General features: G+C 59.9%; 104 protein-coding genes and 1 tRNA gene (2 of these 105 only partly in view). 48 read left to right on the forward strand and 57 right to left on the reverse strand.

Going from position 1 to position 114299, the window contains the following annotated elements:
• Window positions 1-116, forward strand: the final stretch of a protein-coding gene (locus AC07TV_RS08705) for an NUDIX hydrolase (RefSeq protein ID WP_494647998.1). The gene continues 316 nt to the left of window position 1, outside the view; 116 of the gene's 432 nt are visible here — the last part of the coding sequence; its start codon lies beyond the left edge, outside the window; it ends in the stop codon at window positions 114-116.
• A 40-nt stretch (window positions 117-156) separates the two neighbouring features.
• Here the strand turns inward: AC07TV_RS08705 and AC07TV_RS08710 are convergent, their stop codons facing one another.
• Complete coding sequence (locus tag AC07TV_RS08710) at window positions 157-528, reverse strand: Crp/Fnr family transcriptional regulator (protein ID WP_494647999.1); 372 nt, start codon at window positions 526-528, stop codon at window positions 157-159.
• 47 nt (window positions 529-575) lie between these two features.
• Window positions 576-1202 (reverse strand): ParA family protein, encoded by a 627-nt coding sequence (locus AC07TV_RS08715; protein WP_494648000.1) that lies wholly within the window; start codon window positions 1200-1202, stop codon window positions 576-578.
• A gap of 77 nt (window positions 1203-1279) precedes the next feature.
• Between AC07TV_RS08715 and AC07TV_RS08720 the strand changes: the two genes are divergently transcribed.
• On the forward strand, window positions 1280-1825 hold the full coding sequence (locus AC07TV_RS08720; RefSeq protein WP_494648001.1) for a hypothetical protein: 546 nt from the start codon (window positions 1280-1282) through the stop codon (window positions 1823-1825).
• A gap of 76 nt (window positions 1826-1901) precedes the next feature.
• Here the strand turns inward: AC07TV_RS08720 and AC07TV_RS08725 are convergent, their stop codons facing one another.
• Both AC07TV_RS08725 and AC07TV_RS08730 read right to left on the reverse strand, forming a co-directional pair.
• Complete coding sequence (locus AC07TV_RS08725; protein ID WP_494648002.1) at window positions 1902-2399, reverse strand: hypothetical protein; 498 nt, start codon at window positions 2397-2399, stop codon at window positions 1902-1904.
• Between the two features lie 56 nt (window positions 2400-2455).
• Window positions 2456-4018 (reverse strand): CYTH and CHAD domain-containing protein, encoded by a 1563-nt coding sequence (locus AC07TV_RS08730; protein WP_494648003.1) that lies wholly within the window; start codon window positions 4016-4018, stop codon window positions 2456-2458.
• 224 nt (window positions 4019-4242) lie between these two features.
• Between AC07TV_RS08730 and AC07TV_RS08735 the strand changes: the two genes are divergently transcribed.
• Window positions 4243-4431: a hypothetical protein gene (locus tag AC07TV_RS08735; RefSeq protein ID WP_494648004.1), complete on the forward strand. Its 189-nt coding sequence runs from the start codon at window positions 4243-4245 to the stop codon at window positions 4429-4431.
• Between the two features lie 231 nt (window positions 4432-4662).
• On the opposite strand, the gene AC07TV_RS08740 is transcribed toward AC07TV_RS08735, so the two are convergent.
• The 3 genes from AC07TV_RS08740 to AC07TV_RS08750 form a co-directional block, all read right to left on the reverse strand.
• Complete coding sequence (locus AC07TV_RS08740; protein ID WP_494648005.1) at window positions 4663-7563, reverse strand: HD domain-containing phosphohydrolase; 2901 nt, start codon at window positions 7561-7563, stop codon at window positions 4663-4665.
• Between the two features lie 129 nt (window positions 7564-7692).
• Entirely contained in the window at window positions 7693-9447 is a 1755-nt protein-coding gene (locus tag AC07TV_RS08745; protein WP_494648006.1) for a PHA/PHB synthase family protein, read from the reverse strand.
• Between the two features lie 513 nt (window positions 9448-9960).
• On the reverse strand, window positions 9961-10344 hold the full coding sequence (locus AC07TV_RS08750) for a hypothetical protein (protein WP_494648007.1): 384 nt from the start codon (window positions 10342-10344) through the stop codon (window positions 9961-9963).
• A 68-nt stretch (window positions 10345-10412) separates the two neighbouring features.
• Between AC07TV_RS08750 and AC07TV_RS08755 the strand changes: the two genes are divergently transcribed.
• Window positions 10413-11255: a hypothetical protein gene (locus AC07TV_RS08755; RefSeq protein ID WP_494648008.1), complete on the forward strand. Its 843-nt coding sequence runs from the start codon at window positions 10413-10415 to the stop codon at window positions 11253-11255.
• A gap of 63 nt (window positions 11256-11318) precedes the next feature.
• Here AC07TV_RS08755 and ppk1 read toward each other — a convergent pair whose 3' ends face one another.
• The 9 genes from ppk1 to AC07TV_RS08800 all read right to left on the reverse strand — a co-directional run bounded on the left by ppk1 (window position 11319) and on the right by AC07TV_RS08800 (window position 21027).
• Complete coding sequence (gene ppk1 / locus AC07TV_RS08760) at window positions 11319-13400, reverse strand: polyphosphate kinase 1 (protein ID WP_494648009.1); 2082 nt, start codon at window positions 13398-13400, stop codon at window positions 11319-11321.
• A gap of 125 nt (window positions 13401-13525) precedes the next feature.
• On the reverse strand, window positions 13526-14866 hold the full coding sequence (locus AC07TV_RS08765) for an isochorismate synthase (RefSeq protein ID WP_494648010.1): 1341 nt from the start codon (window positions 14864-14866) through the stop codon (window positions 13526-13528).
• Window positions 14863-16128 (reverse strand): class I adenylate-forming enzyme family protein, encoded by a 1266-nt coding sequence (locus tag AC07TV_RS08770; RefSeq protein ID WP_494648011.1) that lies wholly within the window; start codon window positions 16126-16128, stop codon window positions 14863-14865. Before AC07TV_RS08770 ends, AC07TV_RS08765 begins: the two co-directional genes overlap by 4 nt.
• Window positions 16129-16304: 176 nt before the next feature.
• Window positions 16305-17273: a hypothetical protein gene (locus AC07TV_RS08775; protein ID WP_494648012.1), complete on the reverse strand. Its 969-nt coding sequence runs from the start codon at window positions 17271-17273 to the stop codon at window positions 16305-16307.
• 82 nt (window positions 17274-17355) lie between these two features.
• Window positions 17356-18723, reverse strand: a complete 1368-nt coding sequence (locus AC07TV_RS08780) for an ATP-binding protein (RefSeq protein WP_494648013.1) — start codon at window positions 18721-18723, stop codon at window positions 17356-17358.
• Entirely contained in the window at window positions 18720-19376 is a 657-nt protein-coding gene (locus AC07TV_RS08785; protein ID WP_494648014.1) for a response regulator, read from the reverse strand. The genes AC07TV_RS08780 and AC07TV_RS08785 overlap by 4 nt, the downstream gene beginning before the upstream one ends.
• Before the next feature lie 174 nt (window positions 19377-19550).
• Entirely contained in the window at window positions 19551-20156 is a 606-nt protein-coding gene (locus AC07TV_RS08790; protein WP_494648015.1) for a cytochrome b/b6 domain-containing protein, read from the reverse strand.
• Window positions 20157-20159: 3 nt separating this feature from the next.
• Window positions 20160-20621 (reverse strand): diheme cytochrome c, encoded by a 462-nt coding sequence (locus AC07TV_RS08795; protein WP_494648016.1) that lies wholly within the window; start codon window positions 20619-20621, stop codon window positions 20160-20162.
• Between the two features lies 1 nt (window position 20622).
• Window positions 20623-21027 (reverse strand): DUF1924 domain-containing protein, encoded by a 405-nt coding sequence (locus AC07TV_RS08800; protein WP_494648017.1) that lies wholly within the window; start codon window positions 21025-21027, stop codon window positions 20623-20625.
• A gap of 160 nt (window positions 21028-21187) precedes the next feature.
• Between AC07TV_RS08800 and AC07TV_RS08805 the strand changes: the two genes are divergently transcribed.
• Complete coding sequence (locus AC07TV_RS08805) at window positions 21188-21481, forward strand: hypothetical protein (RefSeq protein ID WP_494648018.1); 294 nt, start codon at window positions 21188-21190, stop codon at window positions 21479-21481.
• 82 nt (window positions 21482-21563) lie between these two features.
• Here AC07TV_RS08805 and AC07TV_RS08810 read toward each other — a convergent pair whose 3' ends face one another.
• A complete protein-coding gene (locus AC07TV_RS08810) occupies window positions 21564-22118 on the reverse strand; it encodes a hypothetical protein (RefSeq protein ID WP_494648019.1) in 555 nt (184 codons plus the stop codon).
• A gap of 368 nt (window positions 22119-22486) precedes the next feature.
• On the opposite strand from AC07TV_RS08810, the gene AC07TV_RS08815 reads away from it, so the two are divergent.
• The 3 genes from AC07TV_RS08815 (at window position 22487) to AC07TV_RS08825 (ending at window position 29749) form a co-directional block, all read left to right on the forward strand.
• Complete coding sequence (locus AC07TV_RS08815) at window positions 22487-24775, forward strand: sensor histidine kinase (protein ID WP_494648020.1); 2289 nt, start codon at window positions 22487-22489, stop codon at window positions 24773-24775.
• Window positions 24772-25407, forward strand: a complete 636-nt coding sequence (locus AC07TV_RS08820; RefSeq protein ID WP_494648021.1) for a response regulator — start codon at window positions 24772-24774, stop codon at window positions 25405-25407. The genes AC07TV_RS08815 and AC07TV_RS08820 overlap by 4 nt, the downstream gene beginning before the upstream one ends.
• Before the next feature lie 112 nt (window positions 25408-25519).
• Window positions 25520-29749 carry a PAS domain S-box protein gene (locus AC07TV_RS08825; RefSeq protein WP_494648022.1) on the forward strand — a complete coding sequence of 1410 codons (4230 nt, stop codon included), beginning with the start codon at window positions 25520-25522 and terminating at the stop codon, window positions 29747-29749.
• Between the two features lie 36 nt (window positions 29750-29785).
• Here AC07TV_RS08825 and AC07TV_RS08830 read toward each other — a convergent pair whose 3' ends face one another.
• The 4 genes from AC07TV_RS08830 to AC07TV_RS08845 are packed head-to-tail and all read right to left on the reverse strand — an operon-like array spanning window position 29786 to window position 32451.
• On the reverse strand, window positions 29786-30277 hold the full coding sequence (locus AC07TV_RS08830; RefSeq protein ID WP_494648023.1) for a TlpA family protein disulfide reductase: 492 nt from the start codon (window positions 30275-30277) through the stop codon (window positions 29786-29788).
• The gene (locus AC07TV_RS08835) at window positions 30274-31101 is read right to left on the reverse strand and encodes an ABC transporter permease (RefSeq protein ID WP_494648024.1); all 828 of its coding nucleotides are present in this window, start codon (window positions 31099-31101) and stop codon (window positions 30274-30276) included. The genes AC07TV_RS08830 and AC07TV_RS08835 overlap by 4 nt, the downstream gene beginning before the upstream one ends.
• 4 nt (window positions 31102-31105) lie before the next feature.
• Entirely contained in the window at window positions 31106-31597 is a 492-nt protein-coding gene (locus AC07TV_RS08840; protein ID WP_494648025.1) for a hypothetical protein, read from the reverse strand.
• 2 nt (window positions 31598-31599) lie between these two features.
• Entirely contained in the window at window positions 31600-32451 is an 852-nt protein-coding gene (locus AC07TV_RS08845) for an ABC transporter ATP-binding protein (RefSeq protein ID WP_494648026.1), read from the reverse strand.
• Between the two features lie 201 nt (window positions 32452-32652).
• Here AC07TV_RS08845 and AC07TV_RS08850 point away from each other — a divergent pair, with 201 nt between their 5' ends.
• A complete protein-coding gene (locus tag AC07TV_RS08850; RefSeq protein WP_494648027.1) occupies window positions 32653-34326 on the forward strand; it encodes a methyl-accepting chemotaxis protein in 1674 nt (557 codons plus the stop codon).
• 42 nt (window positions 34327-34368) lie between these two features.
• Here AC07TV_RS08850 and AC07TV_RS08855 read toward each other — a convergent pair whose 3' ends face one another.
• From AC07TV_RS08855 to nosZ, 8 genes are all read right to left on the reverse strand, one after another.
• Complete coding sequence (locus AC07TV_RS08855; RefSeq protein WP_494648028.1) at window positions 34369-38007, reverse strand: PAS domain S-box protein; 3639 nt, start codon at window positions 38005-38007, stop codon at window positions 34369-34371.
• A gap of 159 nt (window positions 38008-38166) precedes the next feature.
• A complete protein-coding gene (locus AC07TV_RS08860; protein WP_494648029.1) occupies window positions 38167-39144 on the reverse strand; it encodes a NapH/MauN family ferredoxin-type protein in 978 nt (325 codons plus the stop codon).
• Complete coding sequence (locus tag AC07TV_RS08865) at window positions 39141-40046, reverse strand: 4Fe-4S dicluster domain-containing protein (protein WP_494648030.1); 906 nt, start codon at window positions 40044-40046, stop codon at window positions 39141-39143. Before AC07TV_RS08865 ends, AC07TV_RS08860 begins: the two co-directional genes overlap by 4 nt.
• Window positions 40043-41401: a nitrous oxide reductase family maturation protein NosD gene (gene nosD, locus AC07TV_RS08870; RefSeq protein WP_494648031.1), complete on the reverse strand. Its 1359-nt coding sequence runs from the start codon at window positions 41399-41401 to the stop codon at window positions 40043-40045. The genes AC07TV_RS08865 and nosD overlap by 4 nt, the downstream gene beginning before the upstream one ends.
• Before the next feature lie 5 nt (window positions 41402-41406).
• Entirely contained in the window at window positions 41407-42381 is a 975-nt protein-coding gene (locus tag AC07TV_RS08875; RefSeq protein ID WP_494648032.1) for a hypothetical protein, read from the reverse strand.
• A gap of 90 nt (window positions 42382-42471) precedes the next feature.
• The gene (locus AC07TV_RS08880; protein WP_494648033.1) at window positions 42472-43200 is read right to left on the reverse strand and encodes a c-type cytochrome; all 729 of its coding nucleotides are present in this window, start codon (window positions 43198-43200) and stop codon (window positions 42472-42474) included.
• Between the two features lie 113 nt (window positions 43201-43313).
• A complete protein-coding gene (locus AC07TV_RS08885; RefSeq protein ID WP_494648034.1) occupies window positions 43314-43622 on the reverse strand; it encodes a c-type cytochrome in 309 nt (102 codons plus the stop codon).
• A gap of 83 nt (window positions 43623-43705) precedes the next feature.
• Window positions 43706-45988 carry a Sec-dependent nitrous-oxide reductase gene (nosZ, locus tag AC07TV_RS08890; RefSeq protein ID WP_494648035.1) on the reverse strand — a complete coding sequence of 761 codons (2283 nt, stop codon included), beginning with the start codon at window positions 45986-45988 and terminating at the stop codon, window positions 43706-43708.
• A 196-nt stretch (window positions 45989-46184) separates the two neighbouring features.
• Between nosZ and AC07TV_RS08895 the strand changes: the two genes are divergently transcribed.
• Genes AC07TV_RS08895 through AC07TV_RS08905 form a run of 3 tightly spaced genes read left to right on the forward strand, consistent with a single transcriptional unit; the run spans window position 46185 to window position 47740 of the window.
• Window positions 46185-46655 (forward strand): hypothetical protein, encoded by a 471-nt coding sequence (locus AC07TV_RS08895; protein ID WP_494648036.1) that lies wholly within the window; start codon window positions 46185-46187, stop codon window positions 46653-46655.
• Entirely contained in the window at window positions 46656-47258 is a 603-nt protein-coding gene (locus AC07TV_RS08900) for an SCO family protein (protein WP_494648037.1), read from the forward strand.
• Window positions 47259-47272: 14 nt separating this feature from the next.
• A complete protein-coding gene (locus tag AC07TV_RS08905) occupies window positions 47273-47740 on the forward strand; it encodes a copper chaperone PCu(A)C (RefSeq protein ID WP_494648038.1) in 468 nt (155 codons plus the stop codon).
• Between the two features lie 155 nt (window positions 47741-47895).
• Here the strand turns inward: AC07TV_RS08905 and AC07TV_RS08910 are convergent, their stop codons facing one another.
• Together AC07TV_RS08910 and AC07TV_RS08915 are read right to left on the reverse strand one after the other, a co-directional pair.
• Window positions 47896-48429 (reverse strand): response regulator transcription factor, encoded by a 534-nt coding sequence (locus tag AC07TV_RS08910; protein WP_494648039.1) that lies wholly within the window; start codon window positions 48427-48429, stop codon window positions 47896-47898.
• Entirely contained in the window at window positions 48426-49685 is a 1260-nt protein-coding gene (locus tag AC07TV_RS08915) for an ATP-binding protein (protein WP_494648040.1), read from the reverse strand. The genes AC07TV_RS08910 and AC07TV_RS08915 overlap by 4 nt, the downstream gene beginning before the upstream one ends.
• Before the next feature lie 86 nt (window positions 49686-49771).
• On the opposite strand from AC07TV_RS08915, the gene AC07TV_RS08920 reads away from it, so the two are divergent.
• A complete protein-coding gene (locus AC07TV_RS08920) occupies window positions 49772-50434 on the forward strand; it encodes a c-type cytochrome (RefSeq protein WP_494648041.1) in 663 nt (220 codons plus the stop codon).
• A complete protein-coding gene (locus AC07TV_RS08925) occupies window positions 50431-50766 on the forward strand; it encodes a hypothetical protein (protein WP_494648042.1) in 336 nt (111 codons plus the stop codon). The genes AC07TV_RS08920 and AC07TV_RS08925 overlap by 4 nt, the downstream gene beginning before the upstream one ends.
• Here the strand turns inward: AC07TV_RS08925 and AC07TV_RS08930 are convergent.
• Genes AC07TV_RS08930 through AC07TV_RS08955 form a run of 6 tightly spaced genes read right to left on the reverse strand, consistent with a single transcriptional unit; the run spans window position 50758 to window position 55378 of the window.
• A complete protein-coding gene (locus AC07TV_RS08930; RefSeq protein WP_494648043.1) occupies window positions 50758-51306 on the reverse strand; it encodes a methyltransferase family protein in 549 nt (182 codons plus the stop codon). The two genes, AC07TV_RS08925 and AC07TV_RS08930, sit on opposite strands and share 9 nt — an antisense overlap.
• 1 nt (window position 51307) lies before the next feature.
• On the reverse strand, window positions 51308-52612 hold the full coding sequence (locus tag AC07TV_RS08935; protein WP_494648044.1) for a M18 family aminopeptidase: 1305 nt from the start codon (window positions 52610-52612) through the stop codon (window positions 51308-51310).
• Entirely contained in the window at window positions 52609-53493 is an 885-nt protein-coding gene (locus tag AC07TV_RS08940) for an esterase/lipase family protein (protein WP_494648045.1), read from the reverse strand. The genes AC07TV_RS08935 and AC07TV_RS08940 overlap by 4 nt, the downstream gene beginning before the upstream one ends.
• A gap of 7 nt (window positions 53494-53500) precedes the next feature.
• Window positions 53501-54217: a DNA polymerase III subunit epsilon gene (gene dnaQ, locus AC07TV_RS08945; protein WP_494648046.1), complete on the reverse strand. Its 717-nt coding sequence runs from the start codon at window positions 54215-54217 to the stop codon at window positions 53501-53503.
• Entirely contained in the window at window positions 54214-54672 is a 459-nt protein-coding gene (gene rnhA / locus AC07TV_RS08950) for a ribonuclease HI (protein WP_494648047.1), read from the reverse strand. The genes dnaQ and rnhA overlap by 4 nt, the downstream gene beginning before the upstream one ends.
• The gene (locus AC07TV_RS08955; RefSeq protein WP_494648048.1) at window positions 54662-55378 is read right to left on the reverse strand and encodes a class I SAM-dependent methyltransferase; all 717 of its coding nucleotides are present in this window, start codon (window positions 55376-55378) and stop codon (window positions 54662-54664) included. Before AC07TV_RS08955 ends, rnhA begins: the two co-directional genes overlap by 11 nt.
• Before the next feature lie 28 nt (window positions 55379-55406).
• Between AC07TV_RS08955 and gloB the strand changes: the two genes are divergently transcribed.
• Window positions 55407-56165, forward strand: coding sequence for a hydroxyacylglutathione hydrolase (gloB, locus tag AC07TV_RS08960; protein ID WP_494648049.1), 759 nt, complete (start codon window positions 55407-55409; stop codon window positions 56163-56165).
• A gap of 9 nt (window positions 56166-56174) precedes the next feature.
• On the opposite strand, the gene AC07TV_RS08965 is transcribed toward gloB, so the two are convergent.
• Genes AC07TV_RS08965 through AC07TV_RS08975 form a run of 3 tightly spaced genes read right to left on the reverse strand, consistent with a single transcriptional unit; the run spans window position 56175 to window position 58167 of the window.
• Window positions 56175-56567, reverse strand: a complete 393-nt coding sequence (locus AC07TV_RS08965; protein ID WP_494648050.1) for a response regulator — start codon at window positions 56565-56567, stop codon at window positions 56175-56177.
• Window positions 56567-57508 carry a GGDEF domain-containing response regulator gene (locus tag AC07TV_RS08970; RefSeq protein ID WP_494648051.1) on the reverse strand — a complete coding sequence of 314 codons (942 nt, stop codon included), beginning with the start codon at window positions 57506-57508 and terminating at the stop codon, window positions 56567-56569. Before AC07TV_RS08970 ends, AC07TV_RS08965 begins: the two co-directional genes overlap by 1 nt.
• 29 nt (window positions 57509-57537) lie before the next feature.
• Window positions 57538-58167, reverse strand: a complete 630-nt coding sequence (locus tag AC07TV_RS08975; RefSeq protein ID WP_494648128.1) for a hypothetical protein — start codon at window positions 58165-58167, stop codon at window positions 57538-57540.
• Between AC07TV_RS08975 and AC07TV_RS08980 the strand changes: the two genes are divergently transcribed.
• From AC07TV_RS08980 to AC07TV_RS08995, 4 genes are read left to right on the forward strand one after another with little or no spacing between them, the layout of a single operon-like run.
• Entirely contained in the window at window positions 58127-61357 is a 3231-nt protein-coding gene (locus AC07TV_RS08980) for a DUF748 domain-containing protein (RefSeq protein ID WP_494648052.1), read from the forward strand. The genes AC07TV_RS08975 and AC07TV_RS08980 overlap by 41 nt on opposite strands.
• Window positions 61358-61364: 7 nt before the next feature.
• Complete coding sequence (locus AC07TV_RS08985; RefSeq protein WP_494648053.1) at window positions 61365-62696, forward strand: DNA recombination protein RmuC; 1332 nt, start codon at window positions 61365-61367, stop codon at window positions 62694-62696.
• Entirely contained in the window at window positions 62680-63111 is a 432-nt protein-coding gene (locus AC07TV_RS08990) for a DUF3293 domain-containing protein (RefSeq protein ID WP_494648054.1), read from the forward strand. The genes AC07TV_RS08985 and AC07TV_RS08990 overlap by 17 nt, the downstream gene beginning before the upstream one ends.
• Window positions 63108-65489, forward strand: coding sequence for a protein kinase domain-containing protein (locus AC07TV_RS08995; RefSeq protein ID WP_494648055.1), 2382 nt, complete (start codon window positions 63108-63110; stop codon window positions 65487-65489). Before AC07TV_RS08990 ends, AC07TV_RS08995 begins: the two co-directional genes overlap by 4 nt.
• Before the next feature lie 107 nt (window positions 65490-65596).
• Here the strand turns inward: AC07TV_RS08995 and AC07TV_RS09000 are convergent, their stop codons facing one another.
• The gene (locus tag AC07TV_RS09000; protein ID WP_494648056.1) at window positions 65597-66370 is read right to left on the reverse strand and encodes an outer membrane protein assembly factor BamD; all 774 of its coding nucleotides are present in this window, start codon (window positions 66368-66370) and stop codon (window positions 65597-65599) included.
• 52 nt (window positions 66371-66422) lie between these two features.
• On the opposite strand from AC07TV_RS09000, the gene rluD reads away from it, so the two are divergent.
• On the forward strand, window positions 66423-67382 hold the full coding sequence (gene rluD, locus AC07TV_RS09005; RefSeq protein WP_494648057.1) for a 23S rRNA pseudouridine(1911/1915/1917) synthase RluD: 960 nt from the start codon (window positions 66423-66425) through the stop codon (window positions 67380-67382).
• Entirely contained in the window at window positions 67351-68103 is a 753-nt protein-coding gene (gene pgeF / locus AC07TV_RS09010; RefSeq protein ID WP_494648058.1) for a peptidoglycan editing factor PgeF, read from the forward strand. Before rluD ends, pgeF begins: the two co-directional genes overlap by 32 nt.
• Before the next feature lie 89 nt (window positions 68104-68192).
• Here pgeF and scpC read toward each other — a convergent pair whose 3' ends face one another.
• The gene (gene scpC, locus AC07TV_RS09015; RefSeq protein WP_494648059.1) at window positions 68193-69755 is read right to left on the reverse strand and encodes a succinyl-CoA:acetate CoA-transferase ScpC; all 1563 of its coding nucleotides are present in this window, start codon (window positions 69753-69755) and stop codon (window positions 68193-68195) included.
• 208 nt (window positions 69756-69963) lie between these two features.
• Window positions 69964-70188: a hypothetical protein gene (locus AC07TV_RS09020; RefSeq protein ID WP_494648060.1), complete on the reverse strand. Its 225-nt coding sequence runs from the start codon at window positions 70186-70188 to the stop codon at window positions 69964-69966.
• 133 nt (window positions 70189-70321) lie between these two features.
• Here AC07TV_RS09020 and gcvA point away from each other — a divergent pair, with 133 nt between their 5' ends.
• Window positions 70322-71290 carry a transcriptional regulator GcvA gene (gene gcvA, locus AC07TV_RS09025; RefSeq protein WP_494648061.1) on the forward strand — a complete coding sequence of 323 codons (969 nt, stop codon included), beginning with the start codon at window positions 70322-70324 and terminating at the stop codon, window positions 71288-71290.
• 29 nt (window positions 71291-71319) lie between these two features.
• Window positions 71320-72087, forward strand: coding sequence for a ZIP family metal transporter (locus AC07TV_RS09030; RefSeq protein ID WP_494648062.1), 768 nt, complete (start codon window positions 71320-71322; stop codon window positions 72085-72087).
• Here the strand turns inward: AC07TV_RS09030 and AC07TV_RS09035 are convergent.
• Entirely contained in the window at window positions 72028-72258 is a 231-nt protein-coding gene (locus AC07TV_RS09035) for a hypothetical protein (RefSeq protein WP_494648063.1), read from the reverse strand. The two genes, AC07TV_RS09030 and AC07TV_RS09035, sit on opposite strands and share 60 nt — an antisense overlap.
• Before the next feature lie 113 nt (window positions 72259-72371).
• Here AC07TV_RS09035 and phaC point away from each other — a divergent pair, with 113 nt between their 5' ends.
• From phaC to phaR, 4 genes are all read left to right on the forward strand, one after another.
• Window positions 72372-74102 (forward strand): class I poly(R)-hydroxyalkanoic acid synthase, encoded by a 1731-nt coding sequence (gene phaC / locus AC07TV_RS09040; RefSeq protein WP_494648064.1) that lies wholly within the window; start codon window positions 72372-72374, stop codon window positions 74100-74102.
• A gap of 23 nt (window positions 74103-74125) precedes the next feature.
• On the forward strand, window positions 74126-74866 hold the full coding sequence (phbB, locus tag AC07TV_RS09045; protein ID WP_494648065.1) for an acetoacetyl-CoA reductase: 741 nt from the start codon (window positions 74126-74128) through the stop codon (window positions 74864-74866).
• A 48-nt stretch (window positions 74867-74914) separates the two neighbouring features.
• The gene (gene phbB / locus AC07TV_RS09050; protein WP_494648066.1) at window positions 74915-75658 is read left to right on the forward strand and encodes an acetoacetyl-CoA reductase; all 744 of its coding nucleotides are present in this window, start codon (window positions 74915-74917) and stop codon (window positions 75656-75658) included.
• Window positions 75659-75796: 138 nt separating this feature from the next.
• The gene (gene phaR / locus AC07TV_RS09055) at window positions 75797-76354 is read left to right on the forward strand and encodes a polyhydroxyalkanoate synthesis repressor PhaR (RefSeq protein ID WP_494648067.1); all 558 of its coding nucleotides are present in this window, start codon (window positions 75797-75799) and stop codon (window positions 76352-76354) included.
• A gap of 101 nt (window positions 76355-76455) precedes the next feature.
• Here phaR and AC07TV_RS09060 read toward each other — a convergent pair whose 3' ends face one another.
• The 5 genes from AC07TV_RS09060 to menB all read right to left on the reverse strand — a co-directional run bounded on the left by AC07TV_RS09060 (window position 76456) and on the right by menB (window position 82472).
• Complete coding sequence (locus AC07TV_RS09060) at window positions 76456-78333, reverse strand: potassium transporter Kup (protein WP_494648068.1); 1878 nt, start codon at window positions 78331-78333, stop codon at window positions 76456-76458.
• 9 nt (window positions 78334-78342) lie between these two features.
• A complete protein-coding gene (gene kdpE / locus AC07TV_RS09065; RefSeq protein WP_494648069.1) occupies window positions 78343-79035 on the reverse strand; it encodes a two-component system response regulator KdpE in 693 nt (230 codons plus the stop codon).
• Window positions 79032-80570, reverse strand: a complete 1539-nt coding sequence (locus tag AC07TV_RS09070; protein ID WP_494648070.1) for a DUF4118 domain-containing protein — start codon at window positions 80568-80570, stop codon at window positions 79032-79034. The genes kdpE and AC07TV_RS09070 overlap by 4 nt, the downstream gene beginning before the upstream one ends.
• A gap of 124 nt (window positions 80571-80694) precedes the next feature.
• Window positions 80695-81651, reverse strand: a complete 957-nt coding sequence (gene menC / locus AC07TV_RS09075) for an o-succinylbenzoate synthase (RefSeq protein ID WP_494648071.1) — start codon at window positions 81649-81651, stop codon at window positions 80695-80697.
• The gene (menB, locus tag AC07TV_RS09080) at window positions 81648-82472 is read right to left on the reverse strand and encodes a 1,4-dihydroxy-2-naphthoyl-CoA synthase (RefSeq protein WP_494648072.1); all 825 of its coding nucleotides are present in this window, start codon (window positions 82470-82472) and stop codon (window positions 81648-81650) included. Before menB ends, menC begins: the two co-directional genes overlap by 4 nt.
• A gap of 176 nt (window positions 82473-82648) precedes the next feature.
• Here menB and AC07TV_RS09085 point away from each other — a divergent pair, with 176 nt between their 5' ends.
• Entirely contained in the window at window positions 82649-82996 is a 348-nt protein-coding gene (locus AC07TV_RS09085) for a PilZ domain-containing protein (RefSeq protein ID WP_494648073.1), read from the forward strand.
• Between the two features lie 10 nt (window positions 82997-83006).
• Here the strand turns inward: AC07TV_RS09085 and ilvN are convergent, their stop codons facing one another.
• Both ilvN and ilvB read right to left on the reverse strand, forming a co-directional pair.
• On the reverse strand, window positions 83007-83318 hold the full coding sequence (ilvN, locus tag AC07TV_RS09090) for an acetolactate synthase small subunit (RefSeq protein ID WP_494648074.1): 312 nt from the start codon (window positions 83316-83318) through the stop codon (window positions 83007-83009).
• 1 nt (window position 83319) lies between these two features.
• Window positions 83320-84990, reverse strand: coding sequence for an acetolactate synthase large subunit (gene ilvB / locus AC07TV_RS09095; RefSeq protein ID WP_494648075.1), 1671 nt, complete (start codon window positions 84988-84990; stop codon window positions 83320-83322).
• A 547-nt stretch (window positions 84991-85537) separates the two neighbouring features.
• Here ilvB and AC07TV_RS09100 point away from each other — a divergent pair.
• Window positions 85538-86665: a GGDEF domain-containing protein gene (locus AC07TV_RS09100; protein ID WP_494648076.1), complete on the forward strand. Its 1128-nt coding sequence runs from the start codon at window positions 85538-85540 to the stop codon at window positions 86663-86665.
• Between the two features lie 133 nt (window positions 86666-86798).
• Window positions 86799-88457 carry a hypothetical protein gene (locus AC07TV_RS09105; RefSeq protein WP_494648077.1) on the forward strand — a complete coding sequence of 553 codons (1659 nt, stop codon included), beginning with the start codon at window positions 86799-86801 and terminating at the stop codon, window positions 88455-88457.
• A 19-nt stretch (window positions 88458-88476) separates the two neighbouring features.
• Here the strand turns inward: AC07TV_RS09105 and AC07TV_RS09110 are convergent, their stop codons facing one another.
• Window positions 88477-89268 carry a hypothetical protein gene (locus tag AC07TV_RS09110; protein WP_494648078.1) on the reverse strand — a complete coding sequence of 264 codons (792 nt, stop codon included), beginning with the start codon at window positions 89266-89268 and terminating at the stop codon, window positions 88477-88479.
• 202 nt (window positions 89269-89470) lie between these two features.
• Here AC07TV_RS09110 and AC07TV_RS09115 point away from each other — a divergent pair, with 202 nt between their 5' ends.
• On the forward strand, window positions 89471-90658 hold the full coding sequence (locus AC07TV_RS09115) for a diguanylate cyclase domain-containing protein (RefSeq protein ID WP_494648079.1): 1188 nt from the start codon (window positions 89471-89473) through the stop codon (window positions 90656-90658).
• Window positions 90659-90727: 69 nt separating this feature from the next.
• On the opposite strand, the gene AC07TV_RS09120 is transcribed toward AC07TV_RS09115, so the two are convergent.
• Together AC07TV_RS09120 and AC07TV_RS09125 are read right to left on the reverse strand one after the other, a co-directional pair.
• A complete protein-coding gene (locus AC07TV_RS09120; protein ID WP_494648080.1) occupies window positions 90728-92260 on the reverse strand; it encodes a fumarate hydratase in 1533 nt (510 codons plus the stop codon).
• 14 nt (window positions 92261-92274) lie between these two features.
• On the reverse strand, window positions 92275-92814 hold the full coding sequence (locus AC07TV_RS09125) for a TIGR00645 family protein (protein ID WP_494648081.1): 540 nt from the start codon (window positions 92812-92814) through the stop codon (window positions 92275-92277).
• 248 nt (window positions 92815-93062) lie between these two features.
• Here AC07TV_RS09125 and acs point away from each other — a divergent pair, with 248 nt between their 5' ends.
• The 12 genes from acs (at window position 93063) to AC07TV_RS09185 (ending at window position 107169) form a co-directional block, all read left to right on the forward strand.
• Window positions 93063-95024, forward strand: coding sequence for an acetate--CoA ligase (acs, locus tag AC07TV_RS09130; RefSeq protein WP_494648082.1), 1962 nt, complete (start codon window positions 93063-93065; stop codon window positions 95022-95024).
• 183 nt (window positions 95025-95207) lie between these two features.
• Complete coding sequence (locus AC07TV_RS09135; protein ID WP_494648083.1) at window positions 95208-95402, forward strand: hypothetical protein; 195 nt, start codon at window positions 95208-95210, stop codon at window positions 95400-95402.
• Window positions 95403-98135, forward strand: coding sequence for an ATP-binding protein (locus tag AC07TV_RS09140; RefSeq protein WP_494648084.1), 2733 nt, complete (start codon window positions 95403-95405; stop codon window positions 98133-98135). It abuts the gene before it with no gap.
• Complete coding sequence (locus tag AC07TV_RS09145) at window positions 98132-98503, forward strand: response regulator transcription factor (RefSeq protein ID WP_494648085.1); 372 nt, start codon at window positions 98132-98134, stop codon at window positions 98501-98503. The genes AC07TV_RS09140 and AC07TV_RS09145 overlap by 4 nt, the downstream gene beginning before the upstream one ends.
• A gap of 70 nt (window positions 98504-98573) precedes the next feature.
• Window positions 98574-100736, forward strand: a complete 2163-nt coding sequence (locus AC07TV_RS09150; RefSeq protein WP_494648086.1) for a 3'-5' exonuclease — start codon at window positions 98574-98576, stop codon at window positions 100734-100736.
• Between the two features lie 7 nt (window positions 100737-100743).
• Window positions 100744-101799, forward strand: a complete 1056-nt coding sequence (locus AC07TV_RS09155) for a DUF294 nucleotidyltransferase-like domain-containing protein (RefSeq protein WP_494648087.1) — start codon at window positions 100744-100746, stop codon at window positions 101797-101799.
• A gap of 83 nt (window positions 101800-101882) precedes the next feature.
• Window positions 101883-103802 (forward strand): DUF294 nucleotidyltransferase-like domain-containing protein, encoded by a 1920-nt coding sequence (locus AC07TV_RS09160; protein WP_494648126.1) that lies wholly within the window; start codon window positions 101883-101885, stop codon window positions 103800-103802.
• On the forward strand, window positions 103799-104470 hold the full coding sequence (locus AC07TV_RS09165; protein ID WP_494648088.1) for a hypothetical protein: 672 nt from the start codon (window positions 103799-103801) through the stop codon (window positions 104468-104470). Before AC07TV_RS09160 ends, AC07TV_RS09165 begins: the two co-directional genes overlap by 4 nt.
• Before the next feature lie 9 nt (window positions 104471-104479).
• Window positions 104480-106516 (forward strand): sodium:solute symporter family protein, encoded by a 2037-nt coding sequence (locus AC07TV_RS09170; RefSeq protein WP_494648089.1) that lies wholly within the window; start codon window positions 104480-104482, stop codon window positions 106514-106516.
• Window positions 106513-106764: a DUF4212 domain-containing protein gene (locus tag AC07TV_RS09175; RefSeq protein ID WP_494648090.1), complete on the forward strand. Its 252-nt coding sequence runs from the start codon at window positions 106513-106515 to the stop codon at window positions 106762-106764. Before AC07TV_RS09170 ends, AC07TV_RS09175 begins: the two co-directional genes overlap by 4 nt.
• 9 nt (window positions 106765-106773) lie before the next feature.
• Complete coding sequence (locus AC07TV_RS09180) at window positions 106774-107043, forward strand: hypothetical protein (RefSeq protein WP_494648091.1); 270 nt, start codon at window positions 106774-106776, stop codon at window positions 107041-107043.
• A gap of 35 nt (window positions 107044-107078) precedes the next feature.
• Window positions 107079-107169, forward strand: a tRNA-Ser gene (locus AC07TV_RS09185).
• Window positions 107170-107305: 136 nt separating this feature from the next.
• Here the strand turns inward: AC07TV_RS09185 and AC07TV_RS09190 are convergent.
• From AC07TV_RS09190 to AC07TV_RS09200, 3 genes are all read right to left on the reverse strand, one after another.
• Entirely contained in the window at window positions 107306-108037 is a 732-nt protein-coding gene (locus AC07TV_RS09190; RefSeq protein ID WP_494648092.1) for a S1 family peptidase, read from the reverse strand.
• Window positions 108038-108273: 236 nt separating this feature from the next.
• Complete coding sequence (locus AC07TV_RS09195) at window positions 108274-108813, reverse strand: antibiotic biosynthesis monooxygenase (RefSeq protein ID WP_494648093.1); 540 nt, start codon at window positions 108811-108813, stop codon at window positions 108274-108276.
• Window positions 108810-110483 carry a sigma 54-interacting transcriptional regulator gene (locus AC07TV_RS09200; RefSeq protein ID WP_494648094.1) on the reverse strand — a complete coding sequence of 558 codons (1674 nt, stop codon included), beginning with the start codon at window positions 110481-110483 and terminating at the stop codon, window positions 108810-108812. Before AC07TV_RS09200 ends, AC07TV_RS09195 begins: the two co-directional genes overlap by 4 nt.
• 445 nt (window positions 110484-110928) lie before the next feature.
• Here AC07TV_RS09200 and AC07TV_RS09205 point away from each other — a divergent pair, with 445 nt between their 5' ends.
• The 5 genes from AC07TV_RS09205 to AC07TV_RS09225 all read left to right on the forward strand — a co-directional run.
• Window positions 110929-111204 (forward strand): phenol hydroxylase subunit, encoded by a 276-nt coding sequence (locus AC07TV_RS09205; RefSeq protein WP_310494516.1) that lies wholly within the window; start codon window positions 110929-110931, stop codon window positions 111202-111204.
• A 35-nt stretch (window positions 111205-111239) separates the two neighbouring features.
• Entirely contained in the window at window positions 111240-112229 is a 990-nt protein-coding gene (locus AC07TV_RS09210) for an aromatic/alkene monooxygenase hydroxylase subunit beta (RefSeq protein WP_494648095.1), read from the forward strand.
• 8 nt (window positions 112230-112237) lie between these two features.
• Window positions 112238-112507, forward strand: coding sequence for an MmoB/DmpM family protein (locus AC07TV_RS09215; RefSeq protein WP_494648096.1), 270 nt, complete (start codon window positions 112238-112240; stop codon window positions 112505-112507).
• Between the two features lie 14 nt (window positions 112508-112521).
• Window positions 112522-114075: an aromatic/alkene/methane monooxygenase hydroxylase/oxygenase subunit alpha gene (locus tag AC07TV_RS09220; RefSeq protein WP_494648097.1), complete on the forward strand. Its 1554-nt coding sequence runs from the start codon at window positions 112522-112524 to the stop codon at window positions 114073-114075.
• Between the two features lie 62 nt (window positions 114076-114137).
• On the forward strand, window positions 114138-114299 hold the start of the coding sequence (locus AC07TV_RS09225; protein WP_226404582.1) for a phenol hydroxylase subunit P4. It continues 198 nt past the right edge of the window; 162 of the gene's 360 nt are visible here — the first part of the coding sequence; the start codon lies at window positions 114138-114140; its stop codon lies off the right edge, out of view.

The following is a 114299-nucleotide window of genomic DNA, read 5'->3' on the forward strand; positions in this document are numbered from 1 at the left end:
ATCGTGAGCACAGCGACTTCCGCTGGTTCACGGCCAAGCAACTACCATCCAGGTTTAACGGGCCAACCTCGATTGCCATCAAGAAGGGCTTGCTCGAGAAAGCCGCCAGCCACTAGCTGGCGGTGTAATCCTCTCGCCCCAGCACCCGAACGGAGCCTACGCTACATTGGCCGCCAGCAACTTGTTGGTGGCCCGAAGTCGTTCCGCCATCAAGCGCATGACCTGAATGGCGAAATACGGCGTTTGTTGCACCAGAAACAGGAAACGCTTTTCGTCGACAGCGACAAACTCACAATCGGTTTTGGCAATCACGCTGGCCGAGTGCGGTCCTGGCGAAACCAAGCCCATTTCGCCGACGACGCTGCCATGCTCAAGCGTTTCGACGACTCGATTCTGAACAAACACTTCAGCGGTGCCGGTTTCCAGGACGTACATCTGATTGCCCTCATCGCCTTCCCGGAAGAGTGCCTGGCCTGCCTGAATCGTTATTTTTGCCGTGTTGTGAGAGAAGATTTCAATGGGAATCATGATGCTTTGTCTCCTTGTTATTTCGTGAGGTAATCCGAACCTGACGGTCAGTGGCGGCTAACCAGCCAATTCAACAGCGGACGCCACTGGATGTCCACGGCCACCGAATTAGCATCATTGTCGAAAAGCGTGACCCCGGTGTCGACTGCCTGCAAGTAGCGTTGCGACTGCGCAATGCACGTGACGACAGGGAGGTCGAACTCTTGAAGGAATTCCAGCAACTGGGCGTAGGCATGGGTACGGATATCGACGCGCATACCGACAATGCCAATATCCACCCGTTCCTTGCGTACAGCTTTGGTTGCGGCAAGCTCCTCAAAGAACTCGCGAGTGGCCAGCATATCGAAACGCGACGAGGAGACCGGCACGACCACCTTGTCCGCTGCGTTCAACGCCTCTTTCAGGCGTTTTCCATGCAAGCCGGCAGGTGTGTCGAGAATGGCGAAGTTGCAGTTTTTGGGTGGCATCTGGAAATCATCGTCCGAAATTTCCCAGTGCCGAATGGGAGCAAGCTTGCCGGGCCGGGCCTCCAGCCAATGCCGGCTTGATTGCTGCCGGTCGAGATCTCCCAAATAGACGATTTCATCGTGCTGGGCAAACCAGCTTGCTATATGAATCGACAGGGTTGATTTGCCGCACCCACCTTTGGGGTTGGCCACCATGATTTTGCGCATCTGAATTGCTTAACTTCCAGTTAGTGTATAAAGTGTTTATATAGTTTATACCTTTCATACCCATTCAGGAGAGCAAAATGAGCAAGGAAACCGCAGTCCAGCCTGTGAAAGATGAAGTCAAAGCGTCCGCAGTCGCAACGCCAGTCGTTGAAATGACAGCACCTGTGACTGTCGAAACCGTGACTACCGAAACCAAGAAGCAAGTTGCCACTGCCGCTGCAGTAGCAAAAGCAGCAGCCAAACCCAAGCTGGCAACAAAGGCTATTGCTGCAAAGCCGGCTCCGACACCGAAGACGTCAGCCAAAGCGGTAAAGAAGGCTCCCGCCACCGCCAAGGAAAAAGTTGCCGAAGCACCGAAGGCAGAGAAAGCAGGAAAGCTGGCCAAGGTGAAGAAGCAAGCGCCGAAGCCGCCGAAGCTGGTCCGTGACAGCTTCACCATTCCGGAAACCGACTACGCGCTGTTTGCAACCCTCAAGCAACGGGCACTGACCGCCGGCGTTGAAGTGAAGAAGAGCGAGATATTGCGCGCCGCCGTGGCAGTGCTGGCTGAGCTTGATGATGCCGAACTCGTCAAGGCGATTGGCCTAGTTGAACGCATCAAGACGGGCCGCCCGAAAAAATAAGGATATCCGCAATACCGGGAGGCTGATTCGCCTCCCGGTATATCGATGTTGCCGAGACGCCAACTTCATTTTCCCGCTAGGGGGTGTCGTTCGCAGATACCAGCTTTGCTGGGTAACGCGGAATCATGACGCCATCCTCGATTATGACCGACACGGGAGCGCTGCCATTTTTCGCTCGCCATATCTTTGCCGGTGAGTCGAAGCAGACCTTCGGCTTCCATCCTTGCGGAATGAACTCATAAACCCAATCCGGATGCTCTGATTCTCGAACGGTGACATGGAAAGTATCGCTTGAATCCCATGCGCTGATCGAAATGGCGATGCTTCCTTGGCTAGGCGTATCGGAATCGTAAGCCATGATGGCGGCAACGATGTTTGCTCCGCAGTGGCGCTCGCTCAATCCGACCAAGCCTAAAAATACGGCAATCATCAGGGGGACCGGGTGCCACAGGACGAGCGCTGCAATCAGTCCCAGCACGGCGCCGCCGATAAACCAGAGGTGCATGCGGGCTGCAAAGCCTGAAATGACGCCAGGTCTCAGCAAATTTATTTGTTCGTCAATCGAACCTGTCATCGCTCGAGAAAACGGAAGTTACAGTGCATGGCACGGCGCACGATGAAACAGTCCGGCTACTCGACACTCAAACAGATGTCTTGCCGCAACCGACGGCGAATCACCATCAGCCCCCGCCGTTCACATTCGGTACACCAGGGCTGACAGCGGCTCATCACCGACTCGGCAAGATGCAGGGCATCGGCCAACACCGCTTGCGCCTGCGGGGTATGCCATGCGGCAACGGCTACGCGGGTTTCCTTGGGGATTGCCTCCTGCGTTACCCAGCCTTGCATTCTGGAAAGCGCCACGTGGAAGTCGTTGATGAACCCGAATGCATCCTGCAAGCCTGCAACCGCCTTGGCGTACTCGACCATCTCGTCGTTATCGAACAGGGGCGCAAAAAACTCGCACGAGTAGCGCAGATGCTTCAAGGCGATGCGGAATCGATGGGCCCGTTCCGGCGTTGGCGACTTTAGCGTCTTGGTTAAGCGTTTTACTGCATTGCGGTGCAAGCCTGCGAGTTGCTTTTCAGCGAAACGGGGCAGGTTTTTCGGGAAATCATCGGTGTCCAGCTCCTGCAAATCGCGGGCAAACAAGAGGACGGGGCCGCCAAAATGCAGTTGTTGCACCTGCACCAACGCTTCCTGCTTGGCACTTTCCAATGCGGCAAGTGCTGCCTTGGCATGCGCGAGGATTTGCTGGTCATCGCTCCTCAACATCGGTTCCACGATGCCGGAGCGCATGACGTCCAGATCGCGGACATCCCCGGTAATCTGCGACAGTTCTTTGACGCGTTTCGCCCACTGCACCTGATAGTGGTGTGGCAAGGCTGGTTTGAATACCTTGATGAGACTATTGAGACGACGAAGGGAAACCCGAAATTGATGCACAAACTCCTGGTCTTGCGACGTCAGGGTGCCCAGGAGATTGGCTTGCCACATCTGCATGCCTTGGCTGGCCAGAAGATGGAAGGCTTCAGCCGAGTTTTGTCTGGCATCAAGAGGGCTGGGAGATGCTTTCTGCGGACCATTCGCTTGCTTCAAGAACAACTGATAGCCACGTTCAGCCTTGCTGACATCATGCGGAACCAATGGCAAGTGGGTCGCCAAAGCCGTGGCAAAATCGAGCAGGTCTTCCGGATTACCCTGCGCCAATTCGAGTTCAACCTCTGAAATGGGCAATATGCTGTCACCTGAGGATACGTAGCCAGTATCCACCATGACCAGGATGACAATTTTCCTGGAAATATCGATACGCCAGGTTCGCCGCTCGAACGACGTGGTGAAGACCGGAACCAGGCTCGACTGCCGCTCCTCCAGAAAAGCCCGAACTTTACTGGCATCGACGGCGCTGAAATCGAACATCCCGACATAGGGCATTTCCCACTCGGGACGGGCTGATAGACCAGCCACGGACTTGGCGGCACATTTGACCGTTTGCAGTTTTTCCGTGGGGGTTGTACGAAGCCGCAGCGCAATTCGCTCTTGATACAGCGCCAGGTCAGGAGTGTCGTAGTAGGTGTTTTCCAGTCGTTTTGTAGGGCCGGTTTCGAAGCCTGCGGTGATTAGGGGATGCGTCCCAACGCTAGCAATATCGTCGGGAGAGCAGTAGAGCTTCAATTCAACTTCGGTGGCCATGATGCAGCGAGTGGAGTGAGGATGCTGCGGAGTCTATCGAAAGCCATACTTCGGCTCTACCTTGCGCATCAGATTTGTGAATGGCCTGGGTTCTGTGGAAACCCCCAATGAGTTCTACCGCCCGGAGAGGGTAAAATCTTTGAAACTAAAAAAGCTAAAGCAAGTCAAAAAGGGCCTTTTTTGGCGGTTAGTAGTTGGCAAGTATTATTTGGAGAGAACAGCAAATGGACAATCAACAGCCTTCAAGCATCGCATTCCCTGTCGCCAGTTTTTCAGCACTATCACAGCAGCAAGCCGCCCAGAAAACGGTTGCTCAATTGCTGGACGATAAGAACGCGCTGGATGATTGGACGAACAATATCGAAAGAATCCGTCAGAGGGAATCTGACGGCGCGGTCAAGCGCACTTCGTAGGGGTTCCGCTGGTTGGTAGTGCTCAGGCAGTTTGTGGCAATTCCTAAATCTGTGATTTCATGCCAAATTGAGCAGGCACAGAAGTGAAAGGTCTAGGTAAGAAGTCCCAATGATTAGGGCGTTTGAAGGCAATGTCCGAGATCGTTAACGTATGTCCTGATAATATCAGTCGCGAACCTGCGCAAACGCTTGGAACGTCGTGTCGGAGTTCCCCGCAGAATTGACAACTGATCAAGCTTGCTTCAGTACTGCTTCGATATTGACTTCGTCAATCTGGCGTGCATCCAGAAAGCGTTGGGCAAAGCGCAAGTGAACGCCTTCGCGCAAGAACAATTCGAACAGGTCTCGATCAAGATGGCCCATGCGCACGTATCCGGCCAGCAGGGTAACGGCTTCCGAAAGCGGTTTGCCGAGCTTGTAGGGGCGGTCCGAGGCGGTTAGCGCTTCGAAGATGTCGGCGATGGCCATCATGCGGGCCTGCGGGATCATCGCGGCCGCCTCCAGCCCGCGCGGATAGCCAGTGCCGTCAAGATGCTCGTGGTGATTCCCGGCAATGTCGGGCACGTCCTTGAGGTAATCCGGGAAGGGCAGGCCACGCAGCATGATGATGGTCTGGACAATGTGATTGTTGATCAGAAAGCGTTCCTCGGCGGTCAGCGTGCCGCGAGTGACGGAGAGGCAATGCAGTTCGCCGAGGTCGAGACGATAAGTTGGCGCCGTGACCTTGATATCGGCCGGCAAGGGGCCTGCCGCCTGATGATCGATGCGGTGATCGTCGCGGTCGGCGATGAGAAACTCGACAGCCGGCAAGGCTGACGCCGGCAGGCGCTCCTTGCGTCGTTTCTCTATCTGGGAAATGCCGAGTCGGTCATCAAGCGTACGTTGCCAGGTGCGGGTGGCGATCTGCCGCAGTCGTTCTTCGGCCCCATCAGCCAAGGCTTCGCCGCCAATATTGCAGGTCGCGACAAAGGCAAAGTCATCGTCGAGAGCGGCCAGTTCGGCTCGCCTGACCGCACCCAGCGCTGCCTCATCGCCCCCCCGGGCAACGCCTCGCCAATAGGCAATTTCGGCATCGCGCTTGAGCACTTCAAAGCGTGTGCGAATCTCGTGAATGCGATCGGACAGGGTTTCCAGTTTGGTCGCCTTGTCGACCACATATTCCGGGGTCGTGAGCTTTCCACAGTCATGCAGCCAAGCCGCGATAGTCAGCGTTTCCCACTCATCCTCGTCCAGCTTGAAGTCACGGAAAGGCCCGTTATTACTCTGGCAGGCCGCCTCGGCCAGCATCAGCGTCAATTCCGGCACGCGCTGACAATGGCCGCCGGTATAGGGTGATTTTGCGTCGATGGCGCCGGCGACGACACGAATTACGGCATCGAGCAATGCTTTCTGAGCTCGCATCAGGCGTTGATTGTCGATGGCAACGGCCAGCGTGCCGGACAGGGCGTTTACAAAAGCGGCCTGCTCGGAACTGAAACCCACCTCGACAGCTGACTTGGCCAGGAAGAGCACCCCGATTGTCTTGTTTTCCCGATTGCTTAGAGGGACTGCCAGAAAGGACACCGTCTGCCCCGGGAAACGTGCCGCCAGCCAGCCGAGTCCGGCCGGCATCCCGACGGCGGCAAGCTGGCCGATGACCATGTTTTTTTCGCGGCAGGCATCACGTAAGGGATGGTCGGATTCCCCGTCGTCGATCGCGACTGCCGGTGGCTCGGTAAGCAGGCGATCCAGATTGACGTTTTGCCAGGCTGCCGGAAGCAGTTCCTTGCCTTGGTCATCCATCAGGTAGACGGCGCCCGCATCGGCGTGAGCGGCGGCGACAGTCTGGACGATCAGGCCGTCGAGCAGGCTCTTGAAATGGCGCTCGGCAGACAGTTGCGAAGCGATGTCGAGGAACTGTCTGACCGTCGAGCGCATGCCTGCCATGGCCTCCGCCAGGTCGTCCACTTCCAGCACAAAAGAGTGCACATCCTCGCCATCGAAGCGGAAATGGCGAATGGCAAGCGCATCGGAGGCCAGATTGCGCAGGTCATGCGAAATCCGGTGGGCGATCCACCAGGTTATCGGTATGGCGATCAGGAGTACGGCAAGAATCGAGGCAATGGCATAGAGGCGCAGGGTGCCGACTCCGGCCAGTAATTCGTCATGGGGTGCCGCCATGACCAGATACAACGGCTCGCCATCGGCCAGTTGGGCGGTAACGGCCAGGGTCTCCCAGTCACGCCCATCGCTGCTCAGGGTGCGGGCGCCTTTGGCTGATGCGGCGCCGGAAAACGCCTTGACCAGAATAGGCATTTCCAGGGTGTGCAACGTTGGAAGTTGAACCTGCTCGCCTTCTGCTATTCCCCATGCACCGTGTGACGCCGCCAATACCTGACCGGAGAGGTCAGTCAGGGCCAGTTGTGCCGATGGCGAGGCGCGCTGGCGAGACAGCGATGCCGAAAGATCCTTGAGGGCGAGATCGGCGCCAATAACGGCCTTGCCGTCCGGGGTTGCCTGGGCGATGGCAAAGCCGATATCGCGCGAAGGTAGCATGAATGCCGGCGTTCGAATCAGTCCGGAGCGCTCCCGAGCGGCATGAAACCAGGTCATGTCGTGTGGGCGGTGGAGTTCTTCCGAGCGCGTCGACAGCAACACCATCTCTTCATCGTAAAAGCTGACCGTGTTTCCGTGCGGGCCCGGCTCCGAAAGTTGCACCATGTAGGCCGCCTGAGCCGGTGCATCTTCATTGCGCAGGGCCGCCTTGAAGTCAAGTCGCCGAATATAGAACATCCCGCCATCGGCGAAACCGACGTAGATGGCCGAGAGCATCGGGGTCAGATCCAACGCCCGGCGGATCACGGGTAGACTGCTCAATTGTCCGTGTGGACCACCGCTGGAAGCATTGGGACGCTGGGCAAGCTGGACGACCAGGGTGCGGATTGGCTCATGGCTGGCGCGCAGTTCGGCCAAGGCTTCGCGGGCTGAGCTTTCGAATAGTGTACTGATGACATCGAGCACCATTCGGCGCGCATTGACATAGTCGACCGCAGCGATCAGTGCGCCAGTGGACAACACCAATGCCGTAAACAGCACGCCAATGTACACGTGCAGTGGATAGCGGTGGCGAGAGGCAGAAGAAGCTTCAGTCAAGGGGTTTCTTCGCGTCGACAGGTTAGCGGGCCACCTTGCGACGATGACGTTGCATATGCATGACTCCGCGGAAATCCATTTTTCGATGAGCGAAGGGCTGCTTGGAAGCCGGCACTCCGAAAAATCTGCCTATTTTTCAAAAACGTAGGTCCCGGGGGCCGCGCCGAGTTCCGGATCTACCTCGGCCTCAATGTCGGGCGGCGCCACCAGTGGCCCGCACTGTGGCGACAGCCAGGTCAGCCAGTCTTCCCACCAGCTGCCGGATTTCTTGTCGGCATGGGCCAGCCAATGTTCATGGCTTTCATTACGCTCGGGAGCAGCGACCCAGAAGCTGCGCCGGGGCGGCGTCACCACCGCGTTGACGATGCCGAAGATGTGGCCCGAGGTGGTCAGGACATAGCGCACTGGCGCCTTGACATTGACGTAGCGGCGGATCTTGTAGGACTGCCGCCAGGGAACGATGTGATCGTCTTCGGCACCTACGGCGTAGAGTGGCTGGGTGATACGGTCCAGATCGATCGGCTCGCCGGCAATCGTCAAGGCATCGCGTTTGATCAGATTGTTGTTCAGATACATCTCGCGCAGGTAGAACGAGTGCATTGCAGCCGGCATGCGCGTCGTGTCGGTATTCCAGAACAGCACGTCGATCGGCGGCAGCGGCTCGCCAAACAGATAGCTCCGCTCAAAGTAGTGCCAGATCAGGCTGTTCGAACGCAACATGCGGAAGCTCGAGGCCATGTCGTCGCCATCGAGAAATCCGGTCTTGGCCATTTTTTCCTCGAGGGCGGCAATCGAACCTTCGTCGATGTAGACATCGATATCGCCGGGTTTGGAGAAATCGGTCAGCGTCGTCAGCAGGGTCCAGTGCGCCACCGGCATGTTTTTCTCGCCGTAGTGACGGCTGGCCCAGGCCATATAGGTCGCGACCAGGGTGCCGCCGATGCAGTAGCCGGCCAGATGCACCTGCGCCGACTTGCTCAGTTTGCGTGCCACGTCGACCACTTGATCGACACCCTCAAGCAGATAATTGTCAAAATTGACCTGCGCCATGTCGGCCGTCGGATTTTTCCAGCTGGTGATGAAAACGCTGTAGCCCTGGTCGGTAAGGTATTTGACCATGCTGCGCCGTGGCGTCAGGTCGAGGACGTAGAACTTGTTGATCCATGGCGTGATGATGACGATGGGCGTCCGGTGTACTTTGGCGGTAGTCGGTGTGTAATGCAGCAATTCGACCAGCCGGTTGCGAAAGACCACGCGGCCGGGGGTGATCGCCAGATCGATACCGACCTGGAAGGCATCTTCATCGACGATGCGAATGTTTTTTGCCTGTGCATCGCGCATGAAGTTCTCGAGACCGCGAACCAGGCTTTCGCCATGGGTCTCGACGTACTTGCCCAGGGCAACCGGATTGGTCAGGAAGAAATTGGTCGGGGCCATGGCATTGAGCCACTTGCGCACCCAGAACGCTGCCCGCCGGCGCTCCTTGTCCGAGAGTCCCGGGGTTTCGAAGAGCATGTCCTCGACGCGGTGCGTAATCGCCAGATAGGTTTCCTTGACAATATCCCAGGTCGCCGACTCGCTCCATGCCGGCCCGGCGAAACGCGCGTCATCAGCATGGGGCGTCACCACATCCTCGCTCGGCAAGCCGAAGGCACGGTGCATGAGGTGGGTCTGCAGCGCGATGACATCGCCCGACATGGCGCCAATGGCCCGCGACAACTCCTGTGGATGCATCAGCCACGCCGCCTGAGCATTAAGCAGTGAGGTCGTTACGCCGAAGGGGTCAACGCGCTGCTGCAACGATGTCATCACCTCTTCGATCACCGTGGCTTCACGTTGCCCGAGACCGTGCGTCTGTTTTTTCGAAAGAACATTGGTGTCCATGATTCCCTCTGTGAAACCGGATTTTTTGTATGGGCGCTCTGAAACGCGTATCGCAGAATTGTCTTGGGCGTTTTGTCAGGGTTAGGCCTGCATTGCCGCGGAGTGCTGACTGTGTAGCCGGACTTGGCGAGGTCGTCGCCTGGCACATGGGGAACGACTCGCCTGCACCGGAACCACATTGCCGGTGGAAGCAAAACCAGAACATCACGTGCCGGGTTCCGGGCCTCACAAATTCACCACTCATCAGTGCGCTGTTACCCTCCCCGAATGCTTCGAGAGGAGAGCCATTGATAACATACTCAGGTTACAGCCTTGTGACCGAGCGCTTGTTGAGGCTGTCGGTGCACCCGACCGGTGTCCGGATGCCGCGAAGTCCTGCTTGGCGCGTGAGTGTGGCGGCAGTTGAATGCGTAGCTGGCTTGCCGCGATGAGGGCGCCAGGCCAATAAAAATGCGGCTCGCAAGCCGCATTTCGATTTTCGCTGTTTTTCCCGGTTGACCGTGGAAGTCGGGATCAGCTGGTGCCCAGCGTCACCATCAGTTCGCCCTGGGCGTTGTGTGGTTTGCTGCGCGAGGAGCGGCGACGCTGGTAATTGCCTTGACCGTTCATGTCCCAGCCTTGCTGGTTGTCAGCGAGGTAGAACTTGAGGTCTTCGGTGATGACGCGCTTTTTGAGTTTGGGGTCGAGGATGGGGAAGGCGAGTTCGATGCGCTTGAAGAAATTGCGATCCATCCAGTTGAGCTTGATCTGGTTGGGCTGATCAAGAAATGGTGGCCGCTCGTGCTGGGGGTTGGCTTGTTCTTTACGCCGGATGACGGCGGGAAGCGCAGCTGATTCAGCCGCCTGGTGGTGCTGCAGGACTGGCCGATACGATAGTTCGCATGGACGCTTTGGCATTCCGCTAGCTGTTTTGCATCAGCTCGGCAGTAAAATCCGGTTCACTATCCCTTGTCGTCTGCGTGCGTATGCCTTTGCCTGAAACGCATTTCCTGTTCTGCCGACCGCTTGCGCTGGCGCTGACTGCGCTTTGTTTGCTAGCCGTCGCCCAGCCGGTGTTTGCCGGAGAACTATCGACGGCGGCCCGGTCGCGGCTGTTTCTGGACAAGAAGGATCCCCCGCCGAAAGTCACGCCCATGAAATGGGATCAGCCGGAGGATTACGACAGTCCGGCAAGCCTGATCGAGGAGCTGCCCCCGGCTGTCCTTGAGTTGTTGGGCTTCACGCCGTTGCGCATCGAGCCGGCACCGCCTACGACGCCGCGCATCCAGGTCATCGCCACCGGTTTGGTATCTGTGGAAAATGGCGTCAAGGCCGGCTTGTCATTTGCTCGCCGCGCCACGCCTGACGGCGTGTGCCGGGTGTTCGTGTCGAAGGAGACGGCTGTCGCCCTGGACGACACAACCTTCGTGCAATGGCATGAGCGAGCCCATTGCGACCGCGGCTACAAGGACCGGGAACTGGAGGAGAGCAAGGCCAATGTTCAGGGTTACCTGATGATGGCCAAGACGGGGGACCTTTGGTACGCGTGGCAGTCCATCGATAATCGGGCGCGTCTCGTTGGTAACAACAAACCGTTTTTTGCGCCCTACCTGTTGGGCTACCGGGTGGCCAGTTCAACCATCCTGCCATTATTGAAGCGGCGCGGAGGGCCGAAGCAGGAATTGGGGTACGAGCTGGTCGCGCTTCTCACGGGCATGAGTGAGCGACAGGTCAATGCACTCTCCATGCTGTTGGTGGAAGACGCCAAGCGCAAACAGCTCAATGGCAAGCCCTGGCAGCCTTTTCTGAACGGGGCCGCGCCGGATTGAATGCGGCTCGCAAGCCGCATTTCGATTTTCGCTGTTTTTCCCGGTTGACCGTGGAAGTCGGGATCAGCTTGTGCCCAGCGTCACCATCAGTTCGCCCTGGGCGTTGTGTGGTTTGCTGCGCGAGGAGCGGCGACGCTGGTAATTGCCTTGGCCGTTCATGTCCCAGCCTTGCTGGTTGTCAGCGAGGTAGAACTTGAGGCCTTCGGTGATGACGCGCTTTTTGAGCTTTGGGTCGAGGATGGGGAAGGCGAGTTCGATGCGCTTGAAGAAATTGCGGTCCATCCAGTCGGCGCTGGAGAGATAAACGGTTTCCTTGCCGCCAGCCAGGAAGTAGAAAATCCGGTGGTGTTCGAGGAAGCGGCCGATGATCGAACGCACGCGAATCTTGTCGGAAAGTCCGGGAACGCTCGGGCGCAGGGCGCAGACGCCGCGGATGATGAGGTCGATCTCGACGCCGGCCTGTGACGCCTGGTACAGCGCGTCGATGACTTCCGGTTCGAGCAGCGAATTCATCTTGGCGACGATGCGGGCCTTGCCGCCGGCCTTGGCGGTTTCGGTCTCGGCACGGATGCCGGCAACGACATTTTGCTGCAGCGTAAACGGTGCCTGCCACAGGTGCTTGAGCGTGCGCGCCTTGCCCAGCCCGGTCAGTTGCTTGAACACTTCGCTGACGTCGTTGGTGATTTCCTCATTGGCCGTCATCAGGCCAAAGTCCGAGTAGAGGCGGGCGGTGCGCGGGTGGTAGTTGCCGGTGCCTAGGTGGGCGTAGCGCTTGAGGCCCCCGTCCTCGCGGCGGACGATGAGCAGCGCCTTGGCGTGCGTCTTGTAGCCGACGACGCCATAAACGACGTGGGCGCCGACATCCTCGAGCTTGGTCGCCCAGCTGATATTGGCTTCCTCGTCAAAACGCGCCATCAGTTCGACGACGACGGTGACTTCCTTGCCGTTCTGGGCGGCGCGGATCAGCGATTCCATGAGCACCGAGTCGGTGCCGGTGCGATAGACCGTCATCTTGATGGCGACGACTTGCGGGTCGGTCGCCGCCTGGTTGAGAAACTCGATGACCGGGGCGAACGACTGGTAGGGGTGGTGGAGCAGCACATCGCTCTTGCGGATGCTGTCGAAAATATTGACGCCCTTGCCGACGGCCTTGGGCAGGCCGGGCACGAAGGGGCGGAATTTCATGTCCGGGCGGTCGACCCAGTCCGGCACCTGCATCAGGCGAACGAGATTGACCGGGCCATTGACGCGGTAAAGGTCGGCCGGCTTGAGGCCAAACTGGGCGAGCAGGAATTCGGTCATCGCCTCCGAGCAGTTGTTGGCGACTTCGAGACGCACGGCGTTGCCGAAATGGCGTTGTGGCAATTCGCCCTGCAACTTGGTGCGCAGGTTGGTGACTTCTTCTTCGTCGACGAAAAGGTCGGAATTGCGCGTGGCGCGGAACTGGTAGCAGCCGAGCACGGTCATGCCGGTGAACAGTTCGCCGACAAATTCGTGCAGGATCGATGACAGGAAAACGAAGCCGTAGGCGCAGCCGGCCAGCTCCTCCGGGAGCTGGATGACGCGGGGCAGGACGCGCGGCGCCTGGACAATGGCGGCGTTGGAACTGCGTCCGAAGGCATCCTTGCCTTCAAGTTCGATGGCAAAGTTCAAACTCTTGTTCAGCACTTTCGGGAAGGGGTGCGACGGGTCGAGTCCGATCGGCGTCAGCACCGGCACCATTTCGCGGATGAAATAATTGCGGATCCACTCGCGCTGCGCCTCGTTCCATGTCGACCGGCGCAGGAAGCGGATGCCCTCGTTGGCCAGTGCCGGCAGGATGATGTCGTTGAGGTGCTGGTACTGCTCGGTAACGATGGCGTGCGCCTCGGCCGAGACCAGCCGGTAGGCCTCCTGGGCCGTCTTGCCGTCGGTGGTGGTGACGGTGGCGTGCGCTTTGACCTGCTCCTTTAGCCCGGCCATGCGGATTTCGAAGAATTCGTCGAGGTTGCTGGAGACGATGCACAGGAAGCGCAGGCGTTCGAGCAGCGGCATGCGCTCGTCCTCGGCCTGGGCCAGAACGCGCCGGTTGAAGGCGAGCAAACCGAGTTCGCGGTTGAGGTAATTTTCGGTCGGGAAGCGGGGTTGGGGCAGTGGATGGGTCATCGCGTCATCTCCATGTTTTTTCTGAAGTATAGGCTTTAAGTCCATCATTTTGTTGCACTAAGATTACGGTGCGATGACACTCGACGGCTGCTTGCCACGGTCAACCGGAAATTTTGGCCAAATTCTCAGGCGCGGCGACTGTCGCCCGATTCCGGCCGGACCGGCGGATCCAGTGCGGCGAGCAGGGTGCCCAGCTTGGCGGTGGTCTCTGCCAGTTCGTGCGAGGCGTCCGAACCGGCGACGATGCCGGCACCGGCCTGCAGTTCGGCTGTATTTCCGGCGAGCAGGGCCGAACGCAGGGCGACCGAAAATTCGCCATCGCCCTCCGCTGTCAGCAGGCCGATGGCGCCGCTGTACCAGCCGCTGCGTTGCTCGTGGTGGGCGGCCAGCCAAGCCTGCGCGGCAGCGACCGGAAAGCCGCCGATGGCCGGCGTTGGGTGCAAGGCGCGGACTAGTTCGAATAGCGTCGTGCCCGGACGGACGGTGCCGGCGACCCGGCTGCGCAGATGCAGGAGTTGGCCGGCCGCATGTTCCTCAGCTGGCTCGGCGACCGGCGGTATTTCGCAAAATGGCGCCAGCGCCGTGCAGACGGCCTGGACGACCAGCGCCTGCTCGTGCCGGTTCTTGGCTTCGGAGAGGGCCAGCGAACCGGGCCACGCGGTGCCGGCCAGCGCATCGGCGTCGACGCGGTCTCCGGCCAGGCGGACCAGCCGTTCCGGCGTCGCGCCGACGAAGCTGTGCTGGTCGTTGCCGTAGGCGTAGATAAGGCTGGCCGGCTGTTGAATGACGAGTTGGCCGAGTACGGCGGCTGCCGAAAACGGCCCATCGGCCTCGATTTTCCGGCTGCGGGCGAGGACGATCTTGTCTACGCGGCCGGCTTCGATGTCGCGCAGGGCAGCATTGACGCGGCCGATCCAGGCCCGCTCGGCCAGCGTTTCGGGACGGCTCGGGCGTTGGCGCGGGGCGCTGGCGAGGGCCGGGGTGGCCAGCCATTGCGGCCATTCGGCCGCGGCCTGAGCCAAGCGGCCGGCCGGTGCGCTGAGCGTGACCGAGCATTCGCCGGCAACCGATTCGAGCAGGATGGCCGGGATGGCGAGCAGGGCGTTGGGCAGCGGCGCGTTGTTGCCGGCGTCGAAGGCGAAACCGGCGAAAGCGAAGGCCGGTCCGTTGCGTCGCCAGTCGCGGCAAAAGCCGGCGAAGGCGTTGTCGAGGGCAGCCAGCCGGTTGGGGCCGGCGCTCGTGACGTGCAGGGCGTGGCCGATGGCCAGGCGATATTCGCGATGATCGGGGCGGGCGCGATACCAGTAGGGGGCGTTGGCTGGCAGCAGGTGCAACCAGTCGTTCTCCCCTCGGCCAAGCGAGAGACGCAGGCTGACCGGGGCCGAGGCCGGGGCGCCGGCGGCCAGCGCTTCAAGTCGGGCGAGCGTTTGTGGGGCGCTCAGGCAGCGACGCAGGGCGTGGATCATTGAGCGGCCTCGGCGGCAAGACGGCGCAGCGCGGCACGTTCCAGCTTGCCGGTTGCGTTGCGCGGCAGGCGCTCGACGGTGTGGATTTTTCGCGGCAGGGCGGCCGATGGCAGATGGCGGCGGGCGTGGGCGAGCAGGTCTTTCGGCGCGACGGGGCCGACGACGAGGGCAACGATGAGGTCGCCCCAGATCGGGTCGGGCCGGCCGGTGACGGCGACATCGAGGACGCCGGGGCAGGCGGCGAGGCAGGATTCGATCTCCTGCGGATGCACGTTGCGGCCGCCGCTGATCAGCATGTCGTCGGCCCGGCCGAGGATGGTCAGGCGGCCGGCGGCGTCGATGCGGCCGAGGTCGCCGGTGGTCAGCCAACCGTCGGCGTCGATGCCGCTACCGTCGAGATAGCTGCGCATGATCTGTGGTCCGCGCACCTGGAGGCGGCCGTTGGCGCCGATATGGATGTCGTGACCGGGCATCGGTCGGCCGACCTGGCCTTCGTGCCAGGCGCCGTCGGCCGGGGCGAAAGTGGCAAACTGGGCAGCAGTTTCACTCATGCCGTAGCTAGGATAGAGCGGCCAGCCGGCGGCGACGGCCCGGTCGTAAAGCGATTGCACCAGCGCGGCGCCGCCGATCAGCGCAACGCGCAGGCTGGCCGGTGGGGTGGTGCCGAGGTCGAGTAGGCGGGCGAGCATGGCCGGGACCAGCGAAATGTGCGTGACCGGAAGGGTGGCGAGGTCGGCGGCCACCTGCTTGGCATCGAATCCATCGTGGAGCAGCATGCTGGCGCCGGCCCGGGCACAGCGCCACAAAATGGACTGACCGCCGATGTGATAAAGCGGCAGGCAGTTCAGCCACAGATCGCCGGGGTGCAGTGGCAGGCGTTCATTCGAGGCGGCGGCAGCGGCGTCGAGCTGGGCGTTGCCGAGCAGCACAGCGCGCGGGTTTCCCTCGCTGCCGCTGGTCGCGATGATCAGCGCAACGTCGTCCAGCGGCCGGTTGATGGCCGGGAGCGGATTTCCACGGTCAACCGGAAAAAACGGCCGATTTTGAAAACTGCAGGCATAGGCATGGCGCGCCAGATGCAGGCTGTCGCCGGCTTCGATGACCGGCCCCTGGCGGCCGGCCAGCCGGTCGGCCAGAGCACGGCTGGCGTCAGTGAGTTCGGCAAAGCTGTAGCGCTGCCCGGCGTGCAACAAGGCGCTGGCCTGCGGACTCTTGGTCGCGGCCAGTTGCAGATGCTGAGCCAGAGAAGTGGGGGCTGCCATAAGCGTTCGATTATAAATAGACGCAGCCGGTGGCAGGGCGAGGCAGATCAAGAAAATGCCTTACGATAGCAGCCTTCGGCGGGGCGGCGCGCCGCTATCACGAGGCAATCTCATGGCCTCGGTTTGCTTGGGAATGGCTGCTCGGTACCGTCGAGTACGACAGACTGGCTTTTGCGTCAGGCCGGAAAGTGCGCCGGGAACAGCGGCGCACGGCCGGTGGCCAGGTAATTCTTGCAGCGCTCTATGTATTCCCGCGTGCTTTTCGGCATGGCTGTTCTTGCCCGGGAAACGTAGAAAATCAGGTCGCGGCCCTGGCGAATCAGCTGCAGGCCGTCCGACAGGTTGTAGGTGAACGGTGCGCTGTAGATGGCAGGCCCGGTCAGTACGGTGAGGTCGGCTAGGCGTTCGCCAGCGGTGACCATACGCGCCCAGACGTCGAAGATGTCGCTATCGGTGCGCAGGGTTTCGGTCTTGATCTTGGCGGCAACGGCGAGGTCGCGGATGGGGCCCTCGATGTCGGAGAAGGCCGGAATGCCGCTGAAGTTATCGATCATTGCATTGGAAATCAGGTCGATGTCGCGCAGGACCTGACCGATCTTGATGTAGCGGCTCTCGTAGAAGTCTTCGAGGGGAATCGAGAAGGCGCGGAAAGGTTCGCCCCACAGTTCGTCGATGCCTTCTTCGCCACTCCGGTGCATGACGCAACGACCCAGTTCCATGGCGTCGAGCAGGCATTTGCCGCATTCGCGCATGAGCGGATTGTCGCTGAGGATTTCAATGCCGCAGGCCTGCAACTCGACCAGTTTGCGGAAAATATCGGCTGCCCGGTTGAACAACGCGCCGGCCAGCATGGCGCCCTTGACGCGCTTGCGCGCCGGGTCGGCTTCCTCCACGTAGTTGGTACGCGCCTCGTGGAGACGGGTGCCGGGAATGTTGAGGCCATGCTCGGTGTGGTTGAACAGGCGCCGGGTCAGGGCATCGATCAGCTTCTTCTTGGCTTCCAGCGTGTCGGCGGGGACCGGGTAGGTCTTGATCCAGTAGCCGTCGTAGAACACGCGCTCCAGCCCGTCGATAATGCGGCGGGTGCCTTCGGGCGGGGTGTCGGTGGTGCTTGGTACTTGGGCCAGTTGGTGCGCAGTGGTCATGATCTTCTACAGAAAAGCATTGCTACGGCTCGGTCAAGTATCGCTGAATCTTGGCCGATCTGTCGTTCACAGCATACCGAGTTCAGGGTATTGCTTGGCGAACAGGGAATTGTACCGTGACCAATAGGCCTTTTGGCGTATTCGACGTATCGAGTTGCAGGAGCGCACCATGCAACTCGGCAATGCGGGCGACGATGGCCAGCCCGAGGCCGCTGCCAGGCTGGTTTCCCTGATTCAGACGATGGAAGCGACGGAGGACGGATTCGCGTTCTTCGACGGGAATACCTGGGCCGCTGTCGGCGATCGACAAGCGGACAAAGGTTTTTCCCCGAACAATCCCGACGCGGACCTGACCGCCTTCCGGCGTGTAGCGAACAGCATTGTCCACCAGGTTGCGGATCAGCACGCCCAGCCACTCGGCTTGCCCGGTAACCTGACTGTCAGGTGTTGCGGTGAGGTCGAAATCGATATTTTTGGCCAGAATCTGCGGTCCAAGGGCGGCGCAGACATCTTCGGCCAGCCGGGCCAGATCGACGATCTGCGGGTCGGGCAGGCCGGATTCCGGATCAAGGCGGGCCAGATGCAGCATCTGGTCGACCAGGTGGGCAGCACGGGTCAGGCCACTTTGCAACTGGCTCAGCGAGCGGTCGCGTTCGTCGTTGTCGCGGGCCCGTTGAGCGACCTGCAACTGGGCCTGCAGTGCGGCGAGCGGGGTGCGCAGCTCGTGCGCGGCGTCGGCCGTGAAGCGGCGTTCGGACTCCAACGTGTGTTCGACGCGCTGGAACAAGCCGTTGAGTGATTCAAGCAGGGTGCGGATTTCTTCCGGTGCGGCGGCTGGGTGCAGGGGGTGTAACTGTTGCGGGTCGCGGCTGGCGATCTGGCTGGCGATGCCATTGAGCGAGGCGAAGCCTTTGCGGGTGGCAAGCCAGACCCAGAGGCCGATCAATGGCAGGCCGAAGAGCGCGGGGAGGAGCAGGCGCCAGGCAATCTGGCCGATCAGTTCGTCGCGGATGTGGTGGTTTTCGCTGACCTGGACCTGCAGACTATGATCTTCGTTCCACTGGCTGAAATGTCGCCAATGGCCATCCGGGGCGTTTTGGGTCTCGGAAAAGCCGATTTCCGCGGTCAACGGGAATTTTGGGGCATTTTTGGAACGCATGAGCAGCGTTCCATCGGCGCGCCAGATCTGGAAACGCAGGCGGCGCTGGTATTTGTGCGTGGCTTCGCCAAGGTCCTCGATATCGTCGCCCTCGTCGTGGCTGGCCAGGGCGAGCAGGGTTTGGGCGGCCTGACTGAGCTGGGCGTCGAACAACTCGTCGACTTCATGATGGGCGTCGATGTAGCTGAAAGCCACGGTCACCAGCCAGGCAGCGGAGACGCCACCGAGCAGCAGGCCGAGCAGGCGGCGGCGCAGCGAGAACCAGACCGTTTTCACTACCGGGTCGCTCATTTCGGGATGGTGTAGCCAACGCCGCGCAGGGTACGGATCAGGTCACCGCCGAGTTTCTTGCGCAGGTGGTGGATGTGCACTTCGAGGGCGTTGCTGTCGGGTTCGTCACGCCAGCCATAGACCGATTGTTCGAGCTGGGTACGGGTCAGGACGCGGCCGGCGTTTTCAAGCAGCATCTGGAGCAGCGAGTACTCGCGGCTGGACAGTTCGATTTCATCGCCGGCCAGCGTGACGCGGTGGGCCGCCAGGTCGACGGCCAGTTCGCCATGGGTCAGCAGCGGCGCGGCGCGGCCGGCGCTGCGCCGGGTCAGGGCGCGGATGCGGGCGCTCAGTTCGTCGAGGTCGATGGGTTTGACGAGGTAGTCGTCAGCCCCGGCATCGAGGCCGGATACCTTGTCGCCGGTAGCATCGCGGGCGGTCAGGATGAGGATGGGCACGGTCAGCCCCCGGCCACGGGCGCGACTGAGGACGTCCATGCCGGACAGGCGGGGCAGACCGAGGTCGAGGACGACCAGATCGAAACTTTCGCTTTGCAAGGCCTGATCAGCCGAATTGCCATCGCGCAGCCAGTCGACCGCAAAGCCGGCCTGGCGCAGGCCGACGGTCAGGCCGTCGCCGAGTTCGGGGTCGTCTTCGACAAGCAAAATTCGCATGGGCGGATTCTAGTGGTCTGCTTCGTAATTGGCGAGCCAAGATGAAAGCGCCGGATTTGTGTTCATGGCTAGGCGCGAACCACAGCAATAGCAGACGCTATTGCGAGGATGAGCAACAACGCCAGGGGCACAAAGACAAGCTTTCATGGATCGATCAATTGCGAAGCAGATCACTTAGCTAGCCAGCCACCAGCTGGCAGCGGCAACCCAGACCAGCAGGAAGATCGCAGCCAGTGGCCGGGCCGACGGGATGGCTTCATCCGGAGAACCCTGTTTGTGGCCGGTAATCATGGCGCGGACGAGATTTTCGCCGTGCAGCAGGCTGCCCGATATGATGCCGGCAACGTGGATGAAGACGACAGTGAGCATCGTCGCGGCCAGACCTTCGTGCAGGTCTTCCAGCCATTCGCCGCCAAGCTCGTTGTACATCGCCCAGCCGACGACGCCGGTGGCGATGCCGAGGCCGAGCAGCAGCATGATGGCCCAGCCGCCGGCCGGGTTGTGGCCGGTGTGGTGGTCCGGTTCCAGCCTGATCAGGCTGCGCAGGTAATCGATGACGGAGGCCGGGCCGCGGACGAATTCAACGAAGCGGGCGTAGCGCGAGCCGATGAAACCCCAGGGCAGGCGAAACAGCGCGACGGCGATGACGACCGAGCCGGAAAAGGCATGCACGAGCCGCCAGGTTTCGCTTTCCGAGGTCAGCCAGGCGAGGATGAAGCCGCCGACCATGAGCCAGTGGCCGAGGCGAACCGGCCAGTCCCAGACAAGAATTTTTTTCATGATTTACTCGCGCAGTTCTCGAATGCTGATGTCGTGCTCGTTGTAGTTGCCCTTGGCGGCACCGGGGTGACAGGCTTCGCAGTTGGCCGCCGACTTGACGCGCGGATCGCGCCAGTACTTGGCCGGGATTTCGTCATGTTTGCCGATGAAGCGGGCGGTCTGGGTGATGCGCGGCGGATTGCCGGCGTTGCCCAGGCGGCTGGCGCTGCCGGCATTGCGCTCGAGAAAGGCGGTGATTTCTTGCTCGGTTTTCCGGTCGACCGTGGCATCACTGCCGAAATGGTCTCTCAGGCCGGCCATCAGCTTGCGCCAGTCGTTGGCCTGCAAGAGGGCTGGTTGGTAGGCGATGTGGCAACTGCTGCATTCGGACGTGAAGCTGGCCGGTGCGTTGGCCGGCATCGGCAGACGATCAGCCAGAGCCGGGAAGGCGCTGCCGAGCAGGGCTATCAGGAATAGGCGTTTCATTTCAGCGTACCTCGCTCAGGAAAGTGACGAAATCGGCCTTCTCGGCCGGCGTGCAGGCGCGGCCGACGACTTCCTTGCAGTTGCGGCCGAACCATTTTTCGACCTTGGCCGGGTCGCTCAGGCGGTCCGGGTTGGCGGCGACGGCCAGCGGCTTGATGGCTTTGCCGGTGACGGCATGCTGACCGGGGTTCAACGGGCTCTCGGTGTGGCAACTGGTGCACGCCGGCATCTTGTCGTTGATGGCAAAACGCTGGCGGAAGAAGGCGTCGCCGCGTTTGGCCGATGGCGTGAAGCCGTTCTGTTGGGCGCTGGCTTCGGCGACATAAATCTGACGAATCTGCGGCGGCGTCTCGGCGTGGCAGGCCAGGCTGGCGAGCAGCAGCGCTACGGCGGGAATGGCTCTCATCATCGTTCTCCTTTTTGTGTTGATGGAGAAGGAGTGTAGGGAGCGAGTCTTAATGGCGGCTTAGGCGAAACTTAAGCGGGGATTAACGCTAAGATTCAAGCGAAAAGGGGGCGCTTGCGCCCCGATCCGTTATTCAGGAATGCATCACTGGAAACACGCAATGAAACTTCAGGATCTGCCGATGGGCGCCCGTTTTGAATACGAGGGCGTTGTTTATTTCAAGACCGGTCCGCTGACGGCTTCTTCAGAAGCGGGCGGGCAGCGCATCATTCCCCGCCACGCCGTGCTCCGCTCGCTTGAGGCTCCCGCCACGGAAGGCAAGGGCCGGCTCGAAGGGGCGGTGGTGCGCAAGGCTTTCAACAACTTTTTCGAGACTTGCCAGCGGCTGGTTGGCGAAGCCGAACATGCTGAACTGGAACAGGCGCGTCAGCGTTTCCTGAAAGCGATTGATTAGCTGAATTCCACGGTCAACCGGGAAAAAGGCCAAAAAATGGAAGGCATCGGCCTTCCATTTTTGTTTCCGGTCGCTTGCTTGATCAGAAGTTGATGCCGACCTTGGCCATCAGCGCCCAGTTTTCGAAGCTGACATTGTCGCTCTCGCTGGTGTTCAGATAGCGCAGATCAAGGCCCGAATAATACAGGCCCTTGCGGTAGTTGGCGCCGACCACGGCGCCGTAGCCGAACAGGCTCTTGTCATTGCGGCCGTTGTCGGCCAGGACAACGCCGAGCACCGGGCCGGCGCCGACCGAGAAGCCGCTGCCGAGCGGCACGGTGTAGCGCGGTGACAGTTCGAATGAGGTCGCCTTCATGCCGGATTCGTCGGTGTGGTTGATCTGGATATGGGTACGGATACGGTTGTCCGGCGTCTGGATCAGGCCGCAGTTCATGTTGAAATCAAGACCGTAGACAAACATCGAGTCATCGTCGGTGGCCGAGGCACTCATGACGCCAGCGGTGACGGCGAGTGACGGCTCGGCTTTGAAACCCTTGTCGAGGCCGGGAAAGAACTTCAGGCCGTCGGCATGGCTGGCGGTGGTGCCGAGCGCGAGGCCGGCGACGAGGAGGGTGGATGCAAGGTGAGTGAATTTCATGATCTCTCCAGTTCTGTGGTGATTGTCGAGGGCAGCGGCGCAATGGCTGGGCTGCAGGCCGAGCGACTATATCCGGCGGTATTCGGATGGTCTGTGACCTAGGTCGCTTAGCCGCTTGTTTCTTGGTGTCGGGATTGATTTTCTTGTCTCGGCCGGGTGCCTTCGCTTCGGCCTCGCCGATGTGGCACCGCCTTTTCTCCTTCAAGCCGATCAATCGCAATATCAAGCTATGCTAGCCTCTGCATTTGAGACGAGCACAAACACACATTAGTGCTCCGAATTCAATAAATCCAGCCAAGCAAGTAGGTTAATTGACTGCTCAAAACCAGATCATATTTCGTGAATTCGGTGTCACCGACCGGCACCTTTTGGCTGCGCTCGAAGCGGCTGGCCTCGGTGTCTGGGTTTATGAACCTGCCACTGGCCGCGTTCTCTGGAGCGAGTATCTCCGCGCTCTGCTCGGCTACTCAGTTGCCGAAGCTCCGACTACCCTTGCTGCGTGGATGGACCTTGTCCAACCCGTTGATCGGCAGGCCGTACAAACCATGATAGCTGCCGCCGAGGTAGCCGATGCCGACCGCGCCGAGCATGAATTTCAGATGCGTCACAATGGCGGATTATGGTCTCGAGTCTGTTTGCGCCTCTGCCATGTCGAAGCCGAGAGTAGTGGCAGTCCACCGGTTGCAATCGGCACCGTTGCCAGGGTCGCCAATCGGCCCGCCTCTTCTTTCGGGGGGCACGCCGATGAGACTGGCAGCGCGGTCATCGCGCACGCCGCAATCACTGAACAAAAACTGGCCGAGCAGGCCTTGCGAAGTCAGCTACGGCTAACCAGCGAGATTATCGATTCGGCTCCCGGCGTCTTTTACCTGCTCGACGATGCCGGCCACGTCCTGCGCTGGAACAAGAATCTGGAGACAGTTACCGGCTACGACGGTGATGCCATATCCAGGATGGGGGCGCTGGCATTTTTTGAGCCGGGTATCCAGCCACTGGTCAGCAAGGCAATTGAAGAAACGCTGATCAAGGGTGAAAGCTTCCTTGATGCGCCTCTTCTTGCTCGCGACGGCAGGCGTATTCCGCATTATTTCTCAGGGCGAAGTATCGAACTCGATGACAAAGTCTGCATCATTGGCTTTGGTGTCGATGTCGCCGAACAGAAGCAGAGTGCTGTCGAACTTGAGCAGCACCGCAAGCACCTGCAGGAATTGGTCGCCGAGCGCACTGTGCTGCTAAAGCAAAACGATGCCCGCATGCGCTCGATCCTCCAGGCCTCTCCGCTTGGTATCGGTGTAGTCGTCGAGCGCCAGATACGGGAAGTCAATGAGGCGATGACCACAATTACCGGCTACTCAGCCGAGGAGTTGATCGGCCAATCGGCTCGCTTCCTCTATCCCTCGGATGCTGAGTTCATTCGCGTCGGAGAGGAAAAGTATGCCCAGATCAGATCGTGCGGACGGGGTGTCATAGAAACTGTTTGGCGCCAGAAAACAGGAGGCTTGCGGCATATATTACTGGCCTCGGCCTCGATCGATCCCGCCAATTCTGCGCTGGGAAGCAGCTTTACCGCTTTCGATATCACCGAACGGAAACTTGCCGAGCAAGCACTGGAAGCTAACGAGCGGTTTTTGCGCACCTTCACCGATGCGCTGCCCAGCATGGTGAGTCATTGGGACAAAACTTTGCATTGCTGCTTTGCCAATCGGGCCTATCTGGAGTGGTTCGGCAAGACGCCCGAGCAAATGCAGGGCAAATCGATCCGGGAGGTGATTGGGGAAAAGCTGTTCCTATTCCAAAAGGCGGATATTGACGCGGCAATCGGTGGGGAGCATCGGCGATTTGAGCGCACCCTGAAAAAGCCCTCGGGTGAAATCGGCCATCTCCTTGTCGAGTATATTCCGGAGCGTGCCGGCAATGAGATTGCCGGCTTTTACGCCGTGATTACTGACGTCACCATGGTCAAGCGTGCCGAGGCCAAGCTGGAAGAGTCGCAGCAGGCGCTGCGGCAAATCCTGATTCGCCAGGACCAGATTCGGGAGAATGAACGGAACCATCTCGCCCGCGAGCTGCATGATGAGTTGGGCCAATTGTTGACTGGCATGAATTTCATGGTGTCAGCCCTGCAACTCACCTCCGAGGTGACGACCAGCCAAGCCAACCAGATCGGACTGGAGCTTCAGGGCTATCTCGACGTGACTCAGACCGTGCTGCGCCGGATTACACGCGATCTGCATCCGGTTCAACTGGACCATGGTCTGCTCCCGGCCCTTGAGGTTCTGGCTACGGATTTCTACGGTCGTAGCGGTGTCGCCTGCCGCCTGACCTTGAGCGGACCGGATCCGCAACTCAATGGAGACCATGCGACATCGATCTTTCGGATTGTCCAGGAATCGCTCACCAATGTTGCCCGCCATGCCCATGCACAATCAGTTTCTGTGCACATCGTGTCGACAGCCGAGTCGCTGAATCTCAAAATACAAGATGACGGTCTGGGCTTTGACAGCGCTTTGCTCGGCGCCAACGACCAATCCTTTGGCCTGATGGGCATGCAGGAACGCACTGCCATGTTGGGCGCTTCTCTGAACGTCATTTCGGCGCCCGGCAAGGGAACCATTGTCGCAGTTGAGATACCAATTAAACGGAAAGCAACAACGTGAAGAAAATTCGCCTCTGGATTGCTGATGACCACCTGATTGTGCGCAAGGGGCTGGGGCATATCGTTGGAACCTGCCCGGAGTTTGTCGTCGCTGGAGAAAGTGAAGACGGCGCCGGCACTGTCCTCGCCGTCAGGAAAAAGAATTTTGACCTGCTCCTGCTCGATCTTTCCATGCCGGATGGCGGTATTGACTTGATCAGCCAGCTACGCAGTAGCCAGCCACTGCTGCCGATTCTGGTGCTTACCATGCACAGCGAACCGCATCTCGCTGCCCGGGCGATTCAGGCCGGCGCCACTGGTTTCGTGACCAAGGATGCGGGTGCCGAAATATTGCTGGTGGCCATTCGCACGGTTGCAGCAGGTGGGCGCTTTATGGATCCGCGCCTCACCAATGCCTTGCTTTTCGAGCGTCTTGATAGCAGCGAGCCCCTGCCGGAAATTCTTTCGCCGCGGGAAAGATCCATTCTGGAACATCTGGCGCGGGGCGCCAATATCAAGGAAATCGCCGCGCAGTTCGGGCGCAGCGCCAAGACAGTCAGCGTTCAGAAGAGCCGCCTGATGCGCAAGCTCGGTCTGGAGAACAACGTCGAGTTATTTGAATACGCCAAACGCCACGGGTTTGGTCTCTTGTGAAATCAGGCTAAGGAAATTGATGTACTTAGTCCATAAGTAATAGGTTACTTGAAATAAGGCAATGCTTACATTAGAGTAGGGATATTGTAACGAGTTGCAGGTTTTCAAAGCCATGCCTACCCACTGGCGATTCAAATTCAAAGGCGCCAGATCAGGGGTTGCCACAGCCGTTTTACGATATCTCCGCTATTTGCCGCTGACTATTGCCGGTCTCGCCCTGCTGGCCCTTGGCATACTCTACCAGCCGGCTGAGCGAGTGCTGACTGCAGGCATCATTGTTGTCACCAGCTTTGGTGTCCATTTCTGGCTGCATGGCAATGCGGCCTACCGGAGAGCGCTTTTTGGTGTCGACGCCTTGCCGCGCCAAGGCGAAGATCTGACCCTCGGCATCATCGAGTCGCTCGGTCATGCGGTGGTGGTCATTGATGCTGGCGGCACGATCTGCCATACCAACCGCGCCTGGCAGGACTTTGCCGTGGCCAACGGTGGCGACGAGGCAACCCGGAACGCTTGCGGTGTAAATTATCTGGCGGTATGCAGCCGAGCAGTGGATTTGGATGGTCAGGCGGCTGCAGTGCGCAGTGGCATAGAAGGCGTTCTGGACGGTAGCATCCCTTCCTACTCAGTGGAATATGCTTGCCATTCGCCAGTAGGGGAGCGTTGGTTCAACATGCTGGTGACGCCGCTGGCCAATGGCAATGGGGCGGTCATCAGCCATATCGATATTTCCGAGCGCAAGGCCACTGAAGCGGCGGTGGAGCGTGACCGGGAACAGCAGTCAGTGCTGCGCAGCCTGATCGAAACCACCGTCTCCGGGGCCTCCATGGAAGAGACGCTGCAACGCTGCCTTGATCAATTGCTGGCTATTCCCTGGCTTGCCGCACTACCTCAAGGCGGTATTCATCTGGCCGCCGAAGACAAGGCGGGGCTGGCGTTAAGCGTATCTCGCAATCTGCCGCCGGGGGTGCTTTCCCGATGTCATCATCTGCCGATTGATCGCTGTCTCTGTGGTCGCGCGGCGACCAGCCGAAAAGTGGTTTTCGCCGGGCATGTTGATGCCTGCCACGAAATTGCCTACAAAGATATTGCTGATCACGGCCACTATTGCCAGCCGCTACTGACAGCGGACGAAATGCTCGGCGTCCTCATGCTCTACCTCCCGGCCAGTAGTCAGCGCAATGGAGTCGCAGAAAAATTCCTCAGCGCTGCAGGCGGGGTTATTGCTGCCTATATCAAGCGCAAACGGACCGAGGAAGCTCTCGCCAAACTGTCACTGGCGGTCGAACAAAGCTCAAATGCCATCGTTATTACCAACACGGCGGCGGAAATCGAGTTTGTTAACGAGGCCTTCTGCAAAATTACCGGTTACCGCCCGGAAGAGGTTAAAGGGCGCAACCCCAGCCTGCTCAATTCGGGTCAGACTCCTCCGGAAACCTTTGCCGTTCTTTGGCAAACATTGAAGGCCGGAAAATCTTGGCGCGGCGAGGTGATCAACCGTTCCAAGAGCGGCAGCATTTTTACGGCTTACCAGACTATTTCCCCGCTGCGTCAAGGTGACGGCAATATCAGCCATTACGTCTCGCTTTTTGAAGACATCACTGAACGCAAACGCAGCTCGAACGAACTGGAACTCCATCGTCACCATCTTGAAGAACTCGTTTGCCAACGTACTGGAGAATTGGAAAAACTCAATCTGGCGCTCGTTGCCAAAGAAAAATTCATCCACACGATCACCGACAATGTCCCGGCGATGGTGAGTTACTGGGGTGCCGATTTGCGTTGCAGGTTTGCCAATGCCGCATATCTGGTCTGGTTCAACAAAAAGCCGGAGGAAATGCTTGGCATCACTGTGCAGGAGTTGCTCGGTGATGAGCTTTCGCGAAAAAGCGAACCGTTCCTGCAGGCGGCATTGCTGGGGCAACGTCAGGAGTTTGAACGCTCATCGACCAAAGTCGATGGTTCCATCGCTTACAACCTGGTGACCTACATCCCGGACGTTGTTGATGGTCAAGTGCAAGGCCTCTACTTGTTTGCTACCGACATCACGACGCTGAAAGAAACAGAACGGACTCTCGGCATCCGTACGGCTGATCTGGAGCGGGCTCAGGCTATTTCGCATCTCGGCAGTTGGCATCTGGATGCCACGCTCGGCAAACTCTCCTGGTCAAATGAGACTTATCGCATTTTCGGTATTCCCTGCGATGCCCCCATGACGCTCGCCAGTTTTATCGAATCGATTTATCCGGACGACAGAGAGCGAGTAATGCGCGTTTGGCAAGCGGCTCAAAGTAGCCCGCCTTACGATGTTGAACATCGCATTGTGGTCAATGGAGAAATCAAGTGGGTTCGTGAACGGGCTGAGCTACTCCTCGATGAAAACGGACAGCTGATCGCAGCTCATGGTGTCGTTCAGGACATCAATGAGCTTAAAAATGCAGAGCATGCCACCCTGCAGGCGTTGGCCGAAGCAAAACGTCTGGCGCTCGCCAAGAGCGAATTTCTCGCTAACATGAGCCATGAGATTCGGACACCGATGAATGCCGTGCTCGGTCTGGCGCAAACGGGCGTCCGCGATAACGTGGGGCGCAAGGCGCAAGTCAATTTTCAGCGCATTCTCGACTCGGGCAAACATCTGCTCAGCGTGGTCAACGACATTCTCGACTATTCAAAGATCGAGTCGGGAAAACTGACCGTTGAGCAGGTTACTTTCAAGCTTGGCGAAACGATTGACCGGGTTGTCGATCTCACCGCCGAGCGCGCTTACAGCAAGGGTTTGCTGTTCAGGGTGAGCGAAGATCCCGATCTGCCACTCGAGGTTTCGGGCGATCCCACGCGTTTGAATCAGGTACTGCTCAATCTTCTTTCGAATGCGATCAAATTTACCGAGCGGGGCATTGTCAGTCTTTCCGTCACGCGAGCCGGTGCAGACATCAGTTTTCAGGTCAGTGATAGCGGCATTGGCATGACCGAGGATCAGATTGACCGTCTATTTACGCCTTTTGAGCAGGCAGACCCATCAACCACGCGGCGCTTTGGGGGGACCGGCCTGGGTTTGGCAATCAGCGCCCGGCTGGTAGAGGCCATGGGCGGCAAGATGGTGGTTGAAAGTCGTCCCGGCGTCGGTTCGTCGTTCGAGTTGCAACTGCCGATTGCCGTATTGGATAGTCCCGAGGCAATCCTCTCCAAGCGCTACTCACGGGTTCGTCAGGTAGGACTCAGCAGCGTGGAATGCGGCTGGCTGGCGGATGATCTCGAGAAGTATGGGATCACTGTTGAAAAAGCTGAGGTTTCGGGGGCGTTTTCCTTGCCATTGCCGGAGCTGCTCTTGTTCAGCGAGGAGGAACTGGAAAAGCACTGCGTGACCCCGCCACCTGGGTCGCTGCGCCCCATCGTACTGACCACGCCAGGAACACAGACCGAACGCCCATGCGCGCTAAGTGACCACGCTTTTACTATCCAGCGGCCGTTGCGCCTGCGTCATCTGCTCGGTGAGTTTGAACAAAGCCAGTCAGGGCATGGCGATTTTTCATCGGTGGCACGCCTGATCGGAGTCAGCATCCTGGCCGCGGATGATTACGAACTGAATCGAATTGTCCTTGAGGAAATTCTGAGTAACGAGGGCGCCCGGACGACGTTTGTGGTCAACGGCCGCGAGGCGGTCGATCAGGTAATAGACCATCCGTGTGCATTTGATCTGGTGCTGATGGATGTTCAAATGCCGCTCATGGATGGTCATGAGGCTACGCGGCGAATTCATGAAATAGCGCCGACGCTGCCGGTCATCGGTCTCACCGCCCATGCCCTTGGCGAAGAGCGTGACAAGTGTCTCGCTGCCGGCATGGTCGAGCACATCACCAAGCCGATCGACATCGACCATCTGGTCGCTGCGATTCTCCAGCAGCTCGGAAAAAAAGTGGTGCCTGTCGGTGTCGACCGTGGCAATCAGACGCTACCCGCCATCAGCGAAAGCGCCACCACCGTAATCAACTGGCCGGCGCTTGCCGCACGCTTCAACCATCGCCAGGCATTTATCGAAAAACTGTTGGCAACCGTCAAGCAATCGCTGGCCGAGATACCTACCAAATTACGTGATGCAGTCAATCGGGAGGATTTCCAGGCACTGGCTTTCATGACGCATACGCTGAAAGGGACGAGCGGTAACATTCGCGCCGATGCACTCTATCAACTGGCCAAGCAAGCGGACGATAGTGCCCGTCATGGTCGTCCCGAGGCATTGACCCTGGCAATGGAAGCGGCAGATGCCCTCGAGGAAATCCTACGCACCCTGAATGATGAGAACATGCCGGGCGAACTCGCGTCGCAACTGAAATGCAACGAATAAATATCCGGCTCGCCTCTTGTTCTGGGCGGATGGGGCCTATTTTTTGAGCAGCGCTTCCTGTGCTGCATCCAGATCAACCTTCCGGATCAAACCCATTTTTTTCTGGGTCACGTTGCCGTTGCGGTCGATGAACAGCGTGTAGGGCAGGCCGCCCTTGGTGTTGCCGAGCGCCTGCATGAGCGGGATGCCTTTTTCCTTGGCAATGAAGACCGGGTAATCCATCTCGTAAGCCTTGGCGAAGTCCCTGGCCGGTTCGGCCTTGTCCTCGATGCCGATGCCCAGGACCTCGATCTTGCCCTTGTTGGTGGCGCGGAACTTGATCAGCTCGGGGATTTCAGCCCGGCAGGGGCCGCACCAGCGAGCCCAGAAATTGACGACGAGGGGCTTGCCCCTGTAGCGCTCAAGGGCCACCGGCTTGTCGTCGAGATCGTTGAGCGTGGCGGCGAAGAGAGGAATGGATGAAATTTCCTCTGCTACGGTCAACCCGGAAAAAAGGCCAAAAATGAAAAGTGCAAACAGCTTCTTCAAGGCAGGTCACCACGGCGGAAGATGAAGTAGCCGATGGTAGCACTGAGGATACCGAGCGTCGCCGGGTAGGCCAGCGCGAAAACCTTGTAGCCGGCCGTGCCGAACAGGTCGAGGATGACGTAGGCAGAGGGGCCGAGGACAATCAGTTGTGGATCAAATAGCGCCAGCGCAGCGGTGCGGAAGACCTGCAGCGGGTTGGCCAGGGCCAGCGTGACGGCGAGTTCCGGCGCCACCTTGCCCTGGATCATGACGCCGAGCAGGATGAGGTCGAGGAAGAGCAGCAGGAAGAGCCAGACCATGAAGGCGGCACCCTGCGCCATGTCGGTGGTGCGCGCGATGGCCGAGATGAGCATGCCGATGCCCAGGAAGCAGGCGGCCATGACGGCGAGCAGGGCAGTGTAGTAGCCGAACATGTCCCACGGCACCTCGATGCCCTGGATGGTCGCCCAGATGACGGCGCCGAGCATGGCCAGGAAAACCGGTGCGAAGACGACGATGTAGCGGCCGACGATCTTGCCCCAGAACCAGGCCGACAGGGACACCGGCAGCGACAGCAGGTATTCGAAGACGCCGGCCTCACGGTCGCCAGCCACCGAACGCACCGTGGTGATCAGCACGAAAATGGGCAGGATGGCCATGGTCAACTGGATATAGGTGACGAGCAGGCGGGACAGGCCAATGAAGCCGAGAACGCGCGATTCGGTCAGGCCGAAGAGGAATAGCAGGGCAACGATGCCGCCGAAGACCAGGGTGTAGATCTGGAACCAGCGGGCGCGCAGGGATTCGACGATATCGAGTTTGGCGGTCAGCCACAGTTGTTTCATGTGCTTATTTACCTTTGGCCAGCGTGTGCCGGCGCATGTCGGTGAAATCAAGGCTGCCCGGCATCGGCATCGATACGGCAGCGAAGTTGTAGCCCATCGGCGAGGTCTTGGTGATGAAATGGGCGCGCTTGGGGTCGAGCCAGGTCATCTCCTCGCGGCTCTTGCTGCTGAAGTCGGCCACCCACATGCGGGTGTCGGCATCGGCCATCCACGGGTATTTGTCGGCCTTTTCCTTGAGCCAGAAGGCGAGGCAGCCGGGGTCATCGAACTTGAAAACGGTGTTGTTCGGGCCGCCGCGCATCTCGGCAGCAAAGCGGCGGTCGGAAATGACCATGCTGCAGCGCACGCAGGTGTCGCGGTCCCACTTGATCTCGGCCATGCCGTCCGGCCAGCCACCCTTGCTGCTGCAGCCTGAAAGGGCAGCGGCAAGCGGTGTCAGGAGCAGGCCCCCGATACCCAAACGGCCGATAAACCCACGCCGATGCTGGTCGCACATGTTCAGCTCTCGGACAGCGACAGGTCGCTGACCAGTGCCGTGTAACGGGAAATGATGCCGAGAAAGCGCAGGCGATCGGGGCCGGCGATTTCGCCTTCCCAGATGCGATTGTCGTCGCGGCTGGCGAATTTCCAGCCGTCGAGCGCCTTGGCGAAGGCCGGCTCAAAGCGGCTCAAGACAATGCGGCAGGCCAGTTTGGCGGTCAGCGTCACGGCATCGGCCACCTTGTCGTCGAGGACAACCTTGCCCATGTCCATTTCAATTACGCGATTGACCAGCGCCGAGACTTCGTCGAGGCGGTGGCTCGAAATGATCATCGTCGCGTCGTCGAGGCGTTCGGCCAGCAGGTCGAAGAAAATCTTGCGCGCTTCCGGGTCGAGGTTGGCGGCCGGTTCGTCCATGACCAGCACCCTGGCTTCGCGGCCGAGGGCGATGGCGATCAACAGCTTTTGCTTCATGCCGCCCGAGAGGCGCACGAACTGGCGGGAGAGGATTTCATCGACGTTGAGACCAAGGCGCCTGGCGATGGCGTGGATGCGTTGCGGATCGGTGCCGCATAGCGAAGCCGAAAAATTGATCAACTGGCCGACCGGCATCTTTAGGGGCGGCGGCAGTTGCGGCACGAAACCGATACTGCCCAGCACTTCGGTGCGGTTGCTGCGCGGATCGAGGCCGTTGATGGCAACGCTGCCGTCGTGCGTGTATTCGCCAAGCAGGCAGCGGATCAGCGTGGTCTTGCCGGCGCCATTCGAGCCGATCAGCGCGACGCGCTCGCCGATGCCGATGTCGAGGCTGATGCCGTCGAGCACCCGGGCTTTGCGGAAGGTCTTGGCAATGTTCTTGAACTGGATCATGTCGCCGATTATAGGTAGGGCAAGGAAATCGTCTTTGAACCTGAATCAAAAAAACGCGTAGCGGCTGACCGAGGAACGAAGGAGCGACGAAGGCAGCACGAAAATTGAATATTAGCCATTGATCGTATTATTACTTTTGTCGTAATTGTGTGGTTCGAGTGCCTCTGCTATGGTTGAGCAAATTCCGAAAAGTTCAAAAATATGAAAAACAATCAGCCGGTGTTTGATCGTGAATACCCCATCCGTCCGGAGTGCAGCATCATCAGCCGGACCGATCAGAGAGGCATCATCACCTACGTCAATGATGATTTCGTCGAAGCCGCCGGCTTTTGCCGCGAAGAGCTGATCGGTCAGCCCCACAACATCGTTCGCCATCCGGATATGCCATCCGAGGCATTTCGCGACATGTGGGCCACGCTCGAGCGGGGAAAGCCCTGGGGCGGGATTGTCAAGAACCGGCGCCAGGACGGCAGTTTCTACTGGGTCAAGGCGATGGCCACGCCGTTGTCTTCTGGCGGTTACATGTCGGTACGGACCACGGCGAGCGCAGCCGAGATTCGCGCCGCGCGCGCCCTCTACGAGCAAATGAATCGCGATTCGACCTTGCTGCTCGAGCAGGGGAGTGTTCGGGGCGGCCTGTTCAAACGGCTGTTCCGGCGGCTCAACGACATCGATCTGAGCAAGCGGTTGTGGCTGTCGACGCTGGCTTCCATTGTCATTGTCTGCCTGAGTCTCGGATTAGGCCTGCAGGTTGTCGCAGCCGTGCCGGTCTCGACCCTGACACCGGAGATCGCCGGGCGGATTGCCGGCTTGCATCAGGCGATGCTGATCATTGGCGGGCTGACGCTGCTCGCCTGGCCGCCGCTGGCCTGGGTGATCATTCGCGAATTCAACCGACCGATCCGCTCGGCCATTGATGCCGCCCGTCGCATGGCGGCCATGGATCTCAGTCAGCCGGTTCCCGTGCATGGCGATGATGAAGTCGGCCAGTTGCTGGCGCAGCTTGCCATCATGCGCAATCATTTCCAGGAAATGGCGGCGATGCTCCGCCAGAGCACGGCCAAGCTCGACACGATGGCCCGGCGTCTCGCCGATTCCAGCCAGGCGTCGGCCAGTGCGGCATCCGATCAGGCGGAAGTGGCTACCAACATGGCCGCTTCGGTTGAGGAATTATCGGTATCGATCGACCATGTCACCGAGTTTTCCACCGAGGCGGATACGCTCTCTCGCGCCTCGGGCTGTGCCTCGCGCGAGGGTGGCGGCGTCATCCAGCGTGCCGCCAACGAAATGACCCACATTGCCGATACGGTAAACGGCTCGGCGACGGCCATTCGCGAACTGGAAAGCTATACGGTCGAGATCTCGACCATCGTCAACGTCATCAAGGAAATCGCCGACCAGACCAACTTGCTGGCCCTCAATGCGGCCATTGAAGCGGCTCGCGCCGGCGAGCAGGGGCGCGGTTTTGCCGTGGTCGCCGATGAAGTACGCAAGCTGGCAGAGCGTACCGCATCGTCGACCAAGGAAATCGCCGGCATGATCCAAAAAGTGCAGGCCAGCTCGCAGCACGCTGTTGCCGAAATGGAAAACAGTGTCGAGCAGGTCCAGTCCGGTGTCGACCTGGCGCATCAGGCCGAGCAGTCGATTGGAACGATTCAGGTCAGTTCGGGGCAGGTTGCCGAAGCGGTCAATGAAATCTCCCTGGCGATCCGTGAGCAGAGTACCGCTGCCCGCGAGATTGCCCAGAATGTCGAACGCGTCGCCCAGATGACCGAACAGGGATCACATGCCAGTCAGGCGGCAGCTTCGCTGGCCGGTGAGGTCAATGAGCTGTCCGGCGAGTTGCGGCGGCTGGCTGAAACGTTCAAGATCTGACGGGCATGTATTCCACGGTCAACCGGAAATAACGGCCAAAATTCAAATCGACCTGGACAGCCATTTGAACAGGGCGGCAAACAGCTGTTCGGGATCAACCGGCTTCCCGATATGGTCGTTCATTCCGGCAGCCAGGCATTTTTCCCGGTCGCCGGTGAAGGCATTCGCCGTCAGGGCCACAATCGGAACTGCTTCCCGGCCCGGCAGCGTGCGGATGATCTGTGATGCTTCGATGCCATTCATTTTCGGCATTTGCAGGTCGAGCAGGATCAGGTCGTAATCAATGCTTCTCGCCAGCTCAACGGCCTCGACACCATCCTCGGCCAGATCGACGACAAGGCCGGCTGATTCAAGCAATTCGCGCGAGACTTCCTGATTGATCGGCTCGTCTTCGGTGAGCAGGATGCGCGCCCCGGCGTAGCGGGCTTTCAGCATTTCTTCGGTGAGGTTGGCCGAGGCAAGCCTGACCGGTTCAATGTCGGTCGTCGACTTTTTCAGCCTGGCTGTGAACCAGAAGGTACTGCCTGAGCCGGGTTCGCTGTCGACGCCGATGTTGCCGCCCATCATCGCCGCCAGGCGCTTGCTGATGGCCAGCCCGAGTCCGGTGCCGCCATATTTGCGGGTCATCGAATTGTCCGATTGCTCGAAAGCCTGAAATAGCCGGCTCTGATCGTCGGCCGATATGCCGATGCCGGTGTCGGACACGGCGCAGCGAATGGTGATGTCATCGGCAGTCTCTTCGTCGGCCGAGACATCAAGGCTGACCGAGCCCTTGTTGGTGAATTTGATGGCGTTGCTGGCCAGATTGAGCAAAATCTGACCCAGGCGCAGGGGGTCTCCGTTTAGCCGCTGACGGGCGAGGTCGGGCGTGATGTCGATGCTGAAGGTGAGTCCTTTTGCCATGGCGGCCGGGAGGACCAGATTGCTGAGGTTTTCGAGCGGTGTCGCCAAGGAAAAATTGATGGCATCCAGACTCAGCCGGTCGGCTTCGATCTTGGAAATATCGAGGATGTCATTGATGACGTGCAGCAGATGGTGAGAGGCCTGGGTAACTTTGGCGAGCTGGTCGCGCAACTTTGCATCGGTGGCGTTTCTCAATGCCAGACCGGTCATGCCCATGATGGCGTTCATCGGCGTTCGCAATTCGTGGCTCATGTTGGCGAGAAAGGTACTCTTGGCACGGCTGGCCGCTTCGGCCGCCTCCTTGGCAATCGACAGGGCGGCAGTGCGCTGCTCGACGAGTTCTTCGAGGTGATCGCGGTGGCGCCTGAGCTCCGCCTCGGTGTTCTTGCGTTCGGTGATTTCCCGGGTGATGCCGTGATAGCCGATGATCGTTCCGTTAACGTCACGCTCGGGCTTGGAAAGCACTTCACCCCAGACTACCCGGCCGTCCTTGCAGCGATGCTCGACTTCAAAACTGATCGAGCCAAACGGCGTGCCCATCCGCTCCGCCTGCAATCGCTTGTGCATGATTGCCTGTGCCTTGGCGACCCCTTGCGACGTGAATGTCTCGAAAACGTGATGACCAATAACTTCATCGGCCCGAAAACCGCGTACCCGCTCGTCGGACGGACTGATGTAGGTGAAAATGAAGTTGCGGTCGGTTTTCCAGACGACATCCTGTACATCCTCGGTGAGCAGCCGGTAGTGGGCTTCACTGCGCTGCAATCTTTCCTCGGCCAGGTTTTTCTCGAGTGCAATGCTGGCCAGACGGGCGCATTGCTCGATGAGGTAGATGTCGTGTTTGGCCGGCGTGTGTGGCTGGCGGTGGTAGATGGCGAAGGTGCCGAGCACCCGGCCATCCGAGGCGAGAATGGGTTGCGACCAGCAGGCACCGAGTCCGGCCCTGGCGGCCAGTTCCTTGAAGAGAGCCCAGTAGGGGTGTGTCGCAATATCCTCGACGACGACCCGCTGGCCGGTGAAGGCGGACGTGCCGCAGGAGCCGACTCCCATGCCGATGGCAACGCCTTCGAGGGCCTTGTTGTAGAAATCGGGGAGGCTGGGTGCGATGCTCTTCTCGATGTGCGTTCCTTCACCGTCGAGCAGGATGATGCTGCACAGCATCGCTGGATATAGTTGCTCTGCTCCGCGCACGAGGGCTTCAAGCACATCGGAGAGCGGTTCTCCGCCAGCCAGAAGCTCCAGAACATGGGTGCGGAACTGGTCGTGGCGTTCGGCGCGTTTCGTTTCGCTGATGTCGATGAAGGTGCAAATGACCTGACGCAGGCTGCCATCTGCCGCCAGATCCGGCTGGGCACTCAGCAATAGCCAGGCACGGTCCTGGCTGGTCGGGCGATAAATGCCCATCACGACGTTTTCGACTGGCAGGCCTGTGGCGATGGCCTGCGGTACCGGATGCTCTGGACCGGGGAAGGGCGAGCCGTCTTCGTGAACGACGTTCCAGTCCGGATCGAAGCTGGTCTTGCCGAGTAAATGGCTTTCTTCAAGCCCGAGTAGTTCAAGGGCAATCCGGTTGCACTGGAGGATTTCGGAAGTGGGGGACTGGATCAGGACACCGACCTGAAGATCGGCCACCAGGCGGCGATAGTTTTCCCGGCTTTCCTGCAGGGCGGCTTCGCGCTCAATCAGGCTTTCGAGTAGACGATTGAAGCCGCCGATCAACTCGCCGATCTCATCCTGACGGTCCACCGGCAATAGCTGGGGCGGTTCACTCTTATTGGTTAGCGTGGCCAGTGTTTCGGTCGCCGCAATCATTGGCGCGAACTGTCGCCGCAGCATCCACGCCGTCATCCACCAGACCAGAGCGCCGGCCAGCAGGGTGAGCAGGCCGGTGGCGAGCAGGATCCGCTGGCGCATGGCGGTGATCGAGGCAAAGGCTGCTTCGGTGGGGAGCGCGGAGACGATGAACCAGCCGGCCACCGGAATGCCTCTGGCAGCGGTCAGCTCCTCAATGCCACGGGAGTTGACGGCAATGCCATAGCCTTCATAGCCCTGCACATATTTGTCATGCATCTTGTTGACGCCGGCTGGCGGCGCTGGCTGCATGATGCGGCTCTTGTCGGTGGCGGTGACAATCAACTGGTGTTGCGGAGCGATGACCAGATAGCCTCCGCTCTTGCTGAAGCGGCTTTCAGTGACCCGGTCGAGAAAATTCGCCTTGCCGAGGTTGATCGCGCCGACAAGTGCGCCGATGATTTGGGCCTTGTCATCACGGATTGGCACCGCCATGCCGATGGCTGGCGTCTTCAATACCCGGCCGAGAACCGGGCGACCGATGGTCGATTTGCCCTCTTTGACTGCGCCGTGCATGTAATCCCGGTCGGCGTAACTGATCCCGATTCGGTCGTTGGAAAATGGCGCGGCAGCGATCGCTATGCCGTCTACTCCTGTGGCATGGACGCCGGTGTTGAACATGAGTTGAAGAATCGGGCGCTGCTCGAGAAAAGTCTGCAGAGTGGCGGTGTTCTTCAGCATGCCCGGCGTAATTTCAGAAGCGATTTTCTCCAGTGCCTTCAAACGCTCTTCCAGCTCGGAGTTCACTTGTGCGGCAACCAGGGACACCGTAGCGAACTGCTGTTCGCCCAGTTGGTGTTGCATGTCTTCGCGCAGCATCCGGCTGGCGTAGAAGGCCAGCGACCAAATCCCGATCAGAAAGACAGCCAGCGTGAAGAGGGTCAGTCTGGTCTTGAGCGAGGTCATCTGAAAGAGGTTCAAGCTCATGGATAGGCCTTCGGTTGGTGAAAGTGAGTTCAGATACTTTTCTAAACTTTATCACTTTTGGCATCCCTTTTGATGGAGACGCAAGGCAATGCTACCCTGATTTTTCTGGCTGAGCCGAAATGTTCAATCCTACGGTCAACCGGAAAAAACGGCCAAAATTCAAGCCAGTTTGGACAGGCCCTTGACCTCGAACGACAGCGAGCCGGTCGGGCAGACATCGACACACAATCCGCAGCGCGTGCAGTCGGGACCAATGGGCACTTCGGTCTCGACGGCGCGGCCCTTGATCACCGTATCGAGGACGTGCGGCACGAGGCACACCTTGCGGCAGTCGCCTTCGTGGAAGCAACCATCGAGCTTGTAGATGATGCGGACGGGCGAGACGATGCCGACGACGCCGTAAGTCAGGCCAATCGGGCAGGCATAGCGGCACCAGGCGCGGCGCGAAAAAAAGACTTCGAAGAAGAGCAGGGCGAGCACCCAGAGCAGGGCCAGACCGGGGCCATAGATCAGGGCGCGGGAGAGGATGCCGGTTGGCGAAATGGCTTCGAAGACGGTATAGCCGGTGGCCAGCGCAAGTAGCGCGAAGATGGCCCAGAACACGGTGCGCAGGCGGCGGTCCATGTTCTGGTCGGTGACCAGCTTTTTGCTGACCAAGAAAAGATGGATTTTCTCGGCCCATTCGGCCAGCAGATGGTAGGGGCAAACCCACGAGCAGAAAGTGCGGCCGCCGAGCAGCGCCCACAGCACGAGTACTGTGCCGGTGCCGATCAGCAGGTTGTTGATGATGTGCTTGTGGGCGAGCATGACCTGCAGCGCCGAGTTGAGATCGATCAGGTGGAAGCCGACAAAGCGCGAGGCAGTCAGCGCGCCTTCAAGTATCTGAATGTCGAGGAAGAAGGACAGCGTGAACAGCAGGTTGGCGAAAATCAGCGTCGCCCAGCGGCGGTTGCGCCACTTGTGGCTTGGCGTGGCATGGGCCCGGGCATGAACTTTTTCGGCGATGAGGTCGCGGTTGCCCTTCTTGTAAAAGTGAATTTGCTGGGCGGCCGGGCTGATTTCCTTCGGCTTGGTCGGCTCGGCGCCGAACAGGACCTTGATCTGATCAAAAAACCGCCGTTTGAGGAGCGCGCTCATATTTTCCAGACCTCGCCGGCTTCGATGGTGATGGCGGTGGGTTCGACCGGGCAGACCATTTCGCAGACGCCGCAGCCGACACAGGGTTCATGAACGACCGGCGATTTGCGTTTGCTGCCATCCGGCGCGAATACTGTTTCGATGGAAATGGCGCCCTTGACCGGGCATTCGCGAACGCAGAGGTCGCATTCGGCGACATCGTAGGGGTGGCTGCTGACCTTGACCGGTTTCCAGCGGTCGACCGTCATGTAGCGCAGTTGGCCCTTGAAGTCGGGGCCCCGCGTCTGGCCCTTGAAACCCTTGCCCTGGACGGCCAGGCAGGCTTCCGGGCGGGTCAGGCGGGCAACGCCGATGCGCTCGTGCATGTTGAGCGTCGGCTCCGGATCGTTTTCCTTGGCGATCAGGATCGGCTTGGCAGCCAGCGCGGCGCCCGGGCGAACCGGCAGGAAATCCGGCTTGTGGTAAGTCAGTGAGCCGGTCGGGCAGGCCAGGATGCACTGCACGGCGTCGCACGAGAAATCGCAGGCCTGGGCGCGCGGGTCGATGTAGGGCGTGCCGACGCCCATGCCGTCGACGAGGTCGGCCAGCTTGATGGCCGAAACCGGGCAGACCTGGACGCACTGGCCGCACTTGATGCAGCTGCCGAGAAAGTCCTTCTCGTCTAGCGCGCCGGGCGGGCGCAGGCGTCTCTTCTGGGCATAGACGAGGGGCAGGAAGCCGGACAGCGCGGCGCCGAGGACGCCGCCAGTGAGCAGGATGGTACGCAGCACACGGCGCCGGTTGGTCTGCCGCTTGGCGATCGAGACCGCCGGTTTGCCGTTGCCGGCCGGTGGCCGCGGCGAGGTGCTGTTGCTCTCGGTGCCGCTGTTGTCGCTACCGACTTCGTCGTCGATCTCGCTCATGATTGTGCCGTTCTTTCAGGTTTGACGAAGCGCGGTTTTTCGTCGCGCAAGATCAGGTCCGGCGTGGAGAAGGGGGCCAGGCGTTCAAGAAAGTCGAGCAGCTCCATGACCGGCGAGCTGCGGAAAAAACGGGCGATGGGCAGTTCCATCCAGATCTGGTCGGCGTAGGCATATAGCTCGTGGGTCTTGTCGCCAACGCCATCGCCGTTGCGGTCGAAGCCCTGGTAGTCATCCCAGTAGTTGCCGCTCCAGACATTCTTCGGGCTATTGTTGTTGTCGCCATGGCCGCCGTAGGCAACCTGGGTCAGGTTGCCTTCGAAGATGTTGTCGATGATGTTGTTGCCGCCGGTTTCGCTGTTGAACAGGATGCCAACGCCGTTGTAGGCGAAGCGGTTGCCGCGGATCTCGATGGTGCTGTCGGGCTGGAAGGGCGAGAGGTCGGAGCCGATGCCGACGCCGCAGTAAATGATCTCGTTGTTCTCGATGATCGTCCCCGAGGCTTCCTTGAAACCGATACCCATGCCGGTGGCGCCGGTGGCGTGCGAGATGACGTTGTTGCGCACGACGCCGCCTTCGGTATACATGAAGTACACGCCAACTGCGTTGTCGTAGAACTCGTTGCGCTCGACGACGTTATCGTTGGCGAACATGAAGTGGATTGAGTAGCGGCTGCGCTTGCCGAGGTTGTCGCGGAAGACGTTCTTGTTCGAGTACCAGGCGACCATGTCCCGCGAATCGATGATCTTGTTCTTCTCGATCAGGTTGTCGTTGCTGTACCACAGGCGCAGGCCGTCGCCGCGGACGCCGAGTTCGCGGTCCTTGGAGCGGATGCTGTTGCCGCGGATGGTGTTGTTGTTCGATTGCTTGAGGTCGAGGCCGAACAGGCAGTTGTCGAGCTCAAGGTTCTCGATGGTGTTGTGGTTGCCGCGAACATCGAGGCAGGAGTCGTCGGTATCGTGCGAATCACCGGAACCGGTCAGGTGGATGCCGCGAATCGTGGAGTCGCTGGCGTCGAGCACCATCACCGTGCCGCGGTCGCCGGAATCAATCGTCACCTGGCCGCCGCCGTCGATGGTCAGCGGCTTGTTGATGGTCACCGGGCCCGAGTAGCTGCCAGGTGGCGGTTTGAGCAGCGAGCCGGCGGGCGCCTTGTCGATTAGATCCTGGAAGGGCTTGAGACCATGCACGCGCTTGTCGCGCTCATGCAGCATGAAGGTCGGCTTCGGGCGGTCGACATTGGCGCGGGCGCCCATGCCGGCCGGCACGTCGGCCTGCGGCTCGGTATTGCCGGTGGTCAGGACCAGCAGGAGCGTGGTGGCCAGGCTCAGCCTGGCCAGTTGGTTCAGGCGGCTCACGTGGATTACTCGGCCGTTCCTTCGCGCAACTGTTTGCGCCGGATGAGAAGGGCCAGCATCATGCAGATGAAAATGGCGACGAGCAGGCCATAGCCCCAGTACGGATAGGAGAAGGTCGAGAACTGGGCGACCTTGCCTTCGCCAAAAACGGTGGGCATGAAGGGCTTGACCGTGAAGGCGCCCCACGGGTGCATGTTGTGGCCGAAGAACCACAACCAGCCCGCGTAGGTTATGACAAAGAAGAGCGGGAGCAGGGCCGGGACCAGGGCCAACAACAACTGGAACGGTTTGATCTTGGCGGTGCCGGCAATCACCACGGCCATCACTGCGATGAGGCCGAAGATGACGATCTTCGATATGTTGCGGACGTTGTCACCCCAGACGTTGATGCGGTCCATGTCCTTGAAGAAGGTGCCGGATTCCTGCATGTAGGCCTGGACATGGCTTTCGAGGTGGCCGAGCATGAACTGGTCGACCAGCATCCAGGCGGCGACGGCGGCGAAGCCGGCGCTCAATATCAAAATTTGCGGTTTTTTCCGGTTGACCGTGAAAGCCAGCATCATCACGGCAAAGAAACCGAAAAAGAACTTGGCCAGCGGCTTTTCAACCGGCGCGCCGGTGGCGATCGGGAACATGCCGACGTAGTGGTTGATGGTGTTCATTTCATGGACGCAGTCGAGGCCTTCGGCACCCTTGTCGACATTTTTCGCGGCATCGGTCACCGGGTTGTAGCGTTCGTCGTCGTGTGAGAGGTCTTTCTGGATGATTTCGCCGGCCATGCGGGTGCCTTTTCCGGCCGCCTTGCAACCGTTGTAGACACCGTCGAAATGAAAATGGATGCGAATGCCATCAGGAAAGGCATCGGGCGGGTAATTCGGGGCGGTCAGGGAAACCCACCAGATTGGCGCAAAGTAGGCGGCAACCAGGCAGATCAGGGAAATCAGGGTCAGGCCACCAACAATCTTGTTTTGTTTTTCCATTGTGCTGTTCTCTATCGTGTTGCGCCCGGCTTGGGGTCGGGTGGGGGGCTGCCCGTCGATGACGGGCAGCGGTACTACAGCAGAACTGTGTTACTTCTTCTTGCCGCCGGCTTTCGGCTTGCACATGTTGCCCGGCATCACCAGGCTGGACTGATAGGCCGAAATCGCCACCAGTTGGTCATTGGTGTAGGGCTTGATGACCTTGACCATGTCCGGGTTGGCATTGCGGCGATGGCCGTCGCGAATCTCGGTCATCTGGCGCAGCAGGTACTTGTAGTGCTGGCCGGCGATCACTGGGTAGAACTTGTCCTTGACGCCTTCTCCGTTCTTGCCATGGCATTCCAGGCACTGCTTTTCATACAGTTCCTTGCCCTTGGCGACCTGCATGGCGGCGTCGACCCCTTCGTACTTCCCGTGCTCAATCGGGATGCAGAGGCCTTCGATATAGGCCGAAACGTCAGCCAATTCCTGTGGGTCGGTCAAGGTTGCGGCGAACGGGTACATCGTCGGGTTGTCGCGCAGGCCGGCGCGAATATCGGCCATCTGCTTGATCAGGACGGTTGTATGCTGACCAGCCAGTTGCGGGAAGGTGCCGTCCGGGCGACCTGCGCCGGAGGGCAGGTGGCATGCGCCGCAGACCTCGTAGGCCTCCTCGCCCCGTTTTTTGTCGCCCTTGAGTTTCAGGGCTTCAATCTTTTCGCCTTCCTGGGCATTCCATTTGTAATCCTTGGACTCGATACCGCCTTTGTGCGGGGCTGGCGGACCGGCGAAAGCGACGCCTGCGCTGAGCAGGCAGATCAGCAAAAGTGATGATTTCATGTTTTGGTGTCCTTTTATGGCAGGTTGTTCGGAGCGTTGCAGGCATTGTCGATCTGCCTATATCAGCGTTCCTTGATGTGGGTCATAAGCCCGGAAAGCCGGGCTTTCCCACGTTATTTCAGCTTGGCAAGGTACTCGGCGATAGCCTTGATTTCCTCATCATTGACCAAGTGCATGACCCCCTTCATTGCAGCAGTTTGTCCGTTGTTGCGGGCACCGCTCTTGATATCCTTCATTTGCTGCTCGGCGTAGGCAGCGTTCTGCCCGGCCAGCTTCGGATAGTTCGGCATCAACGGTTTGTCGGCTTTGGCGCCGTGGCAGGCGTTGCAGGTCTTTTCAGCAAAGAGCTTGGCGCCATCGGGTGCGGCCAAGGCTGGCGAGGCGACGATTGCCGCAGCGATCAAAGTCATTACAAATTTCATGGTTATTCCCTCCTGAATGTGAAACGGGGAACAGATTGGCTCTGTCCCCCGCTAATTGCCTTAAGTCAGATCAAGTTTGTTTTTTACTTGACCTTCTTGGCACCGTTTTGCTCAAGGTAGGTCTTGGCGCGCAGGCCAATGTCGGCTGCCTTGACCTGGTATTGCCAGACCTGCTCAGCCCACAGGTTCGCCTGGTCCCAATCCTTCTTGGCGGCGGCTGCTTCGTGCTTGGCCTTGGCTTCCTTCATCTTGTTGAGCTGGTCGGTTGCATCGTCGACCATGTTCACCACATCCGGGAAGTCCTTGAAGTTGACGCTGGTGATGTAACCAACGACGGAATCAATGACGACCTGGGTGTCAGCGACCTTCTTGACCGTAGCCTTGTAGTCGGCTTCGGTATAGACGGCCTTGGCGGCTTCAACCTTGCCCGGCTTCCAGCCCTTCGGCTTGACCAGCAGGTAACCCTGCATTTCAAGGTGCAGTGCGGAGCAGAACTCGGTGCAGTAGTACGGATACACACCTTCCTTGTCGGCCTTGAACTTGACGGTGACCGTCTTGCCCGGTTCAACCGAGGCGTGCACATTGAAGGTCGAAACGGTGAAGCCGTGGGTTTCGTCCTGGGCACGTTCGAGGTTGGTCAGGTGGATGGTGATTTCATCGCCCACTTCAGCCTCGATGGTTTCCGGCGTGATGTGCGAACGGATCAGCGTACCCTTGACCTCGATCTTGTTGCCCTTCTTGGTCGTTACTTCTTCGCCAGCGCGAACCATGCCCGGATGCGGCTTGTCGGTGCGGGAATCGGTACCCACCTTGTAGCGGACGCCCGGCTTCAGCTTCGAAGCTTCGATGGCAACCACGTAGTGCGGCTCGCCCAGCGGTAGCGGCATGTCGTACAGGAGTTGCATCTTGTCGTTGCTGATGTCGATGAGCTGGTGGTTCTGCGGATGCAGCGGGCCAACCGGGTTGAAGCGATCGATCGACAGCTTGTTCAGTGCCACCAGGTAGCGACCCTTCGGATCCATCGAGTCACCTTCCATGGTCATCAGGTGACCGATGTTGTAGTGCACGGAGATCTTGTCGAGCACCTTGCCGTCACAGTGATTCCATTTGACGACTTGCGAATCGACGTAGAGCGAGGTGTAGGCAATACAAGGCTTGCTGTCGTACTGGGTGTGCAAAGGACCGAGGCCGAGCTGGACCTGGGTGTGCAGTGCATCCTTCATGCCGATGACCGGAATGCCGTACGGATCCTTGGATTCGAACTTGCCGGCCTTGATCGCGGCCTGGATCTTCTCGAAGGAATAGACGGACACGTGGGTGTCGAGCTTGCCGGCGACGGTCAGGAACTTGCCGTCCGGGGTGACGTCGACGCCGTGCGGCGACTTCGGTTCCGGCACGAGGAAGAGAATGCCTTCCTTGATCGCCGTTTCCATCATCAGCACCTTGTGGCCGTTGATGGTTTTTGCCTTGCCGGCAGCAACCAGTTCTGCCGCCTTCTTCCAGTTGATTACGTGCAGATAGTCGGTGTCCTTGGCGGAGCAACCGGCTTCATACGGCGGACGACCCTTTTCGATGCCGCCGACGTAACGCTCGGAACAGAACGAGTTGGTGAAGGACCAGCCGTCGGAAGGACCTTTACCGGCATCGGACAAGTCCTGCGAGTACGGTGGCAGTTCGAGGGAGAAGGACTGCTTCGGATCGAGGCGGCCTTCCTTGCGGTCGAACTTCCAGTAGGTGACGCCACCGCGATACTTCTCGTTGAACTCTTCGAGCGGATAGAACTTCTTGTTCTCGAGCGGCGAGGCGTACTGGGCGGCTTCGATGACGTACTCGGTGTTCGGCGTGACGAAAGCGCCGCCGTGTTCCGACTTGAAGATCGGGTTGACCACGATCTGCTTGGTTTCGAAGTCACGCAGGTCGATCACGGCGAGGCGCGGATTGGCCTTGTCGTTGATGAACAGGAATTGGCCGTCGTACTTGCCCTGGGTTTCGGAGATGGCCGGGTGGTGCGTATCGCCCCAGTTGATTTCCTTGCCGTCGATGTTGCCCTGACGCAGCACAGCCTTGGAGTTCTCGTCGAAGCCGTAACCCTGCCACGGTTCCGGCGTGAATACGCCGATATATTTCAGGATGCGCATGGACGGAATGCCATACACAATGATCTGGCCGGACTGGCCGCCAGAGCTGAAGGCGACGAATTCGTCGCGCTTGCCGGTCGGGACGTAGGTCTTGGATGCAGCCAGCAGATCCTGCTGGCTCAGGCCACGACGCTTCATCACGTCCTGCAGCGATTCAGCCGACCACGCTGTTGCTGCGAAACCGGCGGCGAGAAGCAGCGCGGTGGATTTCACTACAAATTTTTTCATCTCGATTTCTCCCATGAGCACCAGAAGCAAAAACTTCTCTTCCCCCATTGGCGCCTGTGACTTAGCGTCACTGCGACAATTTGCCGCACACTGTATTCTTCGCCGACTGTGAAAGAATTGATGTCTGTTAAATTCAAACAGACGCATTCGGCGACAATCCGTTGATCCAAATGACCCAAGGTCCAGAAGCACACTTGTGAACAAAAAAATACTGATTGACGTCATAGGTCTTGAATTGATCGCTCTGGTTGTAGTCGTTGGTTACAAGCTGTCGCCGATGCTGTTGCCAAAAGCTGACATCACCGTTCAGCCCGACCCCGTCTGCAATCTGCAGCGCGAGGCCTGCTCCGTCGCCCTGCCATCCGGCGGCAATGTCACCCTGGCGATGGGGACGCGGCCGGTACCGCTGGTCAAACCGTTCGAAGTTCAGGTAGCGACCAGCGGCTTTTCGCCGGCCCGTGTCGAGGTCGATTTCTCCGGCATCGAGATGAACATGGGCTACAACCGGCCAGAGTTGGCAGCGCGCGGCACCGGCAGCTATGCCGCCGAGGTGACGCTGCCGGTCTGCATCACCGGTAGCATGGACTGGCAGGCGACGGTGCTCATCGAAACCGGCAGCGAGCGGGTGGCGATTCCGTACCGCTTCACGACCGGGGAGTCGCACTAAATGGCTGAACGCATACTGATGGCAATCGCCGGCCTGCTGGCTGTGCTGATTCTTGGCGTCGTCCTCTTCTGGCAGCCGGAAATGCCCGAGCGACCATTGCCCAAGGCGGTCATCGCAGCCGGCGGCGATTTCACGCTGCAGTCGGCGAGCGGCCCGGTGGCACTCAAGGACTACCGCGGCAAGCTGGTCCTCGTCTATTTCGGCTACACCTTCTGTCCGGACATCTGCCCGACCTCACTGGCCGCGACGGCCGAAGGCCTCAAGCAACTGACGCCCGAAGAACTGGCCAGGGTGGCGATGATCTTCGTCTCGGTCGACCCGAAACGCGATACGCCCGAGCGCCTCAAGGAATACGTTGAATTTTTCCATCCGGCGATCGTCGGCGTCACCGGCACGCCGGAAAACATCGCCGAAATCGCCAAGCGCTACGGTGTGTTCTATGCCGAACAGAAGATCGAAACAGCTGGGGGCGGCTACGTCGTCGATCACTCGGCCGACACCTTCATCGTCGGCCCGGACGGCCAGCTGGTCGCCAAGATGGTGCACGCCACGCCGCCCGATCAGGTCGTCGTCGCCATTCGCAAATACCTGAACCAACCCTGAAGGAGCGTAAGCCCATGAAAAAACTGTCCCTGCTTGCAGCCAGCCTGATGTTCTCGGCCGGTGTTCTGGCCGCCGCCGCCGACCACGTCTCGGTTCAGGATCCGTATGTCCGCCTCGCCCCGCCCAACGCCCCGGCCACCGGCGCCTTCATGGTCATCAAGAACAACGGCGACAAGGACGTCAAAGTCGTCAAGGCCGACAACCCGGTTTCCAAAGTGACTGAGTTGCACACCCACCTCAACGAAGGCGGCGTCATGAAAATGCGCCCGGTGCCCAGCATCGAGGTCAAGGCCAAAGGCGAAGCCGTCCTCAAACCGGGCGGCCTGCACGTCATGATGATCGACATCAAGACGCCGATGAAGGAAGGTGACGTCGTGCCGATCACCCTGAGCTTCGACGACGGCAGCACCAAGCAGGTCGATGCCAAGGTCGTCCGCCCAATGGCCGCGCCGATGCCGGCGGCCATGGAACACAAACACTGATTTCGATTTTGGCCGTTTTTTCCGGTTGACCGTGGAAGTCTGCGGTCAGCCGGTTGGCTGGCCATTCACATACTGAATCGGGCTGAATCCATGTTCATGGTTCTATTCGTTCTCATCGTCGTACTGCTGCTTTATTCGTTCTTCGCCTGAGCCACTCAGGTCTTGACCGGCCGTTTCGACAGTTTGCGCTGCAGCGTCCGCCGGTGCATTTTGAGGGCGCGGGCGGTGGCTGAGACGTTGCCGTCGTTTTCGTTGAGGACGCGATGGATGTGTTCCCATTCGAGGCGGTCGACTGACAGCGGTTCATCCGAGGCCGGGACGTCGAAGTCCGGGCCGTCGTCAGCGTCGAAGGCGGTCAGGATGGCTTCGACTTCGACTGGCTTGGCGAGGTACTGGACGGCGCCGAGCTTGACCGCGTCGACGGCGGTGGCGATGCTGGCGTAGCCGGTCAGGACAACGATCCGGCATGCCGGGTTGATGGCCAGCAGTTGCGGGATCAGGGCGAGGCCGGAAGTGCCGTTCAGGTTGAGGTCGAGGACGACGCGTCCGGCCTGCATTTCCTTTGCCGCCGCCAAGGCAGACGCCACATCAAGCGCGCCCCGCGCCGGGTGGCCGCGCCGTTCCAGCGTGCGGACGAGGATGGCGTTGAAGCTCGGGTCGTCGTCGATGATCAGCGTTGGTTCGGTCATGTCTTTATCCGGGGTAGTTCGATGCGGGCGAGGGCGCCGCCTTCTTCGGGATTGAGCAGCGTCAGGGTGCCGCCGAGTTGTTCGACGGCGCTGCGCGTCAGCATCAGGCCGACGCCGCTGCCGCGCTCGTGGGCGGGAAAACTTTCCTGGCCGCCCAGTTCGAGTACCTGCTCGGGAAAGCCCGGGCCGCGGTCACGGATGTCGATGCACAGGTTGTCGGTGCACCAGCTCAGGCGTATTTCGAGCGGGATGGTCGTGGCGTTGGCGGCGTTGTTGAGCAGGTTGAGCACGGCCTGCTCGAGCCGCGGGTCGGCGACGATTTCCGGTGCCTCGCCATCGCTGGCGACGATCAGCCGGCTGCTCGCTTGCGGGCGGGCGGCGTGCCAGTTCTGGCGCAGGTGGTCGAGCCAGCGATTGGCGGTCTGCAGCGGCGCATTTTCCAGGCGCTCGGCGCCGGCCCGGCGCGACAGGCCGGTGACGATTTCCTTGCAGACGGCGATCTGCTGGAGGACAAGCCGAAGGTCTTCGCGGGCCGGATCGCTCAGGGTCGGATCGTTGACCAGTTCGCCGGCGAGCAGGGCCATGGTCGCCAGCGGCGTGCCGAGTTCGTGGGCGGCGCCGGCGGCCAGCGTGCCCATGGCAACGACCCGTTCATCGCGCAGCCCCTGTTCGCGGGCGGTGGCCAGTTCGGCGTCTCGTTGGCGAATGACGCGGGTGGTATGAACGATGATCCAGCCGATCATGACGGCCGAGACGACGAAAATCAGCCACATGCCGCCCAGGTGCAGGCGCGTCGCGCGCGTGGCGTCGGGCATCGGCAACGGGACGTAATAGAGCATGAGCAGCGAATAGGCGGCAATGGCGACGGCGGTGACGATGGCCACGCAACGCGCCGGCAGGGTCAGCGCGGCGACGGCGACCGGCGGCAGGAGCAGGGAAACGAGCGGATTGGCGGCACCGCCGCTGAGGAAGACGACTGCGCTCAGCATGCCGATGTCGAACAGCAGCTGGCTGAACAGTTCGTTGGCCGTGGCGGTTTGCGAGCGGATTACCCGCCACTGGGCTATCGCGTTGAACAGCAGGGCGATGGCGACGATGCCGAGGAGCGGTACCTGCGGTACGGGAATGTCGAGCAGGCCGGGGCCGACCATGATGAGCTGGGTCAGCACGGCGAGCACCACCCAGCGACCGATAACCAGGCGGCGCAGGTTGGCCAGGTGGTCGGTATTCGCAGTCGTGCACGGGGTAAATGCCATGGGCCGAATTATGCGTGATTTGTGTCAATTTTCAGTCGCTTGAGAGGTGCGACAATTCGCCGCATCGATCTTGGGAGCTGTCCTGCATGCTGAATATCCTGCGTTTCCCCCTCTTTCTCGCCGTGCTTGCCCTGAGCCATCCGGCGGCTGCGGTCGACCTCGAAAAAGGCAAGGAAATCAACGGTACCTGCGCCGCCTGCCACAGCGACAATGGCCAGGGCGGCAAGAAGGGCGAGTACCCGCGCATTGCCGGTCAGCAGGTCAAATACATTGAAAGCCAGTTGAAGAATTTCCGCGCGCGGACGCGGGTCAATATCCCGATGTTCCCCTACACGCAGGAGCGCGAGCTGTCCGATGAAGATATCAAGGACATCTCAGCCTATCTGGCCGGTATCGAGCTGGATACCAAAATGCCAACCTACAAAGGCACGGAGGACGCGCTGACCAAGCTGCTGATGGCCGAAAAGGTCATGATCATCCCGCGCGCCGAGGGCGATCTGGCCCATGGCGAGAAGCTTTACCAGAAGCAGTGCGCCGCCTGTCACGGCAAGACCGGCAAGGGCCGCGGCATGTTCCCGATGCTCGTTGGCCAGTACACCAATTATCTGCAGCGACAGGTCGATCTCTACCTCAAGGGCGACCGGCCGCATGACGAGGAGGGCACTGTCGGTTTGCTCAATGCCCTCAAGCCGCAGGATATCCAGGACATCCTGGCCTATCTCACATCGATACAGGAGCCGAAGGAATGAAACGTCTTGCCCTGACCCTGATGACCGCGCTGGTCGCTTCCGGTGCCATCGCCCACGGCCATGCCGGACCAATCGACGACAGCATGCCCGATGCCCAGCGCATTCGCTTCTGCGAACGCGTCCGCGACCACGCACTGCAGGCTTTCTACAATCGCGACAAGGGGCGGCCGATGAAACTGTTCGACGAAGACGGCAGCGATGGCGCGCGCATTACCAATCACATCATCCGGCGCATCTACGAAGAGCCGCAGATTTCCAGCCCGAAAAAGGCCGAAACCTTTGGCCGGGCTACCTGCAACGAAATGATGGGGACGAAGCAGCCTTCAGAGTAGGAAGGGGATGAAGCGCTTGGTGCGCTGCATGTAGTTGGCGTAGGCGTCGCCGAAATAGGCCAGACATTCGCGCTCGTCGGTAACAGCGGTGAGCCAAAGCGAAATGGATGCGACACCGGCGATGATCGTGCCGATCATGCTCGGGTCCTGGAAGTAGGCACCCCAGGCCAGCGCCAGCAAGGACGAGTACATCGGATGGCGGATGTAGCCGAAGATGCCATGCGACACCACCTGCGTCGTTTTCTCGAATTCGTAGAACGACCCATCGTCACGCTGGGCATTGGCTGCGCCATGGCGGGTCAGTGTGCGCGCCCCGGCAATGACCAGGAACATGCTGAGCAGCATCAGCATCCACGACGTGAACTGGTGCGGCGAGTATGGATCTTCGCCCCACACGCCGTGGTTCAGCACAATCAGTCCGAGGATGGCTTCCCAGGCAAAAAAGCGGTAGAAACCGTGGCTGCCCGGCTTGAGCAGGGCTTTTCGCGAAAGCCAGATGACAATGCCGGAGCCGGCGAGGAAGGTGAGCAGATCGTTCATGTCAGTTCGAGAATGAGGCGGTGAGGGCCGCGATCATGTAGCCGTGGTCGAGAACGCCGGCGCTTTCGCGGATGCTGTGCATGGCCCACATCGGCGAGCCGACATCGACGCTGGGGATACCGAGGCGCGCGGCGACGATGGGGCCGATGGTGCTGCCGCAACCAAGGTCGGTGCGGTGGGCGTATTGCTGGCAAGGCACGCCGGCTTTGTCGCAGATGGCCATGAAGCGGGCTGCTGTCTCGGCGCTGGTGCTGTAGCGCTGGTTGGCGTTGCTCTTGATGACCGGTCCGGCATTGACCAGCGCGTGGTGGCAGGGCTCGTAGGCGGCCGGGAAATTGGGGTGCCAGCCGTGTGCCATGTCGGCGCTGATGAAGAAGCTTCGGGCCAGCATCCGGCGCTGGTCTTCTGCGTCGAGGCCGGCGCAGCCAGCCAGTCGGCCGAGCACATCGGCGACGAAGCTGCCGCCGGCGCCCGTGGCGCTCTCGCTGCCGACTTCCTCGTGATCAAAAAAGGCGCACAGGCAGGTAGCGGCGGGTTCGGACGTGGCGAGCAGGGCGCTCAGCGCGGCGTGGCAGGAGGCGAGGTTGTCGAGCTGGCTGTTGGCGACGAACTCACGGTCGACGCCCCAAAAGGCCCCTTTTTGCGTGTCATAAGCATTGAGTTCCCAAGTCAGCAGATCGCCCGGCTCGACGCCGAGTTCGGCGGCGATGGGCTGGCGGAAGCGCGCTTCCGCCTTCGTGCCGTCTTCGGAGATGCCGAGCAGCAAGGGCAGTTCGGTCTGCTTGTTGAATTTCAGGCCATTTTCATTGACCTCGCGATTCATGTGGATGGCGAGGTTGGGCAGGCGCAGCAGCGGGTCGGCAAAGCGCACCAGCCGGGTTTCGAAGCCGCCCGGCACGCGGACATTGACGCGGCCGGCCAGCGACAGGTCACGGTCGGCAAAGGTGGCGAGGATCGGGCCGCCATAGACTTCAACGCCAAGGCGCACCAGACCGGCGGCGTCTTCAGCCGGTTTCGGCTTGAGGCGCAGGCCCGGCGAGTCGGTATGGGCGCCGATCAGGCGCAGGCCGGTCGTTGCTGTCGGCTGGCTACCGACGATGAAGGCGATGATCGACGATCCGCCACGCACGACGTAGCGACGGTCGCCGGCGGTCAAGGTCCAGCGCTCGGCTTCGTCGAGCGGTTGGAAGCCGGCAGCGGTGAGTCGGGTCTCGCAAGTCTGGACGGCATGCCAGGGGCTGGGGCTGGCATCGATGAAATCGAGCAGGTCCTGCGCCTGGGCGCGTGTGGAGTCGGGAATGTTCATGGCTTCTTGAGTTTCAGCAGTTCGATCAACTGTCGGGCAACCCGATCATCATAAAGCATTGCGATGTGACCTACCGCAGGCAGTTCGACATCGCGGGCACCGGGCAGGCGCTGGTTGTCCTGTGGCATGACGTAATTGTCGTAGGCATTGCGCAGGCTGACGGCGGGAATCTTGATCGGTTCGGTCGCCATGTCGCGCAGCCACAGCGAGCCGGGCGTCATCTCGCGGGAATTCTGGCCGAAGCCGATTTTGCTCAGGAGACTGCCCGCATGCGGCGTGGCCAGCGTGAACAAACGGTCGACGCGCTCGATGCCGTGCCGGGCCAGATAGGAGCGGCAGATCAGGCCGCCCATGCTGTGCGCGACGAGGGTCACCTGCTGGCTGCCGGTGTCGGCGCAGACTTCCTCGATGCGCCGGTTGAGCAGCGGCACCAGCTTGCCCATGCTGGTGTAGGGCGGCGCCAGGCTGACCGTGGCGACGCTATGCCCGGCTGCTTCGAGGCGACGGCGGAGCAGCCACCAGACACCACGGCTGCAGCCGTAGCCATGGACGAGCAGGATCGGCTTTTGTCCGGGCAGCAGGCGATCGGCCGGCATCCACAGACGTTCGAACGGAATGACGAGCAGGAAGGTGAGCAGGAAGGCGAAGTATTCGCCGGCCATGATCCGGAAGCGTTTGCCAAAGCCGAGCGCCGGTGCCGGCGAGGCGAATTTCATGCCGAAGAACCAGGTCGTCGCGTTCATCCAGAAACGCAGGCCGAGCAGGCAGTTGATCGCTCCGATGGTGGCCAGCGGCCAGTCGAGGTGCATGAAATGGCGGCCGATGTACAGATAGCCGCTGATTTCGAAGGCGAGCCAGATGAGCAGCGAGACAGGGACCATGCCGGACTCAGGCCGCTTCGGCGTCAGGCTTGGGCAGCCACAGGCAGGCGCCTTTGGATTCCTTGTTGATCGCGGCGAGCACCTGCTCGTGTTCGGTCAGTTCTTCGGGCGAGGCGCGGCGAACGGTGAGCGGCTTGCGCTCGCGGACCAGGCCGTCGGCACCGATGTTCGGGCGCGGTGCGGCATCGGGTTCGATCATCAGAGAGTTCTGGCCGCGTGTCATGGCCAGGAAAACCTCGGCCAGCAGCTCGGTGTCGAGCAGAGCGCCGTGCAGGGTGCGGCTGGAGTTGTCGATTTCGTAGCGTTCGCACAGCGCGTCGAGGCTGTTGCGCTTCCCGGGATGCAGATCCTTGGCCATGCGCAGGGTGTCGGTCACCTTGCCGCAGATGGTGCCGACCGGCACCCGGCCGAGGCGGTCGAGTTCGGCGTTGAGGAAGCCGATGTCGAAGGGCGCGTTGTGGATGATCAGTTCGGCGCCGTTGATGAATTCGAGGAACTCGTCGGCGATGTCGGCGAACTTCGGCTTGTCGGCGAGGAATTCGAGGGTGATGCCGTGCACTGCCTGGGCGCCTTCGTCGATTTCGCGTTCCGGGTTGAGGTATTTGTGCAGGTGGTGGCCGGTGAAGCGGCGGTTCACCATCTCGATGCAGGCAACTTCGATGATGCGGTGGCCCGAGCGCGGGTCGAGGCCGGTGGTTTCAGTGTCGAGGACGATCTGTCTCATGCTGCTTCCCTGTTTCTCAATTCATCGATGCCGCGATTGGCCAGGGCATCGGCCCGTTCGTTTTCCGGGTGGCCGGCGTGGCCCTTGACCCAGACCCATTCGAGCTTGTGCCGGCGGACCTGGGCGTCGAGTAGTTGCCACAGGTCGGCGTTCTTGACCGGCTTCTTGTCGGCGGTTTTCCAGCCGTTTTTCTTCCAGCCGTGAATCCACTCGTTGATGCCCTTCATGACGTACTGCGAGTCGGTGTAGATCTTGCCGCCGATTGGCCGCTTGAGGGCTTCTATGGCGCGGATGGCAGCGGTCAGTTCCATGCGGTTGTTGGTCGTTTCCTTCTCGCCGCCCCACAGCTCCTTTTCGTGCTGGCCGAGGCGCAGGATGGCCCCCCAGCCGCCGGGGCCGGGATTGCCCTTGCAGGCACCATCGGTAAATATTTCAACGATTTCTTCAGCGGCCATGGCCTTCCTTTTGGGCGATTGGGCGCAGCGCCTTGGCGCGCACCGACTTGTTTCGCCAGTTGGGGGTGATCAGGTGCATGCCGTGCACGCGCTTGATGGCACGCAGCACGTAAACGCCGCCGGAGAAATGCCACCAGCGGTTGCCGGCCGTTTCGATGAACTGCCAGCGTTGCACCCATTTGAGTTGTTCGACCGGTGGAATGTAGCAGCCAAACTGGCCGCGATCGACCTCAAAACTGAGCAATTTTAGCCAATCCTTGAGGCGATTCAGCGACAGATAACTGCCATTCCACGGAAAATCTCCGCTGCCGTCGAATTTCTGTTTCAGGCCCCACAGCGACAGCGGATTGAAGCCGATGATGATGACCTGTCCCTCGGGAATCAGGATGCGCTCGACTTCGCGCAATATCCGGTGGGGCTCGTCGCTGAATTCAAGCACATGCGGCAGGACGACGAGGTCGGTGCTGAGCGAGGCGAAGGGCAGGGCGGTGCAGTCGCAGAGCATGTCTACAGCGCCGTATTCGCCGGCCTTGAGGCGCAGCGGAATGCGGTTGGCGCGCAGGAATTCGCCCTGCGGCAGGCCGAGTTGCAAGGCATGAAAACCGAACACATCGGCAACGGCGGCATCGACCTGACGCTGTTCCCAATCGAGCACATAGCGGCCGGCTGCGGTCGACAGCCAGGCGTCGAGCCCGGGAATTGACATCCGGGGCGCTGCGCTTGATAGTTCCGGTATGTTTGAAATTTCGCTCATTCCCGCGTTCAAGGATAATTACATCTGGCTGCTGACCCGCGGCAAGCGTGCCGTCGTCGTCGATCCTGGCGATGCAGCTCCGGTCATTGCCCGTCTGGAAGCCGACGATCTGACGCTGGAGGGCATCCTGATCACGCATCACCATGCCGATCACCAGGGTGGCGTCGCCGAACTCAAAGCGCGCTGGCCAGTCGAGGTTCATGCACCGGCCAATGAGTCTATCACAGGCTGCACGCGTCCACTTTCAGGTGGCGAGCGGATTGATATTCTGGGCCAGACGGTCGATGTCATGGCCGTTCCCGGGCATACGCTCGGGCATCTCGCTTACCTCGCACCGGGCGCGCTGTTTTGTGGCGATACTTTATTTGGCGCCGGCTGCGGGCGGCTGTTCGAGGGCACGCCGGAACAGATGTCGGCCTCGCTCGACAGCATCGCCGCGCTCCCCGACGATACATTGGTCTACTGCGCCCACGAGTACACCGAGATGAACCTGCGTTTCGCCTTGGCCGTCGAGCCGGAAAATGCTGCCTTGCTGGCGCGCGTGGCGAAGGTTGCGGCGCTGCGGGCGGCGGGCCAGCCCAGTGTGCCGTTGACACTCGGTGAAGAGAAGGCGACCAACCCCTTCCTGCGCTGTACCGAGCCGGCGGTCATGGCGGCTGCTGAAAAGCGCGATTCCACGGTCAACCGGAAAAAAACCTCAATTTTCAAAACCATTCGCGGCTGGCGAAACGAGTTCTAGGGCGTCGCCCTACGGTTTTGCCTGGCGGATTCGGTTGCTGACTTTTTCCAGCGCATCAAGCACGCGGGCCGCATTGAAAGGTTTGATGATGAAGCCGCTGGCGCCGTTCATGATCGATTCCTGAACGGTTTCCGGGTCGGAGTTGCTGGTTACCATGACGACTTCGGTGTCCGGATTGGCCACCTTGATCTCGCATAGTGCTTCGATGCCGCTTTTCTCCGGCATCATGACATCCATGCAGACGATGTCCGGCTTCATGCGATCGACGACGTCGATGGCCGCTTGCCCGTTGCGGGCCTCGCCGACCACGTCGTATTCCTCGCCGCGCAGCATGGCGCGCAGAATGCTGCGCATCATGTCGTTGTCGTCAGCGATAACGATGGATATGCGTCGTCTGGCCACTAGGTTTCGTCGGCCCGGCAGATGCGATCCCGGCCTCCGTGCTTGGCATGGAGCAGTGCCTTGCTGGCGGCCTGGATAAGGTCGTCCGGCGGGTTGTCGAAACCGGGCGCGGCCGAGGCGAGGCCGATGCTCAAGGTGACCGTCCCGCCAGGTGAGGAGGCGTGCTGGATATTGAGTTCGCGGATGGCGTTGCGGATTTTTTCAGCCACCATCAGCGCGCCGCTGATCGTCGTTTCGGGCAGGACGACCGCGAATTCCTCGCCGCCATAGCGGGCCACGATGTCGGAAGGACGTTCGGTGTGCTGGCGAATCGCCTTTGCTACCTTGCGCAGGCACTCATCGCCGGCCTGATTGCCGTAGGTGTCGTTGTATAACTTGAAGTAGTCGATATCGCACATCATCATGGCGATGCTGTTCGAGTGACGGCGTGCCCGGCGCCATTCGATTGAAATCGCCTCATCGAAAAAACGCCGGTTGGCGACACCGGTCAGCGCGTCGCTCGACGAAATGCGCACCAGTTCCTGGTTGGCGGCATCCAGTTTGCGCGTCAGCGCAATCAGCGACGAGCGCATCAGCACGATGTGCTGCATGGCGCGGATTTTTGCACCAAGCACAATCTCGCTGACCGGCTTGAGCAGATAGTCGTCACCACCGGCAGTAATACCATTTTCGATGCTGCTTTCATCGCTCTCGGCGGACAGGAAAATGATTGGCGTCCACTCGCCCGGGCCTTCCATGGCCCGGATGCGCTGGGCAACCAGAAAACCATCCATGTCGGGCAGAACGACATCGAGCAAGACCAGATCCGGACGGGTTCTGGCGTATTTTTCCAGTGCCTCCTCGCCGCTTCGGGCAGAAAGCGTTGTCGCACCGAACTTCTCCACATGCTGGATCGGCAGGTGGAGGTTGGAGCGGCTGTCTTCGACGACAAGAATTTTCATGGTTTCTGCCGGGCTTCGATCAGCGCAGTCTAGCGGCAATATCGATTGAAGAAAACCAGCGCGGCAATCGAAATGCTGATGGCAGTAACAGCCCAGCCGATTCCCCAGTACAGCGCGCGGCTGGCTTGATAGTGGGCAGCGCGTTGCTTGAACTGGAAATAGCGCTGAAATTCGCCAAGGGTGAGCAGGGCGGTCAGCATGAAGAAAATCATGCCGCAGAACATGAAGATGATGATGCCGTTGTTCAGCTCACGACAGGCTCCCGCCGTGCGGTTGAGATAGAGCAGGATGCCGTCGGTACGGAAGGCGAAGCCGCCGACTAAAAAGGCAAATCCGGCGAAAAGAGTGATCAATCCGATGATCAGCCAAGTCTGCCAACGCTTGAGCTGCTCAACTAACCTGGATATTTCTTCGATGAACCATTTCATATGTTTTTGCTGATATTTCCGGTGTGGCGGTGTGCTAAATTTGGCGGATATAAAACAAGAAGGGCAGATTATCATGGCCGAGTCGACAGCAAGCAATTCTGCAACAATGTTACGCCTGACCGGGGCGCTGAAATCGCCGCGCAGCAAGCAAATTGGAAAATGGCTGGCGGGCATTTTTGTGGTTTTCGGGGTGCTTGGTTTTTTCGCTGCGCCGCCACTGCTCAAATCCATTTTGCAGAAACAGCTGTCGGTCCAGCTGCATCGCGAAGTCAGCATCGAAAATATCGACATAAACCCGTACGGCTTGTCGGCGAAGGTCAGCGGTTTTTCGATCAAGGCCGAGGGCAGCAAGGAAGTGGCCGGTTTCGACGAACTTTTCGTCAATCTTTCGTCGGCCTCCATTTTTAAACTGGCTGCCGTCGTTGATGAGGTTCGTCTGCAGGGGCTGCGCGTTGCAGTGTCGCGAGTTGCCGAGGGGCGTTACGACATCTCCGATCTGCTTGATGAATGGATGAAGCCCAAGGACGAGCCGGAGTCCGGCACGCCGCGCTTTTCGGTAAATAATATCCAGCTGATCAACGGCAAGATCGTCTTTGATGACCAGCCCAAGGGCAAGGTGCACACGATCAGCGACATCAATCTGGCGCTGCCCTTTGTCTCCAGCCTGCCCTACCACACCGAGGTTCTGGTCAATCCGTCGTTTTCAGCCACGATCAATGGTTCGCTACTGGCCTTGACCGGGGACAGCAAACCGTTTTCGGAGACCCACGAAAGCCGGCTCAACCTTGATCTGGATCGCTTCGACCTGGCTGGCCTGCAACCCTACCTGCCTGATTCGCTGCCTTTTCGGCTGACCTCGGGAACGCTCGATTCGGAATTGAAGGCGATGTTCAAGGAGGTCTCGGACCAGGTCTACTCGGTTTCGGTCGTTGGCGCGGTGCATGTTTCCGGGCTGGCGTTGACCGAAAGCGAAGGCCAGCCGCTGCTTGGCTGGAAGCGGCTAGATATTGAACTCGACAACGCCGACCCGATCAACAGCAAGGTAGCCGTCAAACGGATCGGACTCGATGGCCTGGATGTTTCGCTGGCGGTCAACAAGCAGGGCGAGTTCAATGTCCTGCGGGTCGTCGACAAGCTGGCCAAGCCGGTCGCAACAACGCCGGAGCCCAAGCCGGTGCCGGGCAAACCATTTGAGTGGTCGCTCGGTGCGTTCGCCCTGACCAATGGCCTGATCCGCTGGCAGGACGAGTCCAATCTGACTCCGGTGGCTGGCGAGGTGCGCAATCTGCAGGTCAACGTCGGCAAGGTCGATAGCAAGCTGGTCGAGCCGATCGAAATCGGCGAGGTCAGTTATCAGGTCGATCTCGGCGAGCGTTTCCGCGTCGAAAAGATGGATATCAAGGGGGTCAGGGTCGATCTGCCGGCGCACCGCGTCGAGATTGCCGAGATAATCAATAGTGGTACGCGCGCTCGCATGCTGCGCAACAAGGCGGGCAAGATCGAATGGGTCAGTTCGCCGATACTGAAAACCATCCGGGCAACGGATGCCCAGGTCAAGGATGAAAAACCGTGGGTAGGCAAGGTTGGCAAGTTGGCCGTTGAAGACCTTGGTTTTCGCTTCGAGGATCGCTCCCTGGAACAGGTCGCGGTGCAGGAAATCGAGGGATTCAATCTGCTTGGCCAGGAGCTGACCAACGAGCCAAACAAGAAGGGCTCGATTTCACTGAAGAGCAAGATCAACAAGAAGGGCAGCCTGAATGTTGATGGCAGCCTGCAGATCTATCCGCTTGACGTGGCGGTCAAGGTCGAGACGGTCGCGATTCCGCTACTGCCGCTGGAGCCTTATTTCGGCCAGTTCCTGAATGTTTCACTGACGCGTGGCCAGGTTTCGAACAAGGGCGAAGCGAAGGCCAAGCTCGATACGGCAGGCCTCAAGGCCGGCTACAAGGGCTCTTTCACGCTGGGCGACTTTGTTGCGGTGGACAAGTTGAACAGTGCGGATTTCCTCAAGTGGAAGTCGTTGTATTTCGGCGGTATCGATTTTCGTCTCGAGCCAATGGCCATCAACATTGGTGAAATAGCGCTGACCGACTACTTCTCCCGGCTCATCCTGAACAAGGAGGGCAAGCTCAACGTCGCCGATATCGTCAAGAAGCCGGAAGGCGAGGCGGCAAATAAAGAAGAACCGAAGCCGGAAACGAAGGTGGTGGCCAAGGATGCGGCGCCGGCCAAGCCACCAATTCCGATCAAGATCGGCAAGATCACCCTGCAGAACGGCACAGTCAATTTCTCCGACCTCTTCGTCAGGCCAAACTACACGGTCAACGTGACCAAGCTCGGCGGACGGGTGACCAATCTGTCGTCGGCGGCTGATACCGTAGCCGACATGGAACTGCGTGGCAGGTACGCCAATTCCGCGCCGGTGCAGATCCTGGGCAAGCTGAATCCGCTGGCAGCCAAGTCCTACCTTGATATCAAGGCCGATATCACGGGCGTCGATCTGGTCGGCTTTTCTCCCTATTCCGGCAAGTACGCTGGTTACGCCATCGAAAAGGGCAAGCTGTCGCTCAATGTCGCCTACAAGCTTGAAAACAACCAGTTGGCAGCGGAAAATCGTCTGTTCATCGACCAATTTACCTTTGGCGAAAAGATCGAGAGCCCGGATGCGACGAAGCTGCCGGTCAATCTGGCGTTGTCGCTACTCAAGAACAATCGCGGCGAGATCGATCTCAACCTTCCGATTTCCGGTTCGCTTGATGATCCACAGTTTTCAATTGGCGGGCTGATCGTCAAGGTCATCGTCAATCTGTTCGTCAAGGCTGTCACGTCGCCGTTTGCGCTGCTTGGTTCGATGTTTGGCGGCGGTGACGAGTTGTCCAACGTCGAGTTCGCGGCCGGGCGTGCCACGCTCAACGATGCGGCCGGCAAGAAGCTCGAAGCGCTGGCCAAGGCACTCAATGAGCGCAATGCACTGAAGCTCGAAATTACTGGCCGGGCTGATCCTGTGGCCGACCGGGAGGGTGCCAAGCGCGTTGCCTTGGAGCGCGCCATGCAGGCCGAAAAACTCAAGGATCTGAAGAAGGCTGGCGAAGGAAAATCGCTGGATGAAATCGAGATCGCAACGGACGAAAGGACTGCTTACCTGACCCGTGCCTACAAGGAAGCCAAATTCCCGAAACCGCGCAACATGATCGGTCTGCAGAAGGAGTTGCCGGTCGAGGAAATGGAGAAGCTGATGCTGACCAACCTGCTGGTCAGCGATGACGACGTGAAGGCGCTGGCCGCGCGTCGGGCCGAGGTGGTACAGGGCTGGCTGGTTGATCAGGGCAAGGTGCCGCCGGAGCGGGTTTTCCTGTTGCCATCGAAGGTCGAAGCTGACGAAAAGGGAAAAGCCAGCCGTGTTGATTTTTCGCTGAAATGAGTCGCTGATGAGCGAAACGATGGGGCTGGCGCTGATCGTCGGCATTGTGGTCGTTATCCTGCTACAGGTGGCGTTGTTGCTGCGTGGCAACCGGCGGCCGGATGAAGAGCGCTTCCGGGCACAGCAGGAGGCTCAGGAAAAGGGCTTGATGCGTCTTGAGCGCGAACTGCGCGAGGAACTGGCGCGTGGTCGGCGTGAGGTGGCCGAAGAGGCCTTCCGCGATCGCGAGGAAAGGGCTCAGTCGTCCAGTTTGCTGGGGCAGGCGCTGACCACACAGGTCGTCCAGTTCGGCGGAGCGCAGGCCGAACGGCTGGAAGCTTTCGCGCGCGAACTGAATCGCTTTTCGCTGGGCTTGGATGAGCGTTTCGAGCGGTTGAAAATTGCTGTCGAATCCCGGTTGACCGCAATACAGGCCGACAACGCCAACAAGCTGGAAGAAATGCGGCGGACGGTCGATGAAAAGCTGCACGCAACGCTTGAGCAGCGTCTCGGGGAGTCGTTCAAACTGGTCAGCGACCGATTGGAGCAGGTTCATCGCGGCCTTGGTGAAATGCAGACGCTGGCCGCCGGCGTTGGCGATCTCAAGCGCGTGCTGACCAATGTGAAAACGCGTGGGACCTGGGGCGAGGTGCAGTTGTCGGCGCTGCTCGAACAGCTGCTGACGGCCGAGCAGTTCGGCAGCAACGTCGCAACCAAGCCGGGCAGCAACGAACGCGTCGATTTCGCCATCCGCCTGCCGGGCAAGGATGACGGTGCTGTCGTTTGGCTGCCGATCGACGCGAAGTACCCGATCGAGGATTACCAGCGCCTGCTCGACGCCCAGGATCGCGGCGACCCGGCCGGCGTCGAGGAGGCCTCGCGAGCCATCGAAACCCGACTCAAGAACGAGGCCAAGAGCATCCACGAGAAATACGTGGCGCCGCCGCACACGACGGATTTTGCCTTGCTCTACCTACCGCTCGAAGGTCTTTACGCCGAGGCGCTGCGCCGTCCGGGCCTGGCCGAAACGCTGCAGCGCGACTGGCGGGTCAGTCTGACCGGGCCGACGACGCTGGCGGCGATGCTCAACAGTCTGCAGATGGGTTTCCGCACATTGGCCATCGAGCAGCGGTCGGCCGAAGTGTGGGCCGTGCTCGGTGCCGTAAAGACGGAGTTCAGCAAGTTTGGCGAGGCGCTGGCCCATACCAAGAAGAAGCTGGACGAGGCGAGCAACAGCATCAGCAAGGCGGAAACGCGGACGCGGCAGCTGACGCGCCGCTTGAAGGAAGTCGAGGCGCTGCCGGTGGCAGAGGCCGAACAATTGATAGGCGTGGTGGAATTCGATGGCGAAGACGAGTGAACTGGAAGCCGCCTACAAGGCGACGACTTACCGGGTATTCCTGCCTGGAGGTGTCTGTGATCTGCGCATCGGGCAGCCTTGCGAGACCCTGCGCTGCTGGCTTGAAACGGCCGGCAGCACCGAGTTTGCCCTGATCACGGCCTACAATCCCGGCGGTCTGCGGGCTGACGATGCGCTCAATGCCGAGCGTCAGTCACAGCTGGAGTGCGAGTTGCTGGAAGGCAACTACGAGCCATATGCAGCGCAGCACGAGGCCGACGACGATGGTTGGGCGACGGAGGAGAGCTGTTTCGTGCCGGACATTTCCCGCGAGGACGCCTGCGCCCTGGCTGCCGATTTTGGCCAGAATGCTGTCGTCTGTGGCGGTGCCGATGGCGTTCCACAGCTTGTCTGGATAGAAGACGGCGAACAATGAGCAGAAGAATCGGTCGTTTCGAGGTCCGGGGCGAGTTGGGGCGGGGCGCACAAAGCGTGGTTCATCTCGGCTTCGATCCCCAGTTGCAGCGGGAAATCGCCATCAAGACCCTGCATTTCGCCAGGCCCGATCCGGAGCACAAGAACACGCTGCTCAACGAGGCGCGCACGGTCAGCCGGATGCGCCACCCGAGCATCGTGCCGATTTTTGAAGCTGGCGAACAGGATGGCGACCTGTATCTCGTTTTCGAGTACGTGCCAGGCAAAAGTCTCGGCGAATTCCTGCGGCAGAGTGGGGCGCTGCCACCGGTCAAAGCCATTTCGATCCTGCGCCCTATCCTCGACGCAGTCGCTTACGCCCACGGACAGGGCATCATCCATCGTGACCTGAAGCCGTCGAACATTTTGCTCGATGACAACGGTACGCCGCGGGTCATGGACTTCGGCATCGCGGCGCGGGTTGATGCGTCGAGCGACCCGGCCGAGCGGATAACCGGCACGCCGGCCTACATGGCGCCGGAGTACATCCTGCGGCGGGAAATCAGCGAGCGTTCCGATATTTTTGCCGCCGGACTGATTCTCTTCGAAATGCTCACCGGGCGCCGCGCGGTGGTCGCCGATAGCGCTGGTGCGGCCATGCACCGGCTGGCCGGCGAAGATATCAAGCTGCCGCAGGATGCTGCGGTCGACGAACAATTAAGTGCCATTTTGCACAAGGCGCTGGCGCGCGATCCGCTGCTGCGTTTCCAGACGGCGGCCCAGTTTGGCGAGGCGCTGGATAACTATCTCGACCCCGAAGAAGATCTTGCTGCAGGTTCTGGCGGCCGGCAGGCAACGCTCGAGTTCCTGTTGCGCCGGATGCGCCACAAGAGCGATTTCCCGGCGCTCTCCGAGTCGGTCAGTGCCATCAACAAGATCGCCAACAGCGAGACGGAGAGCATCGACAAACTGTCGAACACCATCCTCAAGGATTTCGCGCTGACCAACAAGTTGCTGCGCCTGGTCAATTCGGCCTATTTCCGGCAGGCCGGTGGTGGCAGCATCAGCACCGTGTCACGGGCGGTGATCGTCCTCGGCTTCGAGGCTGTGCGCAACATCGCCATTACCGTTCTGCTCTTCGATCACCTGCAGAACAAGGCCAACGCCAATCAGCTCAAGGAGGATTTTCTGCGCGCCAACATGGCCGGCGTGCTGGCCAAGGATATCGGCGCGACGGCGCATATGCGCGACCTCGAGCAGTCCTTTATCTGCTCGCTGTTCCACAGCCTTGGGCGTTTGTTGTCGCAATATTATTTTCCGGAAGACGCTGAAGAAATTCGCCGCATCATGGCGCAAAAGAGCTGCAGCGAGGACCTGGCAGCGAAACAGGTGCTGGGCATCTCCTTCGAGGAAATCGGCATTGCCATCGCCAAACTCTGGGGATTCCCGCCGCTGATCGTTTCGTCTATGCGGCGCCTGCCGACCGGTACGGTCAAGAAGGCGGTCGATCAGGAAGATCGCCTGCGCACGCTGTCTGGCTTTTCCAATGAATTGTGCGACGTTATCGCGCTGGCTACCCCGGAGCTACGAGACCGCGAGTTGAAGAAAACCATGGCGCGCTTTGCCGACGCCGTGGCGCTGGGCCAGAACGACGTGATGCAGACCGTGCAGCGAGCGGTCGAGGAGGTTGCCGATTTTGCCCGGATCATTCACCTCAATCTTCAACAGACCACCTTCGGCAAGCAGATGCGCCAGTTCGCCGAAGCCGGCGCGGTCGACAAGCGTTCCGCTGACGACCCGAATGGCAGCGATTTTGCCGACGGTACGGTTATCGGCGAGAGCGATCCGCTAGGTGGCGTTGGTGGCGCTCCCGGCGCGCCAGAGGTTGATGCGCAGTCAGTTCTGACGGCCGGTATTCAGGACATCAGCAATACGCTGATCGATGGCTTTAAACTCAATGACATCCTGCGCATCATCCTTGAAACGATGTACCGGGCGATGGGCTTCAAGCGCGTCGTGCTCTGCATCCGCGATGCCAAGGCCGGTGTCATGCAGGGCCGCTTCGGTTTCGGGCCGGATGCCAACGAGCTCGCCAAGGCTTTCCGCTTTCCGCTCAGTTTTACGCCCGATATCTTTCATGCTGCGACATCGAAGGGTGTTGATCTGCTGATCAGCGACATCAATGATCCGAAGATTGCGGGCCGTATTCCCGACTGGTATCGCAAAGCTGTGCCAGCCAACTCTTTCGTACTGTTCCCGCTCAATATCAAGGGGAACCCGGTGGCGCTGATTTATGCCGACCGCGATGAGCCGGGTGGAATTTCGATTCCCGAAAAGGAATTGCAGTTGCTGAGGACGCTGCGGAATCAGGCGATTCTGGCTATCAAGCAGGGGTCGTGAAACGGCGGGGCGGAACCCCAGGCTAATCGAACGGACCCGACAGGTCAGCAAAAAAGAAGGCCGCCTTGATTGGCGGCCTCATGATATTTCTGCCTAGGCAGACACTCTTACCAGAGCTGCCACCAAGCCGTCTTGCTCTTCAACCCATCCTTGTAGAACCGGCTGGTCGGGAAGTTCTTCTTCATCACGCGATCAGCGTCATCGCGCAGGTCATTCATGCCCATCTTGTCGTAGGCGGTGACCATGATGAACATCGCCTCTTCAATGGCGGGTGCCTGCGGATAGGTCTTGATCGCGTACTGGGCACGGTTGGCCGCGGCAATGTAGGCGCCGCGTTTGACGTAGTAGCGGGCAACGTGGACTTCCAGCGAGGCCATCGCATTGATCAGGTAGTTCATGCGCAGCGTGGCGTCTGGCGTGTACTTGCTGTTCGGGAAGCGGGTGACCAGTTCCTTGAAGGCATCGAAGGCTTCGCGGGCTGCCTTGGGGTCGCGTTCGGTCGGGTCCTGGGTGCTGATCAAGGCGGTCAGACCGAGGTCTTCGTTGAAGTTGACCAGACCTTTCAGGTAATAAACGTAGTCGACTGCCGGGTGGCTCGGGTGGAGCTTGATGAAGCGGTCGCAGGCAGCCAGCGCCGAACCGGGTTCGTTGTTTTTCCAGTAGACATAACCCATTTCAAGCTGGGCTTGCTGGGCGTAGCGGCCGTAAGGGAAGCGGGCTTCCAGCTTCTCCAGCATTTTGGCAGCCTTGTCCCAGTTGTTGTCGGCTTGCGCGTCCTTGGCTTCGCCGTAGAGCTTGCCTGCCGACCAGCCGGCGGTTTCGTCGATTTGCGCCGGCATCATGCCGCAGCCAGCGATGAAAGCGGCAATGAAAACAGCCATCAGCACGCGGAAGAGAGCGGGGAATGACTGGAATGCAGGTAAACTTCGCACCATGAATGATGATCCTGTTGAAAACTCCGGCGATTATAGCCGAACTGAACCGCTCCACCTGACCGTTCCTGACGCTAGTTACGGTCGCCGTCTCGATCAGGTGCTGGCCGAGCTGCTCCCCCAGCATTCCCGCAACCGACTGCAGGGCTGGGTGCGCGACGCCTGTGTGCTGGTCGATGGCAAGCCCGAGACTGAGCCCAAGCGCAAGATGATGGGCGGCGAGAGGCTGCTGGTCAGCGAGCCGACCGATATTCGCAACCAGCCCGAACTGCCTGAAGACATTCCGCTCGACGTCGTCTTTGAGGACGAAACGCTGCTCGTCATCAACAAGCCGGCCGGGCTGGTTGTCCATCCGGGCAGCGGCAACTGGAGCGGCACCTTGATGAATGCGCTGCTCCATCACGTGCCGGGCATCGAGGCGGTGCCGCGTGCCGGCATCGTGCACCGACTGGACAAGGACACCAGCGGCCTGCTCGTTGTCGCCAAAACGCTGGAAGCGCAGACCGATCTGGTTCGCCAGTTGCAGGCGCGGACCGTGCGGCGAATCTATCTGGCCCTGGCGGCCGGCGCGATGAAGCATGAAGGGACGGTTAACGAGCCGATCGGCCGGCATCCATCGCAGCGCATCAAGATGGCTATCGTGCCCGAAAATCGTGGCGGCAAGCCGGCGATTACCAATATCCGCATCCTCGAACTCTTCCCGTACACGACCTTCGTCGAGTGTTCGCTGGAAACGGGGCGCACGCATCAAATCCGTGTGCACATGGCGGCCATCCATCACCCGCTGGTTGGCGATCAGGTCTATGGCAAGCACAACCCGAAATTGCCCGAGTTTCCGCGGCAAGCGTTGCACGCAACGCGCCTTGGCTTGGTGCATCCGCTGACCGGGCTGAAAATGCAGTGGGAAGTACCGATGCCGGAGGATATGCGTGAGCTTCTCGATTCCCTGCGCTACGGCTAACCTGCTGCTTCCGGACTGGCCGGCGCCAGCCCGGGTCCGCAGCTTGCAGACGTTGCGCGGTGCCGGTTGCAGTCTGGCGCCGTGGGACAGTTTCAACCTCGGCGACCATGTTGGTGATGATCCAGTCCATGTTGCAGCCAATCGGGCGGCATTGCGCGATCATTTGCCGGCTGAACCGGCGTGGCTCAAGCAGGTTCACGGCATTGCCACGGTCAACCCGAAAAATAGCCCAAATTCGAAAGAAGCCGATGCGGCCTTCACGCGAGATTCCGGCGTGGTTTGCGCCGTGATGACCGCCGACTGTCTGCCCGTTCTTTTTTGCGACCGAGCCGGGACCGTTGTCGCCGCTGCGCATGCCGGCTGGCGCGGATTGGCAGCCGGTGTGCTTGAAGAAACCATGGCCCAGATGGCCGTGCCGGCCGGCGAATTGCTCGCCTGGCTGGGGCCGGCCATCGGCCCGGCAGCTTTCGAAGTCGGTGACGAGGTTCGCGCCGTATTCGTTGCGCACGATGCGCAGGCAGCTCAAGCCTTCGTCGCCCATGGGCCGGGAAAGTGGCTGGCCAACATCTATCTGCTCGCCCGCCAGCGCCTGAACGCGGCTGGCGTCAGTTCGATCAGTGGTGGTGACCGCTGCACCTTCAGCGAAGCCGACGATTTCTTTTCATACCGCCGCGACGGCGTGACCGGCCGCATGGCCAGCTTGATCTGGTTGGATCGTTAAGCCACCAACCAATGGGGCTGGTTGTCAGTTCTTAGCCTTCCAAACGGTTAAAAAGGCAGCGAAACGTTCTCGCTGCCTTGTGTTGCCGATTATTTTTTCCAGGCGTCGGCCTGGATCAGCGAATCCTCCCGCCAAGCCTCACGTGCCGCCTGATTGGCCACCCAGTTCGGCAGGAAGGTGAAGGCTTCATCGAGCAGGTGCGGCGTGTGGCGGCCCGGCGAGTAGCGCGTCGAACGCTCGTAATACTCGCGCAAGGCCGGCTTGAAATTCGGATGCGCGCAATTGTCGATGATCACCTTGGCCCGCTGCTTCGGTGACAGGCCGCGCAGGTCGGCCAGGCCCTGTTCGGTGACGACGACCTGGACATCGTGTTCGGTGTGGTCGACGTGCGAAACCATCGGCACGATGCAGGAAATACTGCCTCCCTTGGCGCTCGACGGGGTCATGAAGATGGAGACGAAGGCGTTGCGGGCGAAGTCGCCGGAGCCGCCGATGCCGTTCATGATCGAGGTGCCCATGATGTGGGTCGAATTGACGTTGCCGTAGATGTCGGCCTCGATCAGCCCGTTCATGGCAATGACGCCAAGGCGGCGGATCACTTCCGGATGGTTCGAGATTTCCTGTGGACGCAGGATGATGCTGTCCTTGAAGCGCGGCAGGTCGGCATTCAGCTCGACCAGCGCATTCGGGCTCAGCGAGAAGGAGGTGGCCGAGGCACAGGTCAGTTTGCCCGACTTGATCAGCTCGAGCATGCCGTCCTGCAGCACTTCGGTGTAGGCGGTCAGGTTTTCGAAGGGGCCGTCCTGCAAGCCCGCCATTACCGCATTGGCGACATTGCCGACACCCGATTGGAGCGGCAGCAGGTTGGCCGGCAGGCGGCCTTTTTTGACTTCATGCTGGAGGAATTCCAGGATGTGGCCGGCGATCAGTTGCGAATTGGTGTCCGGCGGCGAGAACGCCGAGTTGCGGTCGGCCTTGTTGGTTTCGATGACGGCGATGACCTTGTTCGGGTCGATCTTGTAATACGGTTCGCCGATCCGGTCATCGGTTTTGAGCAGTGGAATCGGCTTGCGGTGCGGTGGCAGGGCGGTGCCGTAGTAAATGTCGTGCATGCCCTCGAGGGCGGGGTTCTGCCACGAATTGACTTCCAGGATGATCTTGTCGGCCTGATCCAGCCAAGTCTTGTTGTTGCCAACTGAGGACGACGGAATCAGGCGGCCATCGTCAAGAATGCCAGCGACTTCAACGACGGCGATATCGAGCTTGCCGAGAAAACCGCCCCAGACGAACTGGGCGACGTGCGACAGGTGGATGTCAATGTACTCCATCTCGCCGGCGTTGATCCGTTTGCGGCAGGTCGGGTCGGACTGGTAGGGCAGGCGCATTTCGATGCCATCGACCATGGCCAGGGCGCCATCGAGTTCCGGTGCGGTCGAGGCACCGGTCCACACGCCGATCTTGAATTTCTGTCCGTGCAGGTTGGCGTCCATGATGCGCTTGGCCAGCGCCGTGGGAACCAGTTTCGGATAGCCTGCCCCGGTAAAACCGCTCATCCCGACATTGACGCCGGATTCGATGAGATTGGCGGCCTCGTCGGCCGACATGATCTTGCCGCGCAAGGCGGCATTTAGGATGCGTGAACCTCCAACCATGTTTCTCGATGCTCCAGTATTGGGTAATCAACAGGTGACGGACAAAAAACGAATAAAAAAAGAGCCCGCATAAAGCGGGCTCAATCCAGAACCTAAGCGCATGAAGGTCTGGAGGAGACGGGGCGCAATTTATCAAAGTCGCCGTAAGGCAACGAACGAGTTATTTTTGTTTGATAAATTAGTAATTCTTAATCGTGGCGCCTTTGACTCAACGGGCCGGTGTGTTTTCGCCGGCCGGGACGCTCGGAGCCGTGCTGTCGGCTGGCTTGGCAGTATCTTCCTGCCCGACATTCGGCAGCGACGGGGGCGTAGCCGGCGCTGGCAACGAGGGGGCGACAACTGCCGGCGGCAGTGCTGCGACGGGCTCGTCCTTTTTACCGCAGGCGGTGAGTGCGACGGTAAGCAGTGCGGCAACGAGCAGTGACTTGTTCATGGCGATACCTTTCTTTCAGGGATGTTTGACGGCGCGACCCGATATCGGCCGAAACGAAACATTAGTCAGCGCCTTGCCGAGCGGCAAACGACTATTTATGATGCAATGCTTTAGAAAAACTTAATCGTTAGTCGTGACCTATCGTCTGCCCCCGCTGTCCGCCATGCGCGCCTTCGAGTCCGCCGCGCGCCACCTCAGTTTCAAGAAAGCTGCCGAGGAAATGCACGTTACGCCGGCCGCCGTCAGCCAGCAGATCAAGGCGCTTGAAACCTATCTCGGCGTCTCGTTGTTTCGCCGCCTGACCCGGGCGCTGGAAATTACGCCGCAGGGGCGAGCCATGCTGCCCAAGATTCGCGAGGGTTTCGATTGTTTCGCCGCCGCCATCGACAGCACGCGCAGCGAAGCCGATGGTGTCCTCACCGTAACGGCGCCGCCGTCTTTTGCAACACGCTGGCTGGTGCCGCGTTTGCCCCGTTTCTCGCTGGTGCACCCGGAAGTCGAGTTGCGTCTGTCGAGTCGTGGCGACAGTGTCGACCGCCGGGGTGAAACATTGTTGCTCGACAATGAGCGCTTTGATCTGCGCGAAGCCGGCAGCCTGCTGGCCATTCGTTACGGCACCGGCAATTATCCCGGCCTGCAGGTGGAGCAGATTTTTGCGCCGGATTGGGTGCCGGTATGCAGCCCGCGGCTGCTCAGTGCAGAACGCCCGCTGGCCATTCCCCAGGATCTTGCCCGTCACGTGCTGATTCATGATGAAACCATCGGCGACGAGGAAGGCCAGCCCGGTTGGCATGAGTGGCTTTCCTGCGCCGGAGTGAGCAACGTCGATGCCGAGCGCGGGCCACGGTTTTCAAATGCCGTCCTCGCCGTTGAAGCGGCGCTTGATGGGCAGGGCGTGGCCCTGGCGCTGAAACCGCTGGTCGAAGCCGACGTGGCGGCCGGGCGTCTGATCGTGCCTTTCGAGATCGCCGTGCCGTCGCCCTTTGGCTATTTTCTGGTGATGCGCAAGGCCGTTGCCCAGCGCGATTCGGTTGCGGCATTTCGTCGCTGGCTCCTCGATGAGGCGTTGGCGGTTCAGCCAAACTGGCCGGCAGGCGTATAATCCGCGCCTTTCCCAAGTAGCAGATTCCCGTGAGCACTCTTTCCTGGATCATTGCAGTTTCGCTGGCTGGCGGCGCCTTGAGCGTGCTTGCTGCGGCCGTGGTGAGTTTCGCCCTCGGCGCGCATCGCATCAGCATGCTGATTTCCTACGCGATTGGTGCCCTGCTTGGCGCGGCCTTTCTGGAAATCCTGCCGCATGCCCTCGAACACGGCGATGTGCATCGGACGACGGCAACCGTCCTGTTCGGCATCATGGCGTTTTTCGTACTCGAAAAACTGGTCCTCTGGCGCCATTGCCACCACGACCACTGCGAGGCGCACGACGCCCATGCACCGGCCCATGATCACGGGCGTTCAGGATTGCTTATCCTGGTTGGCGACACCTTCCATAATTTTGTCGACGGCATCCTCATTGCTGCAGCATTCCTGCAAAGCACTGAACTTGGCATCGTCACCGCGATGGCTATCATCGCCCATGAAATTCCGCAGGAAGTCGGCGATTATCTGATCCTGCTTCATTCCGGCTACAGCAAGGTCAGGGCGCTCGCCTTCAATCTGCTGTCCAGTCTGGCCACGATGGTTGGCGCCATGCTGGCCTATTTTGCCCTGGCCGACATGACCGAGTGGATTCCGTCGCTGCTCGCTCTCGGCGCCGCGAGCATGATCTACGTTGCGGTAGCTGACCTGATTCCCGGTCTGCACAAGCGTTCGGAAATCAAGGAGTCGATCCTGCAGGTGCTATTGATCGGCTCGGGCATCGCCTCCATCGCCATCGTCCAGGCGCTGGTTGGCGAGTGATTCCCGGTGCGCCCGGCGCTGGCGCCGAGCCTTGCTGCCGCCCAGCCAGAGCAGCAATGAACAGGGCATGAGCCCGTAAAAAAGGAACGAAACGATACCGGCGACGACGCTGGGTTCGTTGACCGCGATCAGCAATGTTACATAGAGCCAGCCGATTGCAACAATGTACATATTGGGTGCCTTGAAGAGGGCCTAATTATGCATGCAAATTCATTGACAGCGCTGAATCGGGTATGGAGAATCCAAAGGCTCAAACCCCGACAACAATAGAGACGAGTCTTCCCATGGCGCAGGGATCGAACAATAGCGATGCATTTGCGGGTTCTGCCGCTCAGTTCATGCAAAACGGGCAGAACATGATGCAGCAATTCATGGACTATCTTGGCAAGGCTGGTGCGCCGGCTGGTGCTCTTCCGCCGCCCGCGGTCGATCCGCAGGCAATGACGGCCCTGCAAAAACAGTTTATGGATCAGCAGATGTCGCTCTGGCAGTCGGTGCTGAACAAGCAGCAGGGGCAGGAGCCGGCCTTCAAGGTGTCGCCCGAACCGGGTGATCGTCGTTTTTCGGCGCCCGAGTGGAAAGAAAGCCCGATCTACGACTATCTGCATCAGGCTTATCTGCTCAATACCCAGTATCTGAAGCAAATGGTCGAGGTGATTCCGGCCGAAGATGCAAAATCCAAGGAGCGCATGCGCTTTCTGGCCCGGCAGATGGCTGATGCCATGGCCCCGTCCAATTTTGCCGCGACCAACCCCGAATTCATCAAGCTGGCCCTGGAAACCAAGGGCCAGAGCATTACCGACGGTATCAACAATCTGCTCAAGGATTTCGAGAAAGGCCGTATCTCGATGACCGACGAGTCGGTGTTCGAGGTGGGCAAGAACATCGCGACGACCGAAGGTGCCGTCGTCTATGAAAACGATCTGATGCAGCTCATCCAGTACGCACCGTTGACGCCGAAGGTCGGGACACGGCCGCTGCTGGTCGTGCCGCCGTGCATCAACAAGTTCTACATCATGGACTTGCAGCCGGACAATTCGCTGATTCGCTTCATGGTCGAGCAGGGCAATACGGTTTTTCTGGTTTCCTGGCGCAATCCGAAGGAAGCGCAAGGCCACGCGGGCTGGGATGACTATCTTGAGCAAGGGCCGATCACTGCGCTACGTGTGGTCCAGGAAATTACCAAGGTCAAGCAGGTCAATGCGCTGGGCTTCTGTGTTGGCGGCACCATTTTGACTTCGGCTCTGGCTGTCCTCAAAGCGCGCGGCGAGGATCCGGTTGCTTCGTTGACCTTGCTGACCACCTTGCTGGATTTCTCGGATACCGGCGAAATTGGTTTGTTCATCGACGAAAAAGGTGTTGCTGCACGTGAAGGTACGATCGGCAAGGGGGGGCTGCTGCCTGCTCGCGATCTGGCGAATACCTTCTCTTTCCTGCGCGCCAACGATCTGGTCTGGAATTATGTCACCGGCAACTACCTGAAGGGGGAGAAGCCGAAGGCCTTTGACTTGCTGTACTGGAATTCCGATTCAACCAACCTGCCGGGTCCGTTCGCCTGCTGGTACATGCGCAATATGTACCTCGAAAACAACCTGCGCATGCCGGGCAAGCTCGACATGTGCGGAACCAAGGTCGATCTCGGCAAGCTCGACATGCCGGTTTATCTGCTGGCGACACGCGAGGATCACATCGTTCCGTGGCAGTCGGCCTACCAGAGTACGCGTCTGCTCGGTGGCAAGAGCCGCTTTGTGCTGGGTGCATCCGGCCATATTGCCGGCGTGATCAATCCGGTCAGCAAGAACAAGCGTAGCTATTGGGTCAATGAGGATGTGAAAAACGATGCCGAAGGGTGGTTGACCGCGGCAGAAGAGAGGAAGGGGAGCTGGTGGGCCGACTGGGCCGACTGGCTGAAACCGTTGTCTGGAGAACAGCGGGCACCGCGCAAACCGGGGAATGCCAAATACAAGCCGATTGAACCGGCGCCAGGCAGATACGTCAAGGAACGCGCGGTATAAAAACTTCTCGAGAGGGTATAACAATGTCGCGAGTTGCACTGGTTACTGGAGGAATGGGGGGGCTCGGCGAGGCCGTTTGCATCAAGCTGGCCGCATTGGGTTTCAGGGTGGTCACGACTTATTCGCCGGGCAATGCCAAGGTTCAGGATTGGCTGAAGGGAATGAACAACATGGGGTACGGTTTCAAGGCCTACCCGTGCGATGTGACCGATTTCGAATCTGCTCGCGTGTGTGTCGAAACGGTGACCAAGGAAGTCGGCCCGGTCGATGTGCTGGTTAACAATGCCGGCATCACGCGTGACATGACTTTTAAAAAGATGACCAAGGGCGATTGGGATGCCGTCATCCACACCAACCTCGATTCCGTCTTCAACATGACCAAGCAGGTCATGGATGGCATGGTCGAGCGCAAGTGGGGCCGTGTCATCAATGTCGGTTCAGTCAATGGCCAGAAGGGCGCCTTCGGGCAGACCAATTATTCGGCGGCCAAGGCCGGCATGCACGGCTTTACAAAGGCTCTGGCCCTGGAGGTTGCCAAGCAGGGCGTGACGGTCAACACGATTTCGCCGGGCTACATCGGCACCAAGATGGTGACGGCGATCCCGCAGGAAATTCTCGATTCAAAAATTCTGCCGCAGATTCCGGTCAATCGACTGGGCAAGCCGGAAGAAATCGCCGGCCTTGTCGCCTACCTTGCTTCGGATGAAGCAGCGTTTGTGACCGGGGCCAATATTTCCATCAACGGTGGTCAGCACATGTACTGATTGCCGCAATTTTTACCCCGCTCTAATTTACAAAAGGAAGGAATAACTATGACTCAACGTGTTGCTCTCGTTACCGGCGCTATGGGTGGTCTTGGAACCGCAATCTGTCAGGAACTGGCCAAGGCTGGCCACAAGGTGGTCGCTTCTTACCACCCGCAATTCGATAACAAGGACGCTTGGCTTGCTGAAATGGCTGAAGCTGGCTTCAAGGATTTCGTCTGTGTCGCTGGCGATGTTTCGTCGCTGGAAGACTGCCAGAAAATGGTTGCCGAAGCTGAAGCCGCTTGCGGCCAGGTCGACATCCTCGTGAATAATGCCGGTATCACCCGTGACCGCATGTTCGCCAAGATGGAAAAGGACGGCTGGGATGCCGTTATCGCCACCAACCTGACCTCGCTGTTCAACATGACCAAGCAAGTCTCCGCCAAGATGGCCGATCGCGGCTGGGGTCGCATCATCAACATCTCGTCCGTCAACGGCGTCAAGGGTCAGGCTGGCCAGACCAACTACTCCGCTGCCAAGGCTGGTGTGATTGGCTTCACCAAGGCACTGGCTGCCGAACTGGCCGCCAAGGGCGTGACGGTTAACGCCATCTGCCCGGGCTACGTTGCCACCAAGATGGTCATGGCGATCAAGCCGGAAGTGCTGCAGTCCATCATTGACACCGTGCCGATGAAGCGTCTGGCCAAGCCGGAAGAAATCGGTGGCGCCTGCGCCTACCTGGCTTCCGATCTGGCTGCCTTCATGACCGGCGCCACGATGAACATCAATGGCGGTCTGTACTACCAGTAATCTGCCGGACAATGTTGCGGAATTCGGCAGTGAATATTGCTGAATTTTTGCAATGCAACAGGAACGGGCGCCCTAAAGCGCCCGTTTTTTTTGCTATAATGTTGCGCTGCACACAAACTCGTCCTGAAGGATCAAAGCATGTCGGAACCGGTACGCCTGATCAAGAAATACCCCAATCGTCGTCTTTACGATACCAAGACGAGTGCGTACATCACGCTGGGCGATGTGAAGGAACTGGTCCTCAAGTTCGAGGTATTCAAGGTGCTCGACGCCAAGACCGATGAAGACCTGACGCGCAGCATCCTGCTTCAGATCATCCTCGAAGAAGAGTCGGGCGGCATGCCGCTGTTCTCCAGCGAGCTGCTCTCCGGCTTCATCCGCTTCTACGGCAGCACGATGCAGGGGATGCTCGGCAAGTACCTGGAAAACAACATGAAGACCTTCGTTGACTTCCAGGGCAAGTTGCAGGAACAGTCGAAGACCATGTACGGCCCGAATGGCGGCGACAATACCCACATGCAGACGGATTTCTGGAACCAGTTCCTGAATTTCCAGCAGCCGGCCATGCAGAACATGATGACTGCCTATATGGATCAGTCGAAGAAAATGTTCCAGTCGATGCAGGACCAGATGCAGAACCAGACGCGGACCATGTTTACGGGTTTCCAGTACAACCCGGGCGACAAACCCGAATAAAGGGTTTTGCGGGCAGTCGATCTGCCCGCCACCGCGCATTTCAATTTTGGCCGTTTTTTCGGGTTGACCGTAGCAATCCCGGTTGACCGTCGAATCGATGGCTACAGCACAATATGCGCCCCCAACTCGACGACGCGATTCGACGGAATCTTGAAGTAGGCCGTCGCGCTGCCGGCGTTGCGGAACATGGCGACGAAGAGCAATTCGCGCCAGTAGGCCATGTCCGATTTCAGTTTTGGAATCAGCGTTTCGCGGCCGAGGAAGAACGACGACTCCATCATGTCAATACTCACGCCGGCCTTGCTGCATAGCGCCAGGGCGGCTGGAATATCGGGTTCGTCCTTGTAGCCGTACTGGACGACGACTTGCGAGAAATTGCCGGCCAGCTTGCGCACTTCAATTCGGTCGATTTCCGGCACGTAGGGCACATCGAATACTGACACGCTGAGAACCACCACCTGCTCGTGCAGCGTCTTGAAGTGTTTGAGGCTGTGCAGCATGGCGTGCGGTACTGCTTCCGGATTCGGCGTCAGGAAAATGGCGGTGCCGGGTACCCGCTCGATGCCGCCGCCGGCGATGTCTTCGATGAAGGGCTTGAGTTGCAGCGCATCGGCGGCCAGGCGCTCATGCAGTAGTTCGCGGCCGCGTTTCCAGGTGGTCAGCAGGATGAAGACGCCGAGGCCGAAGACCAGCGGGAACCAGCCGCCATCCGGAATCTTGACCGAATTGGCAAGGAAGAAGCCGAGGTCGATAACGATGAAGGGCAGGGCGCCGAGCACCGCCCGCCACGGGCTCCACTGCCATAGGCGGATGGCGACGGCGATGGCCAGCAGGTTGGTGATCAGCATCGTTCCGGTCACCGCAATGCCGTAAGCCGCGGCCAGATTCGACGAACTGCCGAAACCGATGACCAGCCCGATGATGGCGATGAGCAATAGCCAGTTGATGGCCGGCAGATAGATCTGGCCGATCTCGCGGTCCGAGGTGTGCTGGATTTCGAGGCGCGGCGTGTAGCCGAGCTGGATGGCCTGCTGGGTGATCGAAAAGGCGCCGGATATGACCGCCTGCGAGGCGATGATGGTGGCCACCGTAGCCAGGATGACCAGCGGGTAGCGCGCCCATTCCGGGGCGAGCAGGTAGAACGGATTTTCCACGGCGGTCGGGTCGGCGAGCAGCAGCGCGCCCTGGCCGAAGTAGTTGATGAGCAGCGCAGGCAGCACGTAGCCGAGCCAGGCGTAGCGGATCGGTTTGGCGCCGAAGTGGCCCATGTCGGCATAGAGCGCCTCGGCGCCGGTGATGCAAAGGACGACGGCGCCGAGCGCGAAGAAGCCGAGGACCGAATTGCCGAGCAGGAAATTGAGGCCATAAATCGGGTTGACCGCAGCCAAGACGGCCGGGTGTTCGATGATGGCCATGGCGCCAAAACTGGCCAGCACGGCGAACCAGAGCACCATGATCGGGCCGAACAGGGCGCCGACGCTGGCCGTCCCGCGGCGCTGGAAGAAGAACAGGCCGATCAGGATGCTTAGCGTGATCGGCAGCACATAGGGTTTGAATGCCGGGGTGATGATTTCCAGACCCTCGACGGCGGAGAGCACCGAAATGGCTGGGGTGATCACCCCGTCGCCGTAGAACAGCGCGGCGCCGAACAGGCCGAGGGCGATCAGCAGTTTGTGCCGGCGCGACGCCGGGTTGCCGTTGTGCAGGGCCAGCGTCATCAGCGCGATGATGCCGCCTTCGCCCTTGTTGTTGGCGCGCATGATGAAGGAGACGTACTTGAGCGTGACGACGATGAGCAGCGACCAGAGGAAGAGCGACAGCACGCCGAGCACGTTGTCCGGCGTGATCGGCACTGGGTGATGGGCGCCACCGAAGACTTCCTTGATGGCGTAGAGCGGGCTGGTGCCGATGTCGCCGTAAACAATGCCGAGGGCGGCCAGGGTCAGCGTGGCGAGACGCTTGTTGTCAGTGGTTTTCATGGAAGTTCCTTACGGCTGGAAGCGGTAGCCGACGCCGGTTTCAGTCAGGAAATGGCGGGGCTGGGTTGGGTCGTTCTCTAGCTTTTGGCGCAGATGGCCGACGTAAACGCGCAGGTAATGGCTGCTCTCGACGTAGGACGGCCCCCAGATTTCGCGCAGCAGGTTGCGCTGGGTGAGCACCTTGCCGGGGTGGCCGAGCAGCGTCGACAGCAGGCGGTATTCGATGGGCGTCAGATGAACGGTTTCGCCGCCCCTCGACACCAGGCGGCGGGACAGGTCGACCGTGACATCCCCAAATTCAACGACCGGCGTCGCCCCCTCGCCGCTGCGCAGACGCCGGCGCAACAGGGCGCGGAGGCGGGCGCGCAGCTCGCCGACGCTGAACGGCTTGGTCAGGTAATCATCGGCGCCGGCGTCGAGGGCGTCGATTTTGTCGTCCTCCTGGGTGCGGGCCGAGAGGATCAGCACCGGCACTTCCGACCAGCCGCGCAGGTCGCGGATCAGGTCGATGCCGTTGCCGTCGGGCAGGCCGAGGTCGAGGATGAGCAGGTCGGGCTTCTGGACGCCGGCCTCGATCAGGCCGCCGGCCATCGTTTCGGCTTCGATCACGGCACAGCCTTCCTCCTCGACGGCCGCGCGGACGAATCGGCGGATGGTCTTTTCATCCTCGATGAGCAGCACCTTGGGTTTCAGCGTGTTCATACGCTTTCCTCCTCAAGGACGGGCGGCGTGCCGCGGGGCAGGGTGAAGCTGATGCAGGCGCCGCCTTTCGGCCGATTGGTGGCGCGAATGGTGCCGCCATGCGCTTCAACAATGGCCCGGCAGATGGCTAGGCCGAGGCCGGTGCCTGGTTTTCCCGCAACGCTGTCGCCGCGCACGAACATGTCGAACAGCCGGTCGTTGTCGGTTTCCGCAAAGCCGGGACCACGGTCGCTGATGGCGACTTCGACAAACTCGCCGGCCGGCTGCGCCGTGATCTCGAGGTGGGTGTTCGGCGGCGCGTACTTGGCGGCATTTTCAAGGAGATTGCAAAAGACGCGTTCGAGCAGCACAGCATCGAATTCGAGCAGCGGCAGGTCGGGCGGCAGGCTGACCTTGACCGGGTGGGCGACGAGTGCGCTTTCGATGAGCTTGATGCTGGCGCCGATGACCTCTTCGAGCGGTTGCCATTCGCGGCGCAGATTGATTTCGCCGGCATTGAGGCGCGCCATGTCGAGCAGGTTGCCGACCAGGTTGGCCAGGCGGGCGGCCTGTTCGTGCATAGCCTGAGCGGTTTCCAGGGCAGAGTCGGGCAGCGCCGGCTTGATCAGGAACAGCGAGTCGGCCAGCCCGACCAGCGCCGTCAGCGGCGTCCGCAAGTCGTGCGAGAGCGCCGACAGGATGGAGCTGCGCAGCCGCTCGGAAAGCATCTTGAGCTGCGTCGACTGGGCGACGTCGACGTAATGCAGCCGTTCGAGGGCGATGCCGATCAGCGATGCCAAGGCTTCAAGCAAGGCAACGTGTTCGTCGGGTAGGCTGACGACGTCGGCCGGGAAGGCGATGGCGAGCACGCCGCGGGTGCGCATCGAAGCGCGCAAGGGCAGGTAGAGCGCGGCATAACCGCTGCCGGACATTTCATGGTTGCGGACTGTCTTGCCGCTGTCTTCGGCAATGTTGGCCAGTAGCGGATTGACCTTGCAGGCCGATGTGGTCGATGTCGCCAGCGTTGGCTGGCCGTGCTCGTCGGGCAGCAGAATGAGCGATTCCGCTTCAAGCTGCGCTTGCGTGAAACTGCGCGCGATGTCGATAACCTGGGCCTGGGTCAGCGCACCGGCCAGTTGCCGGGCGGCGTCGTAGAGCGCCTGCGTGCGTTGCTCGCGGGTCTGCGCTTCACGCGCCTTTTGTTTGAGGCCGGCGGCCAGTTGGCCGGTAATCAGGCCGGTGATCAGCATCACGGCGAAAGTCACCAGGTACTGGATGTTTTCGACGGCCAGCGAAAAGCGCGGCGGAACGAAAAAGATGTCGAAGAGCAGGACGCCGAGAATTGAGGCGAGCACCGCGCTGCCGCGCCCGAACGTGATGGCGACCAGCAATACCGTGAGCAGAAAGAGCATGACGATATTGGCCAGGTCGAGATAGCCGAGCAGGGGTGTCGCCACCAGCGTGGTTGCGGTGCACGCCAATACCGTGAGCAAGGTCCGCTGCCAGGGCTTGAAACGCTCCGGCAGTGGGGTGATCACGGGGTTTTCGCTGTTCATGATTTTCTTTCTGCAATCCGACATTTCCAGCCTACGTCGTTGCGTCTAAAAACAATGAATATTCTCGCCATCCCGGCGTAAAAATGTCGTAAAGATTGGTGCCAGGCGACAGCTGCCGGGGGGCTTAAGGCTTGAGGACTTGAAAGCTGAGCCCGGGGCCGGTCGGTAGCTGCAACCGACCGCCGACGATGGCTGGCGTGCTGCCGGTGTCTTCGGCAAACCAGTCGGCCGTGGCCAGGCCGTGCACGGCGTCCGGCGCTACGGCAGCGGCGAGATGGGCGCAGGCGAGCAGGCCGCAGGTGCTTTCCAGGCTGGAGGTGACGATCACCTCGATGCCCGAGGCGCGGGCGCGCAGGGCGAGTTCGACGCTGGCCAGCAGGCCGCCGTGGCGAGCCGGTTTGATGACGATGCGGCCGACCGGCGGATGGCGGAAAAAATCGGCGTCGAGGAGATGGATCGACTCGTCGATGGCCAGCGGGAAGGCTGCGGTCGACTGCAGTTTTTGCAGTAAATCCGGCGTCGGTTCGGCCAGCGGTTCTTCGAGGCCTTCGATGGGCAGGCCGGCGCAGGCGGCGATGAAGCTTTGCGCCTCGGCGAAGTTCCAGGCGCGGTTGGCGTCGAGGCGCAGGCGCAGCTCCGTCGGCAACGACTTGGCGAGTCGGTGCAGGGCGGCGATTTCATCGCAGAGCGGAGCGCCGCCGACTTTGAGCTTGAGAATGCTGAAGCCGGCGTTGGCGGCATCGACCAGCGCTTCTACAGAACATTTCAAAATTGGCCCAAAATTCCGGTTGACCGTGAGATTGGTCACCGGCGGCTCGCCACTGAGCCAGGCATTGAGGGGCAGCCCGGCTTGCTGGGCAATCAGATCGAGGTGGGCGCATTCTTCGGCGAAGGCCGTGGCCGATGCCTCGCTGATGCCGAATTCGGGCAACGGGGCGCAGTCGCCCCAGCCGGTCAGACCGTCGGCCGATTGCAGCCGGAGCAGGCGGCCTTGGCGCTGATTTAACTCGCCGAGACTGGTTTGCCACGGGCGTTTGAGCGGCAGGGCGTAGGGCAGCCAGTCGGCGCCGATTATTTTCACGGCCGTTTGCGATACTTGCCGAAGTTGGGTGGGCGGCGTTCAAGCCAGGCGTTGCGGCCTTCCTGACCTTCCTCGCTCATGTAGAACAGGCCGGTGGCGTTGCCGGCCAGTTCCTGGATGCCGGCCAGCCCGTCGGTGTCGGCGTTGAAGCCGGCCTTGATCATGCGCAGCGCCATGGGCGACAACTGGAGCATGTCGCGGCACCAGTTGACGGTTTCTTCCTCAAGCTTTTCAACCGGGACAACGGCATTGACCAGCCCCCAGTCGAGTGCCGTGGCCGCGTCGTACTGGCGGCAGAGCAGCCAGATTTCCTTGGCGCGTTTTAACCCGATGGTCCGCGCCATGAGGCCGGCGCCAAGGCCGGCATCGAAGCTGCCGACACGCGGTCCGGTCTGGCCGAAACGGGCGTTGTCGGCCGCGATGCTCAGGTCGCAGACGAGGTGCAGGACGTGGCCGCCACCGATGGCAAAGCCGGCGACCATGGCGACGACCGGCTTGGGCAGTCGGCGAATCTGCATCTGCAAATCGAGCACGTTCAGATGCGGCGTGCCGCCTTCGTCGATGTAGCCTTCCGCGCCGCGTACCTTCTGGTCGCCGCCGGAACAGAAAGCTTCTTTGCCCGCGCCGGTCAAAATGATAGCGCCGATGCTGTTGTCGCGATGGGCGCGGTGGAAGGCGTCGATCAGTTCATTGACCGTTTCCGGGCGGAAGGCGTTGCGGCGTTCCGGGCGGTTGATGGTGATCTTGGCGATGCCTTCGGCCGTTTCGTAAAGGATATCGGTGTAGGCGTGGGCGCTTTGCCAGCTGATGCTGTGAGTCATGATTCGTCAATGGTTGGGCAGAAAGGCAGAGTATAGCCGGGCCTTGGCGGGGCGGCATCGGCGCTGGGGACTGGATTTTGCGGTGCCATCCGGCTATGGTAAATCCATGTAATTGTCGTGCGTTTGAACCACGCCCGTGCAAAAATGTCTGTTTGGTATTGTGCTGGAAATCCACCGTGAAAGAACGTCGCCGCTCCCCTCGCGTATTCCTCAAAGGCCATGTCTCCCTGAGTCTGGGCGGCATGCACCTTGAGTTGCCGGCGGCTGACATTTCGGTTTCCGGTATCGGCGTGCTGATCGACGCGGCCGTTCTCGGTGCCAAACCGAGCGGCGAAGTTGGCGTCTGCCGGATCGATTCGCCCGATCTTGGCGGAAAGGTCGAAGCCTACGTCAGCATCATGCGCATCCGCCGGCTTGGTGAGCGCCGGCTGGTCGGTTTACGCTTCGAGTCGATCAGCGACGACGAACTCGAACTGATCCGCGAATACAAGCGGAAGTGCCGGGAAACCCCGGCAGCTTCCTGATCGCTCCCGGTCAAGGCCGGAAGAAGGTTTCCAGATCCTGAAAGACCGCGTGGTCGGCATTGTGCCGGCGAATCGCGATGACATCCTCAAGTTTTTCCACCTGCTTCATCATCTGCACCAGGCGCTGGTCTTCATTGACCAGTAGCCAGATACGGCTTTGCCGCCCGTCGCCGACCGGCAGGCAGAGAATGCCTTCGACGTTGTAGGAACGCCGCGAAAACAGGCCGACGACGTGCGACATGACGCCGGCGTGGTTGTTGACGTCGATTTCCAGCACAGCGCGGGCCAGGGCGTTTTGTTCGTTACGGTTGATGGCGTTCATCTCAGGCTCCAATCATGTCGCGGTTGGCGGCGCCCGGCGGCACCATGGGATAGACTTTCTGCTCTGCGTCGATGCTGGCGTGGATCAGGCAGGGGCCGGGGCGGGAAATGGCTTCCATGAGTGTCGCGCAAGGATTGGCCGAGGTGTCGAGGTCGACCGCGGCAATGCCGAAACCCTGGGCGATCTTGACGAAATCCGGCGACGAGCGGAACTGCGAGGCGAACAACCGCTCGCCGTAGAACAACGTCTGCTGCTGATGGACGAGGCCGAGCGTGGCGTTGTCCATGAGCACGATCTTGATGTTCACGTTTTCCTCGGCGGCGGTGACCAGTTCCTGGATGTTCATCATGATCGAGCCGTCGCCGGTGAAGCAGACCACCGTGCGCTCGCGTTCGGCCAGTGCCGCGCCGATGGCCGCCGGCACGCCGAAGCCCATGGTTCCCAATCCACCGGAAGTTAGCCACTGGCGCGGACGGCGCAGCGGGTAGGCCTGGGCGACCCACATCTGGTGCTGGCCGACGTCGGTGGCGATGATGGCGTCGTCGTCGAGGCAGGCGGCGACGCTCTGGATCAGGCCGAAATGCGAACGCGGGTTGTCGGTGCTGTGCAGATCGAACGGGAACTCGGATTTGAGCGCATTGCTACGGTCAACCCAGATTTTTCGCGGATTTTGAAATACGACCGGCAGCAACAGGTCGAGTGCCTCGCCGATGTCGGCCGTGATGCCGATGTGCGCCGTCTTGATCTTGTCGAGTTCGGCCGGATCGATGTCGATGTGGATGATTTTCGCCTGCGGACAGAAGGCTGCCACCTTTCCCGTAGCGCGGTCGTCGAAGCGGGCGCCGACGGCGATCAGCAGGTCGCATTCGTCGAGCGCCAGATTGGTGTAGCGCGCCGCGTGCATGCCGAGCATGCCGAGCGCCAGCGGGTGATCGACCGGCATGGCGCCGAGCGCCATGAGCGTCATGACGGTTGGCAGGCTGGCTTTCTCCGCCAGTGCGATGGCCGCCGTCGAGGCGCCGGAATGGATGACGCCGCCGCCGAGGTAAAGGATGGGCCGTGCGGCCGCGTTGATCATCGCCGCCGCCTGTTCGATGAGCGCCGAATCGGCCGCCGGAGCCGGCTCGGCGCGACCGGGTTCCGGCCATTCGCTGATCTCGATGGCCTGTGCCTGCACATCCTTCGGGATATCAACGAGCACCGGGCCGGGGCGGCCGGAGGCGGCGATCCGGAAGGCGCGCGGGATGACTTCAAGCAGTTCCTCGGCCGACGAAACGAGGAAATTATGCTTGGTGATCGGAATGCTCAGGCCGTAGGTGTCGACTTCCTGGAAGGCATCGGTGCCGATCATTGCCTTGGGCACCTGGCCGGTGATGGCGACGAGCGGGATCGAGTCGAGCTTGGCGTCGGCGATGGCGGTCAGCAGGTTGGTCGCGCCGGGGCCGGAGGAGGCGAGGCAGACGGCCGGCTGACCGGTGGTGCGGGCCATGCCTTGGGCCATGAAACCAGCCCCTTGCTCGTGGCGGGCGAGGACGTGGTGGATGGCGGTCGACTGGCCGAGCGCATCGTAAATCGGCAGGATGGCGCCGCCGGGGATGCCGGCCACGGTGCGGATGCCCTGGCGTTCGAGCAGACGCACGGTAATCTGGGCGCCGGTGAGAGTTTCTGTCATGGAGATTTCCTTTTGGTTGGTGGCGCAACCGGCGGGCTCCAAAAACAAAACCCCGCCGGTTTGCGCCGGCGGGGTTTGGGGTTCTGTGCTGCTTCTGCTTACCCGATCCGCGACGGCGCGTGCATAACGACGCCTACTACGACTACGCGTACGACAACCGGTTCCACTGCAATGGCAGTGGCAGAGCGGAGGGTACGGCGTGTGTTCATCGGATTTCCTGGAAATGGGCAAAAAAACAGTTATCGAACTATGGATTAGCTCGCCAACAAAATCAAGCGCCAGGGGACAACTAAGTCGACGGGCACACAACAGATATTTACATGCGGCAATCTTGACTTGGATAGTGCCGCGTCGTTTACACTTGAATCCCGGTGGAACTGAAATTCAAGTATTTGAAATAATTGGCGAATTTGGAATATAGATGGTAAATAAGCGCAAGGTTCTGGTTGTCGATGCATCGAGAGTTGTTCGCGTATCGCTGACCAAGCAACTGTCTGATCGTTTTGAAGTCCGTGATGAGGACAATGACGAGTCGGCATGGCAGACCATGGTCCTCGACAGCGCCATTGTTGCTGTCGTCTCCGGAATGACTCTGGACAGAGACGATGGCCGCGGCTTGCTTGAGCGCCTGCGCGACAGCAAGTTGTCGCGCTTGAAAAACGTTCCGTTTTTGCTGATGGTTTCGAACAGCTTTTCCGATGATGAACGACAAAAAGCGAAGAGTTTGGGTGTTACCGAATTTGTCGTGAAGGGTTCGACCAGCCCATCGATCGAAAGCCTTGTTTCGGCCCAGATGGAATGGCGTGAAGACGCAGCTGATGGGCGTGTTCAGGCGCCACCACCGCTTCCTGAAGAACCCTTCGAGCAGTTTGGCGCGCAATCCGATATCGGCATCAGCAACATCATGGGACAGATTGCCGGACTGGAGCCAACGGAGCGCGAAGAGTCGGGAGACGACGACTACAGTAACGACGATACGGTGCTCGCCGAAGAGATGCTTGAAGAGTATCTGGCGAAAACCTTACCCGAGGCGCAGGAGGGCCAAGGTGTTGGTGTTCTGGCCTTTGGCCTCGACGGCTATGATGATCTGGTCGTTCGCTACGGGGCTGAACTGGCGTTCAGTTCGGCGCAACGATTCTGTTTCCTGTTGTCGAGGAAGATTCGGCCAGAGGACTTTATCGGGCAACTCGCAGATGGTCGGGTGGTGATTGTGACGAGATCAACGTCTGCCTCGATTTGTGCCGGATTTGCCAACCGTATCTGCAAGGCGATGGCGAGCGCGCAGATATCCATCGAAGGCCAGCGCATCCATCTGACAGTCAGCGTTGGTGTCGCAGTTGTTCCCGATGACGGCATCGACCTGACTGAGCAGACGCTGCTGCAACTGGCTTATGAGCGTCTTGACTCCGCTGCCCGGGCCGGTGGCAATCGGGTGATGGCCGCATCGAGCTTGCAGGGTTTGAGCTATGCCAGTTGCGAATCCTTTGTGCCACAACTCAAGGAGCTGCTGGCGACGATCGATCCTGCTGAGCTGAGGCCCTGTCTGGGGACGGTCGGGATGCAATTGATGCCTATCCTCAGGGAACTCGACAAGCACTTCCGTTTCGAGTTGCCGATCGAGGAAATCAACAAGCGCCTGTGGGATCGCGCCCGGGCCGAACGAATGGTTTCCTGACCATTGACGCAGATGTGGCGAGGCTGGCTTGATGCCGGCTTTTGCCCATTGCGGATCGGCCGATTTGTCGGATACTTCGAGACTATTGATGGGGCGATAGAATCGGAATGAGCAGTCCACACGGGGAAATCGTATGACCGACACGCAGGGCGATCCGGAGAACGGTCGCGTTCGGCTCTTTCACGCCAGCCTGGTCTGGCCGCTACAGCTTGAACCGATGGCGATTACCGGTAGCGAGGGGCGGCACTGGGAAATTTTCGAGTCGCGGACCGAGACGCATCCATGGCGTCGGATCGATGACGAGTTCATGGAGGATGCCGGTCAGTTCAAGGAGCGCCATTACCGTGAGTTCGTTTCGTTTTTGCCCTATGTGCAGCGCTTTCTGTACGGTGAAGGCCGCTCGCGCAATTCGTCGCAGGACGACCCGCCGGGCGGCTCGCCGATGCATGTTTTTCGGCGCAAGGATATTGACCGGCTGCGGGTGACGCTGCGCAAGGGGCTGGTGCCGATCGAGCTCGACATTGTGCACCTCGATCTCTATTTCTTCCACGATCTCGATGTCGTGCAACTCAATCTCGAGGTGCGGGCCAATAACCTGCCGCTCGATACCGTGCGCGATTTCCTCTTCCGCTTCGGGCGGGCTTATCCGTCCGGCTGGGAAGAGGGCGGCGAGGGTTTGCACAACGTCTATCTGGCCGAGTGGATCGGCGTCGACGGTCAAGTCATTGCCCGTTCCGATGCCGAAAAACGCGAAAAATACCTGAGCTATGTCTGTCAGCATCGCAGCCCGTGCATTTCCGAGCATTGGGCCAGCCTGCTGCGGCCGATGGTGCTGGCGCATTCCGATGAAGAGGGCGATTTGCGCTACCGGCTGATCGAGTACCAGCGCATGCCGGTCATGGCCTTTCTTGCCGTTGACCAGCCGCGCACGCTAAGCCGCGAGGAATGGGTACGGATCGGTCTGGCGACCATGCTGCACCCGAACGAAACGCTGCCGATCAACGAACCGGGCGTCATCGAGTTCGAAAGCCGGTTCTGTCACGACCGCTTCTGGACCGACAGCGAGGCCGGGCCAAACACGCGCTTCATGTGCACCGGCAACGCCTTCACAGTGGTCGGCGATACGGCTTTTCCGTTTTTTGTCGATGGCGAACGCGGTGTTCTGGCGCAATTCCGTCACCAGTATTTCCTCGTCTTTCTCATCGCGCATTTGCACCGGGCCTCGCTGCTGGCGTTTTCCGAGGTGCTGGTCGACGCGGTCAATGATCTCGATATCCGCAATGACAATTCCGTGCGCCGCTTCAAGCGGCGGATCCGGGCCAATTTCGAGACTTTCCTGCGCTTCACGCACCGCTACTGGTTTCATGAGCTTTCCGAACGGCCGCACGTCCAGGCCATGTACCGGCTGTGTTCCAACCATCTGCACAACGATGCGCTGTATGACGACGTCCGCGACGAAATTCGCGAGATGAGCCACTACCTCGACAGCGACTCGCAGCGCCGGCAATCGAACACCGTTGTCCGGCTGACCGTGATCACGATCCTGGGTTTGATCGCGACGGTGACAACCGGCTATTTCGGCATGAACATCATTGCCTTCGGCGAGGGTTCGATAATCGAACGCGCCCTGCATGGGCTGATTGCGACCTCGGTGTTTATCGGCCTGGTACTGTTTGCCGTGGCCAAGTCGAAGCGCATGTCCGATTTCCTTGAAGCCTTGTCGGACGAAAGGCTGACACTGCGTGGCAAGTTCCGCGCGCTGTGGGGCGTGGTGGGCAAGACCGAGCGCTGATTCAGCGCTCGGGAGGATTTCAATTTTGGCCGTTTTTTCCGGTTGACCGTAGCAAGCCGATTTCCCGCGCGGTTTCCGGTCCGATCAGCGTATCGGCAAGGTTGATCGGGATCTCGGCGGTCTGTTCATCCACCGGGATACGCCCGCCCATAATTTCTGCCATCTCCTGCGGCAGTCGCGGGGTTCGTCCCGGTTCGGCGTAGCCCTGCGGGTAGATCGGCTGCAGTGTCATCAGATCGTATTTGTCGGTGGCGCCGAAGGTGTGCAGCATTTCGTGGGCAATGACCACGGCGTTTTGCCGGCGTTGCCGGCGCGAGGCATAGGCGTGGATGACGCCAATCTGTCCCTTGCTGAGGCCAGTCGAATGGGGAACCGACGAATTGAGTTCGGGATCGTGAAAGAGCACGAACAGGCGGACATGCGGTTTCGGGCCGTCGATCTTGTCGTGCTGCGATGCCCACCAGCGCAGTTTCAGGCTCCACAGAACGGCATCCAGCGCGCTTGGCTGGCTTGGCCGCAAGGGCGGAGTATCGGCCAGCGGCGGTGAAACACGCAACGCGACCGGTTGCAGTATGGCGAGCCCCTGTTTTTCCGTCTGTTGCTGTAGCCACTGCGCAATTTCCGTAAAGCTTTCGTTATTCAGGCCGCTAACGTAGGCGGCAGTGGCTGGAGAGTTGTCGCCGGCAATCGGATAAATCGCGACGTGGATGGTGTGTTCCCAAGCCGTCAGCCGGGAATTCGAGCGCCACGCGCCAAGGCCGACAGTGGCGAGGACAAGCAGCAGGATCAGGATGCGGAATTTGCGGAACATGTTGGTGGACAGGTATTTCCGGACTGGGTGGTCAGGCGGTTCAGGTGATCAACGGGACGAAAAATATATCAATTCAGGTGAAATGAGAAAATGAACAAGAAGTCAGTAATGTAAGCGGCATTTCGCGGAATGAATTAAACTATCCCTTTGGTCGTAACATTCTTACAATCGTGTCGTATAAGCGAATTTGCGTGGAAGAGATATGACGAAGTTGCAGAAAGTCCTGATTGTGGACGCTTCGCGGCTGGTTCGAGCGTCACTTGGCAAGCTTTTGCGCGGACATTTCGAGGTTTGCGAAGAGCGCGATGCAGAGTCGGCGTGGCAAACGCTTGTTCTGGACTCGTCGATCATCGCTGTATTTTCCGGGCTGGATATCACCACGCTCGAGGGAGCCGGGCTTGTCGAGCGGCTCAGGGCCAGCAAATTGGCTCGCCTCAATCAGCTGCCCTATTTTCAGCTGGTTTCCGACAGCTTCTCCGAAGACGGGCGGGAGCAGGCAAAACAACTCGGTGTTTCCGAATTCATTCCGAAAAGAAGTGCCGGTCCGGAGTTTCAAAGTTTACTGCTCCGCCTGATTGATCCTGATCTGAATTCACCAACCGATTCGACCGCGGTTGTTACCGAATTCGGCGAGCAAAGCGAAGTCAGCGTGAGTGACTTCTTGCAGCGTGTCGATAGCCTTCCTGGCCTGGTTGACGCATCCCCGACAAATCAGGTCGCCCCTGCGATAAGGCTGTCTGAAGGTGCCGGAGAGCCGTGCCTGCAAGACTCGCTGGCCCTGATTCATGATCCGCAGCCGGTTGGCGTCCTGGTCTTTGGGTTGGATGGCTACGAAGACTTCAGGCTTCGTTACGGCTGGGATCTGGCCGACAGAATTGTCCAGAAAATACTCGGTTTGCTGGCGAGCAAGATAAATTCGGATGAAAGCATGCTGCCGCTGGTCGGCGGGCGCATCGCCATCATTTCAAGGATGGCCGGGCGCGAACAGTGCGAGAAATTTGCTCGCAGCGTTTGCCGGGCGATGTCCGCAGCAAATATTTCAATACAGGGGACGCGAGTCGCGGTAACCGTCAGCGTGGGCATCGCTGCCTTGCCGGACGATTATGCGGCAACGACGACCGACGAACTGTTGCATCTGGCGATCAGCCGCCATGATGCGGCGCATCTTTCCGGTGGCAACCGGGTAGTCTGCATGACCGGTTGTGGCGGGGACAGCATCAACCAGGAGGCGTTTTTTGCCCGCCTGAAAGAGATGCTGGCCGAAGAGTCGCTCCCGGACATGATGTCCTGCAAGGGCTGGATCAGTGCAGTTTGCAAAAAATGCCGGAAATTGCGTGCTGCCGGTGAGTCTCCGCTCTGCCCGACGGGAAGCGTTGAAGAAAACTGCTGACAGTTTTTCCCTGGCAGCGACCCAACAAAAACCCGGCCTTGGCCGGGTTTTTGTTGTCCAGAGAAAGGCTTAGGCAGAGACAGGAATCTTGCCAATCTTGATCTGCCATTCCTTCGGGCCGGTTTCGTGCACGCTGACACCGGAGGAGTCGACGGCAACCGTCACCGGCATGTTCTCGACATCGAACTCATAGATGGCTTCCATGCCCAGATCGGCAAAGCCGACGACCTTGGCCGACTTGATCGCCTTGGCGACCAGGTAGGCAGCGCCGCCGACGGCCATCAGGTAGGCCGACTTGTTGTCCTTGATCGCCTCGATGGCCACCGGACCGCGTTCGGACTTGCCGATCATCGAGATCAGGCCGGTCTGTTCGAGCATCATCCGGGTAAACTTGTCCATCCGGGTGCCGGTGGTCGGGCCGGCCGGGCCGACGACTTCGTCACGGACCGGATCGACCGGGCCGACGTAGTAAATGACGCGGTTGGTGAAGTCGACCGGCAGCTTCTCGCCCTTGGCCAGCATGTCGGCAATACGCTTGTGCGCGGCATCGCGGCCGGTCAGCATCTTGCCGTTCAGCAGCAACTTCTGGCCCGGTTTCCAGGAAGCGACTTCTTCCTTGGTCAGGGTGTTCAGGTTAACCTGGGTGGCCGACTTGAGGTCCGGCGTCCAGGTGACGGCTGGCCAGTCTTCCAGCTTTGGAACTTCAAGTTTGGCCGGGCCGGAGCCATCCAGATGGAAATGGCAGTGACGGGTTGCCGCGCAGTTCGGGACCAGCGCAACTGGCAAGTTGGCGGCGTGGCAGGGGTAGTCCAACACCTTGACGTCAAGCACGGTGGTCAGGCCGCCGAGGCCTTGGGCGCCGACGCCCAAGGCATTGATTTTTTCCATCAGTTCGAGGCGCAGTTCTTCCGGACGGGTCAGCTTGGCGCCGGTGGCAGCCTTGGCTTTCAGTTCGTGGATGTCGACCGGCGCCATGATCGATTCCTTGGCCAACAGCATGGCCTTTTCCGGCGTGCCGCCGATGCCGATGCCGATGATGCCGGGCGGACACCAGCCGGCGCCCATTTCCGGGATCTTGTGCAGTACCCAATCGACAAGGTCGTCGGACGGATTGAGCATGGCGAACTTCGATTTCGCTTCCGAGCCGCCACCCTTGGCGGCGCAGATCACTTCAACGTGATGGCCGGGAACGATCTCAAAATGGACGACGGCCGGGGTGTTGTCCTTGGTGTTCTTGCGGGCACCCGCCGGGTCGGCCAGCACCGAGGCGCGCAGCGGATTGTCCGGATTGCCGTAGGCGCGACGGACGCCTTCGTCGATCATCTGCTGGATGCTCATCGTCGCATCCGGCCAGGTGACCTGCATGCCGACCTTGATGAAGACCATGCCGATGCCGGTGTCCTGGCAGATCGGGCGGTGACCTTCGGCGGACATCCGCGAGTTGGTCAGGATCTGGGCGATGGCGTCCTTGGCGGCGGGGCTTTCTTCGCGGTCATAGGCTTCGCCGAGGGCCTTGATGTAGTCGAGCGGATGGTAGTAGCTGATGTACTGGAAAGCATCGGCGACGGACTGGATCAGATCTTCTTGTTTGATGGCGGTCATGCGCAACTCCGGAATTAATGATGTTTTTGATGTTGCAGAGCGAGAGTCTGGGTCATGGTTTTATCTACCATTGCCATGGCCAGGGCGGAGAAAAGGAATACGACGTGAATGATCACCTGCCACATCAGCGTGTGCTCGGACAGGTTGTTGGCATTGATGAAACTCTTCAGCAGGTGAATCGACGAAATACCGATGATGGCCGTCGAAAGTTTGATCTTGAGGACGCCAGCATTGACGTGGGACAGCCATTCCGGCTGGTCCGGGTGATCTTCCAGGTCGAGCCGGGAAACGAAAGTTTCGTAGCCGCCGACGATAACCATGATCAGCAGATTGGCGATCATCACGACATCGATCAGTCCGAGGACTGACAGCATGACATCGGCTTCGCTGATGTGTGCGGTGTCGAGGGCGTTATGAACCAGGTGGCTCAGTTCGACCATGAACAGCCAGCAATAGACGACTTGCGCAATGATCAGGCCGATATAGAGCGGCGCCTGAATCCAGCGGCTGGCAAAGATGAAGGATTCTAGAAATTTGATTGGTGAACGCATCATGGGATTCTTGGATGGGGGATATGAAGTTTATCACGCGACCGGCAAGCTTCCGGAAGCGCCAGAATTGCTGCGCCGCAGCGTGATTTCGTAAGGCCTTTGTAAGAATATCGACGTCTAATGCCGCATCAACGCTGGCGGGGGAGGGTGGTGTTCTCCGGCTTGCGCGGCTTTACACAGTTCCAGGGTCAAGCCTGGGATCCAATCGGTTGTTTCAACATAAATTGCGAAGTACCGCAGAGGAGAAGAATATGTCGAATGAGTCCGTGCAGCTAATTTATCCGTCTGACGAAATGGTCAAGAACGCGGCGGTTTCGGGGATGGACGCCTACCGGGCGCTGTGCGCGGAAGCGGATGCCGACTACCCGGAATTCTGGGCCAAGCGCGCCCGTGAATTCATCACCTGGAAGCAGCCGTTTACCCAGTCGCTTGATGAATCCAACGCTCCGTTTTTCAAGTGGTTTGCCGATGGCAAGCTGAACGTTTCATATAACTGTCTCGACCGTCAGGTCGAAGCCGGCCTGGGCGAAAAAGTCGCCATCATCTTCGAAGCCGACAACGGCGAAGTAACCAAGGTTACTTACAAGGAATTGCTCTCCAAGGTTGCCAAGTTCGCCAACGCCCTGCGCGGCATGGGCGTCAAGAAGGGTGATCGCGTCGTCATCTACATGCCGATGACCATCGAAGGCATCTGCGCCATGCAGGCTTGTGCTCGCCTCGGCGCGATCCACTCCATCGTTTTCGGCGGCTTCTCGGCCCAGTCCCTGCGCGATCGTATCAACGACGCCGGTGCCGTTGCCCTGATCACCTCCGACGGCCAGTTCCGCGGTGGCAAGGCCATCCCGCTCAAGCCGATCGCTGACGAAGCCTTCGCCATGGGCGGTTGCGAGTCGGTCAAGAACGTCATCGTTTTCAAGCGCACTGGCGCCGAAGTCAACATGGTTGCCGGCCGTGACACCTGGTTGCATGACGCCGTTGCCGGCCAGTCCGACGTCTGCGAACCGGAATGGGTTGAAGCCGAACACCCGCTGTTCCTGCTCTACACGTCCGGCTCCACCGGTAAGCCGAAGGGTGTTCAGCACTCCACCGGCGGCTACCTGCTGCACGCCATCATGACCATGAAGTGGACCTTCGACATCAAGCCGAACGATGTCTTCTGGTGCACGGCCGACATTGGCTGGGTTACCGGCCACACCTACATCACCTACGGCCCGCTGGCCTGCGGCGCAACCGAAGTTGTCTTCGAAGGCGTCCCGACCTACCCGGATGCCGGCCGTTTCTGGAAGATGATCCAGGACCACAAGGTTTCCATTTTCTACACGGCTCCGACCGCCATCCGTTCGCTGATCAAGTCTTCCGAGAACAACGCGGCAGTGCATCCGAAGAGCTACGACCTGTCTTCGCTGCGTATCCTCGGTTCGGTCGGTGAGCCGATCAACCCGGCAGCCTGGACGTGGTACTACGAGAACGTTGGCGGCGGCCGTTGCCCGATCGTCGATACCTTCTGGCAAACCGAAACCGGTGGTCACATGATCACCCCGTTGCCGGGCGCAACCCCGCTGGTGCCGGGTTCCTGCACCCTGCCGTTCCCGGGTATCCAGTTCGCCGTGGTCGATGAGACCGGTGCCGATCTGCCGTGGGGCCAGGGCGGTATCCTCGTTTGCAAGAAGCCGTGGCCGTCGATGATCCGCACGATCTGGAACGACGACGAGCGCTTCGTCAAGTCGTACTACCCGCAGGACTTCCAGGGCAAGTACTACCTGGCAGGCGACGGTGCCATCCGCGACAAGGACACCGGCTACTTCACCATTACCGGCCGTATCGACGACGTGCTGAACGTTTCCGGTCACCGCATGGGTACGATGGAAATCGAATCTGCTCTGGTCGCCAACCCGATGGTTGCCGAAGCAGCCGTTGTCGGCCGTCCGGACGACCTGACCGGTGAAGCCATCGTCGCTTTCGTGGTGCTCAAGGGCCAGCGCCCGACCGGTGACGACGCCAAGCGCATCATCAAGGAACTGTCTGACTGGGTGGGCAAAGAGATCGGTCCGATCGCCAAGCCGAAGGACATCCGTTTCGGTGACAACCTGCCGAAGACCCGTTCGGGCAAGATCATGCGTCGTCTGCTGCGCGGTCTGGCCAAGGGCGAGGAACTGACGCAAGACACCTCGACGCTGGAGAACCCGGCTATTCTGGAACAACTGAAGGGCTAAAAAGCTTCGTTCCAGCATGAGCCAGGAGGCGGCGAGCTTGCCACGCTGCCTCCAAAGACTATAAGGCAAGGAGGAGACAATGGTCGCCCATAAGGTGGCCTCCCGTGTAGTCGCATCAGACTATATGCCAACAACGGCTGGCACGCTTGGCGTGCCAGCCGTTCCCTTTTCTGGGATGGGGTCGTGAAAAGAGCCAATCCAACCCGCCAGCGACTGGCTGCACTCGGTCTGCTCGGTGTGCCGCTGCTGACCTATCCGCTGCTCAGCCTGCCGGGCGGCGAAGTGGGCGGTATTCCTGCGACCTATTTGTATCTGTTCGGCGTCTGGGCCGGACTGATCGCGCTGGCGGCCTGGGTGGCCGAAAGGCGAGGCTCGTAGATGCTTTCCGGCTGGTTCATTGCGCTCCTGGCCGCGGCCTATCTCGGACTGCTGTTTGCCGTCGCCCGTTTTGGCGATGCGCGGGCCGATGCCGGCAAATCGATTATCTCGGCCAACGTTTACGCGCTGTCGCTGGCGGTTTATTGCACCTCGTGGACTTTCTACGGCAGCGTCGGGCGGGCCACGTCTGGTGGGCTGTCCTTCCTGACCATTTACCTTGGTCCGACGCTGATGCTGCTCTGCGTCGGCGTCATCATCAAGATGATCCGCATCAGCAAGGCGCAGCGCATTACGTCGATTGCCGACTTCATTGCCTCGCGTTACGGCAAGAGCCAGTTGCTGGCCGGCATGGTGACGGTGATTGCAGTGATTGGCGTCGTGCCGTACATCGCCCTGCAGCTGAAGGCGATGGCCGCCAGTGTCGATGTCCTGCTCGAACATGCCGGCAACGGTGTCGAGGTCTGGGGGCTGGATTCCACTTTCCTCATTGCGGTCGTCCTGGCCTTGTTTTCCATTCTGTTTGGGACGCGCCATCTCGATGCGACCGAGCGCCATGAGGGTATGGTCGCTGCCGTGGCTTTCGAGTCGGTGGTCAAGCTCATCGCTTTCATGGCGGTCGGGCTCTTCGTCACTTACGGCATGTTCGGCGGGCTCGGCGACCTGTTCCAGCGGGCGGCGGCGAGCGCCGATCTCAGTCGTTTGCTGCAACTCGATTCTGGGCGGGCCGGAACGTGGACTTCGTTGATCATCCTTTCCGGGCTGGCCATCATTTTTCTGCCGCGCCAGTTCCAGATCATCGTCGTCGAGAACGTCGATGAGTCGCACCTCAAGCGGGCCGTCTGGCTCTTCCCGCTCTACTTGCTGCTGATCAATATTTTTGTCCTGCCGCTAGCCCTGGGAGGCTTGCTGCATTTTGACGGGCAGAGCGTCAATCCGGACACCTTCGTGCTGACCCTGCCGCTCGCCCGCGGCGCCGAGGCGCTGGCCTTACTGGCCTTCATCGGCGGTCTGTCGGCAGCGACCGGGATGGTCATCGTCGAAACCATCGCTTTGTCGACCATGGTCTGCAACGACCTCGTCATGCCCATCCTGCTACGGTCAACCGGAAAATTCGTCGAAAAACGAAAAGACCTTTCCGGCCTGCTGATCGGCATCCGGCGTGCCGCCATCGCCCTGATCCTGCTTCTCGGCTACATCTATTTTCGCGCCGCTGGCGAAGCCTACGCACTGGTCGGCATCGGCCTGATTTCCTTCGCGGCAGTTGCCCAGTTCGCGCCGGCGATGTTCGGCGGCATGTACTGGAAGCAGGGCACCCGGGCCGGTGCAGTGTCAGGTTTGCTGGCCGGCTTTGTCGTCTGGCTGTATACCTTGCTGCTGCCCTCGTTTGCCAAATCGGGCTGGATGCCGAATGGTTTTGTCGAACACGGCTTGTTCGGCATCGGCTGGCTCAAGGCGCAGGCGCTGTTCGGACTAAGCGGGCTGGACGAAATTTCGCATTGCCTGTGGTGGAGCATGCTGGCCAATATCGGCGCCTACGTTGCCGTGTCGCTGAATTCGAAACCGGATGCCGTGGAGGCCAGTCAGGCCGAGCGTTTCGTCGATGTCTTCCGCTTCGATTCGCGCAATGCCGAGGCGCGGCTGTGGCGGGGCAAGGCGTCGCCGGATGCGCTGGTTGGCTTGCTCGAACGCTTTCTCGGGGCCGCCCGTGCCCGGCAACAGTTGGCGGCCTATGCCAATTCGCGGCAGGCCACGGATTGGCGCAACCTGCCGGCCGATGCCGACTTTGTCCAGTTTGCCGAATCCGAACTGGCCGGTGCCATCGGCTCGGCCAGCGCCCGGGTCATGGTTGCTTCGGTGGCGCAGGAAGAGGATCTCGGGCTGGAAGAGGTGCTCGACATTCTCGACGAGGCAACGCAGGTCCGCGCCCATAGCCGCGAACTCGAGGCCAAGCAGCAGGAGCTCGAGGCGGCGACCGCCGAGCTTCGGGAAGCCAACGAGCGCCTGCGCGAACTCGACCGCATGAAGGACGATTTCATCTCGACCGTGACGCACGAGTTGCGCACGCCGCTGACCTCGATCCGCGCCCTGTCCGAAATGCTGCACGAAGATCCACGTCTCGAACTGGCCGATCGCAAGCGTTTCCTCGGCATCATCGTGACTGAAGCCGAGCGCCTGACCCGGCTCATCAACCAGATTCTCGACATGGCCAGGATGGAGTCCGGGCGGGCGGAATGGACGACCGGCGAGGTTGATATGGGGGAAGTCGTGCGCGAGTCGATGGCCTCGCTCGAGCAGTTGTTCCGGGACAAGGGCGTCGCGCTGGAGGGTGATATTCCGGCTTGTGCACCGGTCGTGCTGGCCGACCGGGATCGCCTGACCCAGGTCATGATCAACCTGCTGTCGAATGCCGTGAAGTTCGTCCCGGGCGGCAGCGGCCGCGTTCTGGTCCGGCTATCCAGCGCTGCTGGTCTGGTCCGTGTTGAAGTGCGCGACAACGGCCCGGGTCTGACGGCTGAAGAATGCAGCGTCATTTTTGAAAAATTCCGTCAGGGTGGCAACACGATGACGGACAAACCGCAGGGAACCGGTCTGGGCCTGCCGATCAGCCGCCAGATCGTGGAATATTTTGGTGGTAATCTCTGGGTTGAAAGCGCGCCCGGAGCCGGAGCGAACTTCATTTTCACGGTGCCCTTGCCGGTGCCGGACGATAACAGTGGGAGACAAACCGCATGACCAAGAAAATCCTGATTGTCGATGACGAACCCAACATCGTCATCTCCCTTGAATTCCTCATGAAAAAAGAAGGTTTTGCCGTCGCCGTCGCCGGCGATGGCGAAGAAGCCTTGACCAAGGTGGCGAGTTTCGAGCCCGATCTGATCCTGCTTGACGTCATGATGCCGAAGAAGTCCGGTTTCGAGGTTTGCGAGGCATTGCGCGCCGATCCGTCGAAAGCTGGCTTGCTGATCGTCATGCTTACCGCCAAGGGCCGTGACACCGAAGTGGCCAAGGGGCTGGCCATCGGCGCCGATGCCTATGTCACCAAGCCGTTTTCGACCAAGGAACTGGTGGCCAGAGTGAAAACCATGCTGGGGATCGTCTGAGCGCAGGCTTCCACGGTCAACCGGAAATAACCGACCAAAATCGAAATCCAAATTTGTTGGAATGCACGCCATGAAGGCTAAACAACGTTTGATCGTCGCGGTGCTCGTTCTCGGTCTGCTCATGACCGGCCCGTTTGTCGTCACCTCGCTGCTCGTCTGGCTGGACATGAAAGAAGCCGAGCGCACCCTGCTGACCAATCTGCTGGTTTCCCGGCTGCCGGTCGGGACGATGATGACCCTGTTCGGTTTTGCCCTTGGCGTCGGGGTGCTGCACAAGCTTTTCAAGCAGTATGTCGAGGGCCTGTTGAGGATGGCTGAAACGTTGCGCCTGATGCTTGGCGCCAACCGCAATTTCCGGGTGACCATCGAAGGCCCGCCGGAAGTCCAGCAACTGGCGCAGGCGGCCAACGATCTGGCCGAGCAGCGCGATGTCCTGATGGACGACGTCGATGCCCAGATCGCCACCGCCAAGGCTTCGGTCGAGGAAGAAAAGAACCGGCTGGCCGCGCTCATGTCCGAACTTGCTCAGGCGGTCGTGGTATGCAACCTCGATGGCCGCATCCTGCTCTACAACAACCGCGCCCGCCTGCAGTTCAAGGCGCTGTCGCAAGGCCCGACCTCGGTCGCCGGTGGCGCCCTGATCGGCCTTGGCCGTTCGATTTTCTCCATTCTCGAAAAGAGCCAGGTCGATCATGCCGAGGAGGTCATTCGCCAGCGTCTGTCATCCGGCAAGACGGCGATCTCCAATTTCATCACGACGACACGCGGCGGCCAGTTGCTGCGCGCCCAGATGGTACCGGTACTCGCCGCCTCGGGCGACGAGGGCGAGGCTGCGATGTCCGGCTACGTGCTGACCGTCGAGAACATTACCCGCAGCATCGAGGAAGAAGAGCGTCGCGATCAGGCACTGCATTCGCTGACTCAGGGTAGCCGTTCGTCCATCGCCAATATCCGGGCCGCCGTCGCCAACCTGCTCGATTACCCCGACATGGAGCCCGAACTGCGCGAACGTTTTCTCCGGGTGATCGACGACGAAGTCGCCAAACGCAGCCAGGTCATCGACCAGACCATGAGCCAGTTTTCCGACGCCATCAAGACGCGCTGGCCGCTTGAAGACATTCTCGGCATCGACATCGTGGCTGCCGCCCAGCGCCGGATCGACGACAAGCTCAAGTTGCCGACCAAAACCGAAGAAATCGACGATGCCCTGTGGATCAAGGCCGACAGCTTCTCGCTGGTCTTTGCGCTGGTCAGCCTGGCCTCCAAACTGCAGGATCATTACGAACCGCGCGAACTGCGTTTCCGCCTGACTTCCGCCGGCAAGCTGGCCTACCTCGACCTGATCTGGGCCGGCCCGGCGATGTCGTCGGAAACCTTCTACACTTGGGAAATGGAATCGATGCAGATTGGTAGCGAAAGCTCGCCGCTCAGCCTGCGGGATGTCATTGACCGGCATGGCGGTGAAATCTGGTACGAGCGCGAAAAGGCTGCGCACCGGGCCTTCTTCCGTTTCGTGCTGCCGGTCGCCGTGCCCGAACTCGAGAGCGAACCGGAAGAGCGCAGCCGCGGCAAGGGGCGGCCCGAATACTACGATTTCGACCTCTTCAAGTTCGAGGACAAGAGCATCGACCTCGATCGGAAACTGTCCGATCTGACCTACACGGTGTTCGATACCGAAACGACCGGTCTGGAACCATCGAAAGGCGACGAAATCATCCAGATCGGCGCTGCCCGCATCGTCAATAACCGACTGCTGCGTCAGGAAACATTTGACCAGATCGTTGACCCGGAAATCCCGCTCAAACCCGAGTCGATTCCGATCCATGGCATTACCGAAGACATGGTGCGCGGCAAGCCGAACATCGATGTCATCCTCCCGGCCTTCCACGAATTCTGCGAAGACACCGTGCTGATCGCCCACAACGCAGCTTTCGACATGCGTTTCCTGCAACTCAAGGAAGAGCGTACCGGCATCCGTTTCACCCAGCCGGTACTCGATACGCTGCTGCTCTCGGCTGTCGTTCATCCCAATCAGGAATCGCACAAGCTCGACGTCATCCTTGAACGCCTCGGCATCACCATCGGCACCCGGCACAATGCACTTGAAGATGCGCTGGCAACCGGCGAAGTCTTCCTGAAACTGGTCAAGCTGCTCGAAGACAAGGGCATCGTGACCGTTCGCCAGGCGCTCGAAGCAGCCGAGAAAACCTATTTTGCCCGAGTGAAGTATTGAGGCCGGAATGAACTCCGACTTTACCCTGTCCTGCCGACAGCAACTCGAACTGGTGACCGTAGTAAATGCGCTGTCCGAGCTCGACGCCGCGCCGGCCCTTGCCGGGCGCCTGCGCGAACATCTGCTGGCGGTAGCGGGGAGTGGTCTCGACGGGCTCGCTGCGACGCAGCTGATTTCCGTCTTCAATGACCGCTTGACGAGCAAAGTCATCGAATTGACGGCTCGCCGCCATCGTCTGCCGCCAGTGGCGTGGTGCTGGCTGGCGCTGGGCTCCGAAGGGCGGCACGAACAGACTTTCGTCACGGATCAGGACAACGGCCTGATTTTCAACGCGACCAGCGAACAGGAGGCGGCTGCCCTGCGCCAGATCTTCCTGCCCTTCGCCCAGGAGGTTAACCAGCATCTGGCTAACTGTGGCTTCGCCTTGTGTACCGGGCAGATCATGGCTGGCAACCCGGCCTGGTGTCTGTCGCTCGAAGAGTGGCGCGAAAAATTCATCGACTGGGTGCGTCGCCCAGAGCCCGAAGCGCTGCTCAATGCCAGCATCTTTTTCGACCTGCGCCCCCTGTTCGGCGAACTGCCTCTGGGCGAAAAATTGCGTACTGTGCTGCTGTCGATGACAGTGGCTACGCCATCCTTCCAGCACCTCATGGCGGCCAATGCGCTGCAGGTCGATGTCCCACTCAATTTTCGCGGCGATATCGCGGTCGGCGAGGGCGACAGCATTGATCTGAAGAAGTACGGCAGCCGGATCTTTGTTGACGCAGCACGCATCTTTGCGCTGTCTTCCGGAACGAAGGTGGTCAATACGGCAGAGCGCCTGCGTCAGGCCGGTTCATCGGTTGGCCTGCCAGCTACCGAGATTGCTGCGGTCGACGCCGCTTTTTCACAGATTTTGCGCTTGCGGCTGGCGCAGCAGATCGAAGCCGCAGGGCGAGGGGAGCCCGGGGGGTATGGCCTGAAACCCGCCGCGCTGCATGATGTCGATCGGGCCATTTTGCGTGAGACATTGAGGCAGGCAAAGCGTCTGCAGCAGCGTCTCAAGTTAAACTATGCACTCTAATAAATGAGGTTGTCGTGACTACGCAACAGCAAACAGGGCAGGAAAAAGAACAAGTACAAGAACAGGCCGTCGGCCAGGTCGAAATGTCGCTGCGTCAGGATGGGCGCAGCCGAATGGCCGGCAACACGCAGGCTTTCCTGCGTAACCACGCGCCATTCAACAAGATGCAGCCGGATGCTCTGCAGCGTTTCGCAGAAAAGGCGCAGATCGTTTTTTACGCCGCCGGCAGCGAGATTGTCGGGCCGGATTCCGGCAAGGTCCGTTTTTTCTACCTCATCGAATCCGGCAAGGTGCAGGCGCGCCAGGCTGGCGAAGTGACGGTCACCGAATATTCCATCCTCAGTCTTGGGGCCGGGGAGAGCTTCCCGATCGGTGCCGTCACCGCGGGTCGGCCATCGACCAACCTGTACACCGCCGTTGAAGATACCTTCTGCTACCAGTTGCCGGCCGACGATTTCCTCGCTCTGCTGACCTCCAGCCCTGAATTCAATCTGTTCTGCACGCGCTACATTGCCAGCCTGCTCGACCAGTCGCGTCGCCAGTTGCAACTGCAATTCTCCCAACGCGCCAGCGAGCAGCAAACGCTCAATTCGCCGTTGGCCGGCATCGGTTCGCGTTCACCGATCACTGTGGCGCCCGATACGCCCTTGCGCGCCGCGCTCGAAACCATGTCGAAAGCCGGTGTCGGTTCGCTGGTCGTCGCCGGTGACGACCGCAAGGCCGTTGGCGTATTCACGCGAACCGATCTGCTCGATCGCGTCGTCCTCGCCGAACTGCCGCTGACCACGCCAGTTGGCCAGGCAATGTCACCGAATCCGTTCATGATCGAAGAGCATGCCACGGCCTACGATGCGATGTTCGCCATGGCAACGCACGGCATTCGCCACGTGCTGGTGACTGATGCCGAAGGCAAGCTGACCGGCGTCGTTTCCGAGCGCGACCTGTTCTCGCTGCAGCGCGTCGGTTTGCGCCAGATTCGCCAGTCGATCGACGGCGCCCGCAATGTCGAGGCCTTGCAGCAGGCTGCCGCCGATGTACGCCAGCTGTCGTTCAACATGCTCGCCCAGGGCGTCGGGGCCGAACAGCTGACCCAGTTCATCTCGGCGCTCAACGATGCGCTGACCCGCCGCGTTATCCAGCTCAATCTGGAAAACCACAATTTCGACGGCATCGAATGGGCCTGGCTGGCCTTCGGTTCGGAAGGCCGCGACGAGCAGACCTTCAGCACCGATCAGGATAACGGCATCGTCTTCGCGCCGCCGGAAGGTGCTGCGGTCGACGCCTTGAAACAGCGTTTCCTGGCCTACGCGCTCGACGTCAACAACGACCTCGACCGTGTCGGCTTCCCGCTGTGCAAGGGCAACATCATGGCCAGCAACCCGCAATGGTGTCTGACCCTTGACGAGTGGAAAGACCAGTTTGCCAACTGGATTCGCATGCCGCAGCCCGATGCGCTGCTCAACGCCACTATCTTTTTCGATTTCCGGGCGCTCTACGGCAAGTCCGAACTGGCCGATGCGATGCGCCGCCACCTGCTGGCGCAGACCGCATCGAACCCGATGTTCCTGCGCGCCATGGCCAAAAATGCCCTCGACGTCGAACCGCCGCTCGGCAAGATTCGCGATTTCCTGACCGATCTCGAACCAGGGCATCCGGGCAAGATCGACCTCAAGAAATACGGCTCGCGTATTTTCGTCGACGTCGCTCGCATCTACGCCATGGCCAGCGGCGTGCACAACACCAATTCGATCCAACGCCTGCGGCTGGCCGCGCAGCGGCTGTCGATTCGCAGCGACGAAATCAACGCCGTCCTCGAAGGCCTGAATTTCATCCAGCTGCTGCGCTTGCAGCACCAGTATCTCGAAGGTGAACCCGGCACGCAGGGCGACAACCTGATCGATCCGGATACGCTCAATGAGCTGGACCGCCGCATTCTGAAAGAATCCTTCCGTCAGGCCCGCAAGATCCAGACGCGCCTCAAACTCGACTACCAGGTGCAATGACCATGCTCGGCCTCAAGAAATTCCTGTTCCGGGGCAGTGCACAAGCCAATCTGCCGGACGACGTACGGGCTTCGCTCGACGTCTGGCGCGCCAGCAAGGCGCCGCCGCTCGACGATCTGCACTTTCACACCCGCTATGTCGTTGTCGACATCGTCAGCAGTGGTTCGAATCCCGAAAGCGACCAATTGCTCGGCATCGCTGCCAGTTCTGTGTGGAAGGGGGCAATTCAGCCCGACGATACCTTCTACGTCGATTTTTCGACCCTGGACGGCGAGGGTTCCACGGTCGACCGGGAATTAACGGCATTTTTGTTGTTTGCTGCCAAGGCGCCACTGGTCACCTACCATATTCCCTATGTCGGCGGCTTTTTGCAGCGCGCCTTGAGGGAACGGCTGGGCGTTGATTTTCAGCCGCAGTGGGTCGATCTGGCCTGGCTGTTGCCTTCAATGTTCGAGGACAAGGGCGATTCGGTCATGCCGCTCGACCACTGGATCGAGGTCTTCGGCCTCGATGCCGGTAGCGGCCGACGCGATGCGATGGCCAACACCCTGCTGCTGGCGCGCATCTTCCAGATGATGACGGTGCGTGCGGTGGGCAAGCAGATCGACACGGCGGCTCATTTGATCGACGAATCGCGGGCCAGTAGTTTCCTGCGGCGCAACCACTAAAGTCGCCGGATGTTTGCTTCACTGACCAGGCTGCAGCGTTACTACCTGTATTACACCTGCGGCTTCCTGTCATTCATCGGGGCGCTGGCGGTTCTCGAACAGCACGGCATGCCGCCGCGCTGGATCGGCTATGCCTTCCTGTGTTTCACCATTTCGATGTACGCGCTGATCGGCATCGTCTGCCGGACCTCGGATGTCTCCGAGTACTACGTCGCCGGCCGACGGGTGCCGGCCTTCTTCAACGGCATGGCGACCGGCGCCGACTGGATGAGCGCCGCCTCCTTCATCGGCCTGGCCGGAACTCTTTACCTGTCCGGCTTTCAGGGGCTGGCCTACGTCATTGGCTGGACCGGCGGTTTCGTGCTGGTCGCACTGCTCCTCGCGCCATATCTGCGCCGCTTTGGTCAATACACCATTCCCGACTTTCTCGGCGCCCGCTATGGCGGCAACGCGATTCGCCTGGTCGCCGTTGCCGCCGCCATCCTGGCCTCCTTCGTGTACGTCGTGGCGCAGATTTATGGCGTTGGCGTCATTACCAGCCGCTTTGTCAGCCTGCAATTCGAAATTGGTGTGTTCGTCGGTTTGGCCGGCATTCTCGTTTGTTCGTTTCTGGGGGGCATGCGGGCGGTCACATGGACGCAGGTGGCTCAGTACCTGATCCTGATCATCGCCTATGTGACGCCGGTCGCCATCCTGTCCTACAACGTTACCGGCAATCCGGTGCCGCAACTGGTCTATGGCCAGGTTCTTCAGCAGGTTACCAAACTGGAGAATCGCCTGTTCCAGAGTCCGGTTGAGGTGGAAGTCCGCGAGCTTTACCGCGAACGGGCGGATCTCTACGCCCAGAAGATCATGCAGTTGCCGCAATCGCTGAATTTCGAGCGCGAAAACCTGTCGGCACAGATCAACCAGCTCAAGGCCAGCGACGCCCAGATGAAGGATATTGTGGCGCTCGAACGGCAGTACCGGGATCTGCCCCACGATCCGGATCAGGCGAGGGCGCGTTGGGAATATGCGATGTTTTCTGCGGTTGAACGTAGCAAAACGCCGATTCATCACGCTGAGGCCTTTCCCGGCGAGACGGTCGAGGAGCAGAACATCATGCGCGTCAATTTTCTCGCGCTGATCTTTTGCCTGACGGTCGGGACGGCCGCCTTGCCGCACGTACTGACCCGCTACTACACGACGCCCACCGTTCGCCAGGCACGCGAATCGGTGTTCTGGTCGCTGTTGTTCATCCTCTTGCTTTACATCACCGCGCCAGCCTACGCGGTCTTCGCCAAGTACGAGGTGCTCTCCCATCTGGCCGAAATACCGATCACCAAATTGCCCGGCTGGGTGGCCGCCTGGGCCAAGATCGGGCTGGTCAGCATCGAAGACATCAACGCCGACGGTATCCTGCAACTGGCTGAACTATCGCTCAATCCGGACGTCATCGTACTCGCCACCCCGGAAATCGCCGGCATGCCCTACGTCGTCTCCGGCCTGGTGGCGGCTGGCGGTCTGGCCGCTGCCCTGTCCACCGCCGACGGCCTGTTGCTGACCATTACCAGCTCGCTGTCGCACGACGTTTATTACCGTATCTTCCGTCCTGACGCGTCGACCCAGTTCCGGCTGGTCATCTCGAAGTCGATGCTGCTGGTCGTCGCCATTCTCGCCGCCACGGTTGCCGCCCAAAAACCGGGAACAATCCTGTCCATGGTTTCCTGGGCCTTTTCCATCGCCGGCTCCGCCTTCTTCCCGGCGCTGGTGCTCGGCATATTCTGGGAAAGGGCGACCCGTGCCGGCGCGCTGACCGGCATGGTCGTCGGCATTCTGCTGTCGATCTATTACATCATTCGCGTCGAATTCGACAGCATTCCCATTCTCGGCATCAGCGGTTTTGGCATGGATCCGTGGTTCCACATCCAATCGACCTCCGGTGGCCTGTTTGGAGTCATCGCCGGTTTTATAACGATCATTGTGGTCAGCCTGTTCACCAAACCGGATCCTCGGGCAGCCAGCTTCCTCAGCACCATCCGTTTCCGGAATGGAGACGCGCCGTGATCTCAAAAGCCGACCTTCACTGGCGCAAGACGCGGCGCCTGACCTTTACCCTCATTTGCTTCTGGCTGTTCATAACCTTTGGCCTGACCTGGTTCGCCCGAAGCATCAACGAGGTAGTCATCCTCGGCTTTCCACTGGGTTTCTACATGGCCGCTCAAGGCGCCCTGGTCCTCTACCTGATGATCATCTGGTGGTACAACCGGCAGATGAAAAAACTTGACGCAGAATTCGGTGTCGACGACTTCTGAGCGCCGGCAATGAGCCTTTTCCTGATCAGCGCGTTGCGGGCGATTGTCGAAATGCTTGGCCTTTGTCTGATCGGGCAGGGGATGCTCTATCTGATAGCCGGCCGGCAAAGGGCTGGCAACCGCGTCTACCAACTTTTTTCCTTGATCACCAAGACACCTCGCCGGATTGTGGCGACGGTTCTACCGCGTTCCGCAAGTGAAGTGCTCGTAGGTATCCTGACCTTTGCGATTGTCCTGATTCTCTGGCTGGGACTCGCTTTTGTCCGAAAGTTTGTTTGACCAAGCGGCCTCTTCTGCTACAATGCGCGGCTTCCGGAGGGGTGGATGAGTGGTTTAAGTCGCACGCCTGGAAAGCGTGTGTAGGGTAATCCCCTACCGCGGGTTCGAATCCCGCCTCCTCCGCCAAGAACACCAGCAACCACGGCCCTTTCGGGCCGTTTTTGTTTTTTGCTTCCAATCAGCAGGTTGCCGAATAAATTTTGAATTTCGACAGCCTGGCGAAGCTGGTGCAGGTTGGAAGAGATTTGCCGATCCCCGTATGTTACTGCTCCGTCAGCTTGAGCAGGATGTCGGCGTACCAGGCTCCGTTCAGTCCCAATGCCTCATCCTCTTTGAGGTCGCGGTCGCCGACATCGAAGCGGGCTGAATGGATGCCGAGCAGCATCCAGGGCAGATCGCCGTGGGTCGGCAGCTTTTCGGCGATGCGCATGACCACCGGTGCGCCGCTGCTGCCGCGATGGGTGCGGGCGTCAGTCAGAAAGAAACCTTCCCCCTGAAAACGCAGGCCGAATGACGAGGCGATGATGGCGTGGCGGACGACCGGCGTGTGATGCAGTGCGTCGTGAAAGCCAAGCGGGAAACCGACGATGAGCAATGACGAGCCAACCTCGACCTGATCCAGGCTGCTCAGCAGGTGCTGTGGGCTGAAGGCACGATAGACAGCCGTCTTGGGCAAGGCCTTGCGGTTGATTTCGATAACGGCGACGTCAATGTCCCCTGCGGTATCAAGCCCGTGGCGCCAGAGGCTCTTCCCGTCGCGGTAGAGCGGAATCGAAAATCCCGTGGATTCGGCGATGTTGGCCGCATTGGTGTGCAACTCGATCTCGATGCGGGTCGGGTAGTGCTTGATGGATTTGCTGAACAGTACATGGCGGCTGGTTACCAGAAACAACCGTTGGTCGCGCTCGAAGAAAAAGCCGCTGGCATTGGTCAGCAGCACTTTCTCATTGAAAGTCGAGATGCGGGCGGCGGCGAGTAGAAGCGGTTCGATCATGGGTCTGGGCGCTCGCTAGGAGGTTCAACATGTGGCCGCTTAACGGCAGGTTTTCCGTGCGCTGCAGCAGGCTTGTGAGAACGCATTGCGGAGCTGGCTCCAGTGTAGCCCATGCACTCCTCATTTATGTGGCCCGCGAATGGCGTCTGGGCGACCTGCCGCCGCATCGATCGAAGCCATGGCCGTTTCCACGGTCAACCCGAAAAAACGGCCAAAAACGAAATGTCAAAGGCCGCTTATTTTTTCACCAGCCACCACGACATCCAGCGCGATAGGCGTGGCATCACGAGGTAAGACATCGCCAGCGCGACCAGAGCAGTAAAAACGGCGGTTCTGAGCAGGAAAGGCCAGCTGGCGAGGAGCGGCGAGACCAGCCAGAGCAGGAGCGCAACGGTGGGAAAGATACCCATCCAGCTGACGAAGGTCATTCGCCATTTTGCTGGCGGGCGGCTGGCCGGAATGATGGTTGGCGCAAACCAGGCGTCGAGGCCGGTGAGCAGGCGGTATTCGGGATCGCCCTCGGCGACGGCGCGCAATCGTTCACGCCAGAGGGCGCGCTGGGGCGAGGCGTTCCAGCGTTCGAGGTCGGCTTCCGTGGCGAAGCGCTGGACAATCTGGTATTCGCCGCCGGCGCTTTCCGGCGGGATGAGCTGGGCCGCGAGATAGCCCGGAAACTGGCTGGCATCGGCGAACATGGCGCGGATCAACGCCTCGTAGGCTTCCTCGCAGCCCGGCTTGGCCTTGCGGCGGACGATACGAACCAGTGGTTCACTCATGGTGTATTGCGTTTCAGTCGGTATTGCAGTTGCGGGCGGGTAATACCGAGAACGCGGGCGGCGCCAGCCAGATTGCCGTCGGCACGCTTGACGGCTTCGGTCAGCAGTTCCTCTTCGAGCTGTTCGAGTGACATTCCGCTCGAAATGATCGAGTCAAGCAGGCTGGAACTGCATTTTTTTGCTTTGCCCTGTTCCAGAGATCCCGAGGCGGAAATGGCGGATTCCCAGGATTTCGCTTCGCTGACGTGGGTGAACAGGTGCTCGAGTTCGATCCAGCCGCCTTGCGGGGCAAGGATGACGCCGCGCTCGATCATGTTTTCCAGCTCCCGGACATTGCCAGGCCACGGGTAACCTTTCATCGCCTGCAGCGTCTTGTCGGTGACGCCGAGCAGGCGTTTTTCATGCAGCGTCGAGAAGCGGCCGAGCATCGCTTCGACCAAAGGCTGAATGTCGGCGACGCGCTCGCGTAGCGGCGGAATGGTGACCGGATAGACGTTCAGACGATAGTAGAGGTCGGAGCGGAAACGGCCTTCCTTGACGGCATTGGCCAGGTCGACATTGGTCGCCGCGACCAGGCGGATATTGACCTTGCGCGTCCGGTCGTCGCCCAGACGTTCGATTTCGCCTTCCTGCAACACGCGCAGCAATTTTGCCTGGGCGGCCAGCGGCAATTCGCCGATTTCGTCGAGGAACAGCGTGCCGCCATCGGCCCGTTCGAACTTGCCCATGCGCGAGCTTTGGGCGCCCGTGAACGCCCCTTTTTCGACGCCGAACAGTTCGGATTCGATGAGGTCGTGGGGCAGGGCGGCGCAGTTGATGGCGACGAAGGGGCCTTGCCGGCGGGAGCTTTCCTGATGCAGGGCGCGGGCAAAGCGTTCCTTGCCGACGCCGGTTTCGCCAAGAAGCAGGACCGTGACCGAGGTGCGCGAGGCTTTGGAAACGAGTTCCTGGGCTTGCTTGAAACCGTTCGAGATACCGACCAGTTGCGGTGTTTGCACGTTTTGCGTGATCGTCGTGCGGAGATACTCGACCTGGGTGCGCAACTCCAGCAAGTGGTTGAGCATGGGGTCGGACTGGAAGTAACTGGCGTGTTCTTCGGCATCCTCCCATTCCTCGAGCGGCTTGCCGACGATCCGGCAGTGGTTGTCACCGCAGGCGACGCACTCGACTTCCTTGAACAGGATGAACTTGCCGACAAAGGCCGAGGTGTAACCCGAGGCGTAACCGATTTGCGACCAGCAGACCGGCTCGCTCGAACGACCGAATTCCTTCATGTGGACGTCCTGCTCCCAGGAGTTTTCCCAGAGGAATTCACCCTCGAAATTTCCGGTTTCAATGTCCATTTTGAGGTTGACCGGAGTAACCCGGACGATGCCTTCGAGCATGTGCAATTGGGGCCCGGTGAAGAAGGCGTCCTGCAGCGACTGGTGGGCACGAATCCGTTTGGCCAGCTCGGCGTCGCGGATACCCGAGGCGTAGCCCATGCGGGTCAGGATGCGTCGGGTCTGCTCCTTGCCGACAGAGTCGACCAGCTCCTTGCGCAGCGTGCCGAGTGCCGCCGTGTGCATGAGGATCATCCGGTTTTCACCGAGCCAGATGGTGCCGTCGTTTTCGCAAAACTTGACCAGATTTCTCAGGTCGTTGGATTCGGGGTACTGAATCGTCGTCATCTTGTCTCTCTGCCGTTCAATGCCGGAGGGCTTTGCTCGGCATTATTTTTTGTGTCAGCAAGGCCGTTTGGTGGCATTGGCTGGGTACTGAATGTTCAACGAATATCACAACATGGAATTCTCGAGATTATTTCATGGTTTTGAGATTCTGTGGCGATTCGCTTTCTGCCTATTACCTTCGTCAAGTATAGGCGGTGTGCGTCCCATGGTTGATACACGGTGACAAATCAGCCCTCGGATCGGTCGATTATTTGGCTTGATGCAATTGATCAATTGATTAACTGACGGTGAATCGATTGATCAAAACATAATTTGTTGCGGCCGTGACTGACGCTCGGTTTTTCAGTTCTCCCATAAAAACAGTGTCTTGCGGTTCTGGCACGCTCCTTGAGTAAGAGAAAGCCTCGACGCATCGCTGATCGCGTCGTTTCCAGGAGAAAGCAGCATGGGGCAAGAAGACATTGTTCAAGCGGGAATTACCTTCGATCCGACCCGTCGTTACGTTCGCGTTTGCGAGCAGCGGCCGGACGGTTTCATCGAATTCGAATTCGCCATTGGCGATCCGGCGCTCTGTGTCGAGTTGATGCTGCCGGAATCCGCATTTCATGAGTTCTGCCTGGCCAATGCCGTCATCGTTCTTGATCCGGCCACGCCTGGTCAGGGCGATTGGGCGGCACGTTTGAATTCGGCGTCGCAGCAGCAAATATCCGACGCCGGCTAACCATCCCGATAGAGGGAATATAAGAGGAGACATCTATGGAAATTGATCTGCGTACAGTCGCCATCAAGCCGTTGCGACACACCTTCGATCACATCGTTCGCCGCTTTGGCGACAAGCCGGCCAGCCGCTATCAGGAAGGCACCTACGATATCCAGCAAACGGATATTTTCCATTACCGCCCGATGTGGGAACCTGAGCTGCAGCTGTTCGACAAGCGCCGCACCAAGGTTCAGATGAAGGACTGGTACGCGCTCAAAGACCCGCGCCAGTTCTACTACGGCGCCTGGACGATTGCCCGTTCGCGCCAACAGGACGCCGCTGAGTCGAGCTTCGACATGATCGAAGAGCGCGGTCTGGCCGACATCATTCCGGAAGAGATCAAGCAGACAGCCCTGGCAGTTCTGGTTCCGCTGCGCCACGTCGAGTGGGGCGGCAACATGGGCAATTCCTATATTTCCGCCTACGGCTACGGCACGGCGATTACCCAGCCCTGCCTCTACCACGCCATGGATCACCTGGCCGTGGCCCAATACCTGACCCGTATCGGTCTGGTCCTTGACGGCCCGGAAGCGCTCGATACCGCCAAGGATGCCTGGATGGATGGTGCGATGTGGCAGCCGATGCGCCAGCACGTCGAAAACGTCCTGGTCGTGAGCGACTGGTTTGAAATCTTCGTCGCTCAGAACCTTGTACTCGAAGGCCTGACCTATCCGCTGATTTACGACTACCTCGACGGCGATTTCTCGGCCAATGGCGGCACGGTCATTTCGATGATGACCCGCTTCATGGGCGAGTGGTCTACCGAAACGGCCAAGTGGGTCGATGCCCAGATCAAGGTGGCAGCTGCCGAGTCGCCCGAAAACAAGGCCCTGATCAGCGACTGGGTCAAACAGTACCGCCCGCTGGTGCTCGCCGCGCTGGCGCCGATCGCCCAGCGCGCCTTTGGTGACCAGGCCGAAACGGTGCTCGCCGAAGTGACCACCCAGTTCAACGCTCGCTGCACCAAAGCCGGCCTCTCCGTCTAGGAATCCTTATGTCCAAAGTATTTATCGCTTTTCAACTGAATGAAGACACCCGCCCGATCATCGAGGCTGTGCTGGCCGACAACCCGCATGCCGTGGCCAACGAATCGCCGGCCATGGTCAAGATCGACGCCGAAGGCGAACTGATCATCAAGCGCGAATCGATTGAAGAACTGATCGGCCGCGATTTTGATCTGCAGGAACTGCAGATCAATCTCATCACCATTTCCGGGCATCTGGACGAAGACGACGACCAGTTCAAGCTGTCCTGGTTGAACTGATTAAGGAGACGAACATGGATATGAACGTTAAAAAGAAGAAGCTGGGCCTCAAGGAAAAATACGCCCACATGACCCGCGGTCTCGACTGGCAGACCAGCTACCAGCCGATGGACAAGGTCTTCCCGCAGGCGACCTTCGAAGGCATCAAGATTCACGACTGGGACAAGTGGGAAGACCCGTTCCGCCTGACCATGGATGCCTACTGGAAATACCAGGCTGAAAAAGAGCGCAAGCTTTACGCCGTGCTCGACGCCTTTGCCCAGAACAACGGTCACCTTGGCATCACCGATGCGCGTTACCTCAACGCGGTCAAATTGTTCCTGACCGGTATTTCGCCGCTTGAATATGTCGCGCACCGTGGTTTCGCTGCCGCCGGCCGCAACTTCCCTGGCGTTGGCCCGCGCGTCGCCTGCCTGATGCAGTCTGTCGATGAAATCCGCCATGCCCAGACGCAGATTCACGCCATCTCGAACTACAACAAACACTACGACGGCTTCCATGACTTCAAGCACATGCTTGAGCGCGTCTGGTATCTCTCGGTGCCCAAGTCCTTCTTCGACGATGCCTTCAGCGCCGGCCCCTTCGAGTGGATGATCGCTATCGGTTTCAGCTTCGAATACGTGCTGACCAACCTGCTCTTCGTGCCCTTCATGTCCGGTGCCGCCTACAACGGCGACATGGCGACGGTGACCTTCGGTTTCTCGGCGCAATCCGACGAAGCCCGTCACATGACGCTGGGTCTCGAGTGCATCAAGTTCATGCTTGAACAGGATCCGGACAATCTGCCGATCGTCCAGAAGTGGATCGACAAGTGGGCCTGGCGTGGCATCCGCGTGCTGTCGCTGGTCGGCATGATGATGGACTACATGCTGCCGAAGCGCGTCATGAGCTGGAAGGAAGCCTGGGAAATCTATTTCGAGCAGAACGGTGGCGCCCTGTTCGCCGACCTGGCCCGCTACGGCATCAAGGTGCCGGATTGCCTGACCCAGTGTTCGGAAGACAAGGAACACATCTCCCACCAAACCTGGGCGACCTTCTACCAGTACGGTGGCGCTGCCGCCTTTCACACCTGGATGCCGAACGACGAGGAAATGGACTGGCTGTCGGCCAAGTACCCGAACACCTTCGACAAGTACTACCGCGCCCGCTTCACCTACTGGCGCGACGAGGCCGAAAAGGGCAACCGTTTCTACACCAACACGTTGCCCATGCTTTGCCAGGTCTGCCAGATCCCGATGCTGTTTACCGAGCCGGGTGATCCGACCAAGATCTGCTATCGCGAATCCGAGTACGAGGGCGAGAAGTACCACACCTGTTCGGACGGCTGTAAGCACATCTTCGACGATGAGCCGGAGAAGTACGTCCAGGCTTGGTTGCCGGTGCACCAGATTTATCAGGGCAACTGCTTCCCGGAAGGTACCGACCCGACCGCCGAGGGCTTCGACCCGCTGGCTGCCGTGCTCGACTGGTACCACTTCAACAATGGCCACGACAACCTCGATTTCGAGGGCTCGCGTGACCAGGCCAACTTTGCCGCCTGGCGCGGCATGGCTACCAAAAACACCTGATCGTTCTAGATGAAGGGAGGGCGGCGATGACCGTTGCCTTCCCTGATAAAAAGGAGACAAACATGGCTGTACAAGCTCTGAAGGAATACAAATTTCCCCCCGCCGACGCGCTGGAGAAGTTCCATGGCGCCCAGTTGCTCTACGTTGGTTGGGACGACCACCTGATGTTCTGTGCCCCGTTCGCCTATTGCCTGCCGCCGAACACCCCGTTCAGCGACCTGTGC

This window comes from Azonexus sp. GW821-FHT04F04 (assembly GCF_059420025.1).

Bases quoted from the DNA above. Each gene is read 5' to 3' on its own strand.
- AC07TV_RS08710 (WP_494647999.1), bottom strand. From the start codon at position 528: ATGATTCCCATTGAAATCTTCTCTCACAACACGGCAAAAATAACGATT.
- AC07TV_RS08715 (WP_494648000.1), bottom strand. From the start codon at position 1,202: ATGCGCAAAATCATGGTGGCCAACCCCAAAGGTGGGTGCGGCAAATCA.
- AC07TV_RS08720 (WP_494648001.1), top strand. From the start codon at position 1,280: ATGAGCAAGGAAACCGCAGTCCAGCCTGTGAAAGATGAAGTCAAAGCG.
- AC07TV_RS08725 (WP_494648002.1), bottom strand. From the start codon at position 2,399: ATGACAGGTTCGATTGACGAACAAATAAATTTGCTGAGACCTGGCGTC.
- AC07TV_RS08730 (WP_494648003.1), bottom strand. From the start codon at position 4,018: ATGGCCACCGAAGTTGAATTGAAGCTCTACTGCTCTCCCGACGATATT.
- AC07TV_RS08735 (WP_494648004.1), top strand. From the start codon at position 4,243: ATGGACAATCAACAGCCTTCAAGCATCGCATTCCCTGTCGCCAGTTTT.
- AC07TV_RS08745 (WP_494648006.1), bottom strand. From the start codon at position 9,447: ATGGACACCAATGTTCTTTCGAAAAAACAGACGCACGGTCTCGGGCAA.
- AC07TV_RS08750 (WP_494648007.1), bottom strand. From the start codon at position 10,344: ATGCCAAAGCGTCCATGCGAACTATCGTATCGGCCAGTCCTGCAGCAC.
- AC07TV_RS08755 (WP_494648008.1), top strand. From the start codon at position 10,413: ATGCCTTTGCCTGAAACGCATTTCCTGTTCTGCCGACCGCTTGCGCTG.
- ppk1 (WP_494648009.1), bottom strand. From the start codon at position 13,400: ATGACCCATCCACTGCCCCAACCCCGCTTCCCGACCGAAAATTACCTC.
- AC07TV_RS08765 (WP_494648010.1), bottom strand. From the start codon at position 14,866: ATGATCCACGCCCTGCGTCGCTGCCTGAGCGCCCCACAAACGCTCGCC.
- AC07TV_RS08770 (WP_494648011.1), bottom strand. From the start codon at position 16,128: ATGGCAGCCCCCACTTCTCTGGCTCAGCATCTGCAACTGGCCGCGACC.
- AC07TV_RS08775 (WP_494648012.1), bottom strand. From the start codon at position 17,273: ATGACCACTGCGCACCAACTGGCCCAAGTACCAAGCACCACCGACACC.
- AC07TV_RS08780 (WP_494648013.1), bottom strand. From the start codon at position 18,723: ATGAGCGACCCGGTAGTGAAAACGGTCTGGTTCTCGCTGCGCCGCCGC.
- AC07TV_RS08785 (WP_494648014.1), bottom strand. From the start codon at position 19,376: ATGCGAATTTTGCTTGTCGAAGACGACCCCGAACTCGGCGACGGCCTG.
- AC07TV_RS08790 (WP_494648015.1), bottom strand. From the start codon at position 20,156: ATGAAAAAAATTCTTGTCTGGGACTGGCCGGTTCGCCTCGGCCACTGG.
- AC07TV_RS08795 (WP_494648016.1), bottom strand. From the start codon at position 20,621: ATGAAACGCCTATTCCTGATAGCCCTGCTCGGCAGCGCCTTCCCGGCT.
- AC07TV_RS08800 (WP_494648017.1), bottom strand. From the start codon at position 21,027: ATGAGAGCCATTCCCGCCGTAGCGCTGCTGCTCGCCAGCCTGGCCTGC.
- AC07TV_RS08805 (WP_494648018.1), top strand. From the start codon at position 21,188: ATGAAACTTCAGGATCTGCCGATGGGCGCCCGTTTTGAATACGAGGGC.
- AC07TV_RS08810 (WP_494648019.1), bottom strand. From the start codon at position 22,118: ATGAAATTCACTCACCTTGCATCCACCCTCCTCGTCGCCGGCCTCGCG.
- AC07TV_RS08825 (WP_494648022.1), top strand. From the start codon at position 25,520: ATGCCTACCCACTGGCGATTCAAATTCAAAGGCGCCAGATCAGGGGTT.
- AC07TV_RS08835 (WP_494648024.1), bottom strand. From the start codon at position 31,101: ATGAAACAACTGTGGCTGACCGCCAAACTCGATATCGTCGAATCCCTG.
- AC07TV_RS08840 (WP_494648025.1), bottom strand. From the start codon at position 31,597: ATGTGCGACCAGCATCGGCGTGGGTTTATCGGCCGTTTGGGTATCGGG.
- AC07TV_RS08845 (WP_494648026.1), bottom strand. From the start codon at position 32,451: ATGATCCAGTTCAAGAACATTGCCAAGACCTTCCGCAAAGCCCGGGTG.
- AC07TV_RS08850 (WP_494648027.1), top strand. From the start codon at position 32,653: ATGAAAAACAATCAGCCGGTGTTTGATCGTGAATACCCCATCCGTCCG.
- AC07TV_RS08855 (WP_494648028.1), bottom strand. From the start codon at position 38,007: ATGAGCTTGAACCTCTTTCAGATGACCTCGCTCAAGACCAGACTGACC.
- AC07TV_RS08860 (WP_494648029.1), bottom strand. From the start codon at position 39,144: ATGAGCGCGCTCCTCAAACGGCGGTTTTTTGATCAGATCAAGGTCCTG.
- AC07TV_RS08865 (WP_494648030.1), bottom strand. From the start codon at position 40,046: ATGAGCGAGATCGACGACGAAGTCGGTAGCGACAACAGCGGCACCGAG.
- AC07TV_RS08875 (WP_494648032.1), bottom strand. From the start codon at position 42,381: ATGGAAAAACAAAACAAGATTGTTGGTGGCCTGACCCTGATTTCCCTG.
- AC07TV_RS08880 (WP_494648033.1), bottom strand. From the start codon at position 43,200: ATGAAATCATCACTTTTGCTGATCTGCCTGCTCAGCGCAGGCGTCGCT.
- AC07TV_RS08885 (WP_494648034.1), bottom strand. From the start codon at position 43,622: ATGAAATTTGTAATGACTTTGATCGCTGCGGCAATCGTCGCCTCGCCA.
- nosZ (WP_494648035.1), bottom strand. From the start codon at position 45,988: ATGAAAAAATTTGTAGTGAAATCCACCGCGCTGCTTCTCGCCGCCGGT.
- AC07TV_RS08900 (WP_494648037.1), top strand. From the start codon at position 46,656: ATGGCTGAACGCATACTGATGGCAATCGCCGGCCTGCTGGCTGTGCTG.
- AC07TV_RS08905 (WP_494648038.1), top strand. From the start codon at position 47,273: ATGAAAAAACTGTCCCTGCTTGCAGCCAGCCTGATGTTCTCGGCCGGT.
- AC07TV_RS08910 (WP_494648039.1), bottom strand. From the start codon at position 48,429: ATGACCGAACCAACGCTGATCATCGACGACGACCCGAGCTTCAACGCC.
- AC07TV_RS08915 (WP_494648040.1), bottom strand. From the start codon at position 49,685: ATGGCATTTACCCCGTGCACGACTGCGAATACCGACCACCTGGCCAAC.
- AC07TV_RS08920 (WP_494648041.1), top strand. From the start codon at position 49,772: ATGCTGAATATCCTGCGTTTCCCCCTCTTTCTCGCCGTGCTTGCCCTG.
- AC07TV_RS08925 (WP_494648042.1), top strand. From the start codon at position 50,431: ATGAAACGTCTTGCCCTGACCCTGATGACCGCGCTGGTCGCTTCCGGT.
- AC07TV_RS08930 (WP_494648043.1), bottom strand. From the start codon at position 51,306: ATGAACGATCTGCTCACCTTCCTCGCCGGCTCCGGCATTGTCATCTGG.
- AC07TV_RS08935 (WP_494648044.1), bottom strand. From the start codon at position 52,612: ATGAACATTCCCGACTCCACACGCGCCCAGGCGCAGGACCTGCTCGAT.
- AC07TV_RS08940 (WP_494648045.1), bottom strand. From the start codon at position 53,493: ATGGTCCCTGTCTCGCTGCTCATCTGGCTCGCCTTCGAAATCAGCGGC.
- dnaQ (WP_494648046.1), bottom strand. From the start codon at position 54,217: ATGAGACAGATCGTCCTCGACACTGAAACCACCGGCCTCGACCCGCGC.
- rnhA (WP_494648047.1), bottom strand. From the start codon at position 54,672: ATGGCCGCTGAAGAAATCGTTGAAATATTTACCGATGGTGCCTGCAAG.
- AC07TV_RS08955 (WP_494648048.1), bottom strand. From the start codon at position 55,378: ATGTCAATTCCCGGGCTCGACGCCTGGCTGTCGACCGCAGCCGGCCGC.
- gloB (WP_494648049.1), top strand. From the start codon at position 55,407: ATGTTTGAAATTTCGCTCATTCCCGCGTTCAAGGATAATTACATCTGG.
- AC07TV_RS08970 (WP_494648051.1), bottom strand. From the start codon at position 57,508: ATGAAAATTCTTGTCGTCGAAGACAGCCGCTCCAACCTCCACCTGCCG.
- AC07TV_RS08975 (WP_494648128.1), bottom strand. From the start codon at position 58,167: ATGGATTTGAGCAGTGGCGGCGCAGCGAAAAAACCAAGCACCCCGAAA.
- AC07TV_RS08985 (WP_494648053.1), top strand. From the start codon at position 61,365: ATGAGCGAAACGATGGGGCTGGCGCTGATCGTCGGCATTGTGGTCGTT.
- AC07TV_RS08990 (WP_494648054.1), top strand. From the start codon at position 62,680: ATGGCGAAGACGAGTGAACTGGAAGCCGCCTACAAGGCGACGACTTAC.
- AC07TV_RS08995 (WP_494648055.1), top strand. From the start codon at position 63,108: ATGAGCAGAAGAATCGGTCGTTTCGAGGTCCGGGGCGAGTTGGGGCGG.
- AC07TV_RS09000 (WP_494648056.1), bottom strand. From the start codon at position 66,370: ATGGCTGTTTTCATTGCCGCTTTCATCGCTGGCTGCGGCATGATGCCG.
- rluD (WP_494648057.1), top strand. From the start codon at position 66,423: ATGAATGATGATCCTGTTGAAAACTCCGGCGATTATAGCCGAACTGAA.
- scpC (WP_494648059.1), bottom strand. From the start codon at position 69,755: ATGGTTGGAGGTTCACGCATCCTAAATGCCGCCTTGCGCGGCAAGATC.
- AC07TV_RS09020 (WP_494648060.1), bottom strand. From the start codon at position 70,188: ATGAACAAGTCACTGCTCGTTGCCGCACTGCTTACCGTCGCACTCACC.
- AC07TV_RS09035 (WP_494648063.1), bottom strand. From the start codon at position 72,258: ATGTACATTGTTGCAATCGGCTGGCTCTATGTAACATTGCTGATCGCG.
- phaC (WP_494648064.1), top strand. From the start codon at position 72,372: ATGGCGCAGGGATCGAACAATAGCGATGCATTTGCGGGTTCTGCCGCT.
- phbB (WP_494648065.1), top strand. From the start codon at position 74,126: ATGTCGCGAGTTGCACTGGTTACTGGAGGAATGGGGGGGCTCGGCGAG.
- phbB (WP_494648066.1), top strand. From the start codon at position 74,915: ATGACTCAACGTGTTGCTCTCGTTACCGGCGCTATGGGTGGTCTTGGA.
- phaR (WP_494648067.1), top strand. From the start codon at position 75,797: ATGTCGGAACCGGTACGCCTGATCAAGAAATACCCCAATCGTCGTCTT.
- AC07TV_RS09060 (WP_494648068.1), bottom strand. From the start codon at position 78,333: ATGAAAACCACTGACAACAAGCGTCTCGCCACGCTGACCCTGGCCGCC.
- kdpE (WP_494648069.1), bottom strand. From the start codon at position 79,035: ATGAACACGCTGAAACCCAAGGTGCTGCTCATCGAGGATGAAAAGACC.
- AC07TV_RS09070 (WP_494648070.1), bottom strand. From the start codon at position 80,570: ATGAACAGCGAAAACCCCGTGATCACCCCACTGCCGGAGCGTTTCAAG.
- menB (WP_494648072.1), bottom strand. From the start codon at position 82,472: ATGACTCACAGCATCAGCTGGCAAAGCGCCCACGCCTACACCGATATC.
- ilvN (WP_494648074.1), bottom strand. From the start codon at position 83,318: ATGAACGCCATCAACCGTAACGAACAAAACGCCCTGGCCCGCGCTGTG.
- ilvB (WP_494648075.1), bottom strand. From the start codon at position 84,990: ATGACAGAAACTCTCACCGGCGCCCAGATTACCGTGCGTCTGCTCGAA.
- AC07TV_RS09100 (WP_494648076.1), top strand. From the start codon at position 85,538: ATGGTCCTCGACAGCGCCATTGTTGCTGTCGTCTCCGGAATGACTCTG.
- AC07TV_RS09105 (WP_494648077.1), top strand. From the start codon at position 86,799: ATGACCGACACGCAGGGCGATCCGGAGAACGGTCGCGTTCGGCTCTTT.
- AC07TV_RS09110 (WP_494648078.1), bottom strand. From the start codon at position 89,268: ATGTTCCGCAAATTCCGCATCCTGATCCTGCTGCTTGTCCTCGCCACT.
- AC07TV_RS09115 (WP_494648079.1), top strand. From the start codon at position 89,471: ATGACGAAGTTGCAGAAAGTCCTGATTGTGGACGCTTCGCGGCTGGTT.
- AC07TV_RS09120 (WP_494648080.1), bottom strand. From the start codon at position 92,260: ATGACCGCCATCAAACAAGAAGATCTGATCCAGTCCGTCGCCGATGCT.
- AC07TV_RS09125 (WP_494648081.1), bottom strand. From the start codon at position 92,814: ATGATGCGTTCACCAATCAAATTTCTAGAATCCTTCATCTTTGCCAGC.
- acs (WP_494648082.1), top strand. From the start codon at position 93,063: ATGTCGAATGAGTCCGTGCAGCTAATTTATCCGTCTGACGAAATGGTC.
- AC07TV_RS09140 (WP_494648084.1), top strand. From the start codon at position 95,403: ATGCTTTCCGGCTGGTTCATTGCGCTCCTGGCCGCGGCCTATCTCGGA.
- AC07TV_RS09145 (WP_494648085.1), top strand. From the start codon at position 98,132: ATGACCAAGAAAATCCTGATTGTCGATGACGAACCCAACATCGTCATC.
- AC07TV_RS09150 (WP_494648086.1), top strand. From the start codon at position 98,574: ATGAAGGCTAAACAACGTTTGATCGTCGCGGTGCTCGTTCTCGGTCTG.
- AC07TV_RS09155 (WP_494648087.1), top strand. From the start codon at position 100,744: ATGAACTCCGACTTTACCCTGTCCTGCCGACAGCAACTCGAACTGGTG.
- AC07TV_RS09160 (WP_494648126.1), top strand. From the start codon at position 101,883: ATGTCGCTGCGTCAGGATGGGCGCAGCCGAATGGCCGGCAACACGCAG.
- AC07TV_RS09165 (WP_494648088.1), top strand. From the start codon at position 103,799: ATGACCATGCTCGGCCTCAAGAAATTCCTGTTCCGGGGCAGTGCACAA.
- AC07TV_RS09170 (WP_494648089.1), top strand. From the start codon at position 104,480: ATGTTTGCTTCACTGACCAGGCTGCAGCGTTACTACCTGTATTACACC.
- AC07TV_RS09180 (WP_494648091.1), top strand. From the start codon at position 106,774: ATGAGCCTTTTCCTGATCAGCGCGTTGCGGGCGATTGTCGAAATGCTT.
- AC07TV_RS09190 (WP_494648092.1), bottom strand. From the start codon at position 108,037: ATGATCGAACCGCTTCTACTCGCCGCCGCCCGCATCTCGACTTTCAAT.
- AC07TV_RS09195 (WP_494648093.1), bottom strand. From the start codon at position 108,813: ATGAGTGAACCACTGGTTCGTATCGTCCGCCGCAAGGCCAAGCCGGGC.
- AC07TV_RS09200 (WP_494648094.1), bottom strand. From the start codon at position 110,483: ATGACGACGATTCAGTACCCCGAATCCAACGACCTGAGAAATCTGGTC.
- AC07TV_RS09205 (WP_310494516.1), top strand. From the start codon at position 110,929: ATGGGGCAAGAAGACATTGTTCAAGCGGGAATTACCTTCGATCCGACC.
- AC07TV_RS09210 (WP_494648095.1), top strand. From the start codon at position 111,240: ATGGAAATTGATCTGCGTACAGTCGCCATCAAGCCGTTGCGACACACC.
- AC07TV_RS09215 (WP_494648096.1), top strand. From the start codon at position 112,238: ATGTCCAAAGTATTTATCGCTTTTCAACTGAATGAAGACACCCGCCCG.
- AC07TV_RS09220 (WP_494648097.1), top strand. From the start codon at position 112,522: ATGGATATGAACGTTAAAAAGAAGAAGCTGGGCCTCAAGGAAAAATAC.